This window comes from Bacillus pumilus (assembly GCF_038738535.1).
GTDB lineage: Bacteria > Bacillota > Bacilli > Bacillales > Bacillaceae > Bacillus.
Genome location: NZ_CP046128.1, coordinates 2,638,107 through 2,750,075 on the forward strand (window position 1 = coordinate 2,638,107; position 111,969 = coordinate 2,750,075).

Here is a 111,969-nt window from a genome sequence, read left to right on the forward strand (position 1 = left end):
ATAAAGGCGGGCTTAGTGATCTGATCGGAGGCATCTTACAACCGCGAAAATAAAAGCATGTAGAAAATCTCTACATGCTTTTTCAATTCATTAATCCATTTGTTTCAATAAAGTTCTTTGTCTCTTCATTCCCGAGCTCATAAATCATTGAGTAAATCTCTTGTCTTTTTCGATCCATTTCATCATTCGGACTGTCATAATGATATTCAAGAAACGGAACATGCGCTCGAAAGAAGCCTTTCCAATCTGTCATATACTGTTCATCGAAATAGTCTCTCAGCTGCAAAATTTGATCATCATCTGCTTCTATTTGAAATTGCCAAGCCGCCGCATCTCTATGCTGCGATATCGACCCATCCTGTACAGATACATAATATGTGTGTCTCGCCATCTGATTCATCCTTTTTCCTTTAGTATGACCAGATATGAAAAAATTACGGCTTTTTGCGCAATTTATTTTTCAACATGTCCAACACATCAATAAACAACTGTGGAATGGGAATTCCGAGGGCATTGGCTGTCGAGACGATTTGGTAAGATTCATAAATAATATAAAAGATGATCGCTAAATCCTTAATCATCCCATTTGTCTTCAGCATGACATCGAAGAAATGCGCCATCGATATTAAGGAGACCGTCACAATCTTTCGAACAAGCCGTGTAAAAAAACGTTTCATTGTGAGCTGCCCAGTCAAAGATTCTCTTAGGCTTGAACAAATTAATTCAATGGCCATCAATGTTACTAATATCATCAGTAAATATCCTGCTCCACCAAACAGAAAGCTCATCGCTGACAAACTGACTGTAAACAACGAAAAGATGCCTAAATCCTTGCTCACTTGGCATCAACATCCTTTCATAGTGGAACTCCTTACCTCAATAGTATATGCCGGATCCTCGCAATAGCTTGGACGACAAAAAATAAAGGCGTCGTCTTTTAAATCGGACAGAGTGATGACAAGAAAAAAAGCCGCCTTGTGCGGCGGCTTCCATTCTTAGACTCTGACATCAATAAAGCGAGCGTCTGAATCCTTTGGCTGAACAGCTTGAGGCTGCTGCTGAACTTGATCCAGCATGACCATGGCTTGTGCTGTATTCGTAGCAAGCTGTGAATTCAACAAACTAATATTGAGTGTTCTTTGAATGCTCGCGACTTGCTGACTCATCATTCCTGCAATGGAAGACATCTTCTCCCCTCCCTTCTCTTTTCTCTTCGGCTGAAAGCCCTATGATTTCAATGGGCTGTCTGTCACAAATCCATCAAAAAAGAATGCCGATCTTATGATCGACATTCCTTTCACATTCGTATTATCCTAAAAATGCTTTAAGCATCCAGTTGTGTTTCTCAATAGATTGATGTATCGCAAGCAGCATATCACCTGTTGTTTCATCGCCAACTTCTCCAGCCAGCTCCATTCCTTGCTTTAATTCCTCTGCGATATTGGAGAAATCATCATATAGATTTTTCACCATTTGCTCCGCTGATTCATTGCCTTCAGCTTCTTGAATGCTAGAAATTTCTAAGCATTCTTTCATTGTCGCAACAGGCTGTCCATTTAACGCAAGCATACGCTCAGCCAAATCATCAATGTATGTCGCTGTTTCTGTATAAAGTTCCTCAAATTTCTCATGGAGTGTAAAGAAGTCTTTTCCCTTTACGTACCAATGATAGTTATGTAATTTCACGTAAAGCACAGTCCAATCAGCTACTTGTTTATTGACGACGTTTAATAATTTTTCAGACATGTTCATTCCTCCTTATGTAATTGCGTTTAGTATGAGAATACCCTTTTCCTATTATACTGAAACCTGCCATGAATTTCTTCTATTTTGACTGCATGAAATATATGTTAATATGGAAATAAGGAGGGAGTTAGATGCTGTTACTTGGGATTATCAGCTTTATCATTATCTCAATCGTTGTCTTTTTATCACTGTGGACAACATCGAAGGCTTATGAATATAAGCATAAAATCGATTCACCACAGGATGCTGAACCAAACCAACGTCCTAACCCAAAATAAATCGCACTTAATGATGTGAGGTTTCTGCTTCAGTAGACGAACTCTCTTTTTTCACATCACCTACGTGGATGTTCGTCTTCGGCATATTATGCTGCTGTTTAGCTGTCACATGGACTTGTATGATATAAAGGCCATCTTTTTTAAAGGCTGTATGCAATTCATATACACCTTTGTTCTCTTTCTTTGGCTGAATCATCTTGCTGTTATCTTTGTCACCATCTTTCCACACTTCAAATTGAACATCGTCTGCATCATCAACAGGGGTATCACCATATGTGACAGCTGCTTTTACTATAACGCTTTCATTTTTCTCCACTTGCTCAGGTCCTGTAAGCTTCACTTCTAATAGCTCAGGCACCTCCCCTTTGCCGCTATTTGCTGCAGAGTTCCCACATGCACTTAGTAACATGAGCATCAAAATCATTCCCAACATTTTTCGCATCCCGAGTTTCCCCCTTCTTTTACTGACATGTCCATTTTAACAAATATCCCCTATTTTGACATCTCATGATCGAATTCAAAAAACCGGACATCAACATGTCCGGTTTATGATCTATTAACCAAATACTTTTAGAAGCTCTTCTTGATCTTGAGAAAGCCAGAAACGCATCAAACGTTTTGCCCCTTCAAGGTCATGAAGCTTCGCTTGGCCGCATTGCTCTTCGTTTGCAGCAGGAATCTCTGTTACCTCAACTGCATCCTTGAATGTTGCATCAAGAAGTTCAACGATCTCTTTTGGAGTAGGTGCACCACTGACCACTAAATAGTAGCCTGTCTGGCAGCCCATTGGAGAAATATCAATGATATCAAAATGATCGTATTTCTCTGAGTGTGTTCTAATGTTAAACGCAAGTAAATGCTCTAATGTATGAATCGTATCAGGTTTCATCGCCTGCTTGTTAGGCTGACAAAAACGAATATCAAATTTATTTACTTCCCCATCTGATCCCACTTTATGAACGCCGCAATGACGAACGTATGGCGCTTTTACAGCATTATGATCAAGTTCAAAGCTTTCAACTGAAGGCATAATCACCACTCCTATAATTGCAATTTCCTATATTATAACATATTTCTCCGACCAGCTTAGTTTATAAAACTTTCCTTCCTTGTCCTTTTTTCTTATACTGTGAAAGACAGACAAGGAGGAACCTCTATGAAACAAATTTTTATCGGCATCATACGCTTTTATCAAAAATGTATTTCCCCTCTTACACCGCCTAGCTGCCGGTTTTATCCAACATGCTCAAACTATGGGCTAGAGGCGATCAAAACGCATGGCGCTTTAAAAGGCGGCTGGCTCACCATCAAACGGATTTTAAAATGTCATCCACTCCATCCTGGCGGCATCGATCCTGTCCCGCCGAAAAAGGAAAAATAACTTATTTTTCTTCATATCCGTTGACGACTAAGTCAAGCTTGCCTGTTCCAGGATCAATGACAAGACCGTGCACAGGCACATCTGATGGAAGAAGCGGGTGATTTTTTACAACGGACACACTGTCCTTCACGCTCTCTTCAACAGAACTAAAGCTTTTGAGCCACTGTTTAAAGTCGATTCCTGAGTATTCCAGTACTTCAATACGCTTTTCTGGAATACCACGCTCAATGGCTTTGTTTAAAAGTGTTTGACTGTCTATTTTGCTCATACCACAATCATGATGCCCAATGACATAAACCTCGTCAGCATTTAATTCGTAAACAGCCACTAAAATGCTTCGCATAATACTTCCAAATGGATGAGAAACAAGAGCACCAGCACTTTTAACGATCTTGATATCTCCATTTTTCATGTTCATTGCACGCGGAAGCAGCTCGACAAGTCTTGTATCCATACATGACAGAATGACAGCTTTTTTCTGTGGAAACTTCGTTGTTGTAAATTCTTCGTATTTCTTCTCTTCAATAAACTGTTGATTATATTCGATGATTTCATCTAAAAGTTTCATACGTTTGCCCATTCCTTTATCTTTTTTAAAAATAAATATAGCACAATGTGAGAAATTTCGTCACGTTTTGCAGCGCATTTTTTTAAAGGAAACATCTGCTGATGAAATTTTTTTATTTTCCTCTTTTCAAATCGTAATTATTACGATACAATTACTCAGGACATTAAATCGTAATCATTTCTATCTAATAGATTGAGAGGAGACATTTCTACATGAAAAAAATCTTTTATATTTTAACAGCTGCTTTATTTGCGATCGGTCTTGCCGCTTGCTCAAGCAGTACGGGGACAAATGCTTCAAAAGGAAAGGCAGACGGGAAACTAACCATTTACACCACGATCTTCCCGATCCAAGATTTCACTGAAAAAATTGGCGGTTCTCACGTTCATGCGCAAAGTGTGTACCCGGCCAATGCAGATGCACACAGCTTTGAACCAAGTTCAAAAACGATGGTTGAAATGGCTGAAGGTGACGCCTTCATCTACAGCGGTACAGGAGCTGAAGCATTCGCTGACAAAACCGCTTCTACGTTAAAAGACCAAGGCGTGAAAACAGTCAAAGCAGCCGAAGGCATCAAATTGTTATCGACAAAAGAAGAGCATTCACATGAAGAAGGCGAAGACCATGATCACGACCATGAAAGTGAAGCTCATGACCATGATGAACACGACCATGGAGATAAAGATCCTCACGCATGGTTAGACCCGGTTTATGCAAAGCAAATGGCGAAAAACATTAAGGACACGCTCGTTTCATTAGATCCAGATCATAAAGACGAATACACAAAAAACTATGAAAAACTAAAAAAGGATTTGCAATCGCTAGATCAAGAGTTCAACACAACGTTATCTAAAGCAAAACATAAAGAAATCCTTGTTTCTCACGCAGCCTACGGTTATTGGGAAAAGCGCTACGGTATTGAGCAAATCAGTGTATTAGGGTTATCCGCTTCTGAAGAGCCTTCACAAAAGCAGCTCGAAAGCATTGTACAAAAAGCTGAAAAGCATCACATTCAATATGTGATTTTTGAAAACAACGTCAGCAGCAAAGTATCAGATACAATCCGCAGTGAAATTGGGGCAAAAAGCCTCACACTTAAAAATCTAGAATCTATTACTGAAGATGATGCCAAAAATGGCGAAAGCTACATCAGCTTAATGAAACAAAATCTAAAGACCTTAAAAACCGCTTTAAATGATTAATTACTAGAACCCCGGGTGATCATCCGGGGTTTTTTGCTGCAAAAAAGCACACCAATTCAGGGTGTGCTTTTTATTACAATTGATATTTTTTCTTAAACAACTCGGCTCTTCCGCCTTTTTCTCCGAATTTTTGTCGTCCTGTATAAAAAGGATGCGTATCAGAGCTTGTTTCTACTTTAATCACAGGATACGTTTTCCCATCTTCCCATTCTACTGTCTCATTGGATGTCTTTGTCGATTTACTCAAGAAGCGGTAACCGCTGTTTACATCCATAAATACAACTTCATGTGAGGTTGGATGAATATCTCTTTTCAATGTCAAAACTCCTTTCGTTATCAAAACGTAATGATTACGCTTTATATTTATATTCTACTCCCTCTTTTACAACTTGTCAAAAATCAAGCTTTCTTAGTCAGGAAGAATAATCTAAAAATGGTGGAGAATAATAACATCATGAAAAAGAGAAGCGATAAGAAAGGCGGAGAAAAAATTGACTGATCTCGTTTTAGCTAGAAGCCTGTTCGGCACAACCATGGGCTTTCATATTATTTATGCCTCGCTTGGCGTCGGCATCCCGCTAATGATTTTGTTAGCTGAACTCATCTTCCAAAAAACGAAGGACCCTCACTATGCTGTCATGGCCAAACGGTGGACGAAAGCGCAGGCTGTCTTGTTAGGTGTCGCCATTCCAACAGGCACGATTGCTGGTACTCAGCTCGCTCTTCTATGGCCAGGTTTTATGGAGGTCATCGGAAAGGTCATGTCACTGCCATTTCAGATTGAAATTTATGCGTTCTTTATTGAAGCATTATTTATGTCTATTTATGTGTACGCAGCGGATCGCCTATCACCTGCTATGCGCATCATTACCGTTATTTTTGTCGTGATTGGCGCAGCCGCTTCAGCGATTCTGATCACAAACGTACATGCGTTTGAAGGAACACCTGCTGGCTTTCAAATGGTCAATGGAGAGATTACAAATATCGAGCCTTGGAAGGCCTTTTTCAATCCAAGCTTTGTGGTGACTGCGACACATGTCGTGCTGTCTGCTTTTACAACAGGTGCTTTTGTGATTGCTTCGGTGGCCGCTTTTAAAATGCTCAAAACAAGAAAGAATGAGAAACTCTATACTTTTCATCGAAAAGCCCTTTTTCTTGGACTTATTGTAGGAGGCCTTTTCTCATTTCTTACGGCCTTAAATGGTCATGAGTCTGCTCAGCTTCTGTATGAATATCAGCCTGAAAAGTTAGCCGGTGCTGAAGGTTTATTTGAAACACAATCACATGCGCCTCTTGCAATAGGTGGTTTTACTGATGCCGATTCACAGGAAATTAAAGGAGCAATTGAAATCCCTTGGGCGCTTAGTTTTCTGGCAGGAAATAGCTTTGATACGGTGGTCAAAGGCTTAAATGATTTCCCTCGTGACGAGTGGCCGCCTTTATTTATTCACACATTATTTAACGGCATGGTTATCATTGGCTCAGTCCTCATTTTGTTTGCAGTGTTAGCACTGCTTTACCGTAAAATTTTAAAACGCGAACATTATCCGAAGTGGCTCCTTTTTCTTTACTTATTCGGCGGGCCCCTTAGTCTTTTGGCCATTGAGTTCGGCTGGATCTTTGCATGTACAGGCCGTCAGCCATGGGTCATTTATCGAATGCTCAAAACCTCAGAGGTCGTCACATCATCCGGTTCAATCGGTACGCTCTTTATCCTTTTTGCCATTGTCTATCTCATCTTAGGCATAGCAACCGTTATTGTACTGACGTACTACTTTAGAAAACATTCGATTGAAGAAGACCTACGGTTAACAGAATCTTAAAAAGGAGCGATCTAGATGCAAATGGATGTTACAACTGATGCGCTCATTGCAATCACCATCTTATGGGGATTCGTTTTTATCTATGCAGTGATGGCATCAATGGATTTCGGCGCAGGATTTTGGTCGATGATTTATATGAATAGAGAACAAACAAAGGCCGCTAATATTGCAAATAAATATCTTTCTCCAACATGGGAAGTAACAAACGTCTTCATTGTGGCGATTGTTGTTGCATTGTTTAGCTTGTTTCCAGGTGCGACCTTTGTACTTGGTACCGTTTTATTAATACCCGGCAGCATCATATTGTTACTACTTGCACTGCGAAGCGGGTTTCTCGTGTTTTCTCATTCACTCCCTAAAAAATACCGAAAAGCGGTTACTTACATTTCAGGGATAAGCGGCTTTATCATTCCGTCCATCCTGATCATGGTTCTTCCGATTACTCATGGTGGATTTATCTTTCAGGAGAACAACGTCTACTCATTAGATCTTGGACTGGTCTTTACGAGTGCAAATGTCTATTCTTTTGTCGGCTTTGCCATTTTCAGCACCCTTTTTCTTTCGTCTTTGCTTTTAGCTGATTTCTCGAATGTGGCTGATGAAGATGAAGCTTACAGCATTTATAGAAGAGGGGCTCTCATTACGGGTCCGCTTTCACTCTTGATGGCCTTTTTTATCATGCTGACATTAAGAAGCGAGGCCAATTGGCTGTTCACAAAAATGATGCAGAACATTCCTATTCTTCTTGTATCACTCCTGATGTTTTTGCTAGCAGGACTGGCTCTATTTTTACCAAACAGCCGGTTTAAGCAGCGGAAAGGCCGGCCCCGTTTAGCTGTCATTGCGATCACCATTCAATATTTTTTAGCAAGCTACGTGTACGGACGTGCCCATTTGCCTTATATGGCCTATCCAGATATTACAATCATGTCTGGATTTACAGACCCTGTCACATTTAGAGCATTGTTTATCACCTATATTGTAGGTTTTATCATCTTATTCCCTGGGTTCTATTTCTTCTGGAAATTGTTTATGAAGGATAAGCGCTATATTCGTCAGGAAGATTAACATGAATGGACGAGGTTCATTTCGGTTACATTATAGAAGAAAGACATACTCAAAAGGAGGTCATCTGTATGAGTCAAAAAATCCTTTGTGAAGTCAATAACTGTTCCTATTGGAATGCTGGAAACCGCTGTGGGGCAGATGCAATCTATGTCGTCAGCCACACAGGAAATACGGCTGAAAAAAGTGAAGAAACGGATTGTAAAACGTTTAAACCACAAGATCTTTAAGTCTCATTAAAGGAGGCGCTTCACATTGAAACACGATCGGCTGCTTCAAACGTTTTTTGACGAAATTCATGACGCGGACGAAGCCGCATTTTATCAGGCTGCTCACTCCTTTTTAAACCTTTGGGATTATGAATATGGCCATGCAGCAGACATGCCCAATGAAATGAATCACTATATCGGACAGCTTGCTTACGACAGCGAGCTTGTAGAAGAGTAAGAAAGAGCGGATCACCGCTCTTTCTTTCTTAATGAGACAGGAAGGAAAAACTTTCTCTCACTATACATAGATTTTATTGGATGTGCAAAAGGTGATTCACTCGTTTTCACATCACAAAATCATGTTTTGTAAACACGTCAATTTTATCTGAAAAAGAACGAAGCGCTTGATAGTCCACTTCTACGCCCATTCCTGGGGAACGAGGTACCTCAATAAAACCATTCTCAACCTTGATTTCAGGAAAAATGATATCTTGCTCCCAATATTTTGATGAAGCTGAAATATCACCTGGGATTGTAAATTGAGGAAGGGAAGCAAGTGCCACGTTCTGCGCGCGGGAAATGCCTGTTTCAATCATCCCTCCGCACCATAATGGAATTTGATGCTCCTTACTGAATGTATGGATTTTAAGGGCTTCTGTCAGCCCCCCAACTCGTGAAGGCTTCACATTAATAATTTGACAGCTGCCAAGCTCTACAGCTTTTCTAGCATCATCTAAAGAACAAATACTTTCATCCAAACATATCGGTGTTTTTAAATGCTTTTGCAAATGGCGATGATCCACGATATCATCTGCAGCTAATGGCTGTTCAATCATTAATAAACGAATGTCATCGAGCTGCTTGAGCTTGCTAATATCCTTTAATTCATAAGCAGAGTTTGCATCCGCCATTAATGGAAGGTTAGGGAAAGACTCTCTAATTTTTTTAAGAAGTCCAATATCCTGTCCCGGCTTAATTTTCACCTTCACACGCTGATAGCCTTGGTCAACATATTGCTGAATTTGCTTCAGCATGTCGTCAATGGGTCCTAACCCCGCCACAACACCAGAAGGTATTCTCTCTTTGGTGCCGCCTAATACATCACGTAATGACTTATTCTCACGCTTCGCATAAATATCCCAAACAGCCGATTCGATTCCCGCTTTCGCCATCCTATTACCTTTAAATTGGTACAGGCTGTCTGGTATTTCTGAAGGGTGTGTAAAGGTGCGTGTCAGTACATTCGGTATAAAGAAAGCTCTCAGCATATGATAGCAAGTCTCAATGGTTTCTTCTGTATACCATGGAGAAGAAAAGGCTGACACCTCTCCCCATCCAGTCAATCCTGTTTGATCTTTTACCTCGACAATAATAAACTCACGCTCTGAGATGGTTCCAAGACTTGTTGTAAATGGCTGCTTGAGCTTCATCGTGACATGATATAAAATCACTCGTTCAATTTGAATCATCTAAAAACCCCTTTGATTTGAGTCTGTGCCTCTGCAATTTATTCGACGCATTTCTTGGCAGCTCGTCCACAAAGTGAAAAGCGGCGGGCCATTTATATTTTGCTAAATGCGACTCACATAATGCATAGAGCTCATTCTCCGGTATCTTATGGTCTGTGACAAGAAAGGCAGCCGGTACCTCTCCCCATCTATCATCATACATACCCGCCACTCCGGCTTCCTTTACATGCGGATGTGTTAACAGAACCGCTTCAATTTCAGCAGGATAAATATTCTCACCGCCAGAAATAATTAAATCTGAACGGCGGTCAAGCACAAATAAGAACCCTTCCTCATCCACATAGCCAATATCACCCGTTTTCAGCCAGCCTTGATCAAAGGCAGCTGCGGTTGCTTCTTCACGGTAAAGGTACCCTTTCATGACATTTGCCCCTTTCACCATAATTTCGCCATGCTCAAAAGGACGACAAGTGCGTGTACCATCTTGAATTTTCAGCTCACACCCAAAAAGGGGTTTTCCCGCTGATCCAAGCTTCTCTACACTAAATTCAGGCGCAAGGGTCACAATTTGTGAACAGGTTTCCGTCATACCGTACGATTGAAACACAGGGAAGCCTTTCTCTTTGCTTTCTTGAAGCATCGCAAAAGGCGCAGGTCCTCCGCCTAATAAAAGACAGCGCAAAGAAGACGGGCATTCTTCCAGTCTGCTTAATAAACGGGATAACATCGTTTGAACAACAGATATCATCGTCACACGATGCTGTTCAATAGAATCCTTTACTTCATCGACATCAAACTTCTCATGAAGTACGACAGTCATCCCATAGATCACAGACTTAAATAAAGCGGATAACCCGCTAATATGAAAAAGAGGAAGTGCAATAAGCCAGCGGTCATCCTCTCTGATGCCCATATTTAGTGCAGAGGAAACAGCACTATGAAAATGATTGCCAAACGTTTGCTCCACGCCTTTTGGGCGTCCTGTTGTGCCAGATGTATACATGATGGTCGCTGTTTCATTCAAATCAAATTCGCTCTCGATTTTCTTTTCATTATCTTGACCTGCTTCAGGTAAAGTCTCCATTGTATAAACGGGGAGATCACCTTTATGATCACTGGCATAAACAGGTTCAGTTAATAAAGCGGATGCTTTTGCATCTTCAAGCTGATAGCGCCTCTCAGCTTTTGTTAACTTATTGTTCAATAGCACGATTTTTAATCCTAATGAAAAACAAGCATGAACAAGCATCACCATTTGAGGCTGATTGTTCATCAAAAGCCCAACCGTTTCCCCTTTTTTCAATGATGCATCTGCAAGTCTATTAGAAAGCTCATTTACTTCATCAGCTAAATCGCGAAATGTCCACTTTTTATCCTGATAAATGAGCGCGATTCTTTCTGGCGTTAAATAAGCACGGTACAGCAGCCAATTAGGTTGCTTCATCATGACACCTCCTCTTCTTAAAAGAAAACAGCTTAGTCTGATGCACTAAGCTGTTTTTCATCGATATGATTGAATCAAGGGAAACGCGGGAACTGACCGAAGTCCGGCTTGCGTTTTTCCTTAAAGGAATCGCGTCCTTCTTTTGCTTCATCTGTTGTGTAATAAAGAAGTGTCGCATCTCCTGCAAATTGTTGAATTCCAGCTAATCCATCCGTATCTGCATTAAATGCAGCCTTCAAGAATCGTAAAGCAGTCGGGCTCTTTTCTAGCATTTCCTCACACCACTTCACAGTTTCTTCTTCAAGCTGCTCTAATGGTACAACTGTATTGACAAGTCCCATATCAAGCGCTTCTTGTGCATTGTATTGACGGCATAAGTACCAGATTTCTCTCGCTTTCTTATGACCAACAATACGTGCAAGGTAGCCTGAACCATAACCAGCATCAAAGCTGCCTACTTTTGGACCAGTTTGTCCAAAAATTGCATTATCTGCTGCAATTGTCAGGTCACATACAACGTGAAGAACGTGCCCGCCGCCGATTGCATAACCAGCAACCATTGCAATCACCGGTTTTGGAATCACTCGAATCAAACGCTGTAAGTCTAATACATTTAGACGCGGAATTTGATCGTCTCCTACATAGCCGCCATGGCCGCGTACTTTTTGATCTCCACCAGAACAGAATGCTTTGCCGCCAGCTCCTGCAAGTACGATTACACCAACATTTGAATTATCACGAGCACGTGAAAATGCATCAATTAATTCACTCACAGTCTTTGGTGTAAACGCGTTATGTACATGTGGACGATTAATCGTGATCTTTGCGATCCCATTGTACGTTTCATATAAAATTTCGTCATACTGACGCTCAGTTTGCCATTCAATAGCCATCAATAGTTCCTCCTCTAAAATCTTGCGTAATAAACTCACTTACTATTTTACCAAAAAAATGTGGTTGTTCCACATGAACTGTATGCCCAGCCTGCTCAGCCAATATGAATTGACTGCCTTCAAGCTCCTGCTGCATACGTTTGGCGATATTGCAGAACTTTTCATCAAGCGCTCCGCAAATCAACAAAACAGGTAAATTCATATGCTTTAATGCCTTCCAAACAGAGGGCTGCGAACCTGTTCCTAGGCCTTCTAAGCTGCGAGCCAGTCCAAGTGGATTGGCTTTCAGCCTTCCCTCTCTCAATTGAGCCTGCGTTTCAGCTGATAAAGTTTTCTGCGAAGCAAACAGTGGAATACTCTCCCAAAAATCCACAAACTTCACTAAACCTTCATGTCTAAGTTTCTGAGCGAGCTGATGATCGTGTTTGAGTCTTGCCATCCGCTCTTTAAAAGTGCGAAGCCCTGGAGAGGTACTCTCAAGGATCAATTTGTTGACACGATCTGGATAACGAGAGGCAAATGATAAAGCAATACGTCCTCCCATAGAATATCCGAGAATATTCACTTTGTGAAGCTTTAATTGGTTTATAATCTCTGCAAGATCTGCCAGCTGATGCGACATCGCATATCTTCTCATACTTTCTGGTGAGTCCGTGCGGCCATGTCCAAGCAAGCTGACTTGAATCAATCTTGTATTCTCCATATAACCATTCAAGAACGTCCAAGAAGCCGCGCTTCCAGTGAAGCCATGTAAGCATAGCGTGGCATTCTCAGCCAATGGATTCTGATCCACCACCTCGTACGCCACACCATCACGCATCCGTATTATGAAAGAAGACATTCTTTTTTCACTTCTTCCAATATGTCATCCATCATTTGACGATGCTTGCTTACACGAGAATGCCGATCAGTTTCAATTTCAATTAAATGAAGCCCAGGCTCTTCTATATGCGCCATGTAGACATCATGTAATTCTTGTTTCGTTGACGGTTTCGAATAGGTTCCCCCATACAGCTTCGAAGCATACTCAAAATTCAGTCCAGTCGGCGTACCGAAGAGTTTTTCATAATACGGTTCATCAGACGCCTGTGGAAGGAAAGAAAAGATGCCTCCCCCATCATTGTTTAACAACACAACCGTCAGCGGAATGTCCAGCAGCTTAGCTGCAAGCAAACCGTTCATATCATGATAAAATGATAAATCTCCAATCACTAAGGTGACTGGCTGTTTCAAAGCCGCATACGTGCCAAGTGCTGTAGACACAACGCCATCAATGCCATTGGCTCCTCGATTCGCCATCATCCGAAAAGGCTTCGATTGCGCTTCAAAAAATGTATCCACATCACGAATCGGCATACTGTTTCCGATAAAAAGGACACTCTCCTTCGGCAAGAGATGCTGAAGCTGACGGTACACATTTCCCTCAAATGACAGATTCTCATCAGAATAATGGGATGCATGCGTTCTGAATGAAGAATTAGCATTCTGCCAGCGTTTTAGAAAACTTGTATCCTCACGTTGATCCGCTCTCTTGAATACTTCATCTACAAAAGTTGCCACATCACTTTCAATGACGTATGAAGCACTCAAGCCAGGATCTCGAAAACCTCCGGCAGCATCAACGACAATCTGATTCACTTCCACATGTTTTTCCAGCCACTTGAATAAAGGTTTGGACACAGGCATCGGTCCAAAACGAATGACCATATCCGGCAATAGATGCTGCTGCAATGCTTCATCTTTCAATAATGAATCATACGCATCAATAATAAGATCTGCATGTTCATGACCATTTCGCAAATGAGAAAGCGGGTCCGCTAAAATCGGAATATGCAAGGCTTTCGAAAGACGTAACACTGCCTCTTTCTCTTCCTGTGTATGAAGTTCACCACACACAATCAGTCCCTTTTTGGAATGGTTCATGACCGTCACGATTTCAGACATCACATCATCATTTGGGAAAGCCTGTCCTGCAGCTATGACCTTTTTTCGGCCTGTTTCTTCTCGCTCAAAAGGATCAATAGACAAATCAGGAAGCAATGGTTCTCTCAGAGGGACATTGATCTGAACAGGTCCCTTCGGCTCTTGCATTGACATATGATTTGCTCTTGCCGCAGCCGTCTGAACATAGCGTAACATCGTCTGACTTTCTTCTGGCAATGCTAAGTCTGTGAACCATTTAACAAACTTACCGAATAAGAATTGCTGATCAATCGCTTGAGGTGCCCCAACTTCCCTCAATTCGTGCGGCCGATCAGCAGTTAAAACAATAAGTGGTACACGGGAATAATGTGCCTCTACAATGGCTGGGTAAAAGTTAGCAGCTGCCGTACCTGATGTACAAATAAGCAGCACTGGTGCTTGACTTGCTTTTGCAAGACCAAGCGCATAAAAAGCAGCAGACCGTTCATCCACTAATACATGAACATTGATGTCTTGATGGGCAAGAGCCAGCATCGCAAGCGGGGTTGAACGGGAACCAGGACAGACAACCGCTTCCTTCACACCACCTTGTACAAATTCATCCATCAATCTGCCAATATATGTTGTCATGATTTGATTATTCAATCGGACGACCTCCAAGAGCAGATAGCATTGGTCTTAATTTCACTTGCGTTTCCTCGTACTCCTGCTTTGCAAGGGAATCCTCTACAATGCCGCAGCCAGCGAACAAACGAACATGGTCTTCCTCAATAAGACCTGACCGAATGGCGACAGCAAATTCTCCATTATCCTGAGAGTCAATCCAGCCCACCGGCGCCGCGTACCAGCCACGCTTCAACGGTTCGATTTCACGAATGACCTCAACCGCTTTTTCCTTCGGATATCCGCCTAATGCTGGCGTCGGATGGAGCTGTTCAATTAATGAAAAGAGGGAACAGCTGCTTTTAATTTCTCCCACAATCGGTGTAAACAAATGCTGAATGTTTTTTGTTTTATAAAGACTAGGTTGATTTGGTTTGTGCACGTGAAGGCAATTGGCCTCAAATGCTTGCTCAATCATATTGACGACAATTTGATGTTCAATCAAATTCTTCTCATCATGCAGCAGTTCCTCGCCTAATGCTCGATCTTCCGCTTCATCTTTTCCTCGAACAATCGAACCTGCTAAACAAGATGAAAAGACCTCTCCGCCGCTTTTTTTTACTAAGCGTTCCGGCGTAGCTCCGACAAATGCTTGTCTTCCTTGTTCAACCGCAAATACATAACTCGTTGTTTGATGCTTTAATAATTCTGCTAACAGTGGAGCGAGTTCTATTTGATTTTTATAGTGAAGCAAGACTTCTCTTGCTAAAACAACCTTTTCATATTCGTTTGCACGAATGTGGTCTGTCGCTTCTTGGATCGCCTTCATCCATTCCTTCACATCTAGTTCTTCCATATGAACAAGTTCAGCTTGTCCATCATGTCTGAGCGGTAATGTTTCAAAATGAGAGGCTTTTTGTTCTAATTCTTGAATGAGCTGATGAACATTCCCGTCCACCTGCTTCCATTCATTGATCGTAAGAAACGTGCCTTCTTTCGAGACAGTGAGCATCATCGATGGCACAAAAAAATGAGCCTCGCCAAAAGCTTCCCAGTGACGCGCCTTCTCTTCATACGGATCAAATGAGAATCCTCCAAATAAAAGCGGACCAACAGCCGCTTGCCTTAACTCCTTCTCATCATGAAAATGGAACATGTGCTGCTTCAGCTGTTCCCATTCTTGATGGACTATATCAAATCGTTCCTTGCCTTGCTCAGTTGATTTAATGACGGCCGCTCTGCCAAGTCCAGAAAATATCATTTGGCTTTCTGGATCAGACCAAAAAAACCGCTCGCCTAAAAAATCCGCTTCGCCGCTTTGGAAAAAGGCAAGAGGATCCAGATCGTCAACTCTTCTGGAGTAGCTTATCAAAACAGCATGGTTGACGTTATTCGCTTCTTCTAATGTCGCAAGCGCTTCCTGCCGGAAAGTACTTTGCACTGTTGTCACCATGATACATTCCTCCAAAATCCATGAAATAACATAAAAAAATAAAACCATAATGAAAAAATACATGATCATTCGAGTATGTCGAATGACCTGCTTTTCTATTATAAACCTTAACAGATGAACTTAGTAAAGAAAACAGCTTTTAAAACCTCGAATCCTTATTATATCACGCTTTCTAGATTTTTTCGCTCCTGCTTCTTGAAACGAGAGCATCTAAAGGAAAAATGGCAAGTCCTGTTCTAAGATCAAGCTCTCTCTCGATATGGCAACGATTAGCAAACATCTTTTTCCGGTTTCATCGCATCAATATATTGACACCTTTTTGAACTTTGCTAAACTGGAATTTGGACGTGTACGTATTTTTTTATTTAAAGGAGTATATTTTATGCAGCATCAATCGATATCAGATCAGCTTTCACCGATTAAGCCTGATAAGAACTGGCGGATTTGGTGGAATTTACTACGACCGCATACATTAACAGCGGCATTTATTCCCGTTACTTTAGGAACTGTTCTAGCACTTCCAAGTGGTCAAATACATGTTGGGCTATTTTTAGCTATGCTGTTGGCATCTATGTTTATCCAAATCGCAACGAACATGTTTAATGAGTACTTTGATTATGTTCGCGGATTGGACAACGAGAAATCTGTTGGCATCGGCGGAGCCATTGTAAGAAACGGTGTGAAGCCAAAAACAGTCCTCGGCCTCGCTTATGCACTATTTGCGCTTTCTTTACTACTAGGGGTGTATATTTGCATGATGTCTAGCTGGTGGATTGCACTGATAGGACTCATTTGTATGGCAGCAGGCTATTTCTATACCGGCGGCCCTGTACCCATTGCATATACGCCGTTTGGAGAACTTGTGTCAGGTGCTTTTATGGGACTAGGAATCATCTTGATTAGTTTCTATATCCAAACAGGCACACTGACATCTAAAGCTTTTCTCGTTTCACTACCAATTTCTATTTTAGTTGGTGCCATCTTACTATCGAACAATATCCGCGATTTAGACGGCGATAAAGAAAATGGACGAAAAACACTTGCAATCCTTGCTGGGCGAAAAGCTGCAGTGAACATTTTACTTTCCATGTTTTTGGTCTCATATGTACTTATTTTTGTTTATATCTTCACAGATATTGTCGGCCTTTGGAGTCTTCTTGTTTTACTCAGTGTGCCAAAAGCATATACAGCTATCAAAGAATTTAAGCAAAAAGAAAAACCAATTGAATTAATGAATGCCATGAAATCTACAGCTCAAACCAATACATTTTTCGGTTTCCTGCTGACAATCGCTTTGATCTTACAATACTATATTGCGTAACAAAGAACGCCTGCAGCCGCAGGCGTCAGGCTGTCGAGAAAATCTCGACAGCTTTATTTTTTCCTTAAACTTTCCATCTCCTCATTTTATAATAGAGAAAAACCCACTTAAGGAAGGTGTTTTTCTCATGTTCCACACTAGAAATTCTTCTCAGCACGAAGCCGAATTTGTATTGCTAGATCAACTGGTCGAAGAGGATCACCTGCTTCGTAAAATTGATCAGTACATTGATTTTTCATTTATCGTAGATAAAGTAAAACCGTATTATAGTGAGAATAAAGGTCGCCCTTCTCTTGATCCACTTATTTTGTTCAAAATGATGTTTATCGGATACCTGTACGGTATCCGTTCTGAAAGACAACTTGAAAAAGAAATTTACTATAACATGGCGTATAGATGGTTTTTAGGTTTGAACATCAATGACCCCGTTCCTCATCACTCGACCATTAGCTGGAATCGTCGTACTCGATTTAAAGATACAACGATTTTTCAAGATATTTTTGATGAAATTGTGCTTCAAGCCATCAATCATGATATGGTAGGAGGCCGCGTTCTTTTTACTGATTCAACTCATCTTAAAGCCAATGCCAATAAACATAAATATACGAGAAAAACGATTGAACAAGATACCCAGAACTATATAAATGAATTAGAAGAAGCGATCCAAGAAGATCGGGTGGCACACGGAAAAAAGCCCTTAAAGGTAAAAGAGGAGGTGAAAACGAAAAAAGACATTCGTCAAAGTATGACTGACCCTGAGAGTGGCTATCTTTATCGTGAAAATAAACCGGAAGGCTTTTTCTACCTAGACCACCGTACAACGGATATGAAGTACAATATCATCACGGATGCCCATGTCACGCCCGGCAATATCCATGATTCTATTCCGTATCTTGATCGATTGGATCACCAAATCGCCCGATTTGGTTTTCAAGTAGAAGCTGTTGCCCTTGATTCTGGTTATTTGACAACCTCAATCTGTAAAGGTTTATCGGATCGCCATATTTTTGGTGTCATCGCACATAGACGCTTTCATCCAACAAGAGGATTATTTGAGAAGTGGAAATTTCAGTATGATTCTGAATCTGATCACTACATATGCCCAAATGGCGAGAAGCTATTATATACGACAACTGATCGAAAAGGTTATAGGTTCTACAAATCAGACCCTAAAAAATGCGTATCGTGTCCTTTCCTTGAGAGCTGTACAAGATCGAAAAATCATCAAAAAGTGATCTCAAGACATGTATGGGAGGAACACAAAGAAAAGATCAGACAAAATCGTCTGTCTGCCTCTGGAAAAGAGCTATATAAAAAAAGAAAAGAAAAAATAGAGCGAAGCTTTGCAGATTCAAAACAACTGCACGGGCTTCGCTACTGTCGGTTGAGGGGAAAACAAAACGTGAGTGAGCAAGTTCTCCTCACAGCTGCGTGCCAGAACATGAAGAAGATTGCCACACACCTAGCGAAGCTAGGCTAGGTGTGTGGGAGGCCTTTTTCATTAAATCCCATCCATCATAATTACGATGAAAATAAAAAAGATTGTAGAAAAACATGAGTTTCTCTACAATCTGACGCCTGCAGCCGCAGGCGTTTTTTCATGAGGAATTGCTTCAAATTGGAACTAGTCTTACAGACAAAATTGCTCATACTAACATTATGTTTGATATGAAAGGATGATCGCTTTGTTGTCTAAAGACGAATTACATCATTTGAAGCAGCGACTTCTCGATGAAAAACAAGAACTCGAAGCTAAAAGCCATGACGATGAACAAAAAGTATCATTTCCTTATGATTCGCTCGGAGAACTGTCAGCCTATGATAACCACCCAGGTGATCAAGGGACAGAGCTATTCGAACGCGGGAAAGATATTGCGTTAAACAGTTTGGAACATGAACATCTGTTAGACATCAATGAAGCACTTCAAGCCATCACAGACGGCTCTTATGGTCTGTGCAAGGTCTGTAAGGCCCCTATTCCAAAGGAACGCTTAGAAGCCTTGCCTAGTGCCGTCACATGCACAGAACATTCAAAAGAACAAACCGTTTCACAAAACCGTCCGATTGAAGAGGATTTATTAAGTCCGCCATCAGATCAATTTGAAAATGAAGAAAGCGCAGCCTATGATGGAGAGGATGCATATCAAGACGTAGAACGCTATGGAAACTCTGATACCCCGTCCGATATGGAATTCCCTCCATTGACATACGATGATGTGTATACGCAATCAGAAGATGAAGATTATGTGGAGGACTATGAAGGATTCGCAGCAGCTGATATTGAGGGCAAAGCAAGCAAGGTATATCCAAATAAAGCCCACGAAGCCTATGAAGAGGCATTAGACGAAGAAGGTGTCATGACGGTATTTGGTGACTTGAAGCCGTACGAAGAAGAACCTTATACAGAAGAAAATCATTAGTCCCCTCATATTGGGGGCTTTATGTTTATATCATGTAATGATTGGGAAATCACTTTAAGAGTGAATTTGATTGGAGGAGATTCTTAATGGCAAGAAAAAGTATCATTTGGGCAGTGGTTGTCTTCTTTATTACATACGCATTATTCTCTATTGCCGGATTCTTGTTTCCGATTGACAGAGAGTGGTATGATGCACTGAATAAACCAGAATGGACACCGAGTGGTGGTGTAATTGGTGCTGTGTGGGCTGTCTTATTTGCTCTGATCTCGTTGTCCGCAGCGATCATTTATGGAAAGTACGGATTTCAAAAAATCACTTTACCATTTTGGATTCTTTTTCTTTTAAATTACGTATTTAATCAAGCCTTTAGTTTTTTTCAATTTACACAAAAAGATTTATTTGCCGCTACGATCGACTGCCTGCTTGTAGCACTGACAGCACTTGCACTTGTCATCGTCTCGCGTAAACTAAGCAAAGTCGTTCCAATTTTACTGGTCCCTTATGTCTTATGGGGCTTCTTTGCGACATACTTGTCTTATACGATCTATTCCATGAATATGTAAAAAAAGATCGCTATGATGGCGGTCTTTCCTTTTGAAGAAAATAAAAAAGAGATCTTTGACAAGACCTCTTTTAAACATGACCCGTACGGGATTCGAACCCGTGTTACCGCCGTGAAAGGGCGGTGTCTTAACCGCTTGACCAACGGGCCAGATAAATGGCGGAGAAGGAGGGATTTGAACCCTCGCGCCGCTTGCGCGACCTACACCCTTAGCAGGGGCGCCTCTTCAGCCACTTGAGTACTTCTCCATTTGGCTCCGCAGGTAGGACTCGAACCTACGACCGATCGGTTAACAGCCGATAGCTCTACCACTGAGCTACTGCGGAATATCATGGTGGGCCTGAGTGGACTCGAACCACCGACCTCACGCTTATCAGGCGTGCGCTCTAACCAGCTGAGCTACAGGCCCATGAACGGATATACAAATGGAGCGGGTGATGGGAATCGAACCCACGACATCAGCTTGGAAGGCTGAGGTTTTACCACTAAACTACACCCGCAAAAATATGTATGGGGCGATTGATGGGAATCGAACCCACGAGTGCCAGAGCCACAATCTGGTGCGTTAACCACTTCGCCACAACCGCCATACTGTCAATATTTTTTTATAAAAGTGGCTCGGGACGGAATCGAACCGCCGACACACGGATTTTCAGTCCGTTGCTCTACCAACTGAGCTACCGAGCCAAGTATTCTTTTTGAAAATGGCGGTCCGGACGGGACTCGAACCCGCGACCTCCTGCGTGACAGGCAGGCATTCTAACCAACTGAACTACCGGACCATTTTGGTTGCGGGGGCAGGATTTGAACCTGCGACCTTCGGGTTATGAGCCCGACGAGCTACCGAACTGCTCCACCCCGCGATGATATGGGTTTTAAAAAATATGGCGGAGGAAGAGGGATTCGAACCCCCGCGGGCTTTGACACCCCTGTCGGTTTTCAAGACCGATCCCTTCAGCCGGACTTGGGTATTCCTCCGTATAGATGGTGGACCTTGTAGGACTCGAACCTACGACCGGACGGTTATGAGCCGTCTGCTCTAACCAACTGAGCTAAAGGTCCTTTATAGCGGCGGAGGGGATCGAACCCCCGACCTCACGGGTATGAACCGTACGCTCTAGCCAGCTGAGCTACACCGCCATGATCAAAATAATCTTTTAAAAAGTGGAGCCTAGCGGGATCGAACCGCTGACCTCCTGCGTGCAAGGCAGGCGCTCTCCCAGCTGAGCTAAGGCCCCATAAAAGATGGTCGGGAAGACAGGATTCGAACCTGCGACCCCTTGGTCCCAAACCAAGTGCTCTACCAAGCTGAGCTACTTCCCGATCTTAATGGCGCGCCCGAGAGGAGTCGAACCCCTAACCTTTTGATCCGTAGTCAAACGCTCTATCCAATTGAGCTACGGGCGCTTATTTTTATAATGCCGAGGGCCGGACTTGAACCGGCACGGTAGTCACCTACCGCAGGATTTTAAGTCCTGTGTGTCTGCCAATTCCACCACCCCGGCGTGGATGGTATAAGCGGAAGACGGGATTCGAACCCGCGACCCCCACCTTGGCAAGGTGGTGTTCTACCACTGAACTACTTCCGCATTACAGGATTTCTTTATGTTATTTGGCAATGCGGGTGAAGGGACTTGAACCCCCACGTCATAAAGACACTAGATCCTAAGTCTAGCGCGTCTGCCAATTCCGCCACACCCGCATGAAACATGGTGAGCCATGAAGGACTCGAACCTTCGACCCTCTGATTAAAAGTCAGATGCTCTACCAACTGAGCTAATGGCTCTCTTTAAAAGCGACTTGTCTATCTTACCATATGAAAGTGGTGCCGGCAAGAGGACTTGAACCCCCAACCTACTGATTACAAGTCAGTTGCTCTACCAGTTGAGCTACACCGGCTTTATCTATCCTAACATTATGTAAGAATAAATATGGTGGAGGATGACGGGCTCGAACCGCCGACCCTCTGCTTGTAAGGCAGATGCTCTCCCAGCTGAGCTAATCCTCCACTATGTAGGAATCTCTCGATCCGACAAAGATTATTATATACAGGTTTTCGTCATTTGTAAAGGCTATATTAAAAAAATTTTATTTCAATTTTCATTGGTATTTCTTTTAGCAAATGATCGTCATTTTCTCCATTCAAACTGCTGTCATTCAACGTTTATCAGCTGAAGTTCTCCTCTCTATATTCTCTTTAAAAACGGTCAATTCCTTCAGAAATATCAGCAGCCTATTATTTTTATGCTTTCATGGTATAGGTATTCCTTGGAATCAAACTTTAGGTACAGTTTTTATAGATATTAGAATAGAGTTAACTATAAAGATTGATACAGTCCCCTTCTATAATCTAATACTCTATCTCTCTACTAGTTTTTTCATAACAAGGATTTATAATATGATGAACGTTCTATCTTTTTGATTTAAAATGTCTCACATACTTGTAAATGAGTTGGAGTGCCGCACGTTCATCAAACAAGTGCAATCAAAAAAATATCCTCTCAAGCAACACAAAAAGACCAGTTCCGTATGGAACTGATCCTTAGAAGAGCTTGGCGGCGTCCTACTCTCACAGGGGGAGACCCCCAACTACCATCGGCGCTGAAGAGCTTAACTTCCGTGTTCGGTATGGGAACGGGTGTGACCTCTTCGCTATCGCCACCAAACCTGATGGAGAGAATGTTCTCTCAAAACTAGATAACAATGTTCAAGCTTCACATTAGAATAAAGGTTAAGTCCTCGATCTATTAGTATCTGTCAGCTCCACGTGTCACCACGCTTCCACCTCAGACCTATCAACCTGATCATCTTTCAGGGATCTTACTTCCTTGCGGAATGGGAAATCTCATCTTGAGGGGGGCTTCATGCTTAGATGCTTTCAGCACTTATCCCGTCCGCACATAGCTACCCAGCGATGCCCTTGGCAGAACAACTGGTACACCAGCGGTGCGTCCATCCCGGTCCTCTCGTACTAAGGACAGCTCCTCTCAAATTTCCTGCGCCCGCGACGGATAGGGACCGAACTGTCTCACGACGTTCTGAACCCAGCTCGCGTACCGCTTTAATGGGCGAACAGCCCAACCCTTGGGACCGACTACAGCCCCAGGATGCGATGAGCCGACATCGAGGTGCCAAACCTCCCCGTCGATGTGGACTCTTGGGGGAGATAAGCCTGTTATCCCCGGGGTAGCTTTTATCCGTTGAGCGATGGCCCTTCCATGCGGAACCACCGGATCACTAAGCCCGACTTTCGTCCCTGCTCGACTTGTAGGTCTCGCAGTCAAGCTCCCTTGTGCCTTTACACTCTGCGAATGATTTCCAACCATTCTGAGGGAACCTTTGGGCGCCTCCGTTACATTTTAGGAGGCGACCGCCCCAGTCAAACTGCCCACCTGACACTGTCTCCCTGCCCGATAAGGGCAGCGGGTTAGAAGGTCAATACAGCCAGGGTAGTATCCCACCGATGCCTCCACCGAAGCTAGCGCTCCGGTTTCCAAGGCTCCTACCTATCCTGTACAAGCTGTACCAACATTCAATATCAGGCTGCAGTAAAGCTCCACGGGGTCTTTCCGTCCTGTCGCGGGTAACCTGCATCTTCACAGGTACTATAATTTCACCGAGTCTCTCGTTGAGACAGTGCCCAGATCGTTGCGCCTTTCGTGCGGGTCGGAACTTACCCGACAAGGAATTTCGCTACCTTAGGACCGTTATAGTTACGGCCGCCGTTTACTGGGGCTTCAATTCGCACCTTCGCTTACGCTAAGCGCTCCTCTTAACCTTCCAGCACCGGGCAGGCGTCAGCCCCTATACTTCGCCTTACGGCTTCGCAGAGACCTGTGTTTTTGCTAAACAGTCGCCTGGGCCTATTCACTGCGGCTTCTCGGGGCTTTAACACCCTAAGAAGCACCCCTTCTCCCGAAGTTACGGGGTCATTTTGCCGAGTTCCTTAACGAGAGTTCTCTCGATCACCTTAGGATTCTCTCCTCGCCTACCTGTGTCGGTTTGCGGTACGGGCACCTCTCACCTCGCTAGAGGCTTTTCTTGGCAGTGTGGAATCAGGAACTTCGCTACTAAATTTCGCTCGCCATCACAGCTCAGCCTTTACGGGAAACGGATTTGCCTATTTCCCAGCCTAACTGCTTGGACGCGGATATCCAATACCGCGCTTACCCTATCCTCCTGCGTCCCCCCATTGCTCAAATGGTGAGGAGGTGGTACAGGAATATCAACCTGTTGTCCATCGCCTACGCCTTTCGGCCTCGGCTTAGGTCCCGACTAACCCTGAGCGGACGAGCCTTCCTCAGGAAACCTTAGGCATTCGGTGGACGGGATTCTCACCCGTCTTTCGCTACTCATACCGGCATTCTCACTTCTAAGCGCTCCACCAGTCCTTCCGGTCTGACTTCACAGCACTTAGAACGCTCTCCTACCACTGTTCGTCAGAACAGTCCGCAGCTTCGGTGATACGTTTAGCCCCGGTACATTTTCGGCGCAGAGTCACTCGACCAGTGAGCTATTACGCACTCTTTAAATGGTGGCTGCTTCTAAGCCAACATCCTGGTTGTCTAAGCAACTCCACATCCTTTTCCACTTAACGTATACTTTGGGACCTTAGCTGGCGGTCTGGGCTGTTTCCCTTTCGACTACGGATCTTATCACTCGCAGTCTGACTCCCAAGGATAAGTCATCGGCATTCGGAGTTTGACTGAATTCGGTAACCCGGTAGGGGCCCCTAGTCCAATCAGTGCTCTACCTCCGAGACTCTTACCTTGAGGCTAGCCCTAAAGCTATTTCGGAGAGAACCAGCTATCTCCAGGTTCGATTGGCATTTCACCCCTACCCACACCTCATCCCCGCACTTTTCAACGTGCGTGGGTTCGGGCCTCCATTCAGTGTTACCTGAACTTCACCCTGGACATGGGTAGATCACCTGGTTTCGGGTCTACGACCACGTACTCATGCGCCCTATTCAGACTCGCTTTCGCTGCGGCTCCGCATCTTCTGCTTAACCTTGCACGGGATCGTAACTCGCCGGTTCATTCTACAAAAGGCACGCCATCACCCATTAACGGGCTCTGACTACTTGTAGGCACACGGTTTCAGGATCTATTTCACTCCCCTTCCGGGGTGCTTTTCACCTTTCCCTCACGGTACTGGTTCACTATCGGTCACTAGGGAGTATTTAGCCTTGGGAGATGGTCCTCCCGGATTCCGACGGAATTTCACGTGTTCCGCCGTACTCAGGATCCACTCTGGAGAGAACAACATTTCAGTTACAGGGCTGTTACCTTCTTTGGCGGGCCTTTCCAGACCTCTTCGCTTATATCGTTCCTTTGTAACTCCGTATAGAGTGTCCTACAACCCCAAGAGGCAAGCCTCTTGGTTTGGGCTGTTCCCGTTTCGCTCGCCGCTACTCAGGGAATCGCATTTGCTTTCTCTTCCTCCGGGTACTTAGATGTTTCAGTTCCCCGGGTATGCCTTCTCATACTCTATGTATTCAAGTATGGATACTACTCCATTACGAGCAGTGGGTTTCCCCATTCGGAAATCTCCGGATCAAAGCTTGCTTACAGCTCCCCGAAGCATATCGGTGTTCGTCCCGTCCTTCATCGGCTCCTAGTGCCAAGGCATCCACCGTGCGCCCTTTCTAACTTAACCATTTCTTACTTTAGAAAGAATCACTATGTGTGATGAACTTTGCATTGCATTCAATGTGAATGTATTACTTATTGTTATCTAGTTTTCAAAGAACAATCCTGTCTCGCTAGAGACATATCTTGAAGGAATGATCCTTCAAAACTAAACAAGACGAAAACGTACGCTGCTCCATATATCCTTAGAAAGGAGGTGATCCAGCCGCACCTTCCGATACGGCTACCTTGTTACGACTTCACCCCAATCATCTGCCCCACCTTCGGCGGCTGGCTCCATAAAGGTTACCTCACCGACTTCGGGTGTTGCAAACTCTCGTGGTGTGACGGGCGGTGTGTACAAGGCCCGGGAACGTATTCACCGCGGCATGCTGATCCGCGATTACTAGCGATTCCAGCTTCACGCAGTCGAGTTGCAGACTGCGATCCGAACTGAGAACAGATTTATGGGATTGGCTAAACCTTGCGGTCTCGCAGCCCTTTGTTCTGTCCATTGTAGCACGTGTGTAGCCCAGGTCATAAGGGGCATGATGATTTGACGTCATCCCCACCTTCCTCCGGTTTGTCACCGGCAGTCACCTTAGAGTGCCCAACTAAATGCTGGCAACTAAGATCAAGGGTTGCGCTCGTTGCGGGACTTAACCCAACATCTCACGACACGAGCTGACGACAACCATGCACCACCTGTCACTCTGTCCCCGAAGGGAAAGCCCTATCTCTAGGGTTGTCAGAGGATGTCAAGACCTGGTAAGGTTCTTCGCGTTGCTTCGAATTAAACCACATGCTCCACCGCTTGTGCGGGCCCCCGTCAATTCCTTTGAGTTTCAGTCTTGCGACCGTACTCCCCAGGCGGAGTGCTTAATGCGTTAGCTGCAGCACTAAGGGGCGGAAACCCCCTAACACTTAGCACTCATCGTTTACGGCGTGGACTACCAGGGTATCTAATCCTGTTCGCTCCCCACGCTTTCGCTCCTCAGCGTCAGTTACAGACCAGAGAGTCGCCTTCGCCACTGGTGTTCCTCCACATCTCTACGCATTTCACCGCTACACGTGGAATTCCACTCTCCTCTTCTGCACTCAAGTTTCCCAGTTTCCAATGACCCTCCCCGGTTGAGCCGGGGGCTTTCACATCAGACTTAAGAAACCGCCTGCGAGCCCTTTACGCCCAATAATTCCGGACAACGCTTGCCACCTACGTATTACCGCGGCTGCTGGCACGTAGTTAGCCGTGGCTTTCTGGTTAGGTACCGTCAAGGTGCGAGCAGTTACTCTCGCACTTGTTCTTCCCTAACAACAGAGCTTTACGATCCGAAAACCTTCATCACTCACGCGGCGTTGCTCCGTCAGACTTTCGTCCATTGCGGAAGATTCCCTACTGCTGCCTCCCGTAGGAGTCTGGGCCGTGTCTCAGTCCCAGTGTGGCCGATCACCCTCTCAGGTCGGCTACGCATCGTCGCCTTGGTGAGCCATTACCCCACCAACTAGCTAATGCGCCGCGGGTCCATCTGTAAGTGACAGCCGAAACCGTCTTTCATCCTTGAACCATGCGGTTCAAGGAACTATCCGGTATTAGCTCCGGTTTCCCGGAGTTATCCCAGTCTTACAGGCAGGTTACCCACGTGTTACTCACCCGTCCGCCGCTAACATCCGGGAGCAAGCTCCCTTCTGTCCGCTCGACTTGCATGTATTAGGCACGCCGCCAGCGTTCGTCCTGAGCCAGGATCAAACTCTCCGAAAAAGTACAAAACCGAAGTTTTGTTTTTCGCCAGTTTGACTGACTACCTATGATGTTTCATAGGATTTTTTTATAAAAACTCGAATTAACAGGTACGTTTTGTCTTGTTTAGTTTTCAAAGATCATCTTTATCGTCTCTCAGAGGCGACTTTATTAATATAACATTCTATCAAGATAAAGTCAACAACTTTTTTCTTTATGTTATTTAATAACCGCGCTGTTTTAGCGGCGAATACAAATATAACACCTTTCGAGAGAGGAAACAAGTATTTTTTCTAAATAATTTATTTTTCCTTATCTCTTCCTATATAATCATACAAAAATTGATTGTCACAGGAATTCTCTATTGTTGATCCTGAAGGTCTTTAGTATATTTATAATAGAAGAAAACTAAATAACCGCAGGGGGAGCTTTGTGCTGAGAGTGAACACTCGTTGTTCTGACCCTTTGAACCTGTCAGTTAATACTGAAGTAGGAATGTGGATTCAATTGAATACATGTGGTGTATTCAACTCGATATGTTTTTCTATGAATAACATACTCATCCTTACACGGTCTCTCCTTGCTCAATTCATGAAAAAGGAGATTTTTTTATGCAGCAATCAAATCAATTGGTACGACTGATGGAAATCGCAATTATGACTTCACTTGCACTTGTATTAGATTACTTATCAGGTCTCTTTTTAAGAATGCCAAATGGCGGATCTCTTGCGCTGATTATGATACCCGTCATTCTTATGTCTATTAGATGGGGAATATCAACCGGGTTTATCATTGGTGTGCTTATTGCAGGCCTTCAGCTGATGAATGGCCCTATTATCGCTACACCTGTTCAAGGATTTCTCGATTATTTCGTCGCATCTGTTGTCATTTCCCTAAGCGGTCTATTTTCTGGGTTGATCAAAAAAGCCATTCAGGATCAAAAGCGAAAGCAGCAATTCTTCTATATTACCTTATCCGTATTTGTTGCAAGTTTCTTTAGACTGTTGACGTTCTTTATCTCTGGTGTTGTTTTCTTTTCTCATTATGCACCAAAAGGAACTCCAGGTTGGGTTTACTCTTTAATTTATAACAGCACATATATGGTTCCTTCATTTATTATTTGCAGTATCGTTCTTTGCATACTCATACCAAGTGCATCTCGTTTGGTTTTTCCTCACAAAAAATAACTGGCTGATTTCAGCTGGTTATTTTTTTATGCATAAATTGCCGCTCTATGGAATCTATTAATAGTAGAAGATTTCATACTGGAGGTACGCCAATGAACCCTTACTCCATTATGCTGTGCTGTTATATTCTCAGTCTTGCTTATTTTTTGGCAGGTTTCTATGAAGCTTTAAAGATAGCAGGAATAAAAGGAAAAGTAGAAGCTTCTCCTCTTATCTCTTATATGCTGCTAGCTGTGCTTTTCACTTTTTTCTCTCATTATTATTGGAAGCTGACAATTTAATTCGGTGTAGATGGTCATTTAATACAGGCAGCTCCCACCCATACCCTATTTCATTATACTTCTCGCCAGCCAGCTCGAACTGGCTGGTAACGACAAAATGAGGTTGAAGCTTTTGATAAAAATGCTTTGCCGAATTTTGTTCAAATACCCACAGCATTATATTCTGATACCCTTTCTCTATTAAATAACTCACTCCTTCTGCAATTAAAGCGATACCTGCTCCTGATTTCTGTTTCTCTTCCAATAAATAGATCGCGTAAAGTTCTCCATCATATGTTGAATAGCGCTCATCACGCTGTTTTCCAAAAGAAGCAAAACCAAATACCCCGTCATCATCTTCTGCGACAAACGTCCCTTCAAGCGACCTTCTTCTCCAGCTCTCTTCTCGATCTTCTATATTTAAACCATCCAAATACTCCTGATTAATAATGCCTTGATAAGTCGTCTGCCAGCTCTTCACATGTATTTCGGCAATTTTAGGAATATCTTTTTGTACAGCATGCCTCACCTTCATCCGCGCCACTCCTTCTCACTGTTTTCACCCTATCTTCATTATGATAAATTCCTATTTCCTAAAATTCAATCAATAAAGGATATTCGTTGACATTTTGTCAACACACCTTTATATTGAGTACGACTTCTTCTATAGAAGAGTTGAAACATCATACAAAGGATGGCGTAAAAGATGGATTTTAAGACAACTGAGCTTGGGCCGCTCTTAAAGGAAAAATTGCAACAACGTTCTCTATCTTTAAGAGATCTCAGCACATACACAGGAATTGATAAAGCGACACTGTCTCGAATCATGAATGGAAAAAGAAAACCAACTTTGAATCACCTGCAGCGGCTTTCAGATTCTCTGAACATATCATTAGATCAACTATTGACTGCTGCAGGGTTTCCAGTCAAAAGCGAAAAGGTGCACGGTGATACGTTCATTCAAGCGGTAGAAGAGATCGAAAAAATACTGAAAGATCAGGACGTCTACGACGGTACATTTAGTCAGACCAAATTGAAACAAAAGTTAAACGAATACGAAGCCTATAGCCAAACAAACGAGGGAAAAGAAACGATCTCGGCAAATTTTGAGAAAAAGAAGGAGACGCTAAGCGGCGTCGGACCGTTCCTTCAACATTTGAAAAACATGTACAGCTTATTTATGACCGGACGGGGTACTTCTCGAGAATTAATGCTGATGGGGGGCGCACTCCTTTATTTCATTATGCCTGTTGACTTAATACCAGATTATATTTTTCCGATCGGTTATATTGATGATGCTGCGGCTGTGAAAATTGTCATAGACCAGCTGACAAATAGGTAGCAGGACAAGAAGCTATGAAAAAACAGTACAGCATTGACTTCGCACTTTTACTCACTGTGATTTGTTTATTTGTCATCAGCCTGATAGCTGTATATAGCGGATCGGGACAGTATGAAACGCAAGATATGTTTTATTTCGTCAAAAGACAAATTTTCTGGTATATCGTCGGTTTCGGCCTCATGGCAGCTGCTGCATACTTTGATTATGAACTGCTTGAGCGTTTATCTTTTCGGTTATTTGCAGGTGGTATTTTCCTCATTATTCTTGTGCATTTTTTCGGAACGAGTCAAAACGGATCCCAAAGGTGGATCAGCTTCGGTTCAATCAAAGTTCAGCCATCAGAGTTCATGAAAATTTTTGTAATCCTGCTGCTTGCGGCTGTCTTGAACCAATACAAGCATCAGCGATTTTCGTTTAAAGAAAGCATCATTCCTACAAGTAAAGTCGTTTGCTGGACCGTTGTCCCTTTTTTCCTCATCTTAATTCAGCCTGATTTAGGGACAGCGCTCGTGATATTATCCATCGCCTTTACACTGATGCTTGTGTCAGGGATTTCTAGCAAGATGATGGCCGCATTAATGGCTACTTTTCTTGCACTTCTTGCATTTTTGGTCTACTTGCACAATGAACACTTTGAGCATTTTACAAAAATCATTAAGCCTCATCAGCTTGATCGCATTTATGGCTGGCTCTCTCCTGATGAATTTGATTCAACATACGGGTATCAGCTGAAACAATCGATGCTCGGCATTGGATCAGGTCAATTATCAGGAAGCGGTTTTACACAGGGGCATCAAGTACAAGGAGGTAATATCCCTGAAGCGCATACGGATTTTATATTTGCCGTCATTGGTGAGGAGTTTGGTTTTATCGGCGCCTCCCTTTTGATGTGTTTGTACTTAATGATGATTTACCGAATCATTCATGTGGCTATGCATGCTAATACGCTTTATGGATTGTACATATGTGCGGGAGTCGTTGGGCTGATCGTGTTTCAAGTTTTCCAAAACGTAGGGATGACAGTCGGTTTAATGCCTGTGACGGGACTCGCGCTTCCTTTTATCAGCTATGGGGGCAGTGCGCTTTTGACCAACATGATCGCCATTGGCCTCGTGTTTAGCGTCAATCTTAGGTCATCATCCTATATGTTTGGGCGCAATTGGAATTGAAGATGATGACATTTCTTCTATCTCATCTCAAAAGAGTCGACCGCATTCTTGTTGGAACGATTGTGTTCCTCTGTTTATTTGGTTTACTGATGGTTTACAGTGCGAGTTATCCTTTAGGAGAAGTGAAGTATGAAAAGGGCAGCTATTTCTTCATCAAACAATGGCAATGGCTCCTGATTGGGGGATTCTTTTTCTTCATTGCCGCTCTGTTCCCTTATCAGATTTATCGTAAATGGATTCGGTGGCTTGTTATGCTGTCATTGTTATGCCTGATCCTAGTCCTGCTTCCTGGAATCGGTGTTGTCAAAAACAATTCCCAGCGCTGGGTTCAGTTGGGCTCTCTCATGCTCCAACCTTCTGAAGCTGTGAAACTAGTGATGGTTATCTATTTTGCCTATGTGTACGCGAAAAAACAGGCGTACATTACATCTTTTAAAAAAGGCGTACTGCCGCCACTCATTCTTTTAGGTCTTGTTTTTTTGTTGATCTTAAAGCAGCCTGATTTAGGCACAGCTGTGTCTATTTTATTAAGCTGCGGCATCATTTTATTATGCGCTGGGCTGAAAACGCACCATCTCATTTTGCTAGGATCGACTGCGGCAGCAGGTATCACTTTTTTTGCAGTGACAGCTCCTTACCGTTTGAAGAGGCTGACTTCTTTTCGTGATCCTTTTCAGTATGAAGATGGAGATGGATATCAGCTGATTCATTCGTATCTCGCGATGGATTCAGGCGGGCTGACAGGGAATGGCTTAGGCGGGAGCATTCAAAAGCTAGGCTTTCTTCCTGAAGCCCATACGGATTTTATCATGGCCATCATCAGTGAAGAGCTGGGAATCATGGGGATTTTGTTTGTGATTGGTGCATATCTACTCATCATGTCTCGCGCAATGCGAATTGTACAGGCTTTACATGACCCTTTTGGAAAGCTGTTAACGATTGGGCTTACGTTTCAAATCATGCTCCAAGCAGTCTTTAATTTAGGCGCTGTCTTTGGCCTTCTTCCGATCACAGGCATTCCGCTTCCCTTTATTAGCTATGGCGGCTCCTCCCTAGTGTTCATGATGATATCTGCTGGTATTCTCGTGAATCTTTCTTCATATGTAAAGAGGAATCCATATTAGGCGCATGCCAAATAGACACCTTCTGATGGAAGGTGTCTATTCATTTTATTCTTCTATTTGATGATCAGCGATCTCTTTTTTTCTTGGCTGTTTGATTTCATTCGTTAGTTCCTGAATGCTTTGCTTCACATTGCCTTTACCGGAAAAGTTCTCAATAATTTCTTTGACATCAATTCCAGAGGATGCTTTCAGGCTTTCTTGCAGACTGGACATGAGGTTTGTAGCATAGCCAGTGACTTTATTGGCACCGCTGCCTTCGCCGTTACCTCCCGTATCCACAACAGTAATTTTATCAATGTTAGAAAGTGGTGCAGATACTTGCTTCGCATATTCAGGAAGCATTTTCACAATCATATCAAGGATCGCTGCCTGACCATACTGTTCGAATGCTTCAGCGATTTTCTCTTTGGCTTCGGCTTCCGCAAGTCCTTTCAGTCTAATGACTTCTGCTTCGGTTTCCCCTTTCGCACGATCAGCTTCCGCTTTGGCAAGCCCGTCAATTCGGACTTTCTCAGCTTCTGCCTTTGCCATTGCTTCAATGCTGTATTTCTTGGCATCTGCTTCAGCGAGGCGTTTCGCTTTTTCCGCCGCAGCTGACTGCTCAACAGCATAACGATCCGCATCTGCTTTCTTTTTCACTTCAGAATCGTATTGACGCTCACGACGCTGGATCTCTTTTTCTTCTAATTCAATTTGCTTCTGACGTTCAATGATTTTCACTTGCATTTCTTGTTCAGTTACGTGCTGACGGTTACGAGCTGTTTCAAGATCGTACGCTTGGTCGGCACTTGCTTTCGCTGTATCCTGTTCACGTCTGAATTCTGCTCTTTTCAGCTCATTGATCTTTTCTGCTTCAGCGATTTCAGTAGCACGCTCAAGCTCAGATTTCTTCGCATCTTTATCTGCTTCGGCACGTTTGATACGTGTTTCTTTATCTGCTTCAGCTGTTGCAATATCTGCATCGCGTTTCACTTGGGCAATTCTAGGTTTACCTAGTGATTCTAAATAGCCATTTTTATCACGGACATCTTTGATCGTGAACGACACAATGACGAGGCCCATTTTCGCTAAATCTTGAGAAGCGACACGCTGTACTTCTTGAGAAAATTTTTCTCTGTTTTTATAAATCTCTTCGACTGTCATTGATCCTAAGATGGAGCGAAGGTGTCCTTCTAGTACTTCTCTCGCTTCGTTTTCGCGGTCTTCTTTTGTTTTACCTAAAAATTGCTCTGCTGCAGTAGCAATTTCTTCAATCGATCCGCCAATTTTAATGATGGCCGTTCCGTCCGCCATGACCGGTACACCTTGTTCGGTATAGACTTCAGGCGTTGAAACATCTAGCTTGCTAGATAGTAAGCTGAGCGGCTCTGCTTGTTGAAAAACAGGGAGCACAAAGGTACCTCCGCCTCTTACAATCTTAATCTTGTTTCCACCTTCATCCACGTGGACATTTTTACTTCCTAGGTAACTTCCTGTGACAATTAACGCTTCATCTGGACCTGCTGTCCGGTATTTCGAAACAAATACACCAATAAGTGCAATAAGAATCACAAGCACAATTCCAATGATAATCAAAATGGTTGTTCCTGGCATAGCATTCCCTCCTAGATTTCTTCATTTGGTATAACTGATAAGACGCCTTTGTTCACTTCGACGACCAGCACCCGGGTTCCATATGGAATCTCCTCTTCGTCGAAACTGACGGCAGGCTTTGAGATTTTCCCGCTATTACTAATTAACAGCACTTCTCCAAACCCGTCTTTTGGAACAGATACAATGATCTCCCCAGTTCTTCCTTTTAAGTCGGCCTCTGTATATGAAAGAGATTCTTCAGCAGAGGAAAGCGGGACTAAGACAAATACATTCAAACAGGTCACAAGGACCACTGCGAGGATGGCAGATAATACTGCGCCAAGTCCACTCCCTACAATTGCTGTTTTTTCAGAGATAAACCCTCCAGCCGAGAAAAAGGTAAGAAATGCGAGGATCAATGTTGGTTGAAGGAATGAAACAGGAATCGCTTCAAACAATCCATCAAATACATCGCCGAAAAAGACGAAAACTAGTGTCAGGATTCCTGATATCATCAATATGTATAAATACAGCGTCTCAAGCGGCAGCCCGAACACATCCATCTTCCTCACCCTTTCTTCATGAAATGAACAGCCTTTGTTTCATTTAGACCATGCTCACCTCCAATGTATTCCTTCTAACAGGTAATACGAACCACTTTTGTAAAGGTTTCAAATTTCCTCACAATTCTTCACAGGAATTCCCCGATAGCTCAAGAATGATTGTCATGTACCACTATGTTAAAATTTGATCTTGAGGTGATGAAAATGAGTTTATTACATGAGGCAAGACAAGAATTGTGGCAAAAGCTGCAAGGTTTGAACGAAGAACAATTGAATCAAAAATTATCTGATGATACTTGGAGTATTCAAGAGGTGGCAGATCACTTAAAGAAGATGGACCTCATGGCAGCAAAACATCTAGCTGCTGAGGGAAAAAAAGCACCGATCAAGGAATATGAGCCAAAGCCGGTGGAAATGGCAGAGGACCGTTCTAGAAAAGCCACTGCGCCTAGTATTGTTGAGCCTGAACGCAAGCATGTGACACCTACACATTTAAAGGATGAGCTCGATACAGCACGTGAACAGCTCAATCAAATTTTATCAACGTTTACTGAGGAAGATTTCAAACGTGTCATTGCGCACCCTGTGTTTGAAGAGTTATCCCTTAAGCAATATCTTGATTTTATCGGCGCACACGAAAAACGTCATATTCATCAAATCAAAGAAATTAAAGAACAGCTATAAGACATAAAGAAGACTCCCTTTTGGGAGCCTTTTTTCATTGTTACACTGTTTTCGGTGTTAGATCAAAACAGCGAGCATAAATCCAGTTGTACGCTTTTTCATTTAGATCTCTTGGGTTTCCAATTGTTTGCGGATCTTTCATTGCTTCTTTAGATAAACGGTCAATCATATCTTTTGATACACCTTGTTCTTCTAATGAAGGAACTTCTAGATCTTCCACTAAATCATACATCCAGTTCACAGCAGCTTTTGCTGCTTCCTCTGTAGACATTCTGCTTGTATCAATGCCGAACGCTTGCGCAATACGAGCGAATTTTTCCGGATACCCTTTCCAGTTATACTCCATCACCGGTCCCATCATTGCTGCTACACACTGGCCATGCGCTACAGGAATAATGCCTCCGAGTGTTTGACTCATCGCATGCGCAGCTCCAGCTGACTCGCTTCCATAAGAAAGCCCGGCAAGCATTGCAGCTTGTGCCATTCCATATCTCGCTTCTAGGTCCGCACCATCAGCAAAAGCACGGCGGATATAATGAGCAGCATATTCAATGGCCATGAGCGCTACCGCATCTGTAATAGGCTGAGCAAATTTCATCGTATAGCATTCGATAGCGTGAGCAAGCGCATCAATTCCAGTCATTGCTGTCACATGAGGAGGCATGGATACATGAAGCTCTGGGTCAATCACTGTGAGGTGAGCTGCAATGAGTGGTCCACCTGTGTTGAATTTAAATTCTCTTTCTTCATCCGTAATTACTGCCCACTGCGTAACTTCTGAACCTGTACCAGCCGTGGTCGGAATGGTGGTTAAAGGTGGGATTCTGTTTTCAAGCGGTTTTTTTCCCTCTGCCGCTTCGTAATCAAGGACTGAGCCTTTATGAGTCACCTCTACTCCGATTGCCTTCGCTGTATCCATTGAGCTTCCGCCGCCTACAGCGACTAATCCATTACAGCCTTCTTTTTCATATAACGCAGATCCTTCATTCACTAAACGGACTGGCGGGTTTGGCTCTACTTTATCAAATAGGATCACATCGATTTGTGCTTCTTTTAATGAAGCAACCACTGGGTCTACTACGCCCGCTTGATAAATACCAGGGTCTGTTACAAGCAATACCTTCGAGACACCGTATGCTTTCACTTCTTCCCCAACATGTTTCACTGCACCGATGCCATGTTTGATGACAGTCGGGATTTCAAATGTGTGGAATTTCTGCATGCTTTCAATTTTCATATTTAATGTCATATAGAATCTCCTCCAAATGTGTGATATTTATTTAAACCAATGAACCGCTTCAGGTTTCGTATTTCGATATACATGCTTCAGTTCCGTATATTCCTCAAGTCCGGTGCGTCCTAATTCACGTCCAAGACCTGACTGCTTATATCCACCCCAAGGTGCTTGAGCGAAATAAGGATGGAAATCATTGATCCAAACTGTGCCTAATCTTAATTGACGAGCCACTCTTTCGGCTTTTCCAATATCAGAAGACCACACAGCTCCTGCTAATCCATAAATCGTATCATTTGCCAGCTCGATCACTTCTTCCTCTGTTCGGAAGGATTCGACTGTCAATACTGGGCCAAAGACTTCTTCTTGGACAATCCGCATCTCTGACGTACAGCCTGAGAAAATCGTTGGCAAGTAGAAGAACCCATTTGAAAGCTCCTCTGTGTCAGGTCTTTTTCCGCCTGTTTCTAATCTTGCGCCTTCATCTAACCCAATGCTGACGTATTTCTCTACTTTTTCTCGATGCTCAGCTGAGATGAGCGGCCCGCTTTGGGTTTCTTCATCAAAGCCGTTGCCTAGCTTGATTTTTTTCGTACGCTTCACCAGTTCTTCTAAAAATTCATCATGAATGGATTCTTCCACTAGCAAACGTGAACCTGCTGAACATACTTGCCCTGCATGGAAAAACACAGCATTCATTGCCTGGTCAACCGCTACGTCTAAATCAGCATCTTGAAACACAATATTCGGATTTTTCCCGCCGAGCTCAAGGGCGATTTTCTTCACATTCCCACTGGCTCCCTGCATAATTTTCTTGCCTGTTTCAATACCGCCTGTAAATGAAATCAAATCTACATGTTCATTCACAGCAAGCTCATCGCCAACCGTTGCCCCTGGTCCAAGGACTAGGTTTGCAACTCCTGCTGGAATGCCTGCTTCTTCCATGAGTTTGAATATTTTGATCGTGGTGAGTGGTGTAATTTCACTTGGTTTTAAAACGATTGTGTTCCCCGCTGCAAGAGCAGGAGCGATTTTCCAGCTTGCTTGAAGCAATGGATAGTTCCAAGGAGTGATTTGCCCGCATACACCGACTGGCTCTCTGACTAATTCACTTTTTGAGTTCGGGATTGGTGACGCAATGATTTCCCCGCCATCTTTGTCAGCCAGACCTGCGTAATATTGGAACACGTTCGCAATATCGTCCATATCTGCTTTGCTTTCCTCTAATGTTTTACCAGTATCAAGCGATTCCAATTTGGCTAGTTCATCAAGATCACGTCTAATCAACTCAGCAATCTTAAACACCATATTTCCTCTTTCAAATCCAGGCTGGTTTGCCCAGTCCCCTTGATCGAAGGCTTTTCTCGCTGCTTTGATGGCTAGCTGCGCATCATTTCTTGATCCTTCGCTGACTGTCGCGATCACTTCTTGATTAAATGGATTGATGATATCCCGTGTGTCGCCACTTTTGGCGCCAACCCATTGTCCATCTATAAATAGTGTTTGACTCATAGAAGGAACCTCCTCTGATTCTCTTTGGTAAGTTTGTTAAATAAAAATTTAACGTTTTGAACATAATTAACTTATCATGTTCAAATTTTTCTGTCAAAGGGAGATAGGCTTCATTTATTTTGACATTTTGTATTCTTTCGTTAACATATAGTCCATAAAGATTTTTTTGAACGTATTGAATTCTCTTAATAGAAAGCAGGGACAAGATGAAAAAGCAGGAACAGCCACAAGCAGAAGATCGTATTTTAGCTGCTAAAGATCTAGTCATTGATTCCATAGCTGAAACGATGGATCTCTATGGCATTACACGAAGTGCAGGTATTCTCTATGGGACCATGTATTTAAATGAGGAAATGACGCTTGATGAAATGCGTGAAGAGCTGCAAATGAGCAAGCCAAGTATGAGTACGGGTGTGAAAAAACTGCAAGACATGAATATTGTCAAAAAGACGTTTCACCGAGGCCGAAGAAAACACAGCTTTGTTGCTGAAAAAGACTTTTTTAAGTTTTTCACGAACTTCTTTCCGCAAAAATGGGAACGAGAGGTCGAGGTCAATTTAGCGGCGATTGAAGAAGCGCAAGAGCGGCTTCAAGAGGTGGCGCGTGATGAACAACTGGAGGAACATGTAAGAGAGGAAGCGCAGCAGCTTCTTGAACAGCTTGAAAGCTCGAAAGCCTATTATGACTGGCTGAGACGCTTAGCGGACTCTGTACAATCAGGGGAGATCTTCGACTATATTCCGATTGATCAGAAAGATAAATAGGCGATATGTTTGCGTTTTACAGCTTGAATTTTATAGGAGAATTGATTATAATAAATTATGTCGTCATACTTCGGGGCATTAGCTCAGCTGGGAGAGCGCTACGCTGGCAGGGTGAACGACATCACCCGAAGCAAACAGACGTTCTCTGAAATAGACTGATATAATAAGGTTCTATGATGAGCCTTTCTGAATAAAAATTTTCATTTCTGAACAAAACTGAAAGGGTTGGTCCCCAATCCGTCCCCATAAAAAACAGACCATGCAGGGTCTGTTTTAATTTTGTCTATTAGTTTTTAAATGTTGAATTTGGATCGATCATCGTTGTGTTTCGATCAGTTTTTTGAGGAAATACAGTGGTATTTCGATCAGTTGATTCTTGTGAGTAATTAAAAGAACCCAGACAAGCAGCACCTACCAATAAAGCGGCGCTAATCAATATCTTCATTTTAATATTCATATAAACACTCTCCTTTTTGGATTTCGGTTTGAGCTTCTATGGCGGTTCTATAATAATCTGCTACCCTCTCCGAATCATTCCTTTTCTCATAGAGATTTGCAAGGCTTAAAGCAAACTCTTCAATATAAGGATACAACTTCTTTTCCTCTAACCCTTTAAACATTTTTCGGACATTTTCAAAACCTTCATCGATATAAATCGTCTTTAATGAATTGAGCAATGTTTTATAAAACAGATTGTTTTCGGCTGTTGCACTTTTTATTCCTTTAGCGATATTTTCAAGCGCTTCTCTTGTTTTATCACTTTTAAACAAGGTCCAACTTAAACTAAAAAATAATCTTGGTTTTATATCTTCATTGTTTTCACTCATCTTATCTAGCCCTTTTTTATAGAAGGAAGCAGCCTTACTATAATCCTGTTGCCTGTCATACGTATTTCCAAGATTCAAATAAGTTTTAGCGATTAATCTTTGATCATCAATTTCTTCAGCAAGTTCTAGTGCTTTATGTAAGTGGGGGAGCGACTTCTCATATCGTTTAAAATCATCATAATTTCCTGCGATCACAAATAGACTTTGAATTTTCCTCACCTTATAAAGATCATAACGATCATAAATTTCTAGGGCTTTTATAATATGGTGCATAGAAACGTGGGTCTGTTTCATGATGTAGTATGCTTCTGCAACTTTAAAATGAAATTCTGCTTGTTCAATTTCATCTACAACAAGTGCCAGCTGCCTCTCAGCAATCTTATAATATTGAATGGCCTGTACATATTCTTTCTTACTGAACTCATACATACCTCTAAAAAAGGCATTATAGTATTGTAGCATTCCAGAAAGTTGATGGTTAGAATTCTCAATTTTATCGACTAGGGCGGAAACCGATTGATCAAATGAAGGCTTTATATAATCAAGCATAAGTTGATGGCGAAAGCACATCAATTGATAATAGATTAGAAGATCCTGATCCTCTTCCATTCTATCTATTTCCCATTCAACTTCTGCTTTCAAAATCTCTGCATCTGGAACGCTGAATTGCCGGATCATTTTATACCATTCATTTATTTTCACACCAACATGTGAAGAAAGAACTTTCTCCATCCCTTACTCCTCTTCCACAAATTCACCTTATATTACATATATTATTACATACAGGAATTTACAAAGCACCGAAAAGATACCGCAAATAGAACAAAAAAAGAGCTCCTGCAAAGGAGCCCCATATGACTAATGAATTTAAGATATTAATCCTTATCGTTTTATCAATACAGATAAATCACCCTCAAAAACTTTTTCTTCTTTATCGTTAAATGTAGATAACAATACAGTGAGAATGCCTGTTTTATTTTTCTTTTCTCTTTTATCAATAACCTCAACAATAGTATGTAATTCATCATCTGGATACACTGGTTTGATAAAATTTATATTATTCATCTGTGTTCCAGCAATGACATCATCACCATAGGCTCCTTGTTCAATCCAGAGCTTAAATGAAATAGCTAGCGTTTGTATTCCAGAAGCAATGATTCCATTAAATCTTCCCTGATTTGCTTTTTCCTCATCCAAATGCATATATTGAGGATCAAATTCTCCTGCAAATCTCTTAATATCTTCCTTTGTTAATTTGAATGACTTAGTTTCGAACTTCTGTCCAATTGCAAACTCATTTAACTTCATAAATACTCCTCTATTTATTAATAATTGTACTTAAACTCTTTTAATTTTTTATAAGGAAGATTAAAAGTTTTTCTGGCATCATTAATTATATGCCTTGCTTGAGAGCGGTAGCTCTTCTTTATTAGAACAATTCCATATGCTAAATATTTACTCGATTCCTTATCGAAATTTATACCGGCACATCCTGATTCATCTATGTATGCTATCCACTCTGTGTTCTCAGGTGCGTCCAACACACCCAATGATTTTAGTTTATCTATTTCAAATTTGTATTGGGACACTACCTTAACCTCCGAACCTGTAATCTAATGACAAATATTCTTAATTTTTTATTATACAACATATTTTTAACTTTCAAAGTTATTTCTCAACAAAAAACCTAAAATGGTTAAAGAATTTGAAAAATAAGATGAAGAAAAGAGAGAATAGCCAAGTAAGAATCACTTCACAGTCTCGTCACAATTGGCGAGACTTTTATTTAGTACGTTTTTACCATTTTTATATAAAGTATGGAAAATATCACCTGTTAATTGTTACCACACAGGTGTAGGTCAATACTTTTAGGGGATGATGTATAGTATGAACGGTTTATTGTGTAAGCTCAATGTAAAACTTACACTGGTATTAATACTTATTATGACTCTTGGCATCTCATCTGCTTTTGGTCAGGCTTCAGCAAAAGAACGATGGGACCCGCAGAATTGCACAGGCTATTTTTGAAGCTACTGCATATAATGAAGAAGTTAAATCCTTTTCTTTTGATGAATCTAAAGTTATCAATGCTGGATTACCAAAGGATATTTCATTAGAAATCAAAAATCATTTAGAGTCATTAGATGGTAATGACGCCGAAAAAGTGAATCAAGATCAATTAGCTGCACAACAAAAAGGTAAGTTACAACTATGGTTGCTCCTTTATTGATATGGGCAGCTAAAGTATTGGCTGGTGCGGGTCTAGCTTGGCTAGGCAAAAAGCTCCTAGACATGGGCGGTCACGAATTTTGTAAACGTTACAAAAATGAGAACAAAACAACTAAGTACATTTGTAAATTCCTTTAATTCTTTGAGTTTGTGAGGAAGTGTTGCAGTTGAAAAAGACTAATTGGTTTCTTTACGTTTTTATTACTGCGTTGATTTCATTTGTCATTCAAGCATTTTTAAACAGTGTGGGTGTCATTAATATGGACAATATTTGGGTTGATTTAATCAGTTGGATAGGTATATTCTTTGTCGTCTTTATCGCTGTTGAACTTTCGTTCAATACTATCCATAAAATGAAGCATCGAACTGAATAAAGACAAAAAAAGCCCCTATCCATTAAGGACAAGGGCTTTAACATAATAACTCTGTAAAACAGTATCGAATCCATTCTATCTAAACCATGCTTTTCTTAAATTATTGTTAAAGTTAGCATTATTAAAAGGAACATTCGCTTTACCAAAATTTGTTGTGTTTAATGCATTCCTTGCCGCAGGAGTTAAATCATCCCATCCGATTAACGGTTGAGTTCCGCCTACAACACGGTCGCTCATCATCAATTCATGGTTGATCGGCCACGTGCTGTCATAGGCAATCAAAGGATGAGTGCCATCTTTCATGTTGGTTCCGCTTGGTGCTACATTTGTGAATTTTCCATGTCCAGAATATGCAATTGATAAGACTTTTGGATTTTGATTTGCTGGATTATCAATCCATACAACGATTCCTTCCCAGTCATGTCTGTGACCTAAGCTTGGAGATGCTTCATCTTTAGGAAAATACCAAGAATACATAATTGCCCAAACTCCATTGTACCATGCAGATCGCGAATATACTTGTCCAGTATTTTTGCTGCAACGTCCTTCAGGTGCTCCAGTGGGCTTTAATCCACCATTTGTATTACCTTGCGCATCTACTGCAGGAAAAGGCACACAACCGCTATAGACCTTTAAATATGGTTGAAAACGCTTCGCCGCTTTTTGAGTAACAGTTGTAGGCGTCACTTCACTAAAACCAACAACCTTGTCATGATCGATTACTGCTGCATTTGCTGTTGAAACAATGCTAATAGAAGTAAATACAGATAAAAACAGCGCCAAGAAAAATTTGTTCATTTTTTCATCTCCTTTTAATATAATCTTAATAATAATTAAATACCACAGAATTGGAATAAATATCAATATTTTTCCGCAGTTAACTGAATTTTCGTACTAAATTAGTATTTTATTTTCCTCATGTCTTTAAATTTGGTAAATAGTACCCTCTTCAAAATCAAGAAAAATCCCTCCCTTATAAAAAGAGAGGGTTTTTCTTACTTTAATAGCTTTTCTAGCTTCGCTTTTGTTTTCGTTCTGTAGATACCATCTGCAGAAGGCTCATGCATCAACTAAAGCACGTTGTCTCTATTGTAACTGTAACGGAGGTTGGAATTGTTGGTTTTGTTGACCTTGTTGATTAAATGATTGTTGAGCCTGTTGAAACGCTTGACTCATTTGGTTCATGGCCTGATACCTCGAAGAGCTTGATTAAGCTGTTGGACAGCTTATTGGATATTTTGCTGTATTTGTTGATCTGTTTGGTGCATTTGCTGTTGAGATTGAGAACCTTGCTGAACTTGGCCACTTTGTTGTTGAGGCTATCTTAATTGGGATACATTTTGTTTTAATTTAGCAAGCTGCTGCTGAAGGCTTTCAAGTTCTTGTGAAAGCTCAGTATCCGTAATGTTTTTTCCAAGCAATTCCGTATGTTTTTGTTTTTGCTTCCCTTTTACCGCTGATTATTCTTAGTTATAAAAAAATCCTCCTTCAAAATTAGTTAACATCCTTTATATTTTTAATTTTCATCAAAAAGATGAAAGGTAGTTAATGGAAATGAAGGAGGATTCTAGCAAGAATACGATTTCCAAACAAAACAAAAACCGTTTGAAGCTTTTTTATACACGTGTAGTTTCCTTACTCATCTTTTTTATCTTTATCGGTATCTTCAGGATCCTCAACCGGATCTTCAGGATCGGGATCATTATCTTTTTCATCATCTTTATTGATAGTATCGTTCTCATCAACACCTGGGACGTTGTTATCGTTATTATTTTGATCGTTCTTATCAACATCTGGAGTATTGTTATTATTATCTTGACCGAAATTACAGCCCATTAATATTAAACTGGATAGAAACAACGTAGTTATTATTTGCAGCCATTTTTTATTCATTTCCACCTTCCTCTCTTCTTTTTAATCCCTATAAGTTTGTCCAATATATTCGCTTTAATTCGTTCCGTTTCTGAATGTTTTTATAAACACATCATAAAAATTTCAGCATATCAATTCGGCCTTTGCGAAAACTAAGTATCGAAACAAAATTTTTTTAGGAAGTGTCTAAGGTGAATAATTTAAAGTGGATAACAACTCTTTTACCGCGAGAAAACAACCCCTTCTAACTGGCAAAAAAAATAGAGGGATGATGGGTGTCTCTTTTAGGTTTAGGGGTTAGTCTCGCTACCATTTTTTTGAGAAAAAATAACAACGAAAAAATAACAAAAATTTGAATGCTAATCAAAATAAATAAATGTAATATAAAGGAGCGAAGAAATAGCCCTTCATATCGAGATATCCCCTTTTTTGATAGTGAAACAAACATGCCCAAAATTTTCAGGCTGATAAGGGGATATATTTTGATATGAAGTTTTTTTCTTACGTCAATAATGCCTGGATTTCCGCTCTCGTCTTAGGTCCATAAATATCGTCAGCCACAAGACCATGCATCAACTGGAATCGTTTGACCGCATCGGCAGTTTTTACGCCGTAATAGCCATCAATGCCGTTGTTTTTTGCCCCTTTGTCTGGATAAAAATAGAGTGCCGCTAAAGCTTCTTGAATTCGCTTTACAACATCTCCTTTCATTAATGGTGCTTTTACCTTAAAGATGCCTGTTGGAAGCTTGTCCGCCTTCTTAGAATGCGTTTTTCTTAGGTGTTGTTGGTGATGATGTTTTTTAGCCTTAGAAGCTGAAGTTTTTCCACCTAGCGCTTTCAACTCTTTTTCAATAGCTGCTTTAAATGAGTTCCATCTACCCTCGGATAAAATTCGGTGTGGACAATTCTTTCCATTCCAATCTTGGTGTTTACGTACTCGATCAACACTCCATCCTCGCTCTTTAAGTAACTGCGCCACGAATTTAATGGCCAGCTTTTCCGCAGCCTTGTATCTAGCACCACCGGACTTGCTATAACAAATCTCAACACCAACTTGCGGCTGCCGGGCCGGTTCCGTTTGTGCCATCACCTGAATGCCAAGCATGGCGGTCTAACGGGATCGCTTGGATCACTTCTTTATCATCCACCGCAAAATGATAGCTCGTTGAACTGGTGTTATTGATCATATAGTTAATCTCTCGTTCAGCTGATGCGTCATTAGCTGTGTTGTGGATCGTGATGTATTCTGCGTTCATTTTATTCGGACATTTCAAACTGTATCTGCTGGATGAGACCATTTTCTTTTTCATTTTGATTGTCACGCTCATCTACTTCCTAAATTTGTTTTTGTTATTAAAAAAGCCGCCTAGGGCAGCCGATGGTAAGCCAGGGGGGGTTAGGAGAAAGAACAATATTAGATATTTTTAAATTACTACAGGTGGTTTTTAAAACCGCAGGTGAAGAATGGAAGATTATCAAGATTGATCCAATGAAGGGATTGCCCTTGCCAGTCAATGAGAAGAAGGAAATGAACTATTTTGAAGCTGATGAAGCTGCTCAATGTATTAAGATTCTATATGAAGAAGTTGATATTAAATGGAGACTTTATTTTTTAGCAACGATGATAGGAGGATTGAGACGAGGAGAAGGTCTTGCACTTGAATGGCATTTAGATGTTGATTGGGATGCTGGTGGATTTAAAATTAATCGTTCACTTTCAATAACAATTCAAGGTAAACCGCATGTGAAAGACCCTAAGTCTAAAAGTTCAAAACGGTTTGTACAGATGCCGGATTGGTATATGAATGAATTGTCTCTTTATTATCATATGTGGAAAAGAGAAAAGGAAAAGCTAAATGATGCCTGGGAGGGTGGAGATCACCAATACATTTTTCATAGTAGATTTGGAAAGCCTTATTACTTTACAACTCCAACTACCAAATGGAACCGCATTACACAAAAGTATAAAATAAAAAATACCGTTTACATGATCTACGTCACACTATGGTTGCTTTATTGATGGAAGCTGGTGAAAGCATTAGTGCTATACAAAGACGTGCAGGACACGCTAGTGCCAGAACAACATCTGATATATATGGCCATGTAACAGATGAAATGAAAAAGAGTACAGCGAATCACTTTAACAAGTTTGATCCTAAACATCTGAGAAACACAAAATCAGAGATAGGAAATTTCCGTCCCCAAGTCGTCCCCAAGGTTAAAAATAATGGCATAATACAAAATTGAGAGATTTCTCATCAAAAATAAAAAAATAGCCTTCCCCCTTGTATTCTAAGAGGGAATTAAATATAATAATATTTGTTGAAACATCCCGGGGCATTAGCTCAGCTGGGAGAGCGCTACGCTGGCAGCGTAGAGGTCAGCGGTTCGATCCCGCTATGCTCCATACGAAAAACCATTCTTGAGAAATCAAGGATGGTTTTTTTATGTATATATTTCTTACAGTTGTGTTTGTTCTTTGTTTTTTCTTAACCTTAATATCTTTATGATCCGGTACGCGATCACAGAGAGATAAGCCGTGATGAGAATGATTGTGTAAGACACAGGGAAATCGCTCGTCATTCCGTGATAAATGAAATAGATGAGCAGCACTGACAGCATGATGACTTGGAACAGTTCCTTTTTCATTTTACTCTCCCCTTATGATAGATTCGGTCGATTATATCACAAATGATGTCATTTTTTATTAGCTATCAGCAAGGAAAAATCCCTTCACCTGCTGATAGCACTTTATGAATGATCACTTTTTCAGCAATTGTTCCATTTTGTTCTTCGTCTTTGGTCCGTAAATCCCGTCTGCCGCTAAGCCGTTCATGAGCTGGAATCGCTTAACGGCATTCGCTGTTTTCGGTCCATAATAGCCATCAATCCCATTGTTTTTTGCTCCTTTGTCTGGGTAAAAATAGAGGGAAGATAAGGCTTTTTGCACGGCTGTCACTTGAGATCCTTTTGTTAAGGGCTTGGTTATTTTTAAAATGCCAGATGGCAGATTTGACGATTTCTGTTTGGTTACGGGTGCTTTGTGGCTCAAGCTTTCTGTTCGGACTGGCTTTCTTGTGCTTTTGCTGCCGGTATGAGCTGTGGCTATTCCAGCTTTAAATTGATCCCATCGTCCGAGCAGTTTCCTTGGACATTCTTTCCCGCTCCAATGTTTATGGGGCACTACATTTGATAAAGGAATCCCCAAATCGCCCATCAGTTTCCGAATGAGCCATTGAGCATTTTCGACTGCTTGTTCAAAGTTGCCGTCTGTATTTTCACAAATTTCAATTCCGATTGATTTCATATTGCCAGAGCCTCTGCCATCCCCTGCGTGCCAGCCGTTTTCGTTTAATGGTAAATGCTGATAAATGACCTGATCGTCGACAGTGTAATGCCAGCTGACCCCAGTACTTGAACGTGCAACAAACGCAGCGTGACTCCCCGCATTTGCACCTTTTGCAGTGTTAGAGGTATTATGCACCGTAATATAGAGAGGCTTCATCCTATTTCTTGGTCTGTTGCGGTTGTGTTTTGGAATGTAGGCTTGAATGATATTGACCATATTGTTTCTCCTTCAACTATTATTTTGTTAGCCCTCTTTGTTTCAGGGTATCTTTTTGTAATTGACCTTTGTAGGTCACATAATTGTTTTTAAACCAAGTTATAATAGCTGTCACCATCGTAAAAATGGTGGAACCTGCTACATATAGTGCCTCACCGGCTGTTTGTACTTGCTCCTCACTAATCGGCAGCACCGTCTGTCCAAACATGACAAGCGTTTGATTGATGAGTGCAATAAAAAGAAGCACTGTGCGAATCACAGTGCCTTTGTCGAATGTTTTCATGATTTTTACCTCCTATTTTAAATTCCGTTCAATTTTGTCGAGTTTATCGATCACGACGTCATACTTCTCACTAAACTTTGCTAACACTTCATTTTGCGCCTCGATTTGCTCATTGAGCTTATTTTCACGTTCTTTTGTTGTGTTGAGAACATAAAACAGAATCCAGCAAAAAAGAACGGCAAACGGGCCTTGTGTCATTAAGTTTTGGACGACATCTACTTCCATTTGAAATCACCTTCTTTCCGGCAAAAAAATAAAGCCATTAGGCTTTGTACATTTCTCCAGTTATATCTTGGTAGTCGTCTGCGGTGATTCAAATTAACTACATAAAAAAGTCATAGTAGCTTGCCCATATTATAGCTACCATAGTGGAATTGCTTCATTAATTTCAATACGGGTTACATTTAACGTATCATTTGCAATTAACCCATCAAATTTTAGAATACCATCTTTAGATAAAGACAACCTTGCAGATCCGTATGAACCAACCGTCGCACAAGTGAAAACGGTTAAAGAAGAAGGTTTCTGCGTTAAAATTGCAATTTCTGTTTCATTAGCCGGAACTTGCTCAAATGATCCTCTCAAATATAAAATATTTTGTCTAACAGAATATTTTAATGGGTTGACTAAATATTGCTTTATATTACTATTTAGATTTACATTATACCAGGAGGCATTTAAATCTGTAGATGTAAGCTGCCTTTCCCATTCAGTCCATGTATAGTCACTCTTCCTAATTCTATAAAAAGAATTAAGACCGTTGACTGCATCATAAATAGTTTGTAATAGGGTATTTCCATAACTTATCACTATCATAAATGCCTTTTTGATCTCTTTAGGACCATTTAGACCAGCATTATAAATGAGATACATTCCTGTTTCTGTAATCTCATTATAGTCAGTGGTTTCACTTACCCCTTTATAAATAGGCCTACCATTGTTTTGAGTCAATTTATACAGCTGTCCATTGTTCCATTTATCTTTTTCAGCAGTTGTCGGAAGCTGAGTCCAATTGATAGATATATGGCTAGAATTGTAGTAGAAGTAATATGCATTACCTGATGTATCTATCGCAAAACCTGTTCCAACATTATTTTGTCCCACTGTCTGAATCCCTCTAATGGCAAATTGTGAAGGGCTATCCTCTATTCCACTAGGTGCATAAAATGTACAAGTCCCTTTGTCTTTAATTGAGTCAAAGATTTTTGATCCGACAGGAATATTTAGAAGATGTACTCCATCATCACCTGTAATTTTATACAGCTGCGACTCATTCCATTTCTTTTTTTCTACTTCTGAAGTATGTTGTCTAGAATCACCGATATGGAGAGTTAATTGTTCTGATATACTAGTGTCGTTATAAATCAATGTTTTCAACATATCGTTGAATAGATCAGCATGAGCTTTATCACTCGTTTCAAAAGAACGAGGAGTTGTTATATCCAATGTGTTCCCACCTTTCTACCATTACGTAAGTTGTTTCAATGAGATTGAGGAGGATTTATGATTTAATATTTTTTTAACGTTTAAGAATCTTTTGTTATCTTGTTCTAAATCGGAAATCAAAAGTGATAAATTCATTTAGATTATTGAACGACACAGACTGTTCCATCAGTCCGATTTGCTCACCCACTTCTTTTTCAGATATCCTTATCTTAGCTGTGACAAAGTGACATAAGCTCTATTTATCGTAATTGTTCTTCCAGTGTTTTTGGGTGTAATATAAAATGTTAACTTATCTCCCGCTTTAAACTTTTGTTGAAGGTATAATACACATATACTGGATGAGATGACAGGATTCCAATTACCTAAACGTTGAAATTCTGTCCCATTCACATAGCACGACAAAATGCTATCTGATCCAACAGTAATGTTATTGCTATTAAGATAAAGCCTAATAAAATACAGACCATTATTTTTCAATGTAATTTCAGCGCGCGAACGATTATATTCTCCTAAATCGTCTGATCTTGTATCACCAAAATTCAGTTTTGTCGGAACGTTTTCAACGGCTAATACAGAGGAATTATCAAGATCATACGTATCGACAAAAGAAGTATTATCCATATCCTCCTTTGTTAAAACACGTTTCCAGCCTTGCCACCCCAAATTTAAATCAAGATAGTTTGTATACATGTAATTGTTATAATCTATTGCCATAACCCACCCAAATGTCCCTTTTCCATTGCTATCTTGAGAAGTAAAATGATACATACCACGACACGATCTAGTTGTTGGGGTGTTTAATGCTTTACCTGTGACATAAAATGTACCATGGCTCGGACCTAAAGAAACAACCTTTTCAAGTAAATCTTCACCATCAGAAACAGATATAATCACCCCTCCATTATCTGCAGTGATCTTAGATAATTGCCCTTCATTCCATTTATTTCTCTCCGCGTCTGTCGGAAGCTTTGTCCAGTTAATAGCAGTATGCGCAGAATTATAATAAAAGCTATAAGCATTACCAGCAATATCTACAGCAAAGCCAGTACCAATGTTATCTTGCCCTACTGTCTGTAATCCTCTCAATGAAATATTCGCTGGGGTCGGGGAATCTTCAACTCCAGCAACTGCATAAAAAGTACACATTCCTTTCCCTTTTATCGCATCAAAGATCCTAGCATCAGCTGGAACATTAATTAATTGGCTACCATTATCTGCAGTAATCTTATAGCTCTGAGAATCATTCCATTTTTTCTTTTCTGCTTCAGACGTATGTGGATTTGTATCATAAATATGTTGATTGATTGCTTCTAATAGTCCTACATCATTGTCAAAAAAGTCTTCAACCATATTATTAAATAGGTCGGCATGGGCTTTATCAGTTGTTTTAAAAGTTCGTGGTGTCTTAATCTCCATGTTTGATCATTCTCCTTTCAAAATCTATAATCGCTTGTTTAATCTATTTTTACTTGTAATGATATATGACTTCACCTTTTACTAAACTTAAAACCCTGGGATTGGCTTTATATGAAGAAAGATGCACACATACCTTTAAATTGATCTAACGATGTGATTGAAGTGCTCCTAGTGCCTCTATACTCAAAGTAACTCCTATAAAGTAGATCGCCTGCTTTGGCTGTATTCTTCTGGAAAAATAAACACTGGGTTAATTCCTGAAGTCACTCCATTAATAAATATCATCAATCTCAAAAACAAATTCGATGTCGCCGTCTTTTTGTTTGTCTGTCATGGTGCGGATGGCGGTGAATTTGCCGGCTTCGTCGACAAGTGCTAGTTCGTTGATGACTTCTCCTGCCAGTTCTCCTTCGGCGATCGTGCAAGTGTAGCGGATTTTTGCTGGTTCCATGAAGGTAAACGAATCAATCTCTTTTTGGACTAGTTCTTTTTTGAGTTTTTGTTCAGTTCCGTCTAGTGAAATTGGTTTCCCATCCTTCGTCCCACCATTTCCAAATGCCATTTTGACGACTTTTGTGAGTTTTGTTCCTTCTGCTCTTGCCTTTGCCATTTGTTGACGTGCATATAGTGTTGTTACGGTTAATTGATCAGCCATTGTGATCCTCCTTATAGCTCTATTTTTTGAGAAGTTGCTGCTAGCATTTTTGATCCGTCCAGCGGAACAGATCCATCGAGAATCCAGTAATGATCCTTGATCAGTAAGCTGCCGCGCTGTTCAGTTTGGACATGTACTGGCAATCGGAACGTCATCTTCTTTTTGGTTTGATGTGACAGCTGGTTCTTTGTGCGTAAAGTCAGTGCCGCTTTTTGCCCTTTTTCATTTAACGCTCCAGTCATGACATAATTCATGCGATATGTGGTTTCTGACTTATGCTGAAGCGGCATTCTCATCTTCAACGAATGCCGGAAACGAGCAGGTACATCGGTTGAACCTCTTGTCCCGCTAAGATAAAACGTACCATTTAATACAAATTCACCATTCAGTAAAATCGGGATATGATCGAAAAAACCCACTCTGCTTCGCAGTGTGAGCCTCCCGTGATGATCATTTTTTTCATGTACATCGGTATGATGAAATGCAGTGAACGTATAAGCCAAATGAGCCGGCTTTAACGTTTCAAGTATTTCTACAATATATCTAGTGTTTTGCAGGTCATCTAGGTTCACACGTAAGGCGAAATGATAGCGATTGGTGGTGAGACGGATGATGGCACTTGGATTTTTGAGAAAGCGATTCACCGATTTCTCTAATGAAAGATACGTGATCGGTGGAATGTTTGACATCATATTGAGTAAGCGTGCCCTGCGAAGTTCAATGGAGTCATCTGATTCTCGCTGCACCTTCAGCATTCTTTCCCATCTATTCAATCCCCATGTCGCAGTTAAAGGGAAGAACTGATCCGTTAAATCGAAAATGGATTCATCCAATTGCTCAAACTCCGGTGCTTCTGTTTTGAGTAGATGATCTACTTCATAAATCGCTGTAAAATATGGCGGCAAGTAGTTTTTCATTTCATCCTGTTTGCTCAATAACCTTCACCTGCCTCAGACGCGGTATCTCAATGTCCTGTAACACTAAGTTTTTCGATTCCCCATTCAATAACACGTTTGCATAATCTGATACACTTTCTGAATGGTACAGAATGTCATTTAAGGCGGACATTCGAATGGTACTCTTTTCAAATGCGATTGATTTCAACAGCGCTTTGACCTTTTCTTCTATTTCTTTCTGCGCTCCTTCAAGGGTCCAGTCCATTTGAAGTTCGACGGCTACTTCTATGTCAATATCCAGCCATTTGGCGCTTTCGACGGTTGCTTTTGAACCGATAGGCGCTTGTCCTTCTCCTTCGCCTGGCACTGGGTCAATATATTCCTGTACTCTTTTAACAAGAAGATCTGATGCAACATCTAGATTGCCGTCTGTGATGACAATTTTGACCGTTCCTTCTCCATTCCAAAGCGGGAATACTTTCGCTCTGCCAACCCCTGTCACTTCCTCAGCCCATTTTTTATAATGCGCCTTGTTGGCACTGACAGCCTCCCGCCTAGCACGTATTAAGTAACGATCGTATAACGAAGCGTCATCTTCTTCCTCTTGTCCGGGTATCACCAAATCTTTCATGATAATCGATTCAAGCCCTGGGATTGTATCTAGTGAAAGCAGCGGCTGATCTGTTAATTGACCATTGCCGATCTTGCCAGGTGTCTCGCATTCTAGCGTGCCTTCTTTCGAATATTGGAAATAGACGTCTTCAATAAAAAACCGTGAACCAGCTGGGATGTTGATATCCTCCGGCTGAATAGCTGCGGACCAAATCGCTTTAGTCGCTGGTTTTCTTTCAATTCCTACTTCAGCAGCCCGCCGATCTAGAAACTCTCCTTGTGCTGTATCTGCAAAGACCAGCTCGAATACTTGATCAAGCCAAATATAGGACTGGGCTAATTCAGCGGCAGCAGGTGCCAAGGCATTCCAAATGACGCTGTTTTCTCTTTTATCTATGTCATCTGGCAATCTGTCCAGCATTCTTTCTATCAATGCTTCATACGTTTGTTCCTCAAACATCGCCCTCCATCACCTCCTCTATTTCTAATGTGCCTTCATCTGTGACAATAGCTAGCTTGACATGAAACGAGTCATTTTGCTTTGTGACCTCTAATTCTTCAATATGATCAATCCGTTCGTCGACAATCAATGCTTCCTCTAGCAGTCTCGGAATCTCCATTTCTTTGTATTCATCCGTGGCTTCTGTATCCGTCAATAGCTCCTGGATTTCAGTGCCAATGTCGTGGCTGTAGATAGGATATGCATACCGCTCTGTCCTGAGTGTCATATAAACGAATTGACGAATTGCTTCAATGCCTGAAATGGTTTCACCTGTCAGTCTGCCAGTTTCAACATCTATTCGATACGTCGTCGAGGTTTCCACCTCTTCGTCTTCTTCTGTTTCCTCGATTTCTTCCTCTGGTGAAAGTGCCACGTTCATCACCTCCCTTACAATTTGTCGATGATGTAGAAGGACTGCCCTCCTGCCATTGCGAGCACCATAATGCTGTCTCCCCTTTTCAGTTCATCATCCTCACCCTTATTTAGGCGCTTTGGCCAAATCAGTAATTCTTCCGGAATGACCAGCTTATGGTTTTCATTTAACCGGATGCTTACAGGAGAAACTGCCGTGACTTCTCCAACCACCAGATCAATTGGAGAGGCGGCATCTACAGCATTCACTGCTAATCGTTTAATCGCTTCACTTAACCTCACGCTTGATCACCCTTTGGGATGGAATTTTTCTCAACAACATCAATTGTCATGGTGTGTTTCACCCCACTGAATTCATGTTTGTCCTGATCGATCCAGTACGTTTTTTTTACGTTGATTTCAGGGATTTTCAAATAGATTGGAAGACCGCTTTGCAGTTCAGGAATGCCTAGCGCTTGGATGCTTTTGACTTCTTGTTTAACGCCTTTTTTCTCTGCCAGCCGTACTTTGGCTCTTTTTTGCAGCTGCGGCTGGTTGATTTGCCCTGTAACCGTCTCAACATGCTGTAAAATACCGTATTTATTCTGACCTGCTTTATCCTGTTCGACCACTACAATCTCTGATTTGCTCCCTTTTTTCTTATTTTTCCCTTGTTCATCTGCAGACGTACGCAGCTTGACACGAGTCGCTGTTTCTTCAATCGAGGTGCTGTACTGATAGCCAATGAGATTGACACCTGATTCAATGACCCATACGTCCTCTGGATCTGGCCAAGCTCTCAGCCCCATCTTTCCTTTAGCAGAATAGATTTGATAGTTTCTGCCGGTTTGCCGCTTTGTTTCTTTTAATGCTTTCAGAATCATGTCATATAGGCTCGTATCATTTTTAAACACTAGCGATTTTATGACATGACCGGTATTGGCGATGGAGGTCATGGGAATTTGAAAGTCAGCCCCAATCCGTCTCAAGATTTGATCTGCTCTTTGTTTTGAAAAAACATAGACATCTTGGTTTTTCACCAAATATTGAAGCATGTCGTATGCGGTAAAGGTCATTTTCCCTTCAACAGGCGTACGAGAAAACACAATGCCTCTGAACAGCTCTTTTCCTTTCCATTTAAAAAGAACCGTGTCCCCTTCTGAGACACGGTAATATGTTTGACTGCCTTGTTTAGTGATAATATTTGCCTGAATAGAGCGAGGCGCTTGATACCTTTGCCCCTGAAGTGTCACACTCTCTGTGACAAGCTCATACATGGTGCCGCTTCTGATGGCAAAAAGCTCGATCAATGCCAGCCCCCCTATTGTGGTATTTTTAACCTTTGTCCAGGGAAAATCCAATGCCCCGGCTGCTTAATATTGCGTTTGCTACGTTTAATCATCGCTAATTTATTGGCATTCCAAATACGCCGCCATTTTGTACTGTCGCCATAAAATCTGCCTGAAATGGCCCATAGCGTATCCCCTTTTTTGACGGTGTACATTTTTGGTGGTGTTTTTGATGGTCTTTTCTTTTTTGTTTGTTTTGCTTTTTTCTTTCGTTTGATTTTCCTAGGCGATGCGGTTTTGTATTCCTTTAACTCGATCGTAAATTCACGATCGCCAATATCATATGACCCTTCTTTATGGGTGAAGCTTTCAATGCTGCACGTCATATTGATTTTTGTCCCCGTTACAATCAGCCGCACAGGCTTCTTTGAACGCATCATTCGTTCTATTTTCGCTATCGCATTCTCCGGTGATGGAATGCTTTTATATTCAGCAATTGGCGAATATTTCTTAGGAAATAATGAGGTGAATGATACTTGCTTAGCCGATGGGACATCAATAAAGGTCAGTTCTCCAAAAGAAGCGACCTTTACCGTTTCATTTTGTACGTTATTTGTGATTTCAAGTTCGGATGGAAGGACAGGGAATCGCAACTTGTCCTTTCCTTGGGAAATCCACAATTGATACACTGATTTACCCATCGATCACGACCCCCTTCGTTCCTGTATGAAGCTCTACTTCCAGTTCATCTACGAGCATTTGTCTAATTTTTTCGACAAGCAATTGCTGATCTTGTCCATTATGAAAATGCTGATCCCCATTGAATTGAATGGTAATTTGCTTATTACCTGACGCTGTTGTACGACTAGAAGACTGAGCTGAGGTGACTTGCTGCATTTGTGATTCTGGTAAAGGTGCAGACGCATTTGCTGGATCATATACTTGCATCCCAAGTGCCTTGGCTGCCTGCGTTAATAAATACCTTCCGCGAATACCTCTTTCTTCAGGAATGATCCATTCGCGTTTGTTTCCTTCACCGACTCTAGCAACCTGCTCCTGAGTAATCAGTCCGCCATTTGCGTAGCCTTTATAAGGCCCGCCTCTTCTCATACTTCGTAATCCCGGTGTATTGAAGACTGTTCCATATCTGCCCTTAATGTAGTTAATGGCTGCTACGGCATTATGAATTGGGTTCCAAATGTCATTCATACCTTTGCCTTTATTGGAGTTAAACGTCGGTCCAATGGTTTGCATTAAGCCTTTAGAAGGCGTTCCCTTTTTAGCGTTGGAATCCCATAAGTTGATTGCTCTCGGATTTCCATTCGATTCATGCTGTGCAATGGTCATAAGACCTGGAAGCCAGTTCATCGATGTGCCAGTTGCCATGAGAGCTGCCATGAGCCATTGCTGAACACTAAGACCTGAAGCCCCCATACCACTGAAAGCTCCGATTAATGAACCAGCCTGATTTTCAGCAAACTTTTTCACATCCACTGAGTCCAGCCCTTTAACGACACCGATCGATGCAAATTTCCCAAGACTCATCATGACGCGTGAAGGGGAATGAATGTCTAATTCCTCTCTAAACGCCTGCTCTACTTTCTTCGCCATTTCTTTGGCAGCTTGTGTGACTTCACTTGCTTTTGAACGCATGCCGCTGTTAAAGGCATCCATCATTCCTGAGCCCCAGCCTGGTGATTCTTGTTTTGCTTGCAGGAATGGTTGTTTGATGTGCTGATCTACGTATTGGCTAGTACCAACTGATGTGGCATTTTGACCTGTGGCAAAACCATTAACTGTTCCAGAACCCCAAGTTGGTGATGCTGTCATCACTTGTTGGTATGGTGCTTTTACACGACTTTGCAAAAAGCTGTCTGTTCCTGTTGGTGTCACCTGCTGACCATTCGCAAAAGCAGCAACTGTTTGCTGACCATACTTACCTGAGTCTGTGGTCAATTGAGCAAAAGGCTGCTGAATATTCTTTTGCTTCCATTGATCAAGTGTAATCACTTTTTGATTTAATCCTTGTTCAAAATCCTTATTAAATTGCTCGCCTATGCTGGAGGCTTGAATGTTCCCATTCATCGAGACAGATCCGTCTATTGAACCGACAGAAGATGATGAAGCTACTGCTATAGGAGCTGGAGAGTTTGATATTTGATTTCCTGCCGCTCCACTTGGCATAACAGACATTCCAAGATGAGAAGCAGCCTGGGCAAGCAGCATCTTCCCGCGCCCCCGGTTATTTTGAGTTGGAATAACAAATTCGTTACCAGCTTCACCAACCCATGATAAGGTTGGCTGGGTGATATAGCCGCCTGTAGCTTTTTTGTCAGGGTCTCTTCCTAATACCTTATTCACTACTAAATTAACAGCACCGCCACCCATATCAAAAATCTTTTTAACCCAGTCAAAAGCTTTAGAAAAACCCTCACTTATGGCACCTGCTACTTTTACGATCGGTGTCTGAATATTATCTTTAAACCATTTGGATAATCCATCCCATATATCTGTCACGACTTTATAAGCTTCTTCAAACTTTTTACCGAAACTGTCTTTAATGGTTCCTACCGTATCTACAAGTGGGTTCCATACATTTTCCATAAACCAAGACGAGACAGCTCCAAAGATTGATTGTATCTTTTTCCATGCATTTGATAATGCTGTCCAAATCCCTGTAGCGACTGTAACGACTGTGCTGCTTAGCGGTGTCCAAACGTTTTCAATAAACCAGCCTGCAACTGCACTAAATGTCTCTTGAATCCATGTCCAGGCATTCACTAAACTTGACCAGATGGTCGTTGCTACCGTAACGACTGTGTCGCTTAGCGGTGTCCAAACGTTTTCGATAAACCAGCCCGCAACTGCACTAAATGTTTCTTGAATCCATGTCCAGGCATTGACTAGACTTGTCCATATGGTCGTTGCTACTGTGACAACCGTACTGCTTAATGGTGTCCAGACATTTTCTGTGAACCAACCCGCTACTGTTGACCAAACTTCGACAATTTGATTTTTGATTTCAATGGCTTTTTGGCCAATCTTTTCAAATCCGCCGCCATCAAACCATTTTCCAATTGTTTCACCGATAGATTCTCCGCCCATACTTCCAGCGATGCCGCCTACTAGACCGCCGATGGCTGTACCTACCCCTGGAACTACGCTTCCAATAGCTGCACCTGCTGCAGCACCTGCCATCCCGCCAGCGATGCCGCCTCCAGTCGTACCGATCTTTTCACCAGCATTTTCTTTGTTCATACCGATTAGATTTGTTGCACTAAGTACACTTCCTAGAATAGGTACTTTCTTTAATAACTTGCCGCTCCCTTTACCTATATTTTTCACCGCATCCCCTAATCCACTTAACCCCTTGCTACCTTTCACTAAACCCGTAAGTCCGCCAACTGAAGCTGCGATACCCGCACCTTTCTTTAGTCCACTAGGGATTTTTCCAAATAATTTACCTGCATTTGTTTTCAGTTTCCCTAATTTACTTGGAGGTCTTCTATTCATTTCGGTTCTTGTTGTGGCATTTTGGTTTGTAGATTGTCTTGGTGATTGACCATTTCTATTTTTAGTTTTAGTAGATCCTCCCCTGCTTAAACCTCTTGCACAACAGGGGCAACAACTATTGCGAAACAAGCCTTTTCCACCTCGCGGCTGAGGTTTCGTTTTGGGAGCTGGATTTGTTGGTGCTGTTGTTGGTGCTGTTGTTGGTGCTGTTGTTGGTGCTGGAGTGGCACTTTCACTTGATTGATCACTTGCACCAAAGAGACGATCTAATCCAGTCTTCACCAATTGATCTAGTTTTTCTTCAGGATTAAATTTAATCTTCTCTTTAATTCTTCCGATCACATCTTGTTTGTAATCTTCCATTTTATTTTCAACCCAAGGAAGTGCTTTTTCATCCCAAAACTTTCTAGGACTCAATTTTTCCTTCACTTTGTCTGCAACGTCACCTGCATATTTTTGAATTTCATTTAATCCTTTATTGGCAAGGTTTTGAAGCCAACTCTGTTTAGATTCATCTGTTTTCACTGATGGACTAACAGCCTCAGGCTCTTTTTTTATGTTTTGTTCTTTCACAATCGACTCAGCCTGATCTCGTTTTTTCAACTTACTCTTTGCATTGTCTTGAACAGACACTCTGATTTCGTGTTTAGACATCGTCAAGCTTTTGAGTGTCTTTTTGATTCGTTGAATTGCAGCGGTGGCTTGGTCAACCATGTTTAATCTCATATAATACGTTCTGTTCATGAGCTGAAGGATAGATTTTTTGATCGATGACATTTTACCTGACAATTGATCGTTTAGTTTAAACGTCAGCAGAATGGGGCTTGTTCCCGCTTGTTTTAAACGGTTTATGCTGGATTTAATGACATCTAGTCCTTTCGCTTGAATGGATATGACCAGATGATTTGGGAGCATATTTAACTGATTGTTTAATGCTTTTAAATCACTATAGATTCCCTGGTCCAGCCTCATGGAAAATACTGAAATTTTTCGAAGCGATAAACTGAAGTTTCTTAACTTCTTTTCATCTATTTCCAGGTTTATTTTCACTGGTTTTCTAAATGGTTTTAGCTGCTTCTCAAACGTTTGAAATCTTTTTTGAATGCGCATAAGCTTCTTCGACACTCGGTCTTCTAATTCAAATCGTGCAGTGAGTTTCGCCAATTATTTCCCTCCTTTCTTTGCTTCTTTTTCTAGCATGTCGAGTTTGTAGCTGATGAGTCCGAATAGGAATGCTTTGAACGGTCTTGGTGATTCGTATAAATCTAGGAGTTCAGATGGGGAGTAGTGAAGCTCGTGCATGGCGTAATATAAAAACACGGCTTCTTTATCCCCATCTTTTATTAGTTTTTTGCTGCTTCTTCTAAATCTTCAATTTCGTCTTCGAATCCATTGATTTCGATGGCTTTGTTTAACCAGTTCGCATATTCACCGCCAACTGACAGGACGCGTTTTGCTACTTCAACTGGATCTTGTGTGCTGTAGGCTTCCCTTAATTCCTTTGAGCGGAAATCTGGATAAATGGTCGATTCAATTGCAATTCGTGCGTAGAAGCGCTGACTGTCTAAGTCCTTTACGCGGCCTCTGCCTTTGACATTTTTGAAGGTCGTATTTTCTTTTTCCAGTTCATCAATGCGTTCAGTTGTAATGGCTTTAAAGACAAAAGGAATGACATTCCCTTTTTTATCAACAAAACGCTTAGAAATCGGTACTTTGACCTCTTCCGCTTCTACTGTTTGTCCTGGCATAAAAAATGAAAGATCAAATGTTTGTTTTTCGCTCATGTTTAAAAACTCCCTTTGTTATGTTTTTTTGAATGCAAAAAAGCACATCCATTTTTGAATGTGCTTTCCAATCTTTTCATGTATAATTTAGGTTGTACAATTGAATGGCTTGCTCAAGGGTGTCTGGCTCATCCCCGATAGGAAGGGGGTGATGCTCATGTCAACATTTCAAGCGCTTATGTTAATGCTTGCATTCGGGTCATTTATCGTTGCCCTGTTGACGTATATAGACAAAAAATAGACTCCCCTTGAGCTTTGGACGGTTGAAGGGAAAGTCTATCCTTAAAACTATCTAATTGATTAGCCAGCCCCTTGAGGGCCTCATTGTACATTGCCGGGATGTTGACGCATCCTGGCTTCTTTTTATTTTATGCAAAGTACTTTGCATGTAAACATATTTCTAAGAAACTTTTTGGGGTTACACAGTAACTCTTTTGTAGCTACTCTGTAACTATGAAAAATTATACCATATCGTTGAATAAAATAAAAATAACATATATTTTCGTCATTTGTATGCCTTTTGTTCATTAAAAGGAATTCTTCAGCTTTTCAGGAAGATCAAAGTCCTCGAACGTAAACGGAACTTCTTCTTCAAGCGCTTCTGAATCGACATCCAGTCCAGCAATTTTAGCTGAATCAAAGTTGACATCAAATAATGTCACACGCTCAGTGCCTCGGCCTGATGACTTATCGTCAATTACAGCCTGAAGAGTGAAATATGGGTCTTCCCCTTTTTTCACATAGTTGAGCATTAATTGAACGAAACGTGACGTGACTTTATAGAATGTTGCCGTTCCTGTTCCGTTTGCCCCTGTTGTTTTATGACCAGTCATTCGGCGGCCCATCACATTGACTTCTGATTTGTTTTTCTCCACGTTTGCTTCAAACGTTTTGATAAAGGCAAGCTCCTCACCTTCTAAGAAAAGACGACCTTCTTTACCTGAAATTGTATTTTGCGCTTTAAAAGCCATCTTACTTCACCTCCACATTGAAATAGAATTTTTCTGCTGCATCTACTGGTTGAACCGCTAGATCGATGATAAATCCATCACGATCTTCATTGAGACCGATCACGATATCTGTTTCTGAGTTAAAGCCTGTAATGCCGCTGCCATCTTGAAGCTGTGTGAGATACTGAGTAATCAGTGTTTTCACAAGCTGCACCCCATCATCTGATGCTGGAATGTCATTGCCATTGGCTTTGCGTAATTTAATCAGATTTTTTAATTCGAACGTCAAATCATTGTTGATCGCATCAAGCACACGAATGATTTTGTTTTTCGCCATTTGCTGGTTCTTTTCAGCTGTAAAGCTTGTCAAGGAGTTAATATCTTTTTCAACACTCACGGTACGATCTCTCGCATCAAAGGTGAACAGGAACTCCCCTTGTGATAATCGGTATTCTACTTGATCATTATCAAGGCGTTCTAATGTATCCACTGCTCCTTCGTATTCTACAAAGGTCAGTGACTGATTGAAGTTTGCACCTGCACTTGCACCTGCGACCCATGCTGTTGCTTGAGCAGGCGTTAGTTCTGTTCCATCTTCCAGCACAACACCGCTTGTCACATTGATGATGCCTTCTTGGTCAGCTGCATAGTTGGCCACAACTCCTTGCACCTTACGTCCTTGCTTATCACGTAAACGCTCGATAAATGAAGCGAAGGTCGCTCTTAATTGCTCACTATTATCGATCGGGAGAGCAATAACATCAAAGTATTCTGTTTCTGCTGCTTCTAGGAAAGCTGTATAATCTGCGACACTTGCCACACCATTTTTCCCACCGCTTAGTGCCACACCAGCCGTGATGACGGCTTCACCTTCACCAGAAAATTGAACATATTTGTTTTTCACAAGATCTTTGACATCCGTGACAACCTGCTTATCCACAATATCTGTTCCAAGATAAGTGATGACGTCACGCTTTGTGCTATCAAGTACATTTTCTGCCACTTGTACAGTGATCTCATTTCCTTTTAGACCGCCATAATTGGCTGTGACCACAAAGTTTTCTGCGATTTCAGCTTTGGCTGGCTCCCCTTCGTTTAGGCGGTAAAGCAAGACCGTTTGTGCTTTTTTCTTTGCTTCACGGAAAAGAAGAAGCGACTTGTCATCAATATTGAGTCCAACCTTTTTATTTAAGTCTTCCATATTTGAAACGGAAATAAAGGTTTTTGGTTCTCCCCAGCTCATCACAAGAGGAAGTGCCACCGTACCTCGATCGCCTAAAGTAATTCGCTGCTCTGCTGTTGTTTTAAAATTAAAGTAAATGCCAGGACGCTTTTTCTCTGTACCTGGTGTAAATGTGCCTCCGTTCATCCTTTAAACCTCCTTGGACAAAAAAGCATCAATGTGCTTTTTCGCTTCTGTTTTTGTAATTGGTTGATGTTTGATATAAAAAAGAGCACCTTCAAGGATTTCTGGTTTAACCCCAAAAAGATCCTTACTGTGCTCTTTTAAGGCTTCAAATGAAAAGCCAAATTCTTTTTCTTCGCCAGCTGTTTGAGCGGGCTCTGCTTTTTTAGTCTTGCTCACGTTTGATCACTCCATCTGAAAAGTTGATATCTTCAAGGCTTGCTTGTTTGTCTCGGTTGTACCAATAACTGCTATCCCACGTCAGGACAATCGCTGCTACGCCTTGATCTATCATTCTGGTTTCCACTCTTTTTATGCGGACATAATCATCAAGCACCTCTCCATCTTCACTCATCATCTGAATCATTTGACGATCAGCAAGCAATGCATCAACAATTGTTTCTGCCGCGTCATGCGCTTTTTCTGTATCCATATGAAACACTTTCACTTGCAGCGAATAAGATTTCATAAACGTAGATACCGTATCTGGACCGCTGATGACTGTTACGGGCGGCACATAAACGGATGGCACTTGAAAACGCTCTGGCAAAAGTCGATCATACATTGTCACAGGAAAGTGTGTGTAAATATAATGAATGATTGCCCCGACTTCTTGATTCATTTCATCACCTCCCAAAATGTCGATCGAACCAGCTTTGAAGCTTTCGATCCAGCGACTGTTCAAACATTTGCTCATAGAGCATGACAGCATGATCCCAGTAGCCATTTCCATCTATCCATTGAGAGGCAAGCATCATTCCTGTCTTTGCATTCGGATCATATTCAAAGCGGCTGCCAGCCCATCTGCCAGGCACCCATCTTCGCTCTCCACTTGAAGAAGTAGCATGTCCGTCATTGACATAGGAGGCATATTCAAGCTGCGTTCCCACTTCAAGCGTGAGACCACCTTTTGACATAAGAAAATGATTCTCCTTGTCTCCTTGCGTAAAGGAGCTTAGAAGCCGGCCTGTATCGACAGCATTCTCCTTGATTAGCTCATCCTGAATGATGTCCAAAAGTTCTAGGCCCATGTCTTGTAGCCAATCTTGATATTTTGCCTTTAAGCCGCCGTCACACGCTGTTTGCAGCTGTGAAAGCAGCCGGTCAAGTCCATCAATTTTCATAGATTTTCCTTCCTGACTGCCATCACTTCAATGTGATGATTTTTCACTATTTTGGGCTGCTGCAACTTAAGTGAGACGCCGTTCCACACCATTTTGTCATGCAGGCGAATATCACTTGCTAAAGGGAAATGGACAAGATAGGACTGATAAATAACTGTATTCGGCTCTTCTTGCACAAGTGACTGATTCTTTTCTATGACATAACAAGCCAGATCTGTCAGGCTGGGAGCATCAGGATAGGAAAGAGTCATTTGTAAGTCATCAGCTGGAACCCCGAATTTTCCTCGGGAAGCCTCCTGATGTTCAAGGTGAAAAAGATCACAGCGGTCTGTTAATAAAGAGTGATAACTCATAATGATCTCGCCTTTAATTTGGTACTGCCGCCAGTTAATGATGGTTCAATGTAATCGACAAGCAGGGCATATACATAAGGTTTGCCTTTCACTTGATCAGCTGCCTTCGCATATGAATAATCACCCATTTTTTCTGACGTAAAGCCTTTCATCATAGATTCGTCATCATTCAGCATGGCAAAATATTGGGCCATTTTTAATAATGCGATTCTTGCTTTTTCAGGAAGGGGCTGATATTTTTCGCTTGAGAAATCATGACCTACGATCTGAAATACCGCAGCTTCGGCTTCGATAATATCTGCTGTCAGTCTTTCTACAGATCGATTTTTCACACGCTCAAATACAGAATAGGCTTGTACTTCTTCAGGAGAAATAATCATGGCCTGCCGTCACCTACTCTTTCACTTTCATCACTTTTGCTACAGCATCCTCTTCCTCAAATTTGCTGTCTAGCTTCGCTGTCAGGACAATAATAAATTTACGGCTGCGAATATCTTTTTCTACTTCAATTCGAATATTACGAGAAAAACCTACGATAATATTTTTAGGGTGTGTCAGCAAAATATCTGATACGTCTGTTCCCGTTTCGTCATATGGCTGCATATTGGCAAGACCTTTGACCGGCACACCGAATGCAGAAGAAAGTCCGCCTTGAATGACCGCATCTCCGAGATTTGTCTGACGGTTTGCTACTTGATCCTTCCACTCAACCTCTAAACTTGGGGATGTGTAGAAACGGAAATCCTGAGGTACACGTAAATATTTTGACGGCATCGCTTTATAGGCTTGTTTAAACATTTGGCGGCTAATTTCCGCTCCATTTGCATCAACAATATGAGATACTGCTTGTTTTCTCACGCCATCCATTTGGGCTAAAAATGGATCTGATGAAGTCGTATCCCCATTGACGATAAGCTCTTCAATATCGACCGCCGCTCGTTCAGCCAGCATTTGCATAATCGTCTGCTGGATTCCGTCTTTTTCAATATTGTTTTCAATGCTGTCGTAGGTCATGTGAATCTCTGCAATGACCTCTTTCGCATTTAGCTGGACAGTGCTTGTCGCTGGGACAACACGGTCTTTTGCATCAAGCGCTTGGCCTTCTTCTGCTGGGCGCAAAATACGCTGGCCAAAGCCGATTTTTTCGATTTTTTGTGAATCACTTTCCATCGGAATGATGCGTGCATCATTTAAAACGGTTGGTGTGTTTTGCATCATTCTAATGAATGTGTTGGATTGGGTTGCGTTCATGAGACCGCCGGTTTTTAAGCTGGCAAGTGTCATTTCAGCCTTGCGAATCAACTCTTGATTTCTCACACTGTTTCCTCCTTATTTAGGCTTATAGTAAGCCATCCCATATGGGTGTTGTCGTGTCGTTTTGTGTATCGTGGATTGTTTGTTTTGACATGCCCCGCGCCTTTTCAAGCATGTGAATTCGTTCTGAAATAGGCAAAAGCTGCTGCTCAAGCACTTCCTGCACCGCTGCTTTTTCTCTGCTGGCTGATTTCTCTAAGGAAGAGAGCTGCTGACGAATCGGTGCAACGACTTGCTCGAGCACTTTTTGGACAGGTTCTTCCCCGGTTTGATCTGTTTCTTGTTGTTCAGCCTGCTGTAAGACGTTTTCGATGGCCTTTTTTGCTTTTTCGAGCTCTCGTACTTGATCTGTCGTCAAAGCAGCATCTTCCTTTTGTACGGCGGCTGGCCTTTCACCAATCGTTTGAAGTACATCCTCTGTCTTCAGGATGTCCTGCATGATTGGAATGAGCTGTTCTAAGGCAGCTCTTACATCCGCCTCATCACCATCACTTGACTGTAAGGTTTCCAGCAGATGGTCTAAAACGTTCCAAAATGGTTGTGACATGTTTGCACCTTCCTCTTTTAAAAAGAAATTTTTCAGCAAAGAAAAAAGCCCTCTCTCATTCGTGCCTTGAGATAGAAGCTGATCTTGTTCTTCTATGGCGACGATGTCCGCCGTTCCAGCCATTGAATAGCCTGTAATGTGGCCCTTCTGAATTTGATCCCAAATCTCTTGGGAAGCCTTTGTCACAAGCACCCAAGACCCTTTTCGAATCAGCTCCCCGCCTACCTCTACATCAGCCGGAGCAATATACGATTCAACCACTTCGCCAACACCATCCTGAAAATCATGCTGCTTGTCAATATGACGGGCATCCTTCATAAAGCCGTGTGCCGCTCTTTCAATTTCCTTGGCTGTCATAAAGTCTTGATGTGCATCAGGCGTATTCGGTTCATACACGACACCGTACACGAGGCGATGAGCATCTTCAGCCTTTGTTAGGACACTGACCTCCTTTTGAAAGTCAGGCCGCTTTTTCTTTGCTTTCATCAAAAAGAATTTCTTCTTGTTCGCTGCTTTGTCCACGTAGGAAACATGCGTAATTTTAGCGTTTTTTAGTTCTCTTGGCATATGTTCACCCCCTTTCAAAAAAGTGCACGCGCTTCTGTTTATTTCGTCAGCTGGTCCGGCTCTGGTTGAGGCTTTTCTTCAGCTGATTTCATGCGGCTTTCTAAAGGTCGGTGATATAGTTCCTCAGGCCATTCCTCTAGCGTTTTTCCGAGAATTCTTCCTGCTAGATCGCGCAAATCGTTAGGTGACACTGCCCCAGCCTGAATAAATGGCGTCAGTACCTTGGCAATCTCTAATGGGTCTCTAAAATCAGGACCATTTAATAGAAAACGGACATGCCAAATATCAAGATCCGGCAGGAAAAGAGTATTGAGTTTTCCTGTGATGAGATGCCGTTCCGGCTGAAATACCTGCTCTTCTGTTGTTTTACGCGCCGTATCTGCTGTTGCTTTGTTATAGTCTTGAGACTCACCTGTATAAATTGGCGGCAGGCGAAACGCAGAGCGGATTTTGTTTCTTGTTTTTTCATCGTATTCTAAAAAGAGCGCATCTTCTTGCAGGATCTCGGCTAGAGATTTGAAGTTTACTTTGACATTTGAGACATCTTCTTCTCCCGTTAACCCTTTTTCTGTCGGTAAACCTTCAACTTCAAGCAATAGAAATTTATGTGCATGATCAGATCCTTCAATATCGTCCATATAATCTTGAAGCTGCTGATAAGAGGATTCTGACAGCATGCCATTTTCGACAATGATGGCACCTGGTACATGCCGCCCTTGTTTAAAATAAAGATAGTTCAGCTCCTCTGCCTTGCGAGCACCGTACATATTGACGATGTTGCCAATCCAGCGGGGAATCCCATATGTTCCACTGCCAATTTTAAAATGAATCACTTCTGTTGCGCGAAGCGGCTCTGGTGTGGTGTCATCGTATTTGCCTGTTTCACAGTGCAAAATGCGCGGATCACCATACTCCTTGAAGAAGACTTTCTTTTCGTTGATTACCTGTACATATTTACGGAATCGTTTCTTTCGATTCATTGTCTTCATTTCGCCATTTTCGGTGTACCTGAATTCGACGTCGACTGGCTCACTAAGCTTGCAAATGCGGATATGAAGCGCATCTAAATACTCGATTCCGGCCGGCTTTCCTTGTCCATCTCTCAGCACCTCTAAAAAACCATTGCCCGTTTTCTCTCGGTCTTCGAGGACATAGCCAAGAATCACATCAGCGGACTCATCATAGTTCATGTACTTCGTAAACTCTTCAAGTCTTGTCCATTCCTTTTCTGCAGCCTTCTTTTTTGCCGGTTTTACACCTTCTGCATTAAAGTCAAAAGCGTATTCTACCCCAAACCCAAAACCTAAAATATTGGTTTTGTACGCATCAATACATTGCTGAAGAATGGTTGAATATTCTGCCATGCTTTTTAATTCATTGATGTTGTAAGGAGGGGGAACAATGTCATCTTTTTCATAGGAAAATTCATCTGCATACATTTGTTTTGTATGATCAGACATGTTTGCCTTCATAATCGTTGCTTTCAATTGTTTCATTGTATGGACCTCCTCTCTCTGTTTGGACGGACACGCTCTGAGGCGGTCTGTTTCAAATCCGTCACTTCATAATCATCCAGCGCATACCAGATCGCTGATAATGTGTGCGGATCGATTTGAAATGTATCTTCCTCTAAACGTCCATCCTTATCTGCCTTATAGGTCAGTGATTGAAGTTCATAGATTGTATACGGACAAGCATCAGAGCAAATGATTTTCTTAAACCGTTTGATCTTTTTCGTATACTGCAAACGCGAGCCTTGGAACTTATGTGCTGCCACCATCTGAAATCCACGCTGCCGAAAATAGTGAATGGTTTTAGGCTCTGCTGCATCGGCTTTGATGAGTTCCTTTGATTCAATGAACTCTTTTAGGTCAACAGCTGTTTCATCATCTGTTTTCCCGCGGTCGTAATATTCCCAGTAAATATATAAGTACTTTTTTTCATGGTCGACGGCTAATCGAATGAGCGCATTGTATGATTCAACAAATCCAAAATCCATGCCTGCTCGTTTTAGCGGCCGGTCAATCTGCTGAATTGCTTCTAATACATCAGAATGATTTCTTACCTCAAATTGAGGAAAAACCTTTGTTCCATTGATGCCGAAATAGCCCTTCCTCGCAATTCGATAGAGGTCTGGGTCGTATTCTTTTAGCTCATCCAGCTGCTCCACATAGCTTTTAGGGAGAAATAGGTTATCTTCCGCTGTGGAGTGATGATAGTACGTATCCTTGATCACAACGGTGCGTTTTTTGTATAAGGTTTCGTCATCTAGGACAAATCGCTTCAGCTGTTCATCTCGAAAGAAATGTCTGTACGTCCAATTATCTTGACCAACAGGATTGGTCGATAACATCATATAAAGCGGTAAGGACGGATGCCTCAATCTTCCAAGCAGCTCTTTAAAGCCTTCATAAGAAACCTCTGAACACTCCTCAATCCAAATGATCGAGATGTTGTTGATTGATTTCAATTTCTCAGGCTTGTCCAGCCCTTTGAATAAGATGCTGCTGCCATTTCGAAACGTCAAGGCAAGCGGCGAACTGCGGCACTTCACCACATGATCGATGTCAAGATCGCTGACGATCTCTTGTAATAGAGAAAATGTTGATTCACGGTGCGTATCATATACTTCTCGAATGACAAGTGCTGTCCGTTTTTCTTCCAGCAGCTTTAAAATGAGTTTTAACGCAATGTGATAGCTTTTGGAGGAGCCGTAGCCGCCTACTAAAAATTGAAACTTCTGATTCCAATCGAATAGAAAATGTTCAAAGTGAGGATTGACTTCTTTTTCAATCAATGGCGTCATGAGTTATCCTCTTTTCGCTTGATCATGATGTGAAGATCTTCCTCTTTTTCTTCGCGCACTGCTTTTTTTGTTTTTTCGATGGTCAGTTCAATTTGCTTTAGCCTTAATCTTCGTTCATCCTTCGCATGTGCGAGCTCTTCAAACTGTTTAATGAGACGCCTGAGCTCTCCCATTGCACGGGATTGGGCATTTAAAAAGGTGGCATGCCGATCCCATGAAAATTGAAACGAATATTCTTCTGTGCTGATTTCTTGTTCTGGCTGAATGCCTTCTACTGTTTCTTCTAATGAAGAAGGCATGTATGCCGCCTTTTTCAGCTCTTTGATCATGTCATCTTGATCTGACACATACATGATGCGCTGCGCCCGAATAATGGCAGCATATTGAATTTGAATTTGATCCCAGATTAAATCAAGCGATGTACGCCCGCCCATTTTCTCCATGATTTCAATTGTTTCATCTGAAAGAAACTGATTGAAGATCGAGTGTGCCTGCTTTGACGAACCTTTTTGCCTTTGCCATCCGTATCGTCTTTTCCATGATTTCACGGTATGGATCGAGACATTGTAATGATCAGCAATTTGCTGGTACGTCATCCCTTTCATATAATCTTGCTTGGCTCCTATCCGTTTATCTTTCATTTACATTCACCTGCCGCCTCCTTTTAATTCGAACGATTTCCTGTGAAGGAATCATTTGTTTAGGGCTAGCAAACATCCGTTTGGTCTTTCTAACTATAGGTGGCAACTGTAAGACAAGTGCTGCTCCATTTATTTTGTAAAAGAAAAAACGCCTATTCAGCTGCTTCGAATAGGCGTTCTTGTACTTTTTTGGACATCTTTGTCCGAGCTCTCTCCATATGTTTTTGGACAGTTCCTTTTTTCACATCCAGCATAACCGCAATCTCGCTAAACGATAATCCTTGTGTTGTGTGCATGAAGAATACGTCCTTTTCTCGATCCGTTAAAACGGACAAGGCTTCGTCAATTCGTCTTTTGTCCCGCTCGCTGACATCTCTTTCATTCTCTTGGATGAGGGTATATTCATGTGATAAAGCCTCTAACACTTCTGGATTTGCTAGGATGGTGCGCTGATAGACTGAACGTCTATCTAATCCTCTGCGTGCGCCTGGCTGTCTGCCAATTTGAAGCCATTCCACGACGTATTCGAGATCGCTGACCATACTGGCGATAATTTTTTTATCATGCTTCTCTTGATCTGACAGCTGTTTCTCTTCTTTTTCTCTATATGGTTCATATCTTTTTCTAGCATCCTTTAATGCTCGTTTGTATTCGATGAGTAAATCTTGCATATTGGCTCTCTCCCTTTTTTAAGAAAATAAAAAACGGACACCAATCAGTCCCCTTTTCATAGGGTCTTGATCAGTGTCCGCAGGCTTTCCGTCTTGGACGTATTATGTTGTGTTGTGATCTAGCTGATTTTAAAACCAATCTCGTGATCTACTCTTGCAAAGTGACCTTTTGCCGTTTGAATAATGGTTTTTCCATGTTCAGGTACATCCAACTTATAAGCCGTTCCTACATTCCCATCTAATACGATGACTTGAATTTTTCCTGTTTCCATCTCACCGACAAATGTCTGGTTTTCTTGAATGAATAATTGTTTTGGCTCGTTCATATGCTTGTCTCCTTATTTGGTGAGGATTTCGTGCCATCACCTATCGTATTTAAAATGATTTCAATTCTTGGACGCATACTATAAAACTGGGAAACTCTTAAATCGACAATCTGTAGAGGGACCTTATCCGCAATAGAATGAAGTGCTTCTTGAATATGTTGTAGTCTTGGCTGAAAGATGCTGACGTGCACCGGGCGTATCAAACCTTTTTCTGCGTATGTACGCTTGTTTTGACAGTCAGCTATGTCAAGCGGCATGTCGTCAAATAAGCGAATCTCGAGTGATAGTGCGCCTTTTATTTTATGCGGGCATTGTGCTTTTGCAGCTGCTCGTATTCTTTTTATCAATGTATCTTTTGTTAAAAACTCTGCCTCAATGATAAAATGGATGACCATGTTAGAATCTCCCGTCATCCTTTTCAAACTGACGGATGTCTTGTTCGTTTTTACTCGCTTTGAGCAAGCATTTGAGGATTGTCATAATTTGCTTCCATCGTTTCACGTCGCCTTGATTCCTCCTTTTTTGCTTCAGCGATCTTTGCCGCCAAGAGGTTCATGTATGTTTGCTTATCTTCTACCGTGGCAAAAACAAACACCGGTTTCTGATGATGAAAGGTGATCCAGCCGCCAGCTTGGACTAAACAAAGCTGCGCTTCCTTTCTGGCATCAAACGTCATCTGATGTTTCATCTTCTTCAAATCCCTCCAGACTGTCCTCAATCTCTGTTTGATATCCATAACGTTTCATGTCATATGACCAGTAGCTTTTTGGATATCCAAAGTCATTCATCTGCGCTACCATTGGATGTTCAATATTCATTCTCTCCGTCTCCCCTTTTCTAAGAAATGGTCTTCCTTTAGAGAATTACTCATTTCGTGTAACTTTTGGTCAAAAAAAGCTCTTGAACACCCCTATTCAGCAGATCTGCAATATGCTTTGCGATTTCTAAGCTAGGCTTCGTTCTGCCCATTTCTATATTTGCATAGCCGCTCGTGTACTTATATCCTAATTTTTTCGCCATATAGGTTTGTGTTTTTCCTTGTAAAATGCGTTCTTCTCGTAAATGTTCAAGTTTCATCTTTCCACCTCTTACTCAATATGTGTAAGTTATATTCATTATGATAATATACACGAAACGAGTAAGTCAATCATTTTTTATTCTTTTTGTGTAATTATTTATCTTTTCCGTGTAATTCATGATAAAATTTACTCATAACATGAAAAAAGGTGTTTCCAATGGATAATTTGACTGGAAAGATTTTAACTGAATTAAGAGAGAAGCATGGATGGAGCAAGTCAACGGTTGCTAAAAAACTCGGATTAAAGGCGATGTCCACCTATGCAAATTGGGAATATGGCTTGAGAAAGCCCGACGGTGAGATGATTGTGAAAATCGCCGAGTTATATGGGGTCTCAACGGATTATCTTCTCACAGGTAAGGACAAAGGCGGAACTGATGCCGACCTTGCAGACGATCCTGATTTGCAAATTGCGTTTAAGGCTGCCTCCGATTTTTCCGAAGAAGCACGAAGACAAACCATCGATTTTATTCACTACATTAGAGAAAAAGAGAAGCAAAAAGGCCGTCAGCCAAAACAGCGAGACGACGATTGATGATCTCTTTTCATAAAGCTTTACATTGCTGGGATGAGCCCAGCTTTTTTTTATCCCTCTTTTTCCCCTAAAAAAGAGAAGGCATATGAATAATATATGACAATTTTTACCATAAATACTCTTTTTTTACATAATTTTATTGACATATAATTCTATTATTATTAATATATGTATATACCAAAAAAAGGAGTGTTACCGATGAAAAAATTAATGAAAGCTTGTACATTGTCTTTAGCTGCTTTAGGTGCTCTTACGTTCTTCCAAACTGAAGGTGCTCATGCAGCTGCACAGCCAAAAGAACCAGTCATAGCAAAAGCTCCTATTATGAATAAAGTAATTACGTTGACCCGTACGCTTCCTGTAGGTTCTTCGATCGCCGTCTCTCTTCCAGCAAGCCAAATTACTGTGACGGGCGCAACTTATGCGATTCAATTAGATCAAACAGCTCCAAACTTCACTTGGATTCGTGCCGTACAACGCGGTTCAGTGACGGTTTCTTACTATAATTCACTTGGAGAACGTGTGATTAACTATATTACTGTTCGATAAGCCATATTGCTTTACATATGAAAAGGCGATGACTTCATGATCATCGCCTTTTTGTGTGTCTACATGTATATTCATAGACTTCATTTATCCAATGCTTGCCAACGACCATCTCTTATGTTAACTTTTAATAAAAATAAGTTAACATAATGAGAGGAGCTTATGATGGGAAAACAAATATCTTTGTCTTGGGAAGCGATGGCGGAGAAAGCGCTGAAAAATGAACGGATCACGCTGCAAGAAGGTCTAGACATTCTTGCAGCTGACGATAAAGAATTATTATCTATGATGCATGCAGCCTATCAAGTACGATTTCATTTTTTTCAAAACAAGGTGAAATTAAATATGATTTTTAACGCAAAAAGCGGTTATTGTCCTGAAAACTGTGGTTATTGTTCACAGTCGATCATTTCAAAAGCACCGGTTGAACGATATACAATGCTTGATCAAAAAACGATTGTGGCTGGCGCGCGTGAGGCGCTCAAGAGAAAAGCGGGGACTTATTGTATTGTCGCAAGCGGCAGAGCACCTTCTCACAGAGAGTTAGATGAGGTGACGGCAGCAGTAAAAGAGATCACTGAGACCATGCCTTTGAAGGTGTGTGCATGTCTTGGGTTATTAAATGAAGACAAAGCGAGGCGGCTGAAGGAAGCAGGGGTTCATCGGTATAATCACAATATCAATACACATCAAGATCATCATGCTCACATTACGACAACTCATACATATCATGATCGTTTGTCGACCCTTGAGGAGGTCAAACAGTCGGGCATGTCACCTTGCTCAGGGGTTATTATTGGGATGGGTGAAACCAACCAGCAAATTGTTGAAATGGCTTTTGCGCTCAGAGCCCTTGATGCGGATTCCATTCCAGTCAACTTTCTTCATGCAATCGAGGGAACACCGCTTGAGCATCAAGAACGAACACATCCGATCAAAGCATTGAAAGTGTTGGCGCTCATGAGGTTTGTCAATCCAACCAAGGAAATTCGAGTATCTGGAGGCAGAGAGTTCAATTTACGGACGCTTCAGCCGCTTGCCCTTTATGCGGCAAATTCCATTTTCGTAGGCGATTATTTAACAACAAAAGGCCAGCAAGTCCAAACGGATCATCACATCATTGAAGATTTAGGTTTTGACATAGAAGAATGTGCGTTATAAAAAAAGTCTGCCGGTGAATCGGCAGACTTTTGGCAATAAGATTAGAATCTTTTATGGAAATCGACAGTGCCGCTTCCTTCCTCACGGTCAAAGCTGCCAACAAATGTCCAGTTAATATAGCCGCCGTCACCATTGTTGACGAACGTACCATCTTCAAATACCCAAATACCAAACGTAATACCATCATATTCAACACTATCATAGTAGACAACATTGTTCAGTCCGCTAAAGTCATGATCTTGGCTTAAGTTTTGGACAACTACGTTATAGTTTTGACCTGCTTCATAGAAGGCACTGTACGCCGCATTTTTTACAAATCCATCACGATTTTGAGATGATTTTACTGCTTGTTCAATTTTATCGGCAATGGCTACTGGATCAATAGAGACACTTCCATCAACACCTGTTGTCGTCGCAGCTTCAGCCGTTTGACCAAAAGTCGTAAGAGATAGAGGGGCAGCAACCATTGACGTAGCAATCATAGAACTAACAACAAATTTGCTTGTTTTTCTCATTATTTCTAACTCCTCCTTTAATTGGTATGTTTATGTACTACCCCTTCCTCTGTCTCTTAAACACTAAATTATGAAAAAACTTCTTTTTCTACCAATTAAGAGGGTGATTTTACTGTTTAAAAGAGCTGAAACAACAAAAAAACTACTCTTTTATAAGAGTAGTTTCAGATTGTTGACAAAGGGCTAAAATGATCTTTATTTTAGCCCTTTGTCTTCTTTTCAGCTCAGCGTGTTTGAAAACCTTTGCAGTCTAGGAAGGACGAGCACCGGAGCGGAGCACATTCGTGAGCACCGGCGCGCAGACCTGACAACGAATGCGAAGGTTTGTCTACACGCTGAAACTACTCTTTTATAAGAGTAGTTTACAGCATTACATGAACAGGATAAATAAAATCACACCTAGGATAATTCGGTATATCGCAAAAGGCACAAGTTTGATTTTATTGATCAGTTTTAGGAAGAATCGAACAACAAAGAGAGCCACAACAAATGCACTCACAAAGCCGACGATAAAGAATGGCAGCATGTCTGTTGTTAAATATTCGGAATTTTTCACAAGTGTTAAGAAGCTTGCGCCTGCCATAATCGGCATCGCCATGATAAATGTAAAATCAGCTGCAGCACGGTGATTCAAACCAAGAATAACCCCGCCTGCAATCGTCGAACCTGAGCGAGAGAAGCCTGGCCATAATGCCAAACATTGAAACAGTCCGATATAAAGCGCCTGTTTGTACGTCATGTTATCGACAGAGCTTGTTTCTGTTTTACGTTTATTGATCCAGTCAGCGACAAGCATCAGCACTGCGCCTAAAATCAAACCGACAGCGACTGTTCTCACGTCAAACAAGTATTTATCAATATAGTCTTCAAATAAGAATCCTAAAATGACGGCTGGGACGAGTCCTACTGCAATTTGAGCAATAGTCAGCTTATGCCCGCTGCGCTTTTGTTCTTCGGTGATATTTTTCTTTAAGCCTAACAAGTTCAAAATACGATCCTTGAACACAATCATGACAGCTAAAATAGAACCTAACTGAATCACGACTTTAAATGTGTTTGCCGCCTCTGGCGTAATGATTTCCTTTGATTTTAACCATAGATCATCGACTATGATCATGTGACCTGTAGATGAGACAGGTGCATACTCTGTTAATCCTTCGACAATTCCTAAAACCAGTGCCACGAATAAATCCCATAGATTCATGATTTTCTTTCCTTTCAATTCTGATCTTTTGAACAGGCCAACCATCTATGTCCACATAAAGACAAGCTTTCTTCATCGAAAGCTCGTCTTTATGATACTATATTTTTTTCAAAAAAAGATTATGACATTAAACCTTTTCTTCTTTGTACAAATTGGATCGCATTTTGAACCAATCAAACAAGTGGGTCGTGATGACCTTCAGGACGGCATATGTTGGAATCGCGACAATGATGCCGACTACGCTGAACAATTTACCTGCTGTTAATAGAACAAAAATAATCGTGATCGGATGGATATGAAGGTTTTTCCCCATGACCTGAGGTGAAATAAATTTCCCTTCAATGAGCTGAACCACTGTCCAGACAATGATGAGTTTTAAAAGCATCACTGGTGATGTCACAAGCGCAATCACAATCGCTGGTGTAATCGCAATCGTTGGACCAAGGTAAGGCACCACACTTGTACATGCCGCAATGATCGCCAGCAGCAACGCATAGTCAAGTCCAATAATCAGATAACCGATTAAAAGAAGAACACCAATACAGAAGCTGACAATGATCTGTCCGAGAATATAAGAGCTCAGGCGATGGTTCATTTCGTGAAGCACGATATGTGTATGATCTCTAAACTTATTCGGAATAAATTTCAGGAAATAGTCAGGCAATTTTTTACCGTCTTTTAATAAATAAAACAGAATGAACGGAACGGTCACGATCGAAATGATGATTTCGGTGAGCGCCCCTAAGAAAGTCCCTACACCGGTAAAGGTGCTTTCCAAAATCTTCGTCGCTTGACTTGACGCTTTACTCACCAATTCAGAGACGTTAAAATTCATCGCTTTCTGCGCTTGATTAATAAAGTTGCTTCCCGTTAGTTGGCGAATCTGTTCTTCTACCGTATCAACATATTTCGGAAGGTTATGAAACAGACTCATCGTTTGTGCTTGTAAAAAAGGAATAATAGACACAATGGTCACTGTAATGATACCAATAATGACAATATATAAAAGCAAAATTGAAAAGATCCGTTTGACTCTAAACCTCTCTAACAAGTTGACAATCGGATTTAATAAATAATACACGACCCCCGTTAAAATAATCGGTAAGGCTATGGTTTTGACGAGTACAATGAGCGGTGTGAAAATAAAAGATGTTTTCATGAAAACAAGGATATTCAATCCGATTAATAGCAGGACGAGTAAAAAGAGAACAAACTTGTTATCAAGAAAAAATTTTCTAAATCGACTGCTCCACATTTGCATAGAATTCATATCGTTCCTCCAAACTCGGGCTATTTTATTAATAAATTGTACACTATCTGATCATGATATGGTGGTCATTGTTTCAGCTTTTTTTCCCATTTCGCAATGGACATCGCCCATATAATGAGAATCGGCTGTCCAATAAGCCTTATCCATAGCAAGGCCTGATCTGTGCTTTTTTGACCTGGAAATGGAATTCCCTCTCGTGCAGCAAATAAGTTTGCAGGGAAAATGAGTACAAGATAGACAGCCATGATTTTTGCTGCTGCAATCCTGACATTTGGCAAAAGCAGCAAGACAGCCAGCAGCCATTCAAGGCATGCAGTCGCATAGACTATCACATATGGAAATGGCCAGCCTGGCATCATACGGGCAAAGCCGCTCGGCTCTATCACATGAAAAATACCGGCTGCTATGAATAAAAGCGCAAAGACGTATGTACTTCCTATATGCAGGGTGCGCTTCATGTTCGTTTCCTCCTCTCCCTTCTATCAGAGTATTACCCGAATGAAGGAAGAAACTACCCACTTTTCGTACATTTATATCCTTTATGTAAGACGCATCAGACTATATAAAGGTTTCATCCGCTCTTCAATAAAAAGAATGTTCTTTCATACAAACGCTTTCAAAGGATGTATAATCAGAGAAAAGCAGAAGGAGGGAATGACATGATTCGATTTGCTGTCATCGGAACGAACTGGATTACAGATCGATTCTTACAGGCCGGTGAAGGAGCAGCTGATTTTACATGTACAGCCGTCTATTCACGGTCCGCTGAAAAAGGCCAGGCATTTGCCGAAAAATACGGGATTGATACAGTTTTTACGAACTTACATCAAATGGCGGAAAGTGATGCGTTTGATGCCGTGTATATTGCAAGTCCAAATGCCCTTCATAAGGAGCAGGCCATGTTGATGATGGAGCACCAAAAGCACGTTTTATGCGAAAAACCATTCGCCTCTCACCGAAAAGAAGTGGAAGAGATGATTGCTGCAGCGAAAAAACATCAAGTGTGTTTAATGGAAGCGATGAAAACGACATTTCTGCCAAACTTTCTGCAAATTAAACAGCATCTTGATCAGCTCGGGCCCATTCGGCAAGTGGTCGCTCATTACTGTAAATATTCCTCAAGATACGATGCTTACCGAAATGGCGAGATTCCAAATGCTTTTAAGCCTGAATTATCGAATGGTTCTTTAATGGATATCGGTGTGTATCTTGTCTACCCGGCGATCTATTTATTTGGTCTGCCGAATCAAATCACCGCGAGAGGCTATAAGCTTTCTTCTGGTGTAGATGGGAGCGGCTCTGTCCTTTTACAATATGACGGGCATCAAGCACTCCTTTTCCATTCTAAAATTTCAACGTCTCATTTATCTGCGGAAATTCAAGGAGAGGACGCCACGATGGTGATTGATCAATTCCACCGTCCTTCGCGTATCACGATCCACGATCGTCAAGGACATCAAACCGATATCTCTCTCAAAGATGATCAGCCAGCCATGTATTATGAAATCTGTCATTTTATTGAGTGTATTCAGCAAGGAATGGGTCAGTCTCCAGTCAATACATTTGCCTTATCTGTTCAAACCATGTCCGTCATGGACGAGGCGAGAAAACAAATGGGCGTGATGTATCCTGCCGATAGACAAAATGAATGGGGCATGAAATGATAAACAAAGGGCGAACATGATGTGTCTGTTCGCCCTTTGTTTTTTGTTTCAGATCCTTTGTTTATGTTGCCGCTAACACATCCGCAAATGCTTTCACATATGGAGGGAGATCCGGCGGACGTCTGCTCGAGACGAGGTGGCCATCTGTGACGACTGCTTCATCAAACCAGTCCGCTCCAGCATTTGTCATATCATCTTTAATACCAGGTGTACTTGTTACTTTTTTGCCTTGCAGGATTCCTGCTGAAATCAGCACCCAGCCAGCGTGGCAAATTTGCCCGATTGGTTTTGCCTTTGCATCAAATGAACGAACGATGTTTAACACTTCTGGATAACGGCGCAGTTTATCTGGTGCCCATCCACCAGGGACAAGCACAGCATCATATTCATCCGCTTGAATGGAATAAAAATCTGCATCAGATACAGCCGGCACACCGTATTTTCCGATGTACTCATGATTTGCTTTTTCTCCTACAAGATGCACAGTTGCCCCTTCTTCTCTTAAACGCAGAACCGGATACCATAGCTCTAAATCTTCAAAATCATCACTGACAAACGCAATGACCTTCTTATCTGATAAACGCATAACATCTCTCCTATTCTTTCGATTTCCTCTATTGTACGAGATGACCTCTTAAAAAGAAAAGCGGTTCCCCTTGAGGAGAACCACTTGATCTTATTCGCTGATCTTGAATTTTTTAATTAAATCACGTAATTCTTCCGCCATTTGGGAAAGAGTCGTAGATGAAGAACTAATCTCTTCCATAGAAGCAAGCTGTTCTTCAGCAGATGCGGCGATATCTTGGATGCTTGCTGAACTCTCTCGTGATACATCTGCAATTTCATTCACCGCTTTAGAAATTTGCTCTGATCCTTTTGAAAGCTCGCGTACTGTTGTATTCATTTCATTGATTCTTGTTGCGATTTCCGCTGTTTGCAGATTAATTTGTGAGAAGCTTTCTTTCGTTTGATCTGTAATGGAAAGACCATTCTTCACTTCTTCATTCACTGATTTGAACATATTTTGAGATGTTTCGATTTCAGATACGATTTCTTTCACAAGCTTTTCAATCTCTTTTGCTGAATCCGATGATTGAACTGCAAGTTTACGCACTTCTTCTGCGACAACAGAGAAGCCTCTGCCTGACTCACCTGCACGTGCTGCTTCAATGGCAGCATTGAGTGCAAGTAAATTCGTTTGATCCGCAATGCCATTAATCACGCCTAGAATGTTTGTGATATCTTTTGATTTATGCTCCAGCCCGTTGATCACCCCTTCAGCTTCTTTCACTGAATGGTCGATCGTCTTCATTTGGCCAACGGTTTGCTCCACAAGCTGTCCGCCTGATTCCGCAACTGTTTTTGATTGAATAGATGACGCTGTGATGACATCAGACGTTTCTGCGACTTCGTTCAGTCCTTCGTTCATTTGTTTTAAATGAGACGCGCTTTGCTCCACCATTTCGCTTTGATTTTCGTTGCCATTTGAGAATGATTCAATAGATGATGTAATATGTTCAGTTGCTTTTGTTGTTTGACCTGCACTTGCCGTCAGTTCTTCAGATGAAGAAGCCACGTTTTCTACAGATGTTTGTACAGCTTGGATGACATCTCTTAATGACTCACTCATTTCATTAAAGCTTGTGCCTAGCTGTCCAATTTCATCTTTTGACCGGACATCAATTTTTTCTGTTAAATCTCCCTCACTGATCTTCCTTGAGGAAGAGACAAGTATAGAAAGTGGTTTTGTAATGGAACGAATGATCAAGAAGATCAGAATCCCGCCAATGATGAGCGCGCCTGCTAAAATGATAGCGGCCATGTTAAAGACTGGCTGTGCAGCTTCTTCTACTTCCGTCACAAACATCGTACCGACAATTTTCCAGCCAGTCGCTTTGTTTGTGGTGAACTCCATTTGCTTTTCTTTTCCTTCAAACATATAACTCATAGAACCTTCATCTTGTGAATAAAGCTTTTCTAGCCATTCACCAGATAATTTGGATCCAGCTTTTTTCGTTGGATGGGCAACAAAGGTACGATCCGGACTTCCGATAAAGGCATAGCCTTGTTTCCCAATGTTTATGCTATTTGATTCTTTTACTAGATTCGCAATGTCTAGGTTCATTGCAATGACGCCTGATCCATCCTCTAACTTTTTAGAGATGGTGACCACAAGCGTACCTGTGGAAGCTGTTGGATACGGTGCTGAAACAGACAGCTCTCCGTTTTTCGCCCAGCCGTCTTTATACCAATCCCGCTCCGTTGCGACATAGTCAGCAGGCATTTTTTTATTAGGATATCTTGAAAACACTTTGCCATCACTTGAAGCGACAAAAATGCCTTCTGTGTCATCATTCATACTCATGAACTGCTCAAAGCGCCCTTGAATATCTGTCGTGCCTTTTTGCTTAAGCTTTTTCTCCGTGATCCATTTGCTAAAGAAATCGGCTGCGTCTGTTTTCACTTTCACAACCTTCGTAATATTTTTATCTAGCTGCTCTACGTTCTCCTTGGCGCTTTGCATGATTTGATCATTTAAAGAGGTGCTCGCCGTATGATATGAAGAGAATGCCAATACAATGATTGGGCATAAGAGAATAAATAAGAAAGAGAATACGAGCTTTTTTGAAATAGATGGCTTCCTGAAATACTGTATGAATTTCATAAAAAAGAAAACTCCTTTTAGTAAGATAGTATATATATCGGAAGTACTACTAGGTTGTTTACTTTTTTAATTTATTAAAGTCTAAATAAGTCCAAAACACCCAAATTATATGCATCGAATGGAAAAACACCTGACGTCAAAACGTCAGGTGCTTCCCTATATCTCTTACATTTTAAATTGTTTAATGAGCTCTCTTAGCTCTTCTGCCATCTGAGATAACGTGGCAGAGGATGAGCTGATCTCTTCCATAGATGCCAGCTGTTCTTCTGCGGATGCTGCGATATCTTGGAAGCCTGCGGAACTTTCTCTTGAAAGCTCTTTGATTTGATTCACCGCATGTGAAATATCATTTGAGCCATGCGAGAGTTCTTTGGCGGTTCCGTTCATTTGTTTCATTTGTTCTGTCATTTCTGATGTTTTATCGGTGATTTTCTCAAAGCTGACTTTCGTTTCATCTGTAATGTTTAATCCAGCTTGTACTTCACCTGCTACTTGTTTAAACATTTTCTGTGACTTTTCAATTTCCTCCACAATCTCGTTCGTCAGGCTTTCAATTTCCTTTGAAGAGCTTCCTGATTGCTCTGCCAGCTTACGAACTTCTTCTGCAACAACAGAGAAACCTCTGCCTGCTTCTCCTGCCCGAGCGGCTTCTATCGCAGCATTTAAAGCAAGGAGATTGGTCTGGTCAGCAATGCCGTTAATGACACCCAGAATGTTAGTAATATCCTTTGATTTCTGCTCTAAGCCTTGAATAACAAGCTCTGCTTCTTTCACTGCCTGCTCGATGGTTTGCATTTGACCTGCTGTTTTTTGAACGAGTTCTCCACCAGCCTGAGCCGTTTTGCTCGAATCAATCGACGATTCCATCATATGTGAGGTCGTATCGACCATATGGGATAAGCTGCGATCCATTTCGTTCAACTGGACTGAGCTTTTTTCGATCATATCATTTTGGTGTTCAGTGCTGTTTGAGAACTGTTCAATAGACGATGTGATATGCTCAGTCGCTTGGGTGGTCTGTCCTGCACTTGCTGTTAATTCTTCAGAAGAGGCGGCCACATTTTCAATGGAATTCTGAACAGCTTGAATGACGTGTTTCAGCTTTGCTGACATCTCGTTAAAGCTCTGCGCAAGCTTCCCGATTTCATCGTGCGTACGAACTTCAATATGCTGGGTCAGATCACCCTGACTGATTTTCTCAGCCGATTCAGAGAGCTCTATCAGTGGCTTTCGAATCGATTTAATAATAAAATAAATCGCGATTCCGCCTATGGCCATCGCAGCTGCCAGTATGATCATTGTTAAGTCGAGAACTGGCTGTGCAGCTTCTTTGACTTCGCCCGTATACATTGTTCCAGCAAGCTTCCAGCCTGTTGCTTCATTTGTGTCAAAAAACATTTGCTTCGGCTGTCCATTATATTCATATTTGAAGCTGCCTTGTTTTTTATCATACAATTTCGAGATGAAATCACCTGTCAATTTCGCCCCAGGCTTGTCTGTTTTATGGGCAATATAATGCTGATCTGCAGTCGCGACAAACGCATAGCCTTCTTTGCCAATTTTGATGCTGTTTGTATCTTTCACGATCGTGTTCAAGCGCACATTGATCCCAATCACACCAGAACCATCTGCTAATTGTTCTGATATTGTGATGAGCAGGTCATCTGATGACTTGTCGACAAAAGGATCTGAAATGATGAGTTTCTCATCTCCCATCGATTGTTGAAACCACGATTCATTTTTTGCGCTCGAGGCACTACCTTTGTGAATCTTGGAATATTCAGTTAGTTTACCATTTTGATCTGCAATGAATACTTCCACCACATCTTCATCTGTTTCCGATAATTGCTCTAATTTCACCTTGAGTAAATCCTTGTTTTTAGAAGCCAATTCACTCTTTTTCACCGATTTGGCTAAATAGGAAACGATATCAATTTTAGGCTGTACATCTTTATTAATGAGTTCGTTTAATTGCTGAACACCATTTGCAGCACTAGACATAATCTCATCATTGAGAGACTTTGAGGCCACTTCATAAGAAAATGCTGCCAATACGAGAATTGGCACTAGGAGAATCGCTAAGAATGCAGTAATTAATTTCTTCGACATTGTAAAGTGCTTAAAAAAGTTGATTTTTTTCATGACTCTACTCCTTTTGAATTATGATTTGTGGTCTTCCCCTTCTATTCTTAGGTAATACGAATTATTTTTCAAGACTTAATGTTCGAAAATTAATCAAAATGATCAAATTAACCTATTTCTTTTGATTTACTTAATGAAAAAAGAGCCCTCTAGCTGAAGGACTCTTTTCATTATGTCTATTCGACTTTAAATTTGCTGATCAAATCACGCAATTCTTCTGCCATTGATGAGAGCGTAGCAGAGGATGAGCTGATTTCTTCCATTGATGCCAGCTGTTCTTCCGCTGAAGCCGCTATGTCTTGAATGTTTGCGGAGCTTTCACGTGAGACGTCTGCAATCTCACGGACAGCCTCTGACACATGGGCAGAGCCATTTGAAAGCTGGATAACCGTTTGATTCATCGTTTGAAGCTGGTCAGAAATTTCTTTTGTCATTTCGAAAATATTATGGAAGCTGGCTCTTGTTTGTTCAGTGAAGCTTAAGCCTGATTGAACTTCTCGATTCACCGCAGTGAATACTTCCTGTGATACATCGATGTCTTGAACGATCTCTTTAATCAAATTCTCGATTTCTTTCGCCGAATTGGCTGATTGAACAGCCAGTTTTCTTACTTCTTCTGCTACAACAGAGAAGCCTCTGCCAGATTCCCCAGCTCTTGCTGCTTCGATTGCTGCATTTAGCGCAAGTAAATTCGTTTGGTCAGCGATTCCATTGATGACACCTAGAATTTGTGTAATGTCTTTTGATTTACTTTCAAGAGCGCTGATGACATTCTCTGCTTTTTTCACGGATTGATCAATGACATTCATTTGAGAAGCGGTTTTTTCCACAAGCTGTCCGCCTTCCCCTGCGATATCTGTTGATTTGATCGATGAAGCAGTAATGGATTCAGCCGACTCATTCATGTGCTGAAGGCCTCGGTTCATTTCTTCTAACTCGTCTGAGCTGGATTCGACTTTGTCATTTTGACTTTCATTTCCATTGGAGAATTGTTCAATGGCTAGTGTAATATGCTCTGTTGCTTTACTTGTTTGACCTGCGCTGGCGGTCAGTTCTTCTGATGAAGAAGCGACATTTTCGACTGAAGTTTGGACGGCACCAATGAGGGTTCTTAATGAGTCAATCATTGTATTAAAGCCTTTCCCAACTTGGCCAATTTCGTCATCTGATTGGATCTCAAGCTTATCGCGCAAATCACCTTCGCTTACTTTTTTCGAGAAACGGGCAAGGTTGGATAATCTTTTAGATATAGAGCGGACGATAAAGAAGATGAGGGTACCTGCTACGATAAGTGTCACACTGAACACAATAATGGCTGTATTGAAAACGGGCTTTGCTGCATCTTCTACTTCTGATACGAGCATCGTTCCACCGATTTTCCAGCCGGTTAATTCATTGGTCACATACGCAACCTTTTTATCTATCCCTTTGAGTGTGTAGCTGCCGCTTCCTTCTTTGTTTTTAAAAATAATATTTGCCAGATTCTCATTGACCTGACTTCCTGGCTTTTGGGTCGGATCTGCTAAAACTGTTTTATCTCTCTCCATGATGAAGGCATAGCCTTTTTGCCCAATTTTGATTTCTTTTAACTTTTGAAGCAGGGTGTCAATTTCCATATCAAGTCCAATAACACCTGAACCATCTTTCATTTTTTGAGTAATGGTGATGACCATTTTGCCTGTGGAGGCTGCTACATATGGTTTTGTGATGACTTGTTTGCCGTTTTCTGCATTGAGCGCTTCTTGATACCATGGACGCTCTCTTGGATCGTAGCCATCAGGCATCTTTTGAACAGGATATTGCATAAACAATCCCTTTTCGGAGCCTGCATAGATAGCAGAAACATCTTTTTCATTAATTTTTCCAAATTGCTGCAATTCTTTAATGGTCGCATTTCTATTTTTTTCTTGAAGATTAGACGCTTTGAGTGAGTCTGTAAACAGGGTCACAGCATCTGCTTTGTTTCCTATATTCTCATTGATTAAGGTATCAAATGCATTGACTTGACTCATCGCACTGCCCATAATCTGTTTGTCTAGCTCTGTCTTTGATGTAAAAAATGCACTAATTGTCAGTGCAGTGGTTGGCAGGATAAGGACTACCAAAAAGGCAATAATTAATTTTTTTGAAATGGATGGTTTTTTTAACCATTGGATCATTTTCCCCATTTTCTCTTTCCCCCTTTACTTCTCTAAAGTTATTATCGGATGAAAGGTTTATTTTTACAGGCTGAAAACGATGTTTAAACATAAAAAAAATACCCAGACAATTCTGGGTATTTTTTCATCATTTTTTAATCAATTTTAAATTGACTTGTGAGCTCTTTTAGTTCCTCTGCCATGTTAGCAAGTGTCACAGAAGAAGATGAGATTTCTTCCATAGAGGCCAGCTGCTCTTCAGCAGAAGCCGCAATGTCCTGAATGTTTGCCGCACTTTCTCTAGAGACTTGGCGCATCTCCTGCATAGCTTGTGAGACAAGCTTTGAACCGCTCGATAGATCAATCGCTGTATCGTTTAATTGAGTCAGTTTTTTCGACATTCCTTCTGCCGCCTCATAAATGTTCTGGAAGCTTTCTTTTGCTTCTTCTGTCATACCGAGTCCTGCATGTACTTCTCGATTGACCGTTTTGAACATATCTTGAGATTTAGCAATTTCTAACACAATTTCTTGAATGAGCTTTTCAATTTCTTTCGCTGAATCTGCGGATTGGACAGCTAGTTTTCTCACTTCTTCTGCAACGACGGAGAAGCCGCGTCCTGATTCACCTGCTCTTGCTGCTTCGATGGCTGCATTTAGCGCAAGTAAATTCGTTTGATCTGCAATGCCGTTAATAACATTTAAAATGCTCGTAATATCTTTAGACTTGTATTCTAATTGTTTCATGACTTGTTCTGCTTCTTGTACAGATGTATCAATATGTTTCATTTGGCTCGCTGTGCTTTCAACAATTCGGCCGCCTTGACCAGCCGCCTCTGTCGATTGAAGTGAGACAGCAGCCACTTCTGATGACGTATGTGACATGTCTTGTAATCCTTCATTCATTGCCACAAGCTTATTCGTACTAGATTCGACTTTCTCGTTTTGTGCTTCATTTCCATTTGAAAATTGTTCAATCGACATCGTGATATGCTCGGTTGCTTGACTTGTTTGGCTGGCACTTGCCGTCAGCTCCTCGGAAGCGGAAGCCACATTGTCGACAGATTGCTGTACCGCTCGAATGACGTCACGGAGGGATTCACTCATTTTGCTAAAGCTTCTTGTCAGCTCTCCTATTTCATCCTTCGATTTGGTTTCAAGGGTTTCGGTTAAATCCCCTTCACTCACTTTGTTTGAGAAATCAACAAGCTTTCGAAGTCCAATTGTGATGGATCGAACGATAAAGAAGATCGCAACGCCGCCAAGGATAAATGAAGAAATTAAAAGAATAATGGCAGAATTCCAAACTGGCTGTGCTGCTTCTTCTGTTTCTGATACAAACATCGTTCCAGCAATTTTCCAACCTGTTAAATCATTTGTCACAAAAACAAGACGCTTTTGTTCTCCTTTATTCTCATAAGTTGACGTTCCTTCTTTTCCGCTGTAAAGGATAGATGAAATATTTTCAGTGACCTTAGATCCTGACTTTTCTTCTGGATGAGCCACAATTTGTTTATTTTTATTCGCAATAATTGGATATCCTTGTCGTCCAATTTTAATCTCTTTTATTTTATCGACAATGTCTTGCACATCAATGTCAATTCCGATCGCTCCCGACCCGTCCTTCAGACGCTGGGCAATCGTGACAACCATGCCGTTTGTTGTGGCCGAGATGTACGGATTGGTAACAACTGGATTACCACTCTCATCCTGCATAGCTAGTTGATACCAATCACGCGTTGTTGGATCATAGCCTTTTGGCATGTCTACTTTAGGAAACTGAATGAAATCACGCTTTTTACTTGCTGCATAAAAGCCAACCACATCATCTTCATTGATTTTACTGTATATCTCGAAATGCTCATACAGTTCGTCCTGGTTGTTCTTCTTAAAGTCTGCAGCAGTAGATGTTTCAGTAAAGAGTTTTACTGCGTTTTCCTTATTGATAAGCTTTTGCTGAATCATGTCATTCAGTTCATTGACTCTTGTGTTTGCTCCGTACATGATTTCATGATCTAATTCTTCTTTGGCAATCTGATATGAAATCGTACTGAGTGTAATAATTGGCAAGACAAGAACGAGCGTGAATGAAATAATCAGTCTCTTAGAAATCGATGGTTTTTTCAACCATTTTATTGCATTTTTCATGTTTTTCCTCCTTTTAAACGATATGTTATATATCGGACATCTTCATATTATTTTCATGTTTTTCAAATAAAAAGGATGCCTTTTTGTTTATTTTCACAAATTGATTCCTTGCCCAAGCACCCTGCATACGCTAATACAAAAGGGGGCGCTTTTCATATGATTATCCTTTCAGGAAAGCCAGTGACAAATGAGCAGCTGGCTTCATTTCAGCTAGAGGGACAAAAGCGGATCATTTTGATGCAGTTACAAGCCTCAAATGATACGTTCCGCTACAGGCAAGCATCTGATTTGTTATTTGAGGTCACATTGAGATCGAACATTATGAATGCTGCAAGAGATTTGCATAAAAGTGGTGCCTCATTTGCCATCTTCCAAAAATCTCGTGCAAATGATGCCTTTTGGCGTGTATCGGAAGCAGGAGCACTAGAGCTGCGCTATCAAGTGGAACCATCTAGAGGAATTAAAGACATTTTTGAAAACGGCTCACAATATGCATTTGAATGTGCCACCGCCATTGTCATCGTGTTTTATATGGGGGTCTTGCAAACGGTAGGAGACGAGAAGTTTAACCGAAGGCTTCGCAGCTTAACCCTGTATGACTGGCATTATGATACATTGTCGATTTATACAGAACGCGGGAATGACTTTATCTATGGGGATTGCTTATATTTTGAAAATCCAGAGTTTAGCTATCAGCAGTCACAGTGGCGCGGGGAAAATGTGATTTACTTAGGAGAAGATCAATATTACGGACATGGACTTGGGATTTTAACAGCGGCAGAAATTATCGACAAATTGAATAAGAGAAGGCGGCCAGGTGCTGTTCAATCTGCTTATCTATTGCCGCAGACCACCCGGATGGATGTGATTTATCTCAGGCAAATGTTTGGCAGCTAAAAAAAGCCTCTTGTCTATTGGTTATGACAAGAGGCTTTTGTATGCCTTGCGTTTACGATAATCTTGCAGCGTGCCAAGCATCGTGTTCGCAAGGATCTCCATTTTTTCTAAGTCTTTTCTTGTGACCGGCGGATCGTGCCGGCTCCATTTTACGTAACGAACAAAATAGTAATGACGAATGGGCGTAAGGACGGCAGAAGAGTACGGAAATTCATCAAACCAAAATTCAATTTGTCCTTTTTTTCGGTATGAATGCTTTAAGATGTCCATCCTTTCACATCACCCAACATGAATTTATATGTGCGTCAGTTCATGCATGATCTCCTCAACGGTTAAAATCGAGTGAATACGGCTAACGCCCTGTCCTGCCCAAAGAGCCATTTGATCAGGGTTTCCTGCAGCCGCGGCTGCTTTTCGCATCGGTGTCGTCCATACATGCTGAACCGGATAAGGAAGAACCCTATCTTCATTCTGTCTTTCTTCCTCCATCCACTGATTCACAATACCTCTTGCTCTTTTCCCAGAAAAAAGCCTCGTGATCTTTGTTTCACTGCTTTCTGCCTGTAAAATCGCCTTTTTGTATACGTCTGCCGCAGCACTTTCCTGGCTGGCTAAAAATCGTGTGCCGATTTGAACCGCATCCGCTCCAAGCGCTAGAGCGGCTTTCACACCTGCTCGTTCTGTGATCCCGCCTGCGGCGATCAATGGCACATGACAGAGCGGCTTGACGTCAGAGATCAGACTAAAGAGTCCCACCAGGGCATCTCCTTTTGCAGGTAAAAAGGTACCTCGGTGACCCCCTGCTTCACTTCCTTGCAGAACAATGGCATCCATCCCTTTTTCCTCTAAAAGCAGTGCTTCCTCTTTTGTTGTGGCGGTTCCAATTAAAAAGACCCCCTTTTGTTTTAAGCGATGAATCGTTTGTTCATTTGGACAAGCGAAGGTAAAGGAAACGACTGGTACGTCTTCTTCCTGAATAATGTTGATTTTCTGTTCAAAATCATCCCACAATTCCTCTTGGCTCGGCAGCCTATCAGCGGCTGGTCGTGCAGGCAGTCTCTTCTCCCAAAATACCACATCCTCTTTTTTGACTTCAGGAATTGGCTCTGGTACAAATACATTGACCTGAAACAGGCGAGTTGTCAGCTGTTTGACCTGTCTGATCTGCTGCCTCAAATTGTCAGGCTGCACATATCCACTTGCCAAACTGCCAAGTCCCCCGTACTGTGAAACAGCGGCTGCCAGCTGCGATGTCACGGCTCCTCCTGCCATTGGCGCTTGAATAATTCCATATTTGATTTGCAGTAATTTCGTGATATCTCCCATTTATTTCCCCCATCTCTTATTCGTTTGAAGACACCTGTATATAAAAATGGCGATGTCTCGGCCCGTCAAACTCACAGAAATAGATTCCCTGCCACGTGCCAAGTACAAGATCACCATGATTGATGAGAACATGCTGCGTAGCACCCATATAGCTCGCTTTCATATGTGCGGCTGTATTTCCTTCCATATGGCGGTCCTTCGGATGTTCCCATGGAAAGACTTCGTCAAGCCGGCGGAGCATATCTCGTTTCACATCTGGGTCCGCATTTTCATTAATGGTCATCCCTGCTGTCGTATGAGGACAGTAGACAATGACGGTTCCGTTTTGAATACCTGTTTCCTTGACATATTGATGGATCTCGTTCGTCACGTCGATCATCTCATCGCGTCTGTCTGTTTGTACATTGATTTTTTTCATATGAGCGGCTCCTTTTTGTCATTTCTATAAAACCATACCCTTTTTATGTGAAATAAATCACTGCTTATCGGCAGAAGGCATTCTCTTACCTAAAGTTTACCAACTAAAAAAACCTCGTCAAGTGTTACGAGGTTTTTAGAAAAAGTGAACCTTTTTGATTTCAATGGTCCGAATATGATGGTCTTCTGCATCTATGATGGTAAATTCACAGCCTTCTGCTTCAATCGTATCTCCAATCTCAAAATCAAATTTATGTGTCATCATCCAGCCAGCAATTGTATCAACATCATCATTCTCAATGGCTAAATCCAATAAATCATTTACTTCATCAATCAAGGCTTTCCCATCCATTACATAGTGGAAGTCACCTTTTTTGACGATATGAGGTGTTTCATCTTGATCATATTCATCCCGAATTTCGCCCACGATTTCTTCTAAAATGTCCTCTACTGTGACAAGTCCGGCTGTTCCTCCATATTCGTCTACGAGCACTGACATATGAATTCGTTCCTTTTGCATCAAAATGAGCAATTCTTGAACAGGAGTACTTTCAATCACCCGAATCACCGGACGCATTAAGTCTTCAATCGTCACATCTTGATTCAGGAAGCTCGCCTTAAACACATCTTTGCTATTGATGACACCAATCACATGATCTTTGTCTTCTTTAATAACAGGGTAGCGTGTGTATCTTTCGTTCAGCATATAATGCGTCATGTCTTCAAGCGTCTGTTCAACCTCTATGGCTGAAATTTCTGTACGAGGGATCATGATCTCTCTCGCCACTCGGTTATCAAATTCAAAAATTTTATTCACATATTTGTACTCAGATTGGTTAATTTCACCCTTCTCATAGCTTTCAGATAAAATGAGACGCAATTCTTCCTCACTGATCGCCACTTCATGTTCTTTGACAGAATGAAAACCGAATAATTTCACAATGCCTCGTGCCGCCCCATTTAATGCTTTAATAAACGGGTACATGACTTTATAGAAAAAGATGAGTGGCTTTGCTGTCACAAGGCTGACGGCCTCTGCCTTTTGAATGGCAATCGTTTTAGGCGCCAGTTCTCCCACAACGACATGTAAAAACGTAATGATCACAAATGCGATGATAAACGATAGGATGTCGGTTAATGCGGAATGAAGCCCTAATTCCTCAAACAGCGGATGCAGAAAATGCTCCACCGTCGGCTCGCCCAGCCACCCTAAGCCTAAAGCGGTGATGGTAATTCCGAGTTGACAGGCGGATAAATATTCGTCGAGATTTGATATGAGCTTTTGTACGTGGATGGCTCTCTTATCACCGCTTTCAATCAGCTGATTGATTTTAGAGCCTCTAATTTTCACAATCGCAAATTCAGTGACAACAAAAAATGCTGTCGCAGCAATGAGTAATATGACTAAAAATATGTTTAAAATATACAAAAAAACCCTTACCTAACAATGGTAAGGGCTCACCTCCTCTGGCATCAATTAATCATTACGGCCATTTAGGAAGATCATTACAAAACGGAGCAATTCAAACAAGGAAACAAGGGCCGCTGCGACGTACGTAAGAGCTGCAGCATTTAACACCTTGTTCACGCCTCTTTCTTCACTGCTTCTAATGATTCCTTCTGAAACAATGATATCTTTTGCACGAGAACTTGCATTAAACTCGACAGGCAATGTCACAAGCTGAAAAAACACAGCCGCTGAGAACAAAATGATCCCAAGCCCGATTAAGTTAAGGCTGCCGAGCAAGATTCCTCCAAGGAAAAGAAGCGGGGCAACACCAGATGCAAAGTTCACGACAGGGAAGATCTTATGTCTCAAGACAAGCGCACCATAGGATTCCTGATGCTGCAAGGCATGTCCAACCTCGTGTGATGCGACTGAAATGGCCGATATGGAATGACCGTAGTACACAGGTTCAGATAAGCGAACCACACGCTGCGTCGGGTCGTAATGATCAGTCAAAGTTCCTCTTACCGGTTCAACAGGCACGTCATATAACCCGTTGCGATCTAAAATATGTCGAGCGGTTTCCGCACCTGTTTTCATACTGGATGCTTCAACCTTTGAATACTTTTCAAAATTATTCTTTACTTTAAATTGTGCCCAAAATGACAATCCCAATGCGGCAAATGTTAAAAAATAAAAAAACAGCATGCTCATCAGCTTCCTTTTTATTTTATATATTTATTTACAATTTTAATGACTTTTATGTAACGTGTACAGAAAAAAGCACTAGGTCTTTTTAAGGGGAATAACCGCACCAATGAAAAAGAAGAACACACCTAAGCATGCTGTATAAAAGGTCACTGTTCCGTATAGGTCTTGAAAAAAGTGCAGCCATGAAAAATCACTCATAAAATGATTCACAGCATTTAAGTCAAACACGAGCAAGATCACAGCTGATGATAAAAAGTGCGCACCGATAAAAAGAAGTACGGTCTTTTGAACGAACGACATTCGCATTCCCTCCTTCTTCTCTCTTATTTTAAGATATGGGATCTGTTTCAATACATGACGAAGATGAAAAAATGTTCCTCAATCGGGCATACTGACATTAGCAGTCTCCTGAAAGGAAGAGTCCGATGAAATCAAATCGTATCTTTATCGCTTGGCTAAGGTGGCCACTCTATCTTCGAATTGCCATCATCATCTGTTTCTTGCTTCTTTTTTTTGGACAATTAATCGTTTTGCTTGAACCGAAGCAGTATCATACGATCTTTGATGGGATCTGGTGGGCGCTCATTACAGTCGCGACGGTAGGCTATGGTGATTTTGTGCCGCAAACCATGCCTGGACAAATCGCGGGTATGGCTCTGATTTTGATCGGCGCAAGCTTTGTCACAGCTTATTTCGCCACGCTTGCCGCCGCTGTGTTCAGCAAGCAGCACCATTATGTAGAAGGAAAGGTCGCCTTTAAAGGGAAAGGACATCTCATTATCGTCGGCTGGAATGAGAAAACGAACAAACTGCTTCAGTCGTTTCAAACAATTGATCCAGCTATGCCGATTGTGCTGATTGATGACTCCTTGAAGGAAGGGCCACTTTTAGAGAATGTTCATTTTATTAAAGGGCATGGCACCGAAGATGTCACACTTCGCAAAGCCAATATTACCGGTGCAGATGCACTGATGATTACCGCAGATCAGCACGAAAATGAAGTGACAGCTGATATGCAGAGTGTTTTAACATTACTTGCAGCAAAAGGATTAAACCCTTCGCTATACTGTTTAATTGAAATCTTAACAGATCGTTACGTGAAAAATGCCGAGCGTGCTGGAGCCAATCAAGTCATTCATACCTCTGATGCAGTCAATCATTTAATGGTCGAACATTTTCTTCTAAAGGAACAGTTCAAAGTGTTAAAGAAAAAAAGCCATATGACCTTGCATAAACACGTCACCATCATACCGGTTCCAGCTTCGTTAGCCGGAGAAACATTCTTAACAGTGCTCCATCACTTTTTAGAGCATCATGTGATCATTGTCGGTGTACAAAAAAAAGAAGGACCCATGATGAATCCTCCCTTTGGATATGAGCTTCATCCAGAGGATGAACTGATCAGCCTTTAAAGCAGTGCGTCTTCTAATTCCTTGACGAGTGAAAAGCCAATCTCAGTATAAGCTTTTGATACATCTCCATCTTTCTCTTTTGGTTCTTGGAATTGATTAAAGGATGCTCCCACATTTCCAACCATCGCATGATCATCTAACTTATCTTGATATACATGCTTTAAGAGAAATGGATCTCCCATTTTCACCACAACGCCTGGCTGATCCAGCTGGCCTTTTTCGGCTGTAAAAGGAACTCTGAGAAAAGTATAGCCATCACGGTTATCAATTTTATAATCAAAGTACCCGTGATCATAATCCCAGTTGCCATTAATGACATAACCGAGCGGCTTCATGGTCTCTTCTAAATGGTAAAGTGAAAAGCTTTCACCAGGCAGCCTGGATGGTACATGAATCATACGAAACCCTCCTTTTTATATAATAGGGTTCGTTAAAGAGAGGAATTCATACATTGCCCCTCGTGATTTGTACATTGTTTGTAAAAGCAGCATCAAATAAGCTTTGATTGGATAATTGATTCGTCTCGTTCACACTGCCAGCACCTTCAGTATCTTTGACAGCACTCATAGAACAAATACGTCCGACATTGCCAAAGTTGACGATTGCCTGGCCAGAAATATCGTGAATGTAAATATGATTCGTTCTCATGTTTCACTCTCCTCTACTCATTATTCTATGTACAGAGCATGAGAAAGCTTGCACAGGAACCATGAGAAAACAAAAAAGGCACACCCTTATCAAAAGGTGTGCTTTTTCATTCTTACGATTGTTTTAGACGGCTTTCAAGCTCGGCTTTTTTCTCTTCGAAGCCTGGTTTTCCTAATAAAGCAAACATATTCACTTTATAAGCTTCTACTCCAGGCTGGTCGAATGGATTGACGCCTAGTAGATATCCAGACATCGCACATGCTTTCTCAAAGAAGTAAACGAGGTATCCGAATGTATAAGCATCCATCTCAGGAATTGTGACGATAAGATTCGGTACTTTTCCATCTGTATGAGCAAGCATCGTTCCTTCAAATGCTTTTTTATTAACGAAATCAACCGTTTTTCCTGCTAGATAGTTCAAGCCATCAAGGTCTTGTTCTTCTGCTTCAATGACAAGCTCATGGCGAGGTTTGTCTACATTGACGATTGTTTCAAACAAGTCTCTTCTTCCTTCTTGAACATATTGACCAAGTGAATGAAGATCTGTTGAGAAGTTCGCAGATGAAGGATAAATTCCTTTTTCATCTTTTCCTTCACTTTCACCGAATAATTGCTTCCACCATTCTGCAAAGTATTGCAGGCCTGGCTCATAGTTAATCAGCATTTCAATCGTTCTGCCTTTATTGTAAAGGACATTACGGACGACAGCATATTGGTATGCCGCATTCTCAGAAAGCTCAGATGAAGCGAAGTCTTCGCTTGCTTTTGCCGCGCCTTCCATCATCTGATCAATGTCTGCACCGCTCACAGCGATTGGCAATAGACCAACTGCTGTTAATACAGAATAGCGTCCACCTACATCATCAGGGATGATAAATGATTCGTAGCCTTCTTCAGTTGCTAATGTTTTCAGTGCACCGCGTGCCTTGTCAGTTGTCGCATAAATACGTTTTTTCGCTTCTTCAGCACCGTATTTTTCAATGAGGAGCTTTTTAAAGATGCGGAACGCAATCGCTGGCTCTGTTGTTGTTCCAGATTTTGAAATGACGTTAATAGAGAAATCTGCATCTTCCAATAGATCCATCACATCTGTTAAATAAGAAGAACTGATGTTGTTTCCAATAAAGATGATTTGCGGCGTCTTGCGTTTGCCTTTTGGCAGCGTGTTATAGAAAGAGTGGTTCAAAAATTCAATCGCCGCACGTGCGCCGAGATAAGAGCCGCCGATTCCGACAACAAGCAAGACATCAGAGTCAGACTTAATTTTATCTGCACTTTTTTTAATGCGGGCAAATTCTTCGCGATCATATTGCTTCGGTAAGTCAACCCAGCCTAAATAATCATTGCCTGCACCCGTTTGTTCATGAATATTATGATGGGCCACCTTCACAAAATCTTTTAAATATGTAAGCTCATGTTCTTGAAAGAAAGGTAACGCTTTCGAGTAGTCAAATTGAATATGTGTCATCGCTTGTAAGCCCTCCATTACGTTAGTTCTGTCCCTTTCACTTTAGCGGAACTAGCTATTGAAATCAAGTGATCGTCACTGGCATAGCAAAAAGCCGTTTCTCTCTATGAGAAACGGCAAGCAGGATTATAAAGAAGCTTTCAAAATAGAAAGAATGTCATCACGACTAAGTTTCATAAAGTTACCAAAACCACCGTATTCCATTTCTTTCGCCGCAATGTCGGCAATTTTGTCCAGCTGATCTTCACCAATGTCATAATCCGCTAAACGACTTGGTGCACCGAGGCTTGTCCAGAAGGCTGACAGCTTGTCGATGCCTTCTAATGCGATATCACGATCTGATTTTCCTTCTGTCTCGATGTCAAACATGTTCAGCATGAGGTTTTTAAAGCGTTCCACATTGTGATCGAGTGTATGACGCATCCAATTTGGGAAGAGGATGGCAAGTCCGCCTGCATGCGGAATGTCATAGACAGCCGATACCGCATGCTCAATCGTATGGGACGCCCAGTCTCCAAAGTAGCCCATTTGCAGCGTGCCATTTAAAGCGATCGTTCCTGCATAAAGGATCGTTTCACGGTGCTCATAGTTTTGTAAGTCTTCAAGCAGTTTTGGTGCTGTCTCGATGACTGTTTGAAGAACAGCAAAACACATTCGATCCTGTAGCGGCGTGTTTTTTACATTATGGAAGTATTGCTCGAAGACGTGGCTCATCATATCGACCATGCCGTACACCGTCTGGTTTTCTGGCACAGAATATGTATGCTCAGGGTCTAGAATGGAAAAAGCAGGATGAGTGACTGAACTGCCCCACACATATTTTTCATTTGTTTCCCAGTTTGTGATGACAGAGTCTGGATTCATTTCTGAACCGGTTGCTGCAAGTGTCAGTACTGTGCCAAATGGCAATGCTTTTTGAGCGGTTGTTTTCTTAGAGATAATGTCCCACACATCTCCGTCATACTCTGCTCCGGCTGCAATCGCTTTTGTACAGTCAATCACACTGCCGCCGCCAACAGCTAATAAGAAATCAATTTTTTCATTTTGGCAGATGTCGATTCCCTTTTCCACTGTGGTAAGGCGCGGGTTTGGTTCAACACCTGACAGCTCAAATACTTCAGCTTCTGCTTCATTTAACGCGCTGATCACATTGTCATAAAGACCATTTTTCTTAATGCTGCCTCCACCATATACAAGTAACACTCGTTTTCCATAACGAGCGAGTTCGCTCTTTAGTCCTTCTAGTTGTCCTTTTCCAAACATTAATTTCGTTGGATTATAGTAAATAAAATTTTCCATCTGTTAATACATCTCCTTACAGCGTATATATCCAAAAACATGAAAGACTACTTTAACATATGTACACGTCGAACTCAAAAAAGATAACTGCTCGAAAGCAGCTATCTTTTGGTTGTTCGATTATAAAGAAGCATTCAAAATGGCTAGAACATCTTCTTTGTTTAGCTTTTTAAATTGACCAAATTCACCGCGTGCCATTGCACGGTCTGCAATTAAATCAATTTTCTCATCGTTGATATCATAGTCCGCTAAACGGCTTGGTGCACCAAGACTTGTCCAGAAAGCTGACAATTTGTCGATTCCTTCTAAGCCCACTTCTTCGTCTGTTTTGCCCGCAGGGTCCACATCGAATACACGTACCGCTAATTGTTTAAAGCGGCCTGGTTTTTCCTGAATGACATGCTTCATCCAGTTCGGGAACAAGATCGCAAGTCCGCCGGCATGAGGGATATCATAAACAGCAGATACCGCATGCTCAATGTTATGAGAAGCCCAATCACCGCGTGCCCCCATTGACAGCATACCATTGAGCGCAATGGTGCCAGTGAATAAGATGGTTTCACGCAGCTCATAGTTCTCTAGATCGTTGATCAGCTTCGGTGCTGTTTCAATGACCGTACGAAGAAGCCCTTCACACATACGGTCTTGATAAGGTGTATTTTCCGTGTGATGGAAATATTGCTCGAACACATGTGACATCATGTCAACCATGCCATAAATCGTATGGTTTTTTGGCACAGTGAATGTGTTCACTGGATCAAGAATAGAGAATTTAGGGAAGACTGCTGGACTTCCCCAGCCATATTTCTCATTTGTTTCCCAGTTTGTGATCACTGATCCAGAGTTCATTTCAGAACCTGTTGCAGCAAGTGTTAACACAGTACCGAACGGAATAGCTTCCATTGGGACATGCTTACGCGTCACGATATCCCAAGCATCTCCATCGTACTTCGCTCCAGCTGCGATCGCTTTCGTTGCATCAATGACACTGCCGCCGCCGACTGCCAAAATAAAATCAACGTTGTTCTCTTTGCAAAGCTCAACCCCTTTTCTTACTGTTGTTAAGCGCGGGTTTGGCTCAACACCAGCAAGTTCAGTGATTGCAGCTCCTGATTCTTTTAGGATGCTGACAACTTGGTCATAAAGGCCGTTTCGTTTAATACTGCCTCCACCATATACAAGTAATACGTTTTTTCCGTAGTGTTTGAGTTCATCTGAAAGGGCTGATACTTCTCCCTTTCCAAACATTAATTTCGTTGGGTTCCAATAAGTAAATCGATCCATTTGATCTCCTCCTCGCGCTACATTATGCGCCTCAATCATTCCAAAAGTAAAGTAATTTGCTTTAATCCATTTTCTTACGCATAGTTTGGCTAAAAATCTGCAAAATATAAATGTATTGATGCTGTAGCGAAAGGAGGAATCACGATGAGTGCTATTCAGCGTATTGCCCTCGTGCTCACGATTATCGGTGCTATTAACTGGGGACTAATCGGCTTTTTTCAATTTGACTTAGTAGCAGCGATCTTTGGCGGACAAGGCTCTGCATTATCACGTATTATTTATGGTCTTGTTGGAATTGCAGGTCTTGTTAACCTTGGTCTATTGTTCAAGCCAAGCGAAGAAGCTGTTCGCCGTGACGAGCCGAATCCAGAGGTTCGCTAAACAAAAAGACATAAAAAAGGCCGCCTATACGAGGCAGCCTAAGGCACCGTTTGAAGCGGTGCTTTTTTTATTTCTTGATAAGATCTTTACGGTTAGATTGCTCAATCCACTCTTCAAGTTTATCTTTAAGTGTATTGAAACCTTGTGGTGCAGCAGCTTCTTCTTTCACTTGCTGTGGTCTTTGTTTCTTTGGTTTGCTTTCTTTTCTTTCAGGTGCATCTTGTGTAGCACGGATAGAAAGGCTGATTTTACCTGCTTTTTCATCAACAGAAAGAACTTTTACTTGTACTTCGTCACCAATTGAAAGGTGCTCGTTGATGTCTTTTACAAAGCCATGTGTTACTTCAGAAATATGCACAAGTCCTTGAGTTTCTTCATCTAATGCAACAAACGCACCATACGCTTGTAATCCTGTTACTTTACCAGTGTAAACACTGCCTACTTCAAACTTTGTCGCCATGATAACAACTCCTAAATAAATGTTTTAATATTCGTTTATACGCAATTAAAAACTATATCATAGAACGGTCAGTTACGCAAAATATTTTTTAATTGGGTTTAGATCAGTTCAAAAGGGGGAATACCTGAAAACAAGAATGCTTTCTAGTATTCCCCCCTAATTTGAGAGGCATGAGTCCTAATGGATTGATGCCTTTTTTTATTTTAGATGACAGGTGCTTCTTCTTTCACTTGTCGTTCCTGCAAAAAGCGCTGGATTCTTGAAAGTGATTCCTGAAGATGGTCAAGAGACGAAGCATATGAACAGCGAATATGACCTTCACCACTCGGCCCGAAGACATTACCAGGGACAACGGCTACTTTTTCACTCAGGAGCAGCTCCTCGGCAAATTGTTCTGACGTCATGCCCGTCGTTTTAATGGACGGGAAAGCGTAAAATGCGCCGTTTGGCTGGTGGCATGCAAGCCCCAGTTCATTCAAGGAGCCGACAAACAAATTACGGCGCCTTCTGTAGCTTTTCTTCATTTTCTCTACATCTTCAAGCCCATTTTTCAAAGCTTCTTCTGCTGCATATTGTGCCATAGCGGGCGCACACATCATAGAATATTGGTGTATTTTCAGCATAGCATCGCGCAGTACAGGTGGTGCTGCCACATATCCTAAGCGCCAGCCTGTCATGGCAAACCCTTTTGAAAAGCCTGAAATCAGGATCGTTCTTTCCTTCATATCTTGAATTGCCGCCACGCTTGTAAAAGCTTCATCGTACGTCAGCTCTGCGTAAATCTCATCCGTGATAATGAGAAGGTCATGCTCTTTTGCAAATTGAGCAATATCTTCAAGCTCTTCCTTTGAATAGACAGAGCCAGTTGGATTTGATGGTGAGCAGAGAAGGATCGCTTTTGTCTTAGGCGTCAGCTTCGTGCGTAGATCCGCCGAGTCTGCTTTGAAATCTTTTTCAGCCGAGGTACTTAAATAAACAGGTACTCCGCCTGCAAGTGTCGTAAGGGCCCCATATGCTACGAAACAAGGCTCTGGAATGATCACTTCATCCCCGCTGTTTAAAATCGCACGAAAGGCCAAATCAAGTGCCTGGCTTCCGCCAACTGTGATAATAAGTTCTTCTTCAGGACTGTAGTCAATGTGAAACCGCTTATATAAATAGTGGCTCAGTTCTTTTCGCAAAGATAACAACCCTGCGTTCGCCGTATAAGAGGTAAGCCCTTGTTCTAATGACATAATACTTGCTTCTCTGACATTCCAAGCTGTCACGAAATCTGGCTCGCCGACACCGAGGGAAATGACCCCTTCCATTGTGGCTGCCAAATCAAAGAATTTCCGAATACCTGACGGCTGAATGCTTTGTACCGTTTCAGATAAATAAGACTTTTTCATTTAAGGAGACACCACGATTCTTTTGTCATCGTCTCCTGTTTCAAACACTTTCCCATCATGTTTATATCTCTTTAAAATAAAGTGGGTAGTTGTTGAAACAACGGAATCAAGTGTCGATAATTTTTCAGACACGAAGCGAGCAATATCAGACATAGATCTTCCGCGGATCACAACAGATAGATCATAAACACCTGACATGAGATAGACAGACTCCACTTCCTGAAAGCGATAAATACGTTCAGCAATTTCATCAAATCCGACGCCTCTTTTTGGTGTCACTTTGACATCAATCATTGCTGTGACGCCTTCGTGACCATCTACTTTACGCCAGTCAATCATGGTTGAATAATCAATAATGACTTTTTGATCTTCAAGTTTTTGAATAATCGCTTCTGCTTCTTCTGTTGTCACGCCTGCCATTTTTGCAATTGTATTTAAATCGGCACGGCTGTTTTCATCTAAAATCTCTAATATTTCAGTTTCTTTTTCTGTTAGTTTCATTTGATTTCACACCTCAGATTGTAAAAGCTAGTTTTAAAAAATCTTCTGAACATTATAGCACGTTTTTCCCATTATGCTAAGCAGGGAAAAGATGCTAACCATAGCTTAAAATCCACTTTTTAGGGTACAATACAGTCACCTAACAGAGAGAGTATCAAGTATCGGAGTGATGAGTGTGGACTTTGTTCAGCCAGCTTATATGAAAAGTAAATTCGGTTTAGATATCTATTATGAGCACTATCCAAATAAGGGGAAGAAAACATTGATCTTAATTCACGGACTCTTCTCTTCTACCTTCAGCTATCGAAAGCTCATCCCGCTTCTGAAACAAGACTTCAATTTAATTGCAATCGATCTGCCGCCATTTGGACAGTCCGAGAAGTCGAATACGTTTATTTACAGCTATCGCAACATGGGAAAGATCATTATTGAGCTAGCTGGTTACTTGCAGATTCAGCATGCGATCCTAGTGGGTCATTCGATGGGCGGCCAAATTGCTTTATACGCTGCATCTGAACGGCCAGACCTATTTGAAAAGGCGGTACTTTTGTGCAGCTCAGGGTATTTAAATAAATCAAAGAGATCGCTTGTTTACAGCACATATATTCCTTATTTTTATCTCTATCTCAAAAGAAAGCTCTTGAAGCAAGGCATAATGAAAAATTTAACCGCTGTTGTACATGATCATTCCATCATTGATCAAGAGATGGTGGACGGATATTTAAAGCCTTTTTCTGATGATCAAATTTTCCGAGGAATTTTCCGCTTGATTCGGCACCGGGAAGGCGATTTGACCTCGGATGTCCTAAAGAAAATGGAGACACCAGTGCTGCTCATTTGGGGTGAGGAAGATCGGATCGTTCCCATTCAAATAGGAGAAAGACTGCACAAGGATCTGCCAAACTCGACCTTGCATGCATTAAAAAAAACCGGGCACCTCGTTCCTGAGGAAAATCCGGTCTTTGTGTCTGATCAAATCGGACATTTCAGCCTGTCTTAGCGTGTGCAGGAGCTGCTGTCTCGTATGACGAAAAGCTGATTCGCTATATGTTGACAGTTTTCGAAAGGCAGGAGCTGCTCAAATGAGTGATGATAAATGGCTTGAATGTCTTTTGCTAAAGATAAAGAGTCTTCTGCGTCGTATAATGCACTGATGACGTCAGCAGGCTCCGTTTCATAAAAGTCCTCTCCATATTGAAAAGGGTCCCATGCCTTAATAAGTTGAATCATCTCTTCTACAGCTTGACTATCTTTCATCGGTATCACCGCTTATAATAAATTTTGTGATGTTTATTTTAGCACAACCAACAATGGTTGAAAAACGGCTAGAGGTGGGTTTCATGAATTTCGACGAACAGATCATACGTAAAGGTTCAAAATCAGTGAAATGGGACCAAGCAGAGTCTTTGTTCCTGACAACAGATGCACTGCCGATGTGGGTGGCAGATATGGATTTTAAAGCGCCGCAGGTCGTCCTTGATGCATTGAAAGAGCGATTGGATCATGGCGTATTTGGCTATGCCTTTCAAGACCAGGATACGCAGCAGGCAGTAGCCGAATGGCTCAAAAGAAGACACGGGTGGTCGATTCAGACAGAAGCCGTCACCTTCACACCAGGGATTGTCACGGCACTTAGTTTTGCTGTCCAAGCCTTTACAGCACCGAATGACGAAGTGGTCATACAGTCACCAGTGTATACGCCTTTTTATCAAATGATTGAGCGAAATGGACGTACAGTCTCAACCAACCCTTTAAAAATAGAAAACAACCGCTATCTTATGGATTTTGATGATTTAGAGAAAAAACTGAGCAGACCAGAAGCGAAGCTCATGTTCCTTTGTCATCCGCATAATCCGTCCGGAAGAGCGTGGTCAAAAGAGGAATTAAAACGAGTAGGAGACTTATGTGTCAAGCATGGTGTCACAGTCGTTTCAGATGAGATTCATTCTGATTTGATGCTATACGGAAAGCCGCATGTGCCATTTGCTAGTCTTTCTGACGACGTAGCACATATCACAGTGACGTGTATTGCACCAAGTAAAACATTTAATTTAGCTGGCCTCCAAGCATCTGCCATTATCATTTCCGATGAAGAAAAAAGAACCCTTTTCACCAATGAATTGCAAAGAAACGGACTAGCCAAACTGAATGCATTTGCGATTCCTGCGATGGAAGCAGCATACCGCCACGGGGATGAGTGGCTCGATGCACTTGTTCTTTATCTCGAAAACAATATAAAAATGGCGATGGACTATATTGACGAACACCTTCCAAATATGCGTTATATGAAACCAGATGCTTCTTATTTATTGTGGCTGGACATTCGGGATTATCAATTCAGTCAAGCGGAATTGAAACGGAATCTGCTGAAAAAGGGCAAAGTGATCCTAGAGCTTGGTCACGTGTACGGACACGAAGGAGACGGCTTTATTCGGATGAATCTAGGCTGTCCTGCTTCAACAGTCATAGAAGGATTGAAACGCCTTCATCAAGCGTTCACGCGATCATCTGAATAAGCCCTATACAATCGAAAGAACATCCTAACGGGTGTTCTTTTTAAAGAAAAAAACCCTCCTTTTATCATATCTACTTTGTACATGAGATGATATAATGAGAGGAATTACAATTATTTACGAGGAGAGCATTTAAATGGAAATGTTCAAGGATTTTCTGCTCCATGTATCTTTTATTCTATTTCCAATCTTTTTATATCATGCGCTATGGCTAAGCCGGACCCCTGCTCATTTCCCAAAAACGAATAAACTGCTCATCACAGTATTCGCATTCATCTCTTCAGCACTATGTATTATATATCCAGTTGGTTCGATTTTAGATTTGCAGACTGGGCTTCAATCCATCCCTCTTGTACTTGCCATTTTATACGGAGGGTACACTGCTGGGATCATCGCCATCTTGATAAGTTCCATGGTCAAATTCGTGATGTATGGCTCCTTCTTATGGGTTGGACTCATTGTTGTTCCGATTTACTTTTTCATCCCATTTCTGTTCTACCGTAAATGGCGTCAATATTCGAAGCTGAAAAAGCTGATGTATGGAGTGCTTATCGGTTTATCCAAAGGATTCTTTATTTACATTGGACTGTTTGCGGTCAGCTTAATGGAATACAGCCCAGCCTTTATTATGCAGCAAAAGTTACTTGAGTTATTTTTCTCAACCCTTTACTACATATTCTTTCTTGTGCTAAGTATCTATTCCATTGAATTCGTCAAAGAAAATGCGCAAATGAGAACACAGCTCGTCCAGTCAGAAAAACTGACCATTGTAAGTGAACTCGCTGCAAGCGTTGCCCATGAAGTACGCAATCCGCTGACAGTGGTGAGAGGCTTTATTCAATTGCTCTTTTCTAGTGACAATACAAAAGAGCCGTCAACCAATAAAGATTATAAAAATCTCGTTCTGTCCGAGTTAGACCGGGCGCAGGATATTATCACGAGTTATCTTGACATTGCGAAACAAAACTATTATCAAATTGAATCTCTCAATCTATCTAAGTTACTAGAGGAATGTGCATCACTGATGACATCCTATGCCAATTTCAAATCAGTCACGATTCATCAATCCATTGAACCAGACTTATACATTCAAGGTGATGAAACGAAGATCAAGCAAGTCATGATTAATTTAATCAAAAATGCGATTGAAGCAGCCCCAGAACACGAAGGGGAAATTGAACTTTTTGCTTCAAAAGAAAATCATAAAATATGCCTTTGTTTCGTGGATAACGGTGTAGGAATGACAGAAAGCCAAATGAAAAAGCTTGGCGAACCATATTACACCCTGAAAAATAAAGGGACTGGACTTGGGCTGACAGTGACATTTTCTATCATTGAAAATCACCATGGAACCATTCGTTTCAAAAGCTCGCTGCAGTCTGGTACAACCGTCACCGTGAAGTTTCCTGAAGATACAAGAAGAAAATGATCAATCCATTTTTTTTGTCCTTTTTTCATCTATCCGCTCCTGCTTCTTAGACGCACGAACGATCAGACGAAAGCAAATAAAAGCAGCAATGAAGAAAATCACCGTGGTGATTGCCGCTGGGATGTACTCCCTTTTATCTTCAGGAAAATACAGTAGAAAGAGTGCGATGAACGACAGCATTCGCCATTCCCCCTTTTGCTCGTTTACTTCACTATATTGGCTAAAAGAAATGAAATACCTTCCTGCGAGAAGGAAATGGAGGAATTTCACATGACAGACATTCAAATTGGACAAGTTGTGAAAGGATTTTACAAAACAGGTGTTTACGTTGGGGAAGTGACAGCAGTGAAACCATCGACCTATCTCGTTCAAGTAAAAGCCGTTCTGACACATCCCACTCAAGGCGACCTGCATCACCCAAAAGAAGCAGACGTGCCTTTTTTCCAAGAGAGACGGGCTTTGGCCTATCGTGAACAGACGAATATCCCTCATCATATGGTGAAGCCTTATGATGGCGGTATACCAGATTATCAAGTATCACTAAAAGAAGCTGTAGATAAATTAAAACAAACGCTCCATGCGGATGATTCCAAATGGGCTGAAAAATCAAGAGCGTGCCTATCTTCTCTCGAAAAAGATTATTTTCCAGAAGACGCCCGCTAATCAGCCGAATCAAAAAAGTGTGAGAAATCGATCAGCTCACCAATTTTGGTTGTTTGCGGATTTTCCACATAAGCTCTGTCTTTTTCAAAAAGGGTTAGCAGCTGATAAGTCGTCATAGCATCATCAAGTGCTTTATGATGCTTACCAGCTCCTTCACTGCCGTATTCCTTTGCCGCTTTGCGAAGCCCTGTCAGTGTACGATCACCAAAAAAGGTTTTATACTCAAAGGCAAGGTCCCTCAGCTTCCCCTTAAAAGGAAAGGCAATGTGATTCAGCATACAGTTTTGCTTCAGCACCTTCATGTCCATATTGCCCCATGTAATAATCTCACAATCCTCTCCCCCATCAAGCGACACGAGCTTCTCGATAAACGCCTCAAAGGAAATTCCGCTCTCTACATCCTGCTGCGTAATGCCGAGGAACGATTTACAGCGCTTCGTCAGCTTCGGGAACTTTTTCGGTTTGACGTAGCTAGAGAACGTGTCTATAATCGTTTCACTTGCCGCTTTCACTACCCCAGCTTCAATAATTTCAGGAAAAAAATTTTGTGGATGATACTTTCCATCAGGCATCGTAAATTCAAAATCGACCACAAGCACCGCCTTCTGTTCCACCAGTCTCACCTCACTTTCTCGTCAGTTTTTCATCCTGATATCATTATATTAAGACGGACCTTGAAATCACTTCATTTTCTTGAAAATAATGCAGATTCACTATGCCCAACCTATCATCAGATGAAAGATCGTTTATTTTCCTTTATAATTATTAAGGAACACGAAATAAATAAAGAAGGTGGTCTCTATCACAAACAGGAAGAAAAACTTGTACATCATGTGGTTTGTGAACTTTTTTGTATCTGCCAGCATTACAATGATCGTCCCTTTTTTATCACTTTACATAGAATCTCTTGATAGCAGCTATTCAAATGAATTTGTCCAAAGGTGGAGCGGCTATGTCTTTGGGGTCACGTTTTTAACGGCCTTTCTGATTTCTCCGATTTGGGGACGGATTGGTGACCGTCATGGCTATAAAAAGATTTTGCTCATTAACGGAATTGGGATTGCAACAAGTATTCTATTAATGGGGCTTGTGCAAACCGTTTATCAGCTATTCGCACTGCGGCTCTTCATGGGGCTTGTCACAGGCTTTATCTCGACTTCAATGGCACTGATCTCTGCACAGACGGAAAAGGCAACTGCAGGTAAAACCCTTGGAACGATGCAGATGAGTAATGTCGCCGGGGGGTTGTTTGGTCCATTAATGGGCGGCTTCATGGCAGACAGCGTCGGATTTATTTATACGTTTTTCCTCACAGCGACTGTCATTTATGTGTCAGCTATTGTGATTATTTTCGGAGTGAAAGAACAGCCCATCCGTTCAAAAGAAGCAAAGCGCGTTTCTTACTCACGGAAGGATGTACTCGTTCATATTTTCAAACAGCCTTTGCTTGTGGTCACGATGCTTTTAACGTTTATTACACAAGTAGGGAACTTTAGCATTCAGCCACTTTTGGCTTTATACATTCATGATTTACACGGTCCTGTTAATCTCGCATTTTATGCGGGTCTTGCGTTCTCTGCAACTGGACTTGGCAATCTGCTCTTTACACGAAAATGGGGAGATCTCGGAGATCGAATTGGTCACGACAAGGTGCTGCTTGCCCTTCTCATCCTCTCCTCTATTTTATTCATCCCGCAAGCGATGGCGGATTCCTATGTGATGTTAGTACTTTTCCGTTTTCTATATGGGATGGCACTTGGCGGGATTATTCCGTGTACGACGGCGTATATTCGGATCAAAGCACCTGCCTCTATGCAAGGGGAAGTGCTCGGGTACAATGTCAGCTTCCGCTTTCTTGGGAATGTCGTCGGTCCGGTGATTGGCGGCATTGTGGCGAGTCATTACGGGATTCCAGCTGTCTTTTATGTCACCGCCGGAATTTTTCTGTTTGGCGCGTTATTTTTATGGGCGGTCCGCTCGCATGCGAAGACAAAAGAAAGGAGTGTCTGATCCAGCATCAGGTACTCTTTTTTCTTGTGTAGAAGCCTTATTCACTAGACTTCACGCCCATTCTTTTCTAAAAATAACCTTCTCGTATTCGCAAAAGAATGGTACGATATGGCTAGAAAATTGAAGAAAGTGAGTGACCTCATGTTTCGTGCAATCATTGGTTGGTTATTACTTGCTGCCCTCATTCCATTATTTGTTCTGACTTTTTATCTATCAAAGGAAGAAGCTGCAAGTGTCAAGCCTGTTAACGAAGTGCTTGATCAAAAAATCAAGCTGGAAAAGATAGATTTTTCCCAAAACAGTTATATGTATGATCGGGATGGTTCTCTCATCTCCGAGATCGTATCAAACGATGAAAACCGAGTGTTCGTGACGTATGATAAAATTCCTGATTCTGTGAAGGAGCTGTTCCTCCGCTCAGAGGACCGGAACTTTTATGACCATAAAGGCATTGACTTTATGGGGGTTGTTCGTGCCCTTGCCTCAAATGTCAAAAACCATGGCATCAGCCAAGGAGCGAGTACGATCACACAGCAATTATCCCGTAACTTATATTTAAGCCATGAACGTTCGTTCACCCGAAAGTTTACAGAGCTTCTCTATTCCTATGAATTAGAGCGAAAATTCTCGAAAGATGAAATTCTCGAAAGCTATTTAAATACGATTTATTTCAGTAATGGTGTTTACGGTGTCGGTTCTGCGGCTAATTACTATTTTGATAAGCCGCTTAGTTCTTTAACGCTTGCACAGATGGCATTTATCTCTGCGATTCCAAACAACCCAACACTGTATGACCCATTGAAACAATTCAAGCACACGAAGAAACGCCAAGAACGACTGCTTGGTATTTTAGAGAAAGACGGTGTCATCACCAAAAAGCAATACAAAAAAGCCGTCAAAGAAAAAATCAGCCTGTCCTTAAGTGAAAAGAAAAACCTTTACCCTGACTATGTGACATATACCAATGAGGAATTCACCGATCTTGTGTCAGATCAGGAAGGCTTTACAAACCGCTTGAAGAAAGCCAAAACAGATGGAGCAAAAAAAGCCATTCAAAAAGAATTATCTGAAAAAGTTAGTGCCCTGCTTCAGGATGGTGTCAAAATTTATACGGCACTTGATCCTTCCTTACAGCAACGAGCCGTCTATCAGCTCAATGCGCAACTCCCTTACCAAGGTGTAGAAGGCGGATCAGCGGTCATTAATCATGAAACGCATCAAATTGTCGCACTTGCTGGCGGAAAAAACTATAAGAAGTTTGATTTCAACTACGCCTATCAAGCGCAAAGACAGCCTGGTTCTGCAATTAAGCCGCTTTTAGACTATGGTCCTTACATCGACCAAACCGGTGCAACAGCTTCAAGCAAAATCAGTGCCGGCAAGTTTTGCAGCAGCGGATACTGTCCGCAGAACTATAATCATAAAACGTATGGAACTGTCACACTTGAAACAGCCTTTAAGAACTCTTACAATACACCTGCGATCCGAATGCTGGATACAGTCGGTGTCAAAAAAGGCTTCAGCTATTTAGAGAAATTCTCATTCGAACATATCGTAGCGGATGATTATCGCCTTCCTTCTGCACTTGGCGGATTTACGAAGGGCTTCTCGCCGCTAGAAATAACAGATGCGTATACCGTCTTTGGCAATCAAGGCAGTTACACACAAAGTCATTCGATCACAAAGGTAACAGACTTAAACGGTAAGACCCTTTACAAGTGGAAAGAGTCACCGAAGCAAGTGTATTCTCAGCGTACAAATGACACAATGCGTAAACTGCTTGCCTCCGTTGTAAAAAGCGGAACAGGGAAAAAAGCGAATTTCAGTTCCCCTTACATTGGTGGTAAAACAGGGACATCCAATGACTACAAAGACATTTGGTTTGTTGGACTGACAGATCAATATACAATGGGTGTATGGGTTGGAAGAGATAGAGGAACGGTTGAATCGATTTACAGCTCCAGCCCGCACTTACGTATTTGGAAAAATACGATGCAATACGCCAGATAAACAGGAGGTTTGATTGCGATGCATTCAACACATCCACCCCATTTAATTTTATTTGACGGTGTCTGCAACGTGTGCAGCGGTGCTGTTCAGTTTGTGATTAAGCGTGATCCAGATGAGCGAATGATGTTTGCTTCATTACAATCAGATACAGGGCAGCGCATTTTAAAAGAAAACGGTTTGCCTTTAGATGAGTTCAATTCATTCATTTATATTGAAAAAGGCACCCTTTATACGAAGTCGACAGGCATCTTAAAAGCCACGCGGCATTTAAAAGGGATCTACAAATGGAGTTATTTACTCATTGCCATTCCCCGCCCTATCCGTGATTGGTTTTATGAGCGGATGGCGAAAAATCGCTACAAATGGTTTGGTCAAAAAACATCTTGTATGATGCCTACACCCGATATTCAAAAACGGTTTCTTTCATAAAAAAGCATCCTCCGATGGTGGAGGATGCTTTCTTTGTCTGTTTAAGAAGGCAGACTCGCCATAACACTGTTATAAAGCTTAATAAATAAGTACAAAATGCCGATTAAAAACGTTGCCCAAAACAGAAGAATAAACATCATAAATCCAATTAAATTCAGCATGGAAAGCGATTGATAAATGCGAACCACAACCCAGATAAAATAGACAAGACTTGCTAAAACAAACAGTCCGACAAGCAGAATCAGCTGCTGCGTCAACAGAAATGCAAGCAAGCTGGCAAATAAATAAACAACGGATGCAATCCGAATTTTCTTTAAGTTCTCCCCTTCAGGATCTTTCGCGAAAAAGAGTAGTGCCAGCTCTAACACCGTATCTGCAATCAGTTTCAAGGCAGATAAAATCATAAAATAAACAAGTGCAAAAGCAGCAAAAAGAGCAAGCCTGATGCCCTGTTCCGAGAAAAATTCCAGCATTCCTTTTAAAATACCTGCTTGAGTCAAGAAATCAGTCGTGATACCTACTGTGAAAATCGAAAAAGCAGAGCTGAATAGTAAAATCGAAATCAGCGGAAAATATCCAGTCAAATATGTATTTTTCATAAATAGATCCTTTCTCATAAGCTCACATTTATTATGGCTCACTTAAAACGGATTGACAAGATGCTTTCAAAGTAAACTGGCAGCAAAATCAAATTTGTGATTTTGCACGTACATTCCTTCACAAACTTACATTTTCCCGTTAAAGTATTA

The 111,969-nt window shown here is 41.6% G+C and carries 120 protein-coding genes, 22 tRNA genes, 3 rRNA genes, 6 pseudogenes and 1 riboswitch (1 of these 152 cut by a window edge); of the genes and pseudogenes, 36 read left to right on the forward strand and 115 right to left on the reverse strand.

Translation table 11 applies throughout. The features are described from left to right. Positions 1-53: the 3' end of an AIM24 family protein gene (locus GKC25_RS13360; RefSeq protein ID WP_034665541.1), read on the forward strand. The gene continues 739 nt to the left of window position 1, outside the view; the window shows 53 of its 792 coding nt (coding positions 740-792); its start codon lies off the left edge, out of view; it ends in the stop codon at positions 51-53. A gap of 29 nt (positions 54-82) precedes the next feature. On the opposite strand, the gene GKC25_RS13365 is transcribed toward GKC25_RS13360, so the two are convergent. The 4 genes from GKC25_RS13365 to GKC25_RS13380 form a co-directional block, all read right to left on the reverse strand. Further along, positions 83-391 carry a hypothetical protein gene (locus GKC25_RS13365; protein WP_034665329.1) on the reverse strand — a complete coding sequence of 103 codons (309 nt, stop codon included), beginning with the start codon at positions 389-391 and terminating at the stop codon, positions 83-85. Between the two features lie 43 nt (positions 392-434). Then, positions 435-839 (reverse strand): phage holin family protein, encoded by a 405-nt coding sequence (locus GKC25_RS13370; RefSeq protein WP_034665325.1) that lies wholly within the window; start codon positions 837-839, stop codon positions 435-437. A 156-nt stretch (positions 840-995) separates the two neighbouring features. Then, entirely contained in the window at positions 996-1,187 is a 192-nt protein-coding gene (locus GKC25_RS13375) for a hypothetical protein (protein WP_034665322.1), read from the reverse strand. Between the two features lie 121 nt (positions 1,188-1,308). Next, a complete protein-coding gene (locus GKC25_RS13380) occupies positions 1,309-1,746 on the reverse strand; it encodes a Dps family protein (protein ID WP_003217576.1) in 438 nt (145 codons plus the stop codon). A gap of 131 nt (positions 1,747-1,877) precedes the next feature. On the opposite strand from GKC25_RS13380, the gene ytzI reads away from it, so the two are divergent. After that, complete coding sequence (ytzI, locus tag GKC25_RS13385) at positions 1,878-2,024, forward strand: YtzI protein (protein WP_034665318.1); 147 nt, start codon at positions 1,878-1,880, stop codon at positions 2,022-2,024. Between the two features lie 7 nt (positions 2,025-2,031). Here ytzI and GKC25_RS13390 read toward each other — a convergent pair whose 3' ends face one another. Together GKC25_RS13390 and GKC25_RS13395 are read right to left on the reverse strand one after the other, a co-directional pair. Then, positions 2,032-2,466: a FixH family protein gene (locus GKC25_RS13390; RefSeq protein WP_034665315.1), complete on the reverse strand. Its 435-nt coding sequence runs from the start codon at positions 2,464-2,466 to the stop codon at positions 2,032-2,034. A 114-nt stretch (positions 2,467-2,580) separates the two neighbouring features. Next, a complete protein-coding gene (locus GKC25_RS13395) occupies positions 2,581-3,054 on the reverse strand; it encodes an S-ribosylhomocysteine lyase (protein WP_003217624.1) in 474 nt (157 codons plus the stop codon). 126 nt (positions 3,055-3,180) lie between these two features. On the opposite strand from GKC25_RS13395, the gene yidD reads away from it, so the two are divergent. Continuing rightward, positions 3,181-3,405 carry a membrane protein insertion efficiency factor YidD gene (gene yidD / locus GKC25_RS13400; protein WP_003217666.1) on the forward strand — a complete coding sequence of 75 codons (225 nt, stop codon included), beginning with the start codon at positions 3,181-3,183 and terminating at the stop codon, positions 3,403-3,405. A 1-nt stretch (position 3,406) separates the two neighbouring features. Here yidD and GKC25_RS13405 read toward each other — a convergent pair whose 3' ends face one another. Continuing rightward, positions 3,407-3,973, reverse strand: a complete 567-nt coding sequence (locus tag GKC25_RS13405) for a beta-class carbonic anhydrase (protein ID WP_034665310.1) — start codon at positions 3,971-3,973, stop codon at positions 3,407-3,409. A 212-nt stretch (positions 3,974-4,185) separates the two neighbouring features. Between GKC25_RS13405 and GKC25_RS13410 the strand changes: the two genes are divergently transcribed. Further along, positions 4,186-5,175 (forward strand): metal ABC transporter solute-binding protein, Zn/Mn family, encoded by a 990-nt coding sequence (locus GKC25_RS13410; protein WP_034665307.1) that lies wholly within the window; start codon positions 4,186-4,188, stop codon positions 5,173-5,175. A gap of 73 nt (positions 5,176-5,248) precedes the next feature. Here the strand turns inward: GKC25_RS13410 and GKC25_RS13415 are convergent, their stop codons facing one another. Next, positions 5,249-5,491 carry a type B 50S ribosomal protein L31 gene (locus tag GKC25_RS13415; protein ID WP_187704039.1) on the reverse strand — a complete coding sequence of 81 codons (243 nt, stop codon included), beginning with the start codon at positions 5,489-5,491 and terminating at the stop codon, positions 5,249-5,251. Between the two features lie 175 nt (positions 5,492-5,666). Between GKC25_RS13415 and GKC25_RS13420 the strand changes: the two genes are divergently transcribed. From GKC25_RS13420 to GKC25_RS13435, 4 genes are all read left to right on the forward strand, one after another. Beyond that, a complete protein-coding gene (locus GKC25_RS13420) occupies positions 5,667-6,998 on the forward strand; it encodes a cytochrome ubiquinol oxidase subunit I (RefSeq protein ID WP_034665295.1) in 1,332 nt (443 codons plus the stop codon). Positions 6,999-7,019: 21 nt separating this feature from the next. Further along, complete coding sequence (locus GKC25_RS13425; RefSeq protein WP_181185487.1) at positions 7,020-8,066, forward strand: cytochrome d ubiquinol oxidase subunit II; 1,047 nt, start codon at positions 7,020-7,022, stop codon at positions 8,064-8,066. 68 nt (positions 8,067-8,134) lie between these two features. After that, positions 8,135-8,293, forward strand: a complete 159-nt coding sequence (locus tag GKC25_RS13430) for a DUF1540 domain-containing protein (protein WP_008360682.1) — start codon at positions 8,135-8,137, stop codon at positions 8,291-8,293. 25 nt (positions 8,294-8,318) lie between these two features. Further along, a complete protein-coding gene (locus GKC25_RS13435; RefSeq protein WP_034665287.1) occupies positions 8,319-8,510 on the forward strand; it encodes a hypothetical protein in 192 nt (63 codons plus the stop codon). Between the two features lie 106 nt (positions 8,511-8,616). On the opposite strand, the gene menC is transcribed toward GKC25_RS13435, so the two are convergent. The 6 genes from menC to GKC25_RS13465 all read right to left on the reverse strand — a co-directional run bounded on the left by menC (position 8,617) and on the right by GKC25_RS13465 (position 16,057). Beyond that, positions 8,617-9,741, reverse strand: coding sequence for an o-succinylbenzoate synthase (gene menC, locus GKC25_RS13440; protein ID WP_106038094.1), 1,125 nt, complete (start codon positions 9,739-9,741; stop codon positions 8,617-8,619). After that, positions 9,728-11,188 (reverse strand): o-succinylbenzoate--CoA ligase, encoded by a 1,461-nt coding sequence (locus GKC25_RS13445; protein ID WP_034665278.1) that lies wholly within the window; start codon positions 11,186-11,188, stop codon positions 9,728-9,730. Before GKC25_RS13445 ends, menC begins: the two co-directional genes overlap by 14 nt. Before the next feature lie 71 nt (positions 11,189-11,259). Next, the gene (gene menB / locus GKC25_RS13450) at positions 11,260-12,078 is read right to left on the reverse strand and encodes a 1,4-dihydroxy-2-naphthoyl-CoA synthase (protein WP_034665273.1); all 819 of its coding nucleotides are present in this window, start codon (positions 12,076-12,078) and stop codon (positions 11,260-11,262) included. Beyond that, positions 12,068-12,919, reverse strand: a complete 852-nt coding sequence (gene menH, locus GKC25_RS13455) for a 2-succinyl-6-hydroxy-2,4-cyclohexadiene-1-carboxylate synthase (RefSeq protein WP_187704040.1) — start codon at positions 12,917-12,919, stop codon at positions 12,068-12,070. Before menH ends, menB begins: the two co-directional genes overlap by 11 nt. Next, the gene (gene menD, locus GKC25_RS13460) at positions 12,904-14,646 is read right to left on the reverse strand and encodes a 2-succinyl-5-enolpyruvyl-6-hydroxy-3-cyclohexene-1-carboxylic-acid synthase (RefSeq protein ID WP_106038095.1); all 1,743 of its coding nucleotides are present in this window, start codon (positions 14,644-14,646) and stop codon (positions 12,904-12,906) included. Before menD ends, menH begins: the two co-directional genes overlap by 16 nt. Continuing rightward, on the reverse strand, positions 14,639-16,057 hold the full coding sequence (locus GKC25_RS13465) for an isochorismate synthase (RefSeq protein WP_095286114.1): 1,419 nt from the start codon (positions 16,055-16,057) through the stop codon (positions 14,639-14,641). The genes menD and GKC25_RS13465 overlap by 8 nt, the downstream gene beginning before the upstream one ends. A gap of 382 nt (positions 16,058-16,439) precedes the next feature. On the opposite strand from GKC25_RS13465, the gene GKC25_RS13470 reads away from it, so the two are divergent. From GKC25_RS13470 to GKC25_RS13485, 4 genes are all read left to right on the forward strand, one after another. Then, positions 16,440-17,378 carry a 1,4-dihydroxy-2-naphthoate polyprenyltransferase gene (locus GKC25_RS13470; RefSeq protein ID WP_034665260.1) on the forward strand — a complete coding sequence of 313 codons (939 nt, stop codon included), beginning with the start codon at positions 16,440-16,442 and terminating at the stop codon, positions 17,376-17,378. A 127-nt stretch (positions 17,379-17,505) separates the two neighbouring features. Further along, entirely contained in the window at positions 17,506-18,858 is a 1,353-nt protein-coding gene (locus GKC25_RS13475; protein ID WP_106038609.1) for an IS1182 family transposase, read from the forward strand. Between the two features lie 205 nt (positions 18,859-19,063). After that, on the forward strand, positions 19,064-19,798 hold the full coding sequence (locus GKC25_RS13480) for a TraR/DksA C4-type zinc finger protein (RefSeq protein ID WP_106038608.1): 735 nt from the start codon (positions 19,064-19,066) through the stop codon (positions 19,796-19,798). An 86-nt stretch (positions 19,799-19,884) separates the two neighbouring features. Then, positions 19,885-20,361, forward strand: a complete 477-nt coding sequence (locus GKC25_RS13485; RefSeq protein WP_034665254.1) for a TspO/MBR family protein — start codon at positions 19,885-19,887, stop codon at positions 20,359-20,361. Between the two features lie 77 nt (positions 20,362-20,438). Here the strand turns inward: GKC25_RS13485 and GKC25_RS13490 are convergent. The 24 genes from GKC25_RS13490 to GKC25_RS13605 form a co-directional block, all read right to left on the reverse strand. Next, positions 20,439-20,510, reverse strand: a tRNA-Glu gene (locus GKC25_RS13490). A 7-nt stretch (positions 20,511-20,517) separates the two neighbouring features. Then, positions 20,518-20,608 (reverse strand) — tRNA-Ser (locus GKC25_RS13495). A gap of 3 nt (positions 20,609-20,611) precedes the next feature. Then, positions 20,612-20,686, reverse strand: a tRNA-Asn gene (locus tag GKC25_RS13500). A 6-nt stretch (positions 20,687-20,692) separates the two neighbouring features. Beyond that, positions 20,693-20,769 (reverse strand) — tRNA-Ile (locus GKC25_RS13505). 17 nt (positions 20,770-20,786) lie between these two features. Further along, positions 20,787-20,860: transfer RNA gene (locus tag GKC25_RS13510), tRNA-Gly, on the reverse strand. A gap of 11 nt (positions 20,861-20,871) precedes the next feature. Beyond that, a tRNA-His gene (locus GKC25_RS13515) sits at positions 20,872-20,947 on the reverse strand. A 27-nt stretch (positions 20,948-20,974) separates the two neighbouring features. Beyond that, positions 20,975-21,047 (reverse strand) — tRNA-Phe (locus GKC25_RS13520). Between the two features lie 18 nt (positions 21,048-21,065). Then, positions 21,066-21,142: transfer RNA gene (locus GKC25_RS13525), tRNA-Asp, on the reverse strand. Positions 21,143-21,146: 4 nt separating this feature from the next. Then, positions 21,147-21,223 (reverse strand) — tRNA-Met (locus tag GKC25_RS13530). 22 nt (positions 21,224-21,245) lie between these two features. Further along, positions 21,246-21,338: transfer RNA gene (locus GKC25_RS13535), tRNA-Ser, on the reverse strand. A gap of 7 nt (positions 21,339-21,345) precedes the next feature. Beyond that, positions 21,346-21,422, reverse strand: a tRNA-Ile gene (locus GKC25_RS13540). Positions 21,423-21,426: 4 nt separating this feature from the next. Beyond that, positions 21,427-21,500 (reverse strand) — tRNA-Met (locus tag GKC25_RS13545). Positions 21,501-21,525: 25 nt separating this feature from the next. After that, positions 21,526-21,598: transfer RNA gene (locus tag GKC25_RS13550), tRNA-Ala, on the reverse strand. An 8-nt stretch (positions 21,599-21,606) separates the two neighbouring features. After that, positions 21,607-21,683: transfer RNA gene (locus GKC25_RS13555), tRNA-Pro, on the reverse strand. A 7-nt stretch (positions 21,684-21,690) separates the two neighbouring features. Beyond that, positions 21,691-21,767, reverse strand: a tRNA-Arg gene (locus tag GKC25_RS13560). Between the two features lie 12 nt (positions 21,768-21,779). Continuing rightward, positions 21,780-21,865: transfer RNA gene (locus GKC25_RS13565), tRNA-Leu, on the reverse strand. Between the two features lie 12 nt (positions 21,866-21,877). Continuing rightward, positions 21,878-21,949 (reverse strand) — tRNA-Gly (locus tag GKC25_RS13570). 30 nt (positions 21,950-21,979) lie between these two features. Continuing rightward, positions 21,980-22,062: transfer RNA gene (locus tag GKC25_RS13575), tRNA-Leu, on the reverse strand. Between the two features lie 8 nt (positions 22,063-22,070). Then, positions 22,071-22,146, reverse strand: a tRNA-Lys gene (locus tag GKC25_RS13580). 37 nt (positions 22,147-22,183) lie between these two features. Then, a tRNA-Thr gene (locus GKC25_RS13585) sits at positions 22,184-22,259 on the reverse strand. A gap of 33 nt (positions 22,260-22,292) precedes the next feature. Next, positions 22,293-22,368: transfer RNA gene (locus GKC25_RS13590), tRNA-Val, on the reverse strand. 542 nt (positions 22,369-22,910) lie between these two features. After that, positions 22,911-23,026 (reverse strand): 5S ribosomal RNA (gene rrf, locus GKC25_RS13595). Positions 23,027-23,087: 61 nt separating this feature from the next. Then, a 23S ribosomal RNA gene (locus GKC25_RS13600) occupies positions 23,088-26,018 on the reverse strand. Positions 26,019-26,200: 182 nt separating this feature from the next. Then, positions 26,201-27,749: ribosomal RNA gene (locus tag GKC25_RS13605) — 16S ribosomal RNA — on the reverse strand. The 16S, 23S and 5S rRNA genes sit together here, the layout of an rRNA operon. Positions 27,750-28,139: 390 nt before the next feature. Further along, positions 28,140-28,241: riboswitch (TPP riboswitch) on the forward strand. Positions 28,242-28,339: 98 nt separating this feature from the next. On the opposite strand from GKC25_RS13605, the gene thiT reads away from it, so the two are divergent. Continuing rightward, positions 28,340-28,915 (forward strand): energy-coupled thiamine transporter ThiT, encoded by a 576-nt coding sequence (thiT, locus tag GKC25_RS13610; protein WP_034659700.1) that lies wholly within the window; start codon positions 28,340-28,342, stop codon positions 28,913-28,915. Between the two features lie 240 nt (positions 28,916-29,155). Here thiT and GKC25_RS13615 read toward each other — a convergent pair whose 3' ends face one another. Continuing rightward, complete coding sequence (locus GKC25_RS13615; protein WP_187704041.1) at positions 29,156-29,710, reverse strand: GNAT family N-acetyltransferase; 555 nt, start codon at positions 29,708-29,710, stop codon at positions 29,156-29,158. Between the two features lie 171 nt (positions 29,711-29,881). Here GKC25_RS13615 and GKC25_RS13620 point away from each other — a divergent pair, with 171 nt between their 5' ends. From GKC25_RS13620 to ftsW, 3 genes are read left to right on the forward strand one after another with little or no spacing between them, the layout of a single operon-like run. Beyond that, positions 29,882-30,517, forward strand: a complete 636-nt coding sequence (locus GKC25_RS13620) for a helix-turn-helix domain-containing protein (protein WP_034659703.1) — start codon at positions 29,882-29,884, stop codon at positions 30,515-30,517. A gap of 14 nt (positions 30,518-30,531) precedes the next feature. Then, entirely contained in the window at positions 30,532-31,686 is a 1,155-nt protein-coding gene (gene rodA, locus GKC25_RS13625) for a rod shape-determining protein RodA (protein WP_187704042.1), read from the forward strand. A 5-nt stretch (positions 31,687-31,691) separates the two neighbouring features. Next, positions 31,692-32,810 carry a putative lipid II flippase FtsW gene (gene ftsW / locus GKC25_RS13630; protein ID WP_392387678.1) on the forward strand — a complete coding sequence of 373 codons (1,119 nt, stop codon included), beginning with the start codon at positions 31,692-31,694 and terminating at the stop codon, positions 32,808-32,810. A gap of 45 nt (positions 32,811-32,855) precedes the next feature. Here the strand turns inward: ftsW and GKC25_RS13635 are convergent, their stop codons facing one another. Together GKC25_RS13635 and GKC25_RS13640 are read right to left on the reverse strand one after the other, a co-directional pair. Continuing rightward, positions 32,856-34,403: a flotillin family protein gene (locus GKC25_RS13635; RefSeq protein WP_034659707.1), complete on the reverse strand. Its 1,548-nt coding sequence runs from the start codon at positions 34,401-34,403 to the stop codon at positions 32,856-32,858. 11 nt (positions 34,404-34,414) lie between these two features. After that, complete coding sequence (locus tag GKC25_RS13640) at positions 34,415-34,945, reverse strand: hypothetical protein (RefSeq protein ID WP_060597128.1); 531 nt, start codon at positions 34,943-34,945, stop codon at positions 34,415-34,417. 204 nt (positions 34,946-35,149) lie between these two features. On the opposite strand from GKC25_RS13640, the gene GKC25_RS13645 reads away from it, so the two are divergent. Then, positions 35,150-35,629, forward strand: a complete 480-nt coding sequence (locus tag GKC25_RS13645; protein ID WP_034660675.1) for a DinB family protein — start codon at positions 35,150-35,152, stop codon at positions 35,627-35,629. 40 nt (positions 35,630-35,669) lie between these two features. Here the strand turns inward: GKC25_RS13645 and GKC25_RS13650 are convergent, their stop codons facing one another. Continuing rightward, positions 35,670-36,878: an iron-containing alcohol dehydrogenase gene (locus tag GKC25_RS13650; RefSeq protein ID WP_095285870.1), complete on the reverse strand. Its 1,209-nt coding sequence runs from the start codon at positions 36,876-36,878 to the stop codon at positions 35,670-35,672. Positions 36,879-36,905: 27 nt separating this feature from the next. After that, positions 36,906-38,375 carry a betaine-aldehyde dehydrogenase gene (gene betB / locus GKC25_RS13655; RefSeq protein ID WP_034659710.1) on the reverse strand — a complete coding sequence of 490 codons (1,470 nt, stop codon included), beginning with the start codon at positions 38,373-38,375 and terminating at the stop codon, positions 36,906-36,908. A 206-nt stretch (positions 38,376-38,581) separates the two neighbouring features. Between betB and cudC the strand changes: the two genes are divergently transcribed. Next, positions 38,582-39,139 (forward strand): choline uptake/conversion transcriptional regulator CudC, encoded by a 558-nt coding sequence (cudC, locus tag GKC25_RS13660; RefSeq protein WP_095285868.1) that lies wholly within the window; start codon positions 38,582-38,584, stop codon positions 39,137-39,139. A 286-nt stretch (positions 39,140-39,425) separates the two neighbouring features. Here the strand turns inward: cudC and GKC25_RS13665 are convergent, their stop codons facing one another. The 4 genes from GKC25_RS13665 to GKC25_RS13680 form a co-directional block, all read right to left on the reverse strand. Further along, positions 39,426-39,596, reverse strand: a complete 171-nt coding sequence (locus GKC25_RS13665; protein ID WP_342689831.1) for a RapH phosphatase inhibitor — start codon at positions 39,594-39,596, stop codon at positions 39,426-39,428. Continuing rightward, positions 39,586-40,698 (reverse strand): Rap family tetratricopeptide repeat protein, encoded by a 1,113-nt coding sequence (locus GKC25_RS13670; protein WP_034659714.1) that lies wholly within the window; start codon positions 40,696-40,698, stop codon positions 39,586-39,588. The genes GKC25_RS13665 and GKC25_RS13670 overlap by 11 nt, the downstream gene beginning before the upstream one ends. Before the next feature lie 150 nt (positions 40,699-40,848). Further along, positions 40,849-41,274: a MaoC family dehydratase gene (locus GKC25_RS13675; protein WP_034659716.1), complete on the reverse strand. Its 426-nt coding sequence runs from the start codon at positions 41,272-41,274 to the stop codon at positions 40,849-40,851. A 17-nt stretch (positions 41,275-41,291) separates the two neighbouring features. Beyond that, positions 41,292-41,555, reverse strand: a complete 264-nt coding sequence (locus GKC25_RS13680; protein ID WP_034659718.1) for a DUF3800 domain-containing protein — start codon at positions 41,553-41,555, stop codon at positions 41,292-41,294. A gap of 362 nt (positions 41,556-41,917) precedes the next feature. Here GKC25_RS13680 and GKC25_RS13685 point away from each other — a divergent pair, with 362 nt between their 5' ends. Beyond that, the gene (locus tag GKC25_RS13685; RefSeq protein ID WP_034659719.1) at positions 41,918-42,196 is read left to right on the forward strand and encodes a hypothetical protein; all 279 of its coding nucleotides are present in this window, start codon (positions 41,918-41,920) and stop codon (positions 42,194-42,196) included. Between the two features lie 448 nt (positions 42,197-42,644). Here the strand turns inward: GKC25_RS13685 and GKC25_RS13690 are convergent, their stop codons facing one another. The 3 genes and pseudogenes from GKC25_RS13690 to GKC25_RS13700 form a co-directional block, all read right to left on the reverse strand. After that, complete coding sequence (locus tag GKC25_RS13690) at positions 42,645-43,367, reverse strand: NPP1 family protein (RefSeq protein ID WP_034659723.1); 723 nt, start codon at positions 43,365-43,367, stop codon at positions 42,645-42,647. A gap of 837 nt (positions 43,368-44,204) precedes the next feature. Then, positions 44,205-44,462, reverse strand: coding sequence for a hypothetical protein (locus GKC25_RS13695; protein ID WP_034659725.1), 258 nt, complete (start codon positions 44,460-44,462; stop codon positions 44,205-44,207). A 480-nt stretch (positions 44,463-44,942) separates the two neighbouring features. Then, a pseudogene (locus tag GKC25_RS13700) lies at positions 44,943-45,765 on the reverse strand (peptidoglycan recognition protein family protein). A gap of 52 nt (positions 45,766-45,817) precedes the next feature. On the opposite strand from GKC25_RS13700, the pseudogene GKC25_RS13705 reads away from it, so the two are divergent. Further along, positions 45,818-46,690: pseudogene (locus tag GKC25_RS13705) on the forward strand (site-specific integrase); the annotation flags it as partial. 87 nt (positions 46,691-46,777) lie between these two features. Beyond that, a tRNA-Ala gene (locus GKC25_RS13715) sits at positions 46,778-46,850 on the forward strand. A gap of 53 nt (positions 46,851-46,903) precedes the next feature. Here the strand turns inward: GKC25_RS13715 and GKC25_RS13720 are convergent. From GKC25_RS13720 to GKC25_RS13795, 16 genes are all read right to left on the reverse strand, one after another. Beyond that, positions 46,904-47,092, reverse strand: coding sequence for a hypothetical protein (locus GKC25_RS13720; RefSeq protein ID WP_034659727.1), 189 nt, complete (start codon positions 47,090-47,092; stop codon positions 46,904-46,906). A 112-nt stretch (positions 47,093-47,204) separates the two neighbouring features. Beyond that, positions 47,205-48,008 carry a peptidoglycan recognition protein family protein gene (locus tag GKC25_RS13725; protein ID WP_034659729.1) on the reverse strand — a complete coding sequence of 268 codons (804 nt, stop codon included), beginning with the start codon at positions 48,006-48,008 and terminating at the stop codon, positions 47,205-47,207. Between the two features lie 19 nt (positions 48,009-48,027). Continuing rightward, positions 48,028-48,291, reverse strand: a complete 264-nt coding sequence (locus tag GKC25_RS13730; protein WP_187704107.1) for a phage holin — start codon at positions 48,289-48,291, stop codon at positions 48,028-48,030. Positions 48,292-48,303: 12 nt separating this feature from the next. Then, on the reverse strand, positions 48,304-48,516 hold the full coding sequence (locus GKC25_RS13735) for a BhlA/UviB family holin-like peptide (RefSeq protein WP_034317366.1): 213 nt from the start codon (positions 48,514-48,516) through the stop codon (positions 48,304-48,306). A 135-nt stretch (positions 48,517-48,651) separates the two neighbouring features. Then, on the reverse strand, positions 48,652-49,737 hold the full coding sequence (locus tag GKC25_RS13740; protein ID WP_342689833.1) for a pyocin knob domain-containing protein: 1,086 nt from the start codon (positions 49,735-49,737) through the stop codon (positions 48,652-48,654). Between the two features lie 204 nt (positions 49,738-49,941). Beyond that, complete coding sequence (locus GKC25_RS13745; protein ID WP_034659734.1) at positions 49,942-51,153, reverse strand: hypothetical protein; 1,212 nt, start codon at positions 51,151-51,153, stop codon at positions 49,942-49,944. 271 nt (positions 51,154-51,424) lie between these two features. Continuing rightward, the gene (locus tag GKC25_RS13750; protein ID WP_003212666.1) at positions 51,425-51,808 is read right to left on the reverse strand and encodes a phage tail protein; all 384 of its coding nucleotides are present in this window, start codon (positions 51,806-51,808) and stop codon (positions 51,425-51,427) included. A gap of 11 nt (positions 51,809-51,819) precedes the next feature. Continuing rightward, a complete protein-coding gene (locus tag GKC25_RS13755) occupies positions 51,820-52,743 on the reverse strand; it encodes a YmfQ family protein (RefSeq protein ID WP_034659735.1) in 924 nt (307 codons plus the stop codon). After that, positions 52,727-53,776 carry a baseplate J/gp47 family protein gene (locus GKC25_RS13760; protein ID WP_187704109.1) on the reverse strand — a complete coding sequence of 350 codons (1,050 nt, stop codon included), beginning with the start codon at positions 53,774-53,776 and terminating at the stop codon, positions 52,727-52,729. Before GKC25_RS13760 ends, GKC25_RS13755 begins: the two co-directional genes overlap by 17 nt. Beyond that, the gene (locus GKC25_RS13765; protein WP_106039144.1) at positions 53,769-54,191 is read right to left on the reverse strand and encodes a DUF2634 domain-containing protein; all 423 of its coding nucleotides are present in this window, start codon (positions 54,189-54,191) and stop codon (positions 53,769-53,771) included. The genes GKC25_RS13760 and GKC25_RS13765 overlap by 8 nt, the downstream gene beginning before the upstream one ends. Before the next feature lie 14 nt (positions 54,192-54,205). Next, complete coding sequence (locus GKC25_RS13770; protein ID WP_034659738.1) at positions 54,206-54,472, reverse strand: DUF2577 family protein; 267 nt, start codon at positions 54,470-54,472, stop codon at positions 54,206-54,208. Further along, on the reverse strand, positions 54,469-55,479 hold the full coding sequence (locus GKC25_RS13775; RefSeq protein WP_034659739.1) for an XkdQ/YqbQ family protein: 1,011 nt from the start codon (positions 55,477-55,479) through the stop codon (positions 54,469-54,471). The genes GKC25_RS13770 and GKC25_RS13775 overlap by 4 nt, the downstream gene beginning before the upstream one ends. Positions 55,480-55,490: 11 nt before the next feature. Further along, entirely contained in the window at positions 55,491-56,159 is a 669-nt protein-coding gene (locus GKC25_RS13780; protein ID WP_187704110.1) for a LysM peptidoglycan-binding domain-containing protein, read from the reverse strand. Continuing rightward, a complete protein-coding gene (locus GKC25_RS13785; RefSeq protein WP_425389365.1) occupies positions 56,152-60,135 on the reverse strand; it encodes a transglycosylase SLT domain-containing protein in 3,984 nt (1,327 codons plus the stop codon). Before GKC25_RS13785 ends, GKC25_RS13780 begins: the two co-directional genes overlap by 8 nt. After that, a complete protein-coding gene (locus tag GKC25_RS13790; protein WP_095285871.1) occupies positions 60,136-60,273 on the reverse strand; it encodes a hypothetical protein in 138 nt (45 codons plus the stop codon). A gap of 41 nt (positions 60,274-60,314) precedes the next feature. Then, entirely contained in the window at positions 60,315-60,755 is a 441-nt protein-coding gene (locus GKC25_RS13795; RefSeq protein WP_012011040.1) for a phage tail assembly chaperone, read from the reverse strand. Between the two features lie 151 nt (positions 60,756-60,906). On the opposite strand from GKC25_RS13795, the gene GKC25_RS13800 reads away from it, so the two are divergent. Beyond that, entirely contained in the window at positions 60,907-60,996 is a 90-nt protein-coding gene (locus GKC25_RS13800; RefSeq protein WP_081311383.1) for a putative holin-like toxin, read from the forward strand. Between the two features lie 286 nt (positions 60,997-61,282). On the opposite strand, the gene GKC25_RS13805 is transcribed toward GKC25_RS13800, so the two are convergent. The 18 genes from GKC25_RS13805 to GKC25_RS13890 all read right to left on the reverse strand — a co-directional run bounded on the left by GKC25_RS13805 (position 61,283) and on the right by GKC25_RS13890 (position 72,536). After that, positions 61,283-61,726 (reverse strand): phage tail tube protein, encoded by a 444-nt coding sequence (locus tag GKC25_RS13805; RefSeq protein ID WP_003213309.1) that lies wholly within the window; start codon positions 61,724-61,726, stop codon positions 61,283-61,285. 1 nt (position 61,727) lies between these two features. Further along, positions 61,728-63,074 (reverse strand): phage tail sheath family protein, encoded by a 1,347-nt coding sequence (locus GKC25_RS13810; RefSeq protein ID WP_106038240.1) that lies wholly within the window; start codon positions 63,072-63,074, stop codon positions 61,728-61,730. Between the two features lie 3 nt (positions 63,075-63,077). After that, a complete protein-coding gene (locus GKC25_RS13815; RefSeq protein ID WP_003212736.1) occupies positions 63,078-63,290 on the reverse strand; it encodes a hypothetical protein in 213 nt (70 codons plus the stop codon). Continuing rightward, complete coding sequence (locus tag GKC25_RS13820; RefSeq protein ID WP_106038239.1) at positions 63,277-63,732, reverse strand: phage tail terminator family protein; 456 nt, start codon at positions 63,730-63,732, stop codon at positions 63,277-63,279. The genes GKC25_RS13815 and GKC25_RS13820 overlap by 14 nt, the downstream gene beginning before the upstream one ends. Positions 63,733-63,736: 4 nt before the next feature. Further along, positions 63,737-64,234: an HK97 gp10 family phage protein gene (locus tag GKC25_RS13825; RefSeq protein WP_034659743.1), complete on the reverse strand. Its 498-nt coding sequence runs from the start codon at positions 64,232-64,234 to the stop codon at positions 63,737-63,739. Continuing rightward, positions 64,231-64,587, reverse strand: a complete 357-nt coding sequence (locus GKC25_RS13830) for a YqbH/XkdH family protein (protein ID WP_034659744.1) — start codon at positions 64,585-64,587, stop codon at positions 64,231-64,233. The genes GKC25_RS13825 and GKC25_RS13830 overlap by 4 nt, the downstream gene beginning before the upstream one ends. Further along, entirely contained in the window at positions 64,584-64,967 is a 384-nt protein-coding gene (yqbG, locus tag GKC25_RS13835) for a protein YqbG (RefSeq protein ID WP_034659745.1), read from the reverse strand. Before yqbG ends, GKC25_RS13830 begins: the two co-directional genes overlap by 4 nt. Positions 64,968-64,980: 13 nt before the next feature. Then, entirely contained in the window at positions 64,981-65,904 is a 924-nt protein-coding gene (locus tag GKC25_RS13840; protein ID WP_187704112.1) for a phage major capsid protein, read from the reverse strand. A gap of 22 nt (positions 65,905-65,926) precedes the next feature. Further along, a complete protein-coding gene (locus GKC25_RS13845) occupies positions 65,927-67,015 on the reverse strand; it encodes an XkdF-like putative serine protease domain-containing protein (protein ID WP_034659747.1) in 1,089 nt (362 codons plus the stop codon). Positions 67,016-67,053: 38 nt separating this feature from the next. Beyond that, a complete protein-coding gene (locus GKC25_RS13850; protein WP_095285856.1) occupies positions 67,054-68,511 on the reverse strand; it encodes a phage portal protein in 1,458 nt (485 codons plus the stop codon). Continuing rightward, positions 68,508-69,809 carry a PBSX family phage terminase large subunit gene (locus GKC25_RS13855; protein WP_161937190.1) on the reverse strand — a complete coding sequence of 434 codons (1,302 nt, stop codon included), beginning with the start codon at positions 69,807-69,809 and terminating at the stop codon, positions 68,508-68,510. The genes GKC25_RS13850 and GKC25_RS13855 overlap by 4 nt, the downstream gene beginning before the upstream one ends. Positions 69,810-69,817: 8 nt before the next feature. Further along, on the reverse strand, positions 69,818-70,462 hold the full coding sequence (gene terS, locus GKC25_RS13860) for a phage terminase small subunit (protein ID WP_034659751.1): 645 nt from the start codon (positions 70,460-70,462) through the stop codon (positions 69,818-69,820). Between the two features lie 152 nt (positions 70,463-70,614). After that, entirely contained in the window at positions 70,615-71,133 is a 519-nt protein-coding gene (locus tag GKC25_RS13865) for a sigma-70 family RNA polymerase sigma factor (RefSeq protein ID WP_095285855.1), read from the reverse strand. Positions 71,134-71,252: 119 nt separating this feature from the next. Continuing rightward, a complete protein-coding gene (locus tag GKC25_RS13870) occupies positions 71,253-71,459 on the reverse strand; it encodes an XtrA/YqaO family protein (RefSeq protein WP_034659753.1) in 207 nt (68 codons plus the stop codon). Then, on the reverse strand, positions 71,456-71,854 hold the full coding sequence (locus GKC25_RS13875; protein WP_034659754.1) for a hypothetical protein: 399 nt from the start codon (positions 71,852-71,854) through the stop codon (positions 71,456-71,458). The genes GKC25_RS13870 and GKC25_RS13875 overlap by 4 nt, the downstream gene beginning before the upstream one ends. A gap of 50 nt (positions 71,855-71,904) precedes the next feature. After that, the gene (locus GKC25_RS13880; protein ID WP_095285854.1) at positions 71,905-72,147 is read right to left on the reverse strand and encodes a hypothetical protein; all 243 of its coding nucleotides are present in this window, start codon (positions 72,145-72,147) and stop codon (positions 71,905-71,907) included. Next, positions 72,125-72,277, reverse strand: a complete 153-nt coding sequence (locus GKC25_RS13885; RefSeq protein WP_164847178.1) for a hypothetical protein — start codon at positions 72,275-72,277, stop codon at positions 72,125-72,127. Before GKC25_RS13885 ends, GKC25_RS13880 begins: the two co-directional genes overlap by 23 nt. A 49-nt stretch (positions 72,278-72,326) precedes the next feature. Next, complete coding sequence (locus tag GKC25_RS13890; RefSeq protein ID WP_223251428.1) at positions 72,327-72,536, reverse strand: helix-turn-helix transcriptional regulator; 210 nt, start codon at positions 72,534-72,536, stop codon at positions 72,327-72,329. Between the two features lie 158 nt (positions 72,537-72,694). On the opposite strand from GKC25_RS13890, the gene GKC25_RS13895 reads away from it, so the two are divergent. The 3 genes from GKC25_RS13895 (at position 72,695) to bioB (ending at position 74,779) form a co-directional block, all read left to right on the forward strand. Further along, a complete protein-coding gene (locus GKC25_RS13895) occupies positions 72,695-73,072 on the forward strand; it encodes a helix-turn-helix domain-containing protein (protein WP_034659756.1) in 378 nt (125 codons plus the stop codon). A 198-nt stretch (positions 73,073-73,270) separates the two neighbouring features. Further along, complete coding sequence (locus GKC25_RS13900; RefSeq protein ID WP_034659757.1) at positions 73,271-73,621, forward strand: hypothetical protein; 351 nt, start codon at positions 73,271-73,273, stop codon at positions 73,619-73,621. A 162-nt stretch (positions 73,622-73,783) separates the two neighbouring features. After that, positions 73,784-74,779 carry a biotin synthase BioB gene (gene bioB / locus GKC25_RS13905; RefSeq protein ID WP_034659758.1) on the forward strand — a complete coding sequence of 332 codons (996 nt, stop codon included), beginning with the start codon at positions 73,784-73,786 and terminating at the stop codon, positions 74,777-74,779. Between the two features lie 41 nt (positions 74,780-74,820). Here bioB and GKC25_RS13910 read toward each other — a convergent pair whose 3' ends face one another. The 4 genes from GKC25_RS13910 to GKC25_RS13925 all read right to left on the reverse strand — a co-directional run bounded on the left by GKC25_RS13910 (position 74,821) and on the right by GKC25_RS13925 (position 78,226). Further along, entirely contained in the window at positions 74,821-75,294 is a 474-nt protein-coding gene (locus GKC25_RS13910) for a stress protein (protein ID WP_106030412.1), read from the reverse strand. 370 nt (positions 75,295-75,664) lie between these two features. Continuing rightward, positions 75,665-76,498 carry an undecaprenyl-diphosphate phosphatase gene (locus GKC25_RS13915; protein ID WP_106036584.1) on the reverse strand — a complete coding sequence of 278 codons (834 nt, stop codon included), beginning with the start codon at positions 76,496-76,498 and terminating at the stop codon, positions 75,665-75,667. 127 nt (positions 76,499-76,625) lie between these two features. Then, a complete protein-coding gene (locus tag GKC25_RS13920; RefSeq protein WP_034659761.1) occupies positions 76,626-77,768 on the reverse strand; it encodes an AI-2E family transporter in 1,143 nt (380 codons plus the stop codon). 65 nt (positions 77,769-77,833) lie between these two features. Continuing rightward, entirely contained in the window at positions 77,834-78,226 is a 393-nt protein-coding gene (locus GKC25_RS13925; RefSeq protein ID WP_095285853.1) for a DoxX family protein, read from the reverse strand. 201 nt (positions 78,227-78,427) lie between these two features. On the opposite strand from GKC25_RS13925, the gene GKC25_RS13930 reads away from it, so the two are divergent. Continuing rightward, the gene (locus GKC25_RS13930) at positions 78,428-79,432 is read left to right on the forward strand and encodes a Gfo/Idh/MocA family protein (protein WP_066030481.1); all 1,005 of its coding nucleotides are present in this window, start codon (positions 78,428-78,430) and stop codon (positions 79,430-79,432) included. A 61-nt stretch (positions 79,433-79,493) separates the two neighbouring features. Here the strand turns inward: GKC25_RS13930 and GKC25_RS13935 are convergent, their stop codons facing one another. The 9 genes and pseudogenes from GKC25_RS13935 to GKC25_RS18525 form a co-directional block, all read right to left on the reverse strand. Further along, positions 79,494-80,018, reverse strand: a complete 525-nt coding sequence (locus GKC25_RS13935) for a type 1 glutamine amidotransferase domain-containing protein (protein WP_060597185.1) — start codon at positions 80,016-80,018, stop codon at positions 79,494-79,496. Positions 80,019-80,108: 90 nt separating this feature from the next. Next, positions 80,109-81,062 carry a methyl-accepting chemotaxis protein gene (locus GKC25_RS18490; protein WP_376745187.1) on the reverse strand — a complete coding sequence of 318 codons (954 nt, stop codon included), beginning with the start codon at positions 81,060-81,062 and terminating at the stop codon, positions 80,109-80,111. Further along, positions 81,054-82,097 (reverse strand): annotated as a pseudogene (locus tag GKC25_RS18495) (HAMP domain-containing protein); the annotation flags it as partial. The pseudogene GKC25_RS18495 and the gene GKC25_RS18490, both read right to left, overlap by 9 nt. Before the next feature lie 165 nt (positions 82,098-82,262). Continuing rightward, positions 82,263-83,210 carry a methyl-accepting chemotaxis protein gene (locus tag GKC25_RS18500; RefSeq protein ID WP_376745188.1) on the reverse strand — a complete coding sequence of 316 codons (948 nt, stop codon included), beginning with the start codon at positions 83,208-83,210 and terminating at the stop codon, positions 82,263-82,265. After that, positions 83,205-84,239 (reverse strand): annotated as a pseudogene (locus GKC25_RS18505) (HAMP domain-containing protein); the annotation flags it as partial. The gene GKC25_RS18500 and the pseudogene GKC25_RS18505, both read right to left, overlap by 6 nt. A 176-nt stretch (positions 84,240-84,415) precedes the next feature. Beyond that, the gene (locus GKC25_RS18510) at positions 84,416-85,366 is read right to left on the reverse strand and encodes a methyl-accepting chemotaxis protein (protein ID WP_370876320.1); all 951 of its coding nucleotides are present in this window, start codon (positions 85,364-85,366) and stop codon (positions 84,416-84,418) included. Next, positions 85,361-86,407: pseudogene (locus GKC25_RS18515) on the reverse strand (HAMP domain-containing protein); the annotation flags it as partial. The gene GKC25_RS18510 and the pseudogene GKC25_RS18515, both read right to left, overlap by 6 nt. Positions 86,408-86,532: 125 nt before the next feature. Continuing rightward, positions 86,533-87,483 (reverse strand): methyl-accepting chemotaxis protein, encoded by a 951-nt coding sequence (locus GKC25_RS18520; RefSeq protein ID WP_392387706.1) that lies wholly within the window; start codon positions 87,481-87,483, stop codon positions 86,533-86,535. Then, positions 87,475-88,524, reverse strand: a pseudogene (locus tag GKC25_RS18525) (cache domain-containing protein); the annotation flags it as partial. The gene GKC25_RS18520 and the pseudogene GKC25_RS18525, both read right to left, overlap by 9 nt. 156 nt (positions 88,525-88,680) lie before the next feature. On the opposite strand from GKC25_RS18525, the gene GKC25_RS13960 reads away from it, so the two are divergent. After that, positions 88,681-89,421 carry a protein-glutamine gamma-glutamyltransferase gene (locus GKC25_RS13960; RefSeq protein ID WP_034659769.1) on the forward strand — a complete coding sequence of 247 codons (741 nt, stop codon included), beginning with the start codon at positions 88,681-88,683 and terminating at the stop codon, positions 89,419-89,421. A gap of 21 nt (positions 89,422-89,442) precedes the next feature. Here GKC25_RS13960 and GKC25_RS13965 read toward each other — a convergent pair whose 3' ends face one another. The 6 genes from GKC25_RS13965 to GKC25_RS13990 all read right to left on the reverse strand — a co-directional run bounded on the left by GKC25_RS13965 (position 89,443) and on the right by GKC25_RS13990 (position 93,622). Further along, positions 89,443-89,691, reverse strand: coding sequence for a hypothetical protein (locus tag GKC25_RS13965; protein WP_095285850.1), 249 nt, complete (start codon positions 89,689-89,691; stop codon positions 89,443-89,445). Between the two features lie 24 nt (positions 89,692-89,715). Further along, positions 89,716-90,747 (reverse strand): nitronate monooxygenase, encoded by a 1,032-nt coding sequence (locus tag GKC25_RS13970; protein ID WP_034659772.1) that lies wholly within the window; start codon positions 90,745-90,747, stop codon positions 89,716-89,718. 16 nt (positions 90,748-90,763) lie between these two features. Next, a complete protein-coding gene (locus GKC25_RS13975) occupies positions 90,764-91,165 on the reverse strand; it encodes a secondary thiamine-phosphate synthase enzyme YjbQ (protein WP_106030421.1) in 402 nt (133 codons plus the stop codon). 135 nt (positions 91,166-91,300) lie between these two features. Further along, on the reverse strand, positions 91,301-92,593 hold the full coding sequence (locus GKC25_RS13980; protein WP_106043646.1) for a hemolysin family protein: 1,293 nt from the start codon (positions 92,591-92,593) through the stop codon (positions 91,301-91,303). A 48-nt stretch (positions 92,594-92,641) separates the two neighbouring features. Beyond that, positions 92,642-93,316 carry a zinc metallopeptidase gene (locus GKC25_RS13985; RefSeq protein WP_041816317.1) on the reverse strand — a complete coding sequence of 225 codons (675 nt, stop codon included), beginning with the start codon at positions 93,314-93,316 and terminating at the stop codon, positions 92,642-92,644. 81 nt (positions 93,317-93,397) lie between these two features. Then, positions 93,398-93,622: a hypothetical protein gene (locus GKC25_RS13990; RefSeq protein ID WP_060597199.1), complete on the reverse strand. Its 225-nt coding sequence runs from the start codon at positions 93,620-93,622 to the stop codon at positions 93,398-93,400. A 125-nt stretch (positions 93,623-93,747) separates the two neighbouring features. Here GKC25_RS13990 and GKC25_RS13995 point away from each other — a divergent pair, with 125 nt between their 5' ends. Continuing rightward, positions 93,748-94,734, forward strand: coding sequence for a potassium channel family protein (locus GKC25_RS13995; RefSeq protein ID WP_187704115.1), 987 nt, complete (start codon positions 93,748-93,750; stop codon positions 94,732-94,734). On the opposite strand, the gene GKC25_RS14000 is transcribed toward GKC25_RS13995, so the two are convergent. The 5 genes from GKC25_RS14000 to GKC25_RS14020 all read right to left on the reverse strand — a co-directional run bounded on the left by GKC25_RS14000 (position 94,731) and on the right by GKC25_RS14020 (position 99,433). After that, complete coding sequence (locus GKC25_RS14000) at positions 94,731-95,132, reverse strand: YugN-like family protein (RefSeq protein ID WP_034659780.1); 402 nt, start codon at positions 95,130-95,132, stop codon at positions 94,731-94,733. The genes GKC25_RS13995 and GKC25_RS14000 overlap by 4 nt on opposite strands. A gap of 46 nt (positions 95,133-95,178) precedes the next feature. Beyond that, on the reverse strand, positions 95,179-95,382 hold the full coding sequence (locus GKC25_RS14005) for a hypothetical protein (protein WP_223256470.1): 204 nt from the start codon (positions 95,380-95,382) through the stop codon (positions 95,179-95,181). A gap of 112 nt (positions 95,383-95,494) precedes the next feature. Next, positions 95,495-96,850, reverse strand: coding sequence for a glucose-6-phosphate isomerase (locus GKC25_RS14010; protein WP_034659781.1), 1,356 nt, complete (start codon positions 96,848-96,850; stop codon positions 95,495-95,497). Positions 96,851-96,976: 126 nt separating this feature from the next. Beyond that, the gene (locus GKC25_RS14015) at positions 96,977-98,149 is read right to left on the reverse strand and encodes an iron-containing alcohol dehydrogenase (protein WP_187704116.1); all 1,173 of its coding nucleotides are present in this window, start codon (positions 98,147-98,149) and stop codon (positions 96,977-96,979) included. A 120-nt stretch (positions 98,150-98,269) separates the two neighbouring features. Continuing rightward, positions 98,270-99,433: an iron-containing alcohol dehydrogenase gene (locus tag GKC25_RS14020; RefSeq protein WP_106030422.1), complete on the reverse strand. Its 1,164-nt coding sequence runs from the start codon at positions 99,431-99,433 to the stop codon at positions 98,270-98,272. 144 nt (positions 99,434-99,577) lie between these two features. On the opposite strand from GKC25_RS14020, the gene GKC25_RS14025 reads away from it, so the two are divergent. Beyond that, positions 99,578-99,814, forward strand: a complete 237-nt coding sequence (locus GKC25_RS14025) for a DUF378 domain-containing protein (RefSeq protein ID WP_003212952.1) — start codon at positions 99,578-99,580, stop codon at positions 99,812-99,814. 67 nt (positions 99,815-99,881) lie between these two features. On the opposite strand, the gene yugI is transcribed toward GKC25_RS14025, so the two are convergent. The 3 genes from yugI to GKC25_RS14040 form a co-directional block, all read right to left on the reverse strand. Beyond that, entirely contained in the window at positions 99,882-100,274 is a 393-nt protein-coding gene (gene yugI / locus GKC25_RS14030) for a S1 domain-containing post-transcriptional regulator GSP13 (RefSeq protein WP_034659784.1), read from the reverse strand. 203 nt (positions 100,275-100,477) lie between these two features. Continuing rightward, the gene (locus GKC25_RS14035) at positions 100,478-101,665 is read right to left on the reverse strand and encodes an aminotransferase (protein WP_095285847.1); all 1,188 of its coding nucleotides are present in this window, start codon (positions 101,663-101,665) and stop codon (positions 100,478-100,480) included. Continuing rightward, a complete protein-coding gene (locus GKC25_RS14040) occupies positions 101,666-102,166 on the reverse strand; it encodes an Lrp/AsnC family transcriptional regulator (RefSeq protein WP_003213765.1) in 501 nt (166 codons plus the stop codon). 175 nt (positions 102,167-102,341) lie between these two features. Between GKC25_RS14040 and GKC25_RS14045 the strand changes: the two genes are divergently transcribed. After that, positions 102,342-103,166 carry an alpha/beta fold hydrolase gene (locus tag GKC25_RS14045; RefSeq protein ID WP_034659788.1) on the forward strand — a complete coding sequence of 275 codons (825 nt, stop codon included), beginning with the start codon at positions 102,342-102,344 and terminating at the stop codon, positions 103,164-103,166. Here the strand turns inward: GKC25_RS14045 and GKC25_RS14050 are convergent. Further along, a complete protein-coding gene (locus tag GKC25_RS14050; RefSeq protein WP_095285846.1) occupies positions 103,163-103,423 on the reverse strand; it encodes a YugE family protein in 261 nt (86 codons plus the stop codon). The two genes, GKC25_RS14045 and GKC25_RS14050, sit on opposite strands and share 4 nt — an antisense overlap. Positions 103,424-103,506: 83 nt before the next feature. On the opposite strand from GKC25_RS14050, the gene GKC25_RS14055 reads away from it, so the two are divergent. Both GKC25_RS14055 and GKC25_RS14060 read left to right on the forward strand, forming a co-directional pair. Then, positions 103,507-104,682: a MalY/PatB family protein gene (locus GKC25_RS14055; RefSeq protein WP_187704117.1), complete on the forward strand. Its 1,176-nt coding sequence runs from the start codon at positions 103,507-103,509 to the stop codon at positions 104,680-104,682. A gap of 133 nt (positions 104,683-104,815) precedes the next feature. Further along, the gene (locus tag GKC25_RS14060) at positions 104,816-106,108 is read left to right on the forward strand and encodes a sensor histidine kinase (RefSeq protein ID WP_187704118.1); all 1,293 of its coding nucleotides are present in this window, start codon (positions 104,816-104,818) and stop codon (positions 106,106-106,108) included. Here the strand turns inward: GKC25_RS14060 and GKC25_RS14065 are convergent, their stop codons facing one another. Beyond that, the gene (locus tag GKC25_RS14065; RefSeq protein ID WP_034659795.1) at positions 106,109-106,288 is read right to left on the reverse strand and encodes a hypothetical protein; all 180 of its coding nucleotides are present in this window, start codon (positions 106,286-106,288) and stop codon (positions 106,109-106,111) included. It abuts the gene before it with no gap. A gap of 90 nt (positions 106,289-106,378) precedes the next feature. Here GKC25_RS14065 and GKC25_RS14070 point away from each other — a divergent pair, with 90 nt between their 5' ends. Beyond that, positions 106,379-106,771, forward strand: coding sequence for a kinase-associated lipoprotein B (locus tag GKC25_RS14070; protein WP_034659797.1), 393 nt, complete (start codon positions 106,379-106,381; stop codon positions 106,769-106,771). On the opposite strand, the gene kapD is transcribed toward GKC25_RS14070, so the two are convergent. Continuing rightward, positions 106,768-107,385 (reverse strand): 3'-5' exonuclease KapD, encoded by a 618-nt coding sequence (kapD, locus tag GKC25_RS14075; protein ID WP_095285843.1) that lies wholly within the window; start codon positions 107,383-107,385, stop codon positions 106,768-106,770. The two genes, GKC25_RS14070 and kapD, sit on opposite strands and share 4 nt — an antisense overlap. Before the next feature lie 217 nt (positions 107,386-107,602). Between kapD and GKC25_RS14080 the strand changes: the two genes are divergently transcribed. From GKC25_RS14080 to GKC25_RS14090, 3 genes are all read left to right on the forward strand, one after another. After that, positions 107,603-108,781 carry an MFS transporter gene (locus tag GKC25_RS14080; protein WP_249114944.1) on the forward strand — a complete coding sequence of 393 codons (1,179 nt, stop codon included), beginning with the start codon at positions 107,603-107,605 and terminating at the stop codon, positions 108,779-108,781. A 108-nt stretch (positions 108,782-108,889) separates the two neighbouring features. Next, positions 108,890-110,791, forward strand: a complete 1,902-nt coding sequence (locus tag GKC25_RS14085) for a transglycosylase domain-containing protein (protein ID WP_187704119.1) — start codon at positions 108,890-108,892, stop codon at positions 110,789-110,791. A gap of 18 nt (positions 110,792-110,809) precedes the next feature. Beyond that, complete coding sequence (locus GKC25_RS14090) at positions 110,810-111,220, forward strand: thiol-disulfide oxidoreductase DCC family protein (RefSeq protein WP_034659802.1); 411 nt, start codon at positions 110,810-110,812, stop codon at positions 111,218-111,220. 41 nt (positions 111,221-111,261) lie between these two features. On the opposite strand, the gene GKC25_RS14095 is transcribed toward GKC25_RS14090, so the two are convergent. Further along, positions 111,262-111,819, reverse strand: a complete 558-nt coding sequence (locus GKC25_RS14095; protein ID WP_034659805.1) for a YufK family protein — start codon at positions 111,817-111,819, stop codon at positions 111,262-111,264. Positions 111,820-111,969 lie beyond the last annotated feature (150 nt).

Excerpts from the sequence above, each read along its gene's own strand:
- GKC25_RS13365 (WP_034665329.1), bottom strand. The coding sequence starts at position 391 with ATGGCGAGACACACATATTATGTATCTGTACAGGATGGGTCGATATCG.
- GKC25_RS13375 (WP_034665322.1), bottom strand. The coding sequence starts at position 1,187 with ATGTCTTCCATTGCAGGAATGATGAGTCAGCAAGTCGCGAGCATTCAA.
- GKC25_RS13380 (WP_003217576.1), bottom strand. The coding sequence starts at position 1,746 with ATGTCTGAAAAATTATTAAACGTCGTCAATAAACAAGTAGCTGATTGG.
- ytzI (WP_034665318.1), top strand. The coding sequence starts at position 1,878 with ATGCTGTTACTTGGGATTATCAGCTTTATCATTATCTCAATCGTTGTC.
- GKC25_RS13390 (WP_034665315.1), bottom strand. The coding sequence starts at position 2,466 with ATGCGAAAAATGTTGGGAATGATTTTGATGCTCATGTTACTAAGTGCA.
- GKC25_RS13395 (WP_003217624.1), bottom strand. The coding sequence starts at position 3,054 with ATGCCTTCAGTTGAAAGCTTTGAACTTGATCATAATGCTGTAAAAGCG.
- yidD (WP_003217666.1), top strand. The coding sequence starts at position 3,181 with ATGAAACAAATTTTTATCGGCATCATACGCTTTTATCAAAAATGTATT.
- GKC25_RS13405 (WP_034665310.1), bottom strand. The coding sequence starts at position 3,973 with ATGAAACTTTTAGATGAAATCATCGAATATAATCAACAGTTTATTGAA.
- GKC25_RS13410 (WP_034665307.1), top strand. The coding sequence starts at position 4,186 with ATGAAAAAAATCTTTTATATTTTAACAGCTGCTTTATTTGCGATCGGT.
- GKC25_RS13425 (WP_181185487.1), top strand. The coding sequence starts at position 7,020 with ATGGATGTTACAACTGATGCGCTCATTGCAATCACCATCTTATGGGGA.
- GKC25_RS13430 (WP_008360682.1), top strand. The coding sequence starts at position 8,135 with ATGAGTCAAAAAATCCTTTGTGAAGTCAATAACTGTTCCTATTGGAAT.
- menC (WP_106038094.1), bottom strand. The coding sequence starts at position 9,741 with ATGATTCAAATTGAACGAGTGATTTTATATCATGTCACGATGAAGCTC.
- GKC25_RS13445 (WP_034665278.1), bottom strand. The coding sequence starts at position 11,188 with ATGATGAAGCAACCTAATTGGCTGCTGTACCGTGCTTATTTAACGCCA.
- menB (WP_034665273.1), bottom strand. The coding sequence starts at position 12,078 with ATGGCTATTGAATGGCAAACTGAGCGTCAGTATGACGAAATTTTATAT.
- menH (WP_187704040.1), bottom strand. The coding sequence starts at position 12,919 with ATGTCTTCTTTCATAATACGGATGCGTGATGGTGTGGCGTACGAGGTG.
- GKC25_RS13465 (WP_095286114.1), bottom strand. The coding sequence starts at position 16,057 with ATGGTGACAACAGTGCAAAGTACTTTCCGGCAGGAAGCGCTTGCGACA.
- GKC25_RS13470 (WP_034665260.1), top strand. The coding sequence starts at position 16,440 with ATGCAGCATCAATCGATATCAGATCAGCTTTCACCGATTAAGCCTGAT.
- GKC25_RS13475 (WP_106038609.1), top strand. The coding sequence starts at position 17,506 with ATGTTCCACACTAGAAATTCTTCTCAGCACGAAGCCGAATTTGTATTG.
- GKC25_RS13485 (WP_034665254.1), top strand. The coding sequence starts at position 19,885 with ATGGCAAGAAAAAGTATCATTTGGGCAGTGGTTGTCTTCTTTATTACA.
- thiT (WP_034659700.1), top strand. The coding sequence starts at position 28,340 with ATGCAGCAATCAAATCAATTGGTACGACTGATGGAAATCGCAATTATG.
- GKC25_RS13615 (WP_187704041.1), bottom strand. The coding sequence starts at position 29,710 with ATGAAGGTGAGGCATGCTGTACAAAAAGATATTCCTAAAATTGCCGAA.
- GKC25_RS13620 (WP_034659703.1), top strand. The coding sequence starts at position 29,882 with ATGGATTTTAAGACAACTGAGCTTGGGCCGCTCTTAAAGGAAAAATTG.
- rodA (WP_187704042.1), top strand. The coding sequence starts at position 30,532 with ATGAAAAAACAGTACAGCATTGACTTCGCACTTTTACTCACTGTGATT.
- ftsW (WP_392387678.1), top strand. The coding sequence starts at position 31,692 with ATGACATTTCTTCTATCTCATCTCAAAAGAGTCGACCGCATTCTTGTT.
- GKC25_RS13635 (WP_034659707.1), bottom strand. The coding sequence starts at position 34,403 with ATGCCAGGAACAACCATTTTGATTATCATTGGAATTGTGCTTGTGATT.
- GKC25_RS13640 (WP_060597128.1), bottom strand. The coding sequence starts at position 34,945 with ATGGATGTGTTCGGGCTGCCGCTTGAGACGCTGTATTTATACATATTG.
- GKC25_RS13645 (WP_034660675.1), top strand. The coding sequence starts at position 35,150 with ATGAGTTTATTACATGAGGCAAGACAAGAATTGTGGCAAAAGCTGCAA.
- GKC25_RS13650 (WP_095285870.1), bottom strand. The coding sequence starts at position 36,878 with ATGACATTAAATATGAAAATTGAAAGCATGCAGAAATTCCACACATTT.
- betB (WP_034659710.1), bottom strand. The coding sequence starts at position 38,375 with ATGAGTCAAACACTATTTATAGATGGACAATGGGTTGGCGCCAAAAGT.
- cudC (WP_095285868.1), top strand. The coding sequence starts at position 38,582 with ATGAAAAAGCAGGAACAGCCACAAGCAGAAGATCGTATTTTAGCTGCT.
- GKC25_RS13665 (WP_342689831.1), bottom strand. The coding sequence starts at position 39,596 with ATGAATATTAAAATGAAGATATTGATTAGCGCCGCTTTATTGGTAGGT.
- GKC25_RS13670 (WP_034659714.1), bottom strand. The coding sequence starts at position 40,698 with ATGGAGAAAGTTCTTTCTTCACATGTTGGTGTGAAAATAAATGAATGG.
- GKC25_RS13675 (WP_034659716.1), bottom strand. The coding sequence starts at position 41,274 with ATGAAGTTAAATGAGTTTGCAATTGGACAGAAGTTCGAAACTAAGTCA.
- GKC25_RS13690 (WP_034659723.1), bottom strand. The coding sequence starts at position 43,367 with ATGAACAAATTTTTCTTGGCGCTGTTTTTATCTGTATTTACTTCTATT.
- GKC25_RS13695 (WP_034659725.1), bottom strand. The coding sequence starts at position 44,462 with ATGAATAAAAAATGGCTGCAAATAATAACTACGTTGTTTCTATCCAGT.
- GKC25_RS13720 (WP_034659727.1), bottom strand. The coding sequence starts at position 47,092 with ATGAAAAAGGAACTGTTCCAAGTCATCATGCTGTCAGTGCTGCTCATC.
- GKC25_RS13725 (WP_034659729.1), bottom strand. The coding sequence starts at position 48,008 with ATGGTCAATATCATTCAAGCCTACATTCCAAAACACAACCGCAACAGA.
- GKC25_RS13730 (WP_187704107.1), bottom strand. The coding sequence starts at position 48,291 with ATGAAAACATTCGACAAAGGCACTGTGATTCGCACAGTGCTTCTTTTT.
- GKC25_RS13735 (WP_034317366.1), bottom strand. The coding sequence starts at position 48,516 with ATGGAAGTAGATGTCGTCCAAAACTTAATGACACAAGGCCCGTTTGCC.
- GKC25_RS13745 (WP_034659734.1), bottom strand. The coding sequence starts at position 51,153 with ATGGAGATTAAGACACCACGAACTTTTAAAACAACTGATAAAGCCCAT.
- GKC25_RS13750 (WP_003212666.1), bottom strand. The coding sequence starts at position 51,808 with ATGGCTGATCAATTAACCGTAACAACACTATATGCACGTCAACAAATG.
- GKC25_RS13760 (WP_187704109.1), bottom strand. The coding sequence starts at position 53,776 with ATGTTTGAGGAACAAACGTATGAAGCATTGATAGAAAGAATGCTGGAC.
- GKC25_RS13780 (WP_187704110.1), bottom strand. The coding sequence starts at position 56,159 with ATGGGTAAATCAGTGTATCAATTGTGGATTTCCCAAGGAAAGGACAAG.
- GKC25_RS13790 (WP_095285871.1), bottom strand. The coding sequence starts at position 60,273 with ATGCACGAGCTTCACTACTCCCCATCTGAACTCCTAGATTTATACGAA.
- GKC25_RS13795 (WP_012011040.1), bottom strand. The coding sequence starts at position 60,755 with ATGAGCGAAAAACAAACATTTGATCTTTCATTTTTTATGCCAGGACAA.
- GKC25_RS13800 (WP_081311383.1), top strand. The coding sequence starts at position 60,907 with ATGCTCATGTCAACATTTCAAGCGCTTATGTTAATGCTTGCATTCGGG.
- GKC25_RS13805 (WP_003213309.1), bottom strand. The coding sequence starts at position 61,726 with ATGGCTTTTAAAGCGCAAAATACAATTTCAGGTAAAGAAGGTCGTCTT.
- GKC25_RS13810 (WP_106038240.1), bottom strand. The coding sequence starts at position 63,074 with ATGAACGGAGGCACATTTACACCAGGTACAGAGAAAAAGCGTCCTGGC.
- GKC25_RS13820 (WP_106038239.1), bottom strand. The coding sequence starts at position 63,732 with ATGAATCAAGAAGTCGGGGCAATCATTCATTATATTTACACACACTTT.
- GKC25_RS13825 (WP_034659743.1), bottom strand. The coding sequence starts at position 64,234 with ATGAAAATTGATGGACTTGACCGGCTGCTTTCACAGCTGCAAACAGCG.
- GKC25_RS13830 (WP_034659744.1), bottom strand. The coding sequence starts at position 64,587 with ATGAGTTATCACTCTTTATTAACAGACCGCTGTGATCTTTTTCACCTT.
- yqbG (WP_034659745.1), bottom strand. The coding sequence starts at position 64,967 with ATGATTATTTCTCCTGAAGAAGTACAAGCCTATTCTGTATTTGAGCGT.
- GKC25_RS13845 (WP_034659747.1), bottom strand. The coding sequence starts at position 67,015 with ATGCCAAGAGAACTAAAAAACGCTAAAATTACGCATGTTTCCTACGTG.
- GKC25_RS13850 (WP_095285856.1), bottom strand. The coding sequence starts at position 68,511 with ATGAAACAATTGAAAGCAACGATTATGAAGGCAAACATGTCTGATCAT.
- terS (WP_034659751.1), bottom strand. The coding sequence starts at position 70,462 with ATGAAAGATAAACGGATAGGAGCCAAGCAAGATTATATGAAAGGGATG.
- GKC25_RS13865 (WP_095285855.1), bottom strand. The coding sequence starts at position 71,133 with ATGCAAGATTTACTCATCGAATACAAACGAGCATTAAAGGATGCTAGA.
- GKC25_RS13870 (WP_034659753.1), bottom strand. The coding sequence starts at position 71,459 with ATGAACGAGCCAAAACAATTATTCATTCAAGAAAACCAGACATTTGTC.
- GKC25_RS13875 (WP_034659754.1), bottom strand. The coding sequence starts at position 71,854 with ATGGTCATCCATTTTATCATTGAGGCAGAGTTTTTAACAAAAGATACA.
- GKC25_RS13880 (WP_095285854.1), bottom strand. The coding sequence starts at position 72,147 with ATGAAACATCAGATGACGTTTGATGCCAGAAAGGAAGCGCAGCTTTGT.
- GKC25_RS13885 (WP_164847178.1), bottom strand. The coding sequence starts at position 72,277 with ATGAATATTGAACATCCAATGGTAGCGCAGATGAATGACTTTGGATAT.
- GKC25_RS13890 (WP_223251428.1), bottom strand. The coding sequence starts at position 72,536 with ATGAAACTTGAACATTTACGAGAAGAACGCATTTTACAAGGAAAAACA.
- GKC25_RS13895 (WP_034659756.1), top strand. The coding sequence starts at position 72,695 with ATGGATAATTTGACTGGAAAGATTTTAACTGAATTAAGAGAGAAGCAT.
- GKC25_RS13900 (WP_034659757.1), top strand. The coding sequence starts at position 73,271 with ATGAAAAAATTAATGAAAGCTTGTACATTGTCTTTAGCTGCTTTAGGT.
- bioB (WP_034659758.1), top strand. The coding sequence starts at position 73,784 with ATGGGAAAACAAATATCTTTGTCTTGGGAAGCGATGGCGGAGAAAGCG.
- GKC25_RS13910 (WP_106030412.1), bottom strand. The coding sequence starts at position 75,294 with ATGAGAAAAACAAGCAAATTTGTTGTTAGTTCTATGATTGCTACGTCA.
- GKC25_RS13915 (WP_106036584.1), bottom strand. The coding sequence starts at position 76,498 with ATGAATCTATGGGATTTATTCGTGGCACTGGTTTTAGGAATTGTCGAA.
- GKC25_RS13920 (WP_034659761.1), bottom strand. The coding sequence starts at position 77,768 with ATGAATTCTATGCAAATGTGGAGCAGTCGATTTAGAAAATTTTTTCTT.
- GKC25_RS13925 (WP_095285853.1), bottom strand. The coding sequence starts at position 78,226 with ATGAAGCGCACCCTGCATATAGGAAGTACATACGTCTTTGCGCTTTTA.
- GKC25_RS13930 (WP_066030481.1), top strand. The coding sequence starts at position 78,428 with ATGATTCGATTTGCTGTCATCGGAACGAACTGGATTACAGATCGATTC.
- GKC25_RS13935 (WP_060597185.1), bottom strand. The coding sequence starts at position 80,018 with ATGCGTTTATCAGATAAGAAGGTCATTGCGTTTGTCAGTGATGATTTT.
- GKC25_RS18490 (WP_376745187.1), bottom strand. The coding sequence starts at position 81,062 with ATGAGTGAGTCATTAAGAGATGTCATCCAAGCTGTACAAACATCTGTA.
- GKC25_RS18500 (WP_376745188.1), bottom strand. The coding sequence starts at position 83,210 with ATGTCAGCAAAGCTGAAACACGTCATTCAAGCTGTTCAGAATTCCATT.
- GKC25_RS18510 (WP_370876320.1), bottom strand. The coding sequence starts at position 85,366 with ATGATTGACTCATTAAGAACCCTCATTGGTGCCGTCCAAACTTCAGTC.
- GKC25_RS18520 (WP_392387706.1), bottom strand. The coding sequence starts at position 87,483 with ATGAGTGAATCCCTCCGTGACGTCATTCGAGCGGTACAGCAATCTGTC.
- GKC25_RS13960 (WP_034659769.1), top strand. The coding sequence starts at position 88,681 with ATGATTATCCTTTCAGGAAAGCCAGTGACAAATGAGCAGCTGGCTTCA.
- GKC25_RS13965 (WP_095285850.1), bottom strand. The coding sequence starts at position 89,691 with ATGGACATCTTAAAGCATTCATACCGAAAAAAAGGACAAATTGAATTT.
- GKC25_RS13970 (WP_034659772.1), bottom strand. The coding sequence starts at position 90,747 with ATGGGAGATATCACGAAATTACTGCAAATCAAATATGGAATTATTCAA.
- GKC25_RS13975 (WP_106030421.1), bottom strand. The coding sequence starts at position 91,165 with ATGAAAAAAATCAATGTACAAACAGACAGACGCGATGAGATGATCGAC.
- GKC25_RS13990 (WP_060597199.1), bottom strand. The coding sequence starts at position 93,622 with ATGTCGTTCGTTCAAAAGACCGTACTTCTTTTTATCGGTGCGCACTTT.
- GKC25_RS13995 (WP_187704115.1), top strand. The coding sequence starts at position 93,748 with ATGAAATCAAATCGTATCTTTATCGCTTGGCTAAGGTGGCCACTCTAT.
- GKC25_RS14000 (WP_034659780.1), bottom strand. The coding sequence starts at position 95,132 with ATGATTCATGTACCATCCAGGCTGCCTGGTGAAAGCTTTTCACTTTAC.
- GKC25_RS14005 (WP_223256470.1), bottom strand. The coding sequence starts at position 95,382 with ATGAGAACGAATCATATTTACATTCACGATATTTCTGGCCAGGCAATC.
- GKC25_RS14010 (WP_034659781.1), bottom strand. The coding sequence starts at position 96,850 with ATGACACATATTCAATTTGACTACTCGAAAGCGTTACCTTTCTTTCAA.
- GKC25_RS14015 (WP_187704116.1), bottom strand. The coding sequence starts at position 98,149 with ATGGAAAATTTTATTTACTATAATCCAACGAAATTAATGTTTGGAAAA.
- GKC25_RS14020 (WP_106030422.1), bottom strand. The coding sequence starts at position 99,433 with ATGGATCGATTTACTTATTGGAACCCAACGAAATTAATGTTTGGAAAG.
- GKC25_RS14025 (WP_003212952.1), top strand. The coding sequence starts at position 99,578 with ATGAGTGCTATTCAGCGTATTGCCCTCGTGCTCACGATTATCGGTGCT.
- yugI (WP_034659784.1), bottom strand. The coding sequence starts at position 100,274 with ATGGCGACAAAGTTTGAAGTAGGCAGTGTTTACACTGGTAAAGTAACA.
- GKC25_RS14035 (WP_095285847.1), bottom strand. The coding sequence starts at position 101,665 with ATGAAAAAGTCTTATTTATCTGAAACGGTACAAAGCATTCAGCCGTCA.
- GKC25_RS14040 (WP_003213765.1), bottom strand. The coding sequence starts at position 102,166 with ATGAAACTAACAGAAAAAGAAACTGAAATATTAGAGATTTTAGATGAA.
- GKC25_RS14050 (WP_095285846.1), bottom strand. The coding sequence starts at position 103,423 with ATGAAAGATAGTCAAGCTGTAGAAGAGATGATTCAACTTATTAAGGCA.
- GKC25_RS14055 (WP_187704117.1), top strand. The coding sequence starts at position 103,507 with ATGAATTTCGACGAACAGATCATACGTAAAGGTTCAAAATCAGTGAAA.
- GKC25_RS14060 (WP_187704118.1), top strand. The coding sequence starts at position 104,816 with ATGGAAATGTTCAAGGATTTTCTGCTCCATGTATCTTTTATTCTATTT.
- GKC25_RS14065 (WP_034659795.1), bottom strand. The coding sequence starts at position 106,288 with ATGCTGTCGTTCATCGCACTCTTTCTACTGTATTTTCCTGAAGATAAA.
- GKC25_RS14070 (WP_034659797.1), top strand. The coding sequence starts at position 106,379 with ATGACAGACATTCAAATTGGACAAGTTGTGAAAGGATTTTACAAAACA.
- GKC25_RS14080 (WP_249114944.1), top strand. The coding sequence starts at position 107,603 with ATGTGGTTTGTGAACTTTTTTGTATCTGCCAGCATTACAATGATCGTC.
- GKC25_RS14085 (WP_187704119.1), top strand. The coding sequence starts at position 108,890 with ATGGCTAGAAAATTGAAGAAAGTGAGTGACCTCATGTTTCGTGCAATC.
- GKC25_RS14090 (WP_034659802.1), top strand. The coding sequence starts at position 110,810 with ATGCATTCAACACATCCACCCCATTTAATTTTATTTGACGGTGTCTGC.
- GKC25_RS14095 (WP_034659805.1), bottom strand. The coding sequence starts at position 111,819 with ATGAAAAATACATATTTGACTGGATATTTTCCGCTGATTTCGATTTTA.